The sequence below is a fragment of the Streptomyces sp. NPDC048424 genome, assembly GCF_040651555.1.
GTDB lineage: Bacteria > Actinomycetota > Actinomycetes > Streptomycetales > Streptomycetaceae > Streptomyces.
This window is the reverse complement of the sequence record NZ_JBEZKE010000023.1, coordinates 1-111,784: the sequence shown is the minus strand read 5'-3', so window position 1 is coordinate 111,784 and position 111,784 is coordinate 1. Positions and strand designations below refer to the sequence as shown.

105 protein-coding genes and 7 tRNA genes (1 of these 112 cut by a window edge) are annotated in these 111,784 nt (G+C 72.1%); 31 read left to right on the top strand and 81 right to left on the bottom strand.

Annotation, left to right across the window (positions count from 1 at the left end):
• Both AB0D29_RS28120 and aroC read right to left on the bottom strand, forming a co-directional pair.
• On the bottom strand, positions 1-174 hold the beginning of the coding sequence (locus AB0D29_RS28120) for a shikimate kinase (protein ID WP_362858039.1). It extends 345 nt beyond the left edge of the window; the window shows 174 of its 519 coding nt (coding positions 1-174); its start codon is at positions 172-174; its stop codon lies off the left edge, out of view.
• Complete coding sequence (gene aroC, locus AB0D29_RS28115; RefSeq protein ID WP_362858038.1) at positions 171-1,355, bottom strand: chorismate synthase; 1,185 nt, start codon at positions 1,353-1,355, stop codon at positions 171-173. The genes AB0D29_RS28120 and aroC overlap by 4 nt, the downstream gene beginning before the upstream one ends.
• Positions 1,356-1,591: 236 nt before the next feature.
• Here aroC and AB0D29_RS28110 point away from each other — a divergent pair, with 236 nt between their 5' ends.
• A complete protein-coding gene (locus AB0D29_RS28110; protein ID WP_362858037.1) occupies positions 1,592-2,035 on the top strand; it encodes a spore-associated protein A in 444 nt (147 codons plus the stop codon).
• Here AB0D29_RS28110 and AB0D29_RS28105 read toward each other — a convergent pair.
• The 7 genes from AB0D29_RS28105 to AB0D29_RS28075 all read right to left on the bottom strand — a co-directional run bounded on the left by AB0D29_RS28105 (position 2,010) and on the right by AB0D29_RS28075 (position 8,927).
• On the bottom strand, positions 2,010-2,246 hold the full coding sequence (locus tag AB0D29_RS28105; protein ID WP_362858035.1) for a hypothetical protein: 237 nt from the start codon (positions 2,244-2,246) through the stop codon (positions 2,010-2,012). The two genes, AB0D29_RS28110 and AB0D29_RS28105, sit on opposite strands and share 26 nt — an antisense overlap.
• A gap of 13 nt (positions 2,247-2,259) precedes the next feature.
• Complete coding sequence (locus AB0D29_RS28100) at positions 2,260-3,084, bottom strand: shikimate dehydrogenase (RefSeq protein ID WP_362858034.1); 825 nt, start codon at positions 3,082-3,084, stop codon at positions 2,260-2,262.
• 6 nt (positions 3,085-3,090) lie between these two features.
• Positions 3,091-4,860, bottom strand: a complete 1,770-nt coding sequence (gene mltG / locus AB0D29_RS28095; protein WP_362858032.1) for an endolytic transglycosylase MltG — start codon at positions 4,858-4,860, stop codon at positions 3,091-3,093.
• Positions 4,861-4,988: 128 nt separating this feature from the next.
• Complete coding sequence (gene ruvX / locus AB0D29_RS28090) at positions 4,989-5,459, bottom strand: Holliday junction resolvase RuvX (RefSeq protein WP_030387206.1); 471 nt, start codon at positions 5,457-5,459, stop codon at positions 4,989-4,991.
• Between the two features lie 2 nt (positions 5,460-5,461).
• A complete protein-coding gene (gene alaS / locus AB0D29_RS28085; RefSeq protein WP_362858031.1) occupies positions 5,462-8,131 on the bottom strand; it encodes an alanine--tRNA ligase in 2,670 nt (889 codons plus the stop codon).
• Positions 8,131-8,475: a DUF6167 family protein gene (locus tag AB0D29_RS28080; protein WP_362803126.1), complete on the bottom strand. Its 345-nt coding sequence runs from the start codon at positions 8,473-8,475 to the stop codon at positions 8,131-8,133. The genes alaS and AB0D29_RS28080 overlap by 1 nt, the downstream gene beginning before the upstream one ends.
• Positions 8,476-8,483: 8 nt before the next feature.
• Positions 8,484-8,927 carry a DUF948 domain-containing protein gene (locus AB0D29_RS28075; RefSeq protein ID WP_362858029.1) on the bottom strand — a complete coding sequence of 148 codons (444 nt, stop codon included), beginning with the start codon at positions 8,925-8,927 and terminating at the stop codon, positions 8,484-8,486.
• Between the two features lie 159 nt (positions 8,928-9,086).
• Here AB0D29_RS28075 and AB0D29_RS28070 point away from each other — a divergent pair, with 159 nt between their 5' ends.
• Entirely contained in the window at positions 9,087-11,303 is a 2,217-nt protein-coding gene (locus AB0D29_RS28070) for a tetratricopeptide repeat protein (protein WP_362858027.1), read from the top strand.
• Positions 11,304-11,410: 107 nt separating this feature from the next.
• Here the strand turns inward: AB0D29_RS28070 and rpsD are convergent, their stop codons facing one another.
• Positions 11,411-12,022, bottom strand: coding sequence for a 30S ribosomal protein S4 (gene rpsD, locus AB0D29_RS28065; RefSeq protein WP_008740451.1), 612 nt, complete (start codon positions 12,020-12,022; stop codon positions 11,411-11,413).
• A gap of 286 nt (positions 12,023-12,308) precedes the next feature.
• On the opposite strand from rpsD, the gene AB0D29_RS28060 reads away from it, so the two are divergent.
• Positions 12,309-12,986, top strand: coding sequence for a DUF2470 domain-containing protein (locus AB0D29_RS28060; protein ID WP_362858026.1), 678 nt, complete (start codon positions 12,309-12,311; stop codon positions 12,984-12,986).
• On the opposite strand, the gene AB0D29_RS28055 is transcribed toward AB0D29_RS28060, so the two are convergent.
• From AB0D29_RS28055 to AB0D29_RS28035, 5 genes are all read right to left on the bottom strand, one after another.
• On the bottom strand, positions 12,980-13,663 hold the full coding sequence (locus tag AB0D29_RS28055) for an HNH endonuclease family protein (protein ID WP_362858025.1): 684 nt from the start codon (positions 13,661-13,663) through the stop codon (positions 12,980-12,982). The genes AB0D29_RS28060 and AB0D29_RS28055 overlap by 7 nt on opposite strands.
• 70 nt (positions 13,664-13,733) lie before the next feature.
• The gene (locus AB0D29_RS28050; protein ID WP_362858024.1) at positions 13,734-15,086 is read right to left on the bottom strand and encodes a replication-associated recombination protein A; all 1,353 of its coding nucleotides are present in this window, start codon (positions 15,084-15,086) and stop codon (positions 13,734-13,736) included.
• Positions 15,087-15,163: 77 nt separating this feature from the next.
• On the bottom strand, positions 15,164-15,781 hold the full coding sequence (locus AB0D29_RS28045; protein WP_362858022.1) for a vitamin K epoxide reductase family protein: 618 nt from the start codon (positions 15,779-15,781) through the stop codon (positions 15,164-15,166).
• Between the two features lie 146 nt (positions 15,782-15,927).
• Positions 15,928-17,187: a histidine--tRNA ligase gene (gene hisS / locus AB0D29_RS28040; protein WP_362858020.1), complete on the bottom strand. Its 1,260-nt coding sequence runs from the start codon at positions 17,185-17,187 to the stop codon at positions 15,928-15,930.
• A gap of 10 nt (positions 17,188-17,197) precedes the next feature.
• Positions 17,198-17,911, bottom strand: coding sequence for an MBL fold metallo-hydrolase (locus AB0D29_RS28035; RefSeq protein WP_319721132.1), 714 nt, complete (start codon positions 17,909-17,911; stop codon positions 17,198-17,200).
• Between the two features lie 153 nt (positions 17,912-18,064).
• Between AB0D29_RS28035 and AB0D29_RS28030 the strand changes: the two genes are divergently transcribed.
• Positions 18,065-18,856, top strand: coding sequence for a peptidylprolyl isomerase (locus AB0D29_RS28030; RefSeq protein WP_362858019.1), 792 nt, complete (start codon positions 18,065-18,067; stop codon positions 18,854-18,856).
• Between the two features lie 190 nt (positions 18,857-19,046).
• On the top strand, positions 19,047-20,276 hold the full coding sequence (locus AB0D29_RS28025) for a DUF349 domain-containing protein (RefSeq protein WP_362858017.1): 1,230 nt from the start codon (positions 19,047-19,049) through the stop codon (positions 20,274-20,276).
• Between the two features lie 66 nt (positions 20,277-20,342).
• Here AB0D29_RS28025 and AB0D29_RS28020 read toward each other — a convergent pair whose 3' ends face one another.
• From AB0D29_RS28020 to pgsA, 18 genes are all read right to left on the bottom strand, one after another.
• Positions 20,343-21,485, bottom strand: coding sequence for a caspase family protein (locus AB0D29_RS28020; protein WP_362858016.1), 1,143 nt, complete (start codon positions 21,483-21,485; stop codon positions 20,343-20,345).
• Positions 21,469-21,846: a hypothetical protein gene (locus AB0D29_RS28015; RefSeq protein ID WP_362858014.1), complete on the bottom strand. Its 378-nt coding sequence runs from the start codon at positions 21,844-21,846 to the stop codon at positions 21,469-21,471. Before AB0D29_RS28015 ends, AB0D29_RS28020 begins: the two co-directional genes overlap by 17 nt.
• The gene (locus tag AB0D29_RS28010) at positions 21,839-23,161 is read right to left on the bottom strand and encodes a serine/threonine-protein kinase (RefSeq protein ID WP_362858013.1); all 1,323 of its coding nucleotides are present in this window, start codon (positions 23,159-23,161) and stop codon (positions 21,839-21,841) included. The genes AB0D29_RS28015 and AB0D29_RS28010 overlap by 8 nt, the downstream gene beginning before the upstream one ends.
• Positions 23,162-23,186: 25 nt before the next feature.
• On the bottom strand, positions 23,187-25,610 hold the full coding sequence (locus AB0D29_RS28005; protein WP_362858011.1) for a bifunctional (p)ppGpp synthetase/guanosine-3',5'-bis(diphosphate) 3'-pyrophosphohydrolase: 2,424 nt from the start codon (positions 25,608-25,610) through the stop codon (positions 23,187-23,189).
• A 236-nt stretch (positions 25,611-25,846) separates the two neighbouring features.
• The gene (locus AB0D29_RS28000; protein ID WP_362858050.1) at positions 25,847-26,389 is read right to left on the bottom strand and encodes an adenine phosphoribosyltransferase; all 543 of its coding nucleotides are present in this window, start codon (positions 26,387-26,389) and stop codon (positions 25,847-25,849) included.
• A gap of 8 nt (positions 26,390-26,397) precedes the next feature.
• On the bottom strand, positions 26,398-27,453 hold the full coding sequence (gene secF / locus AB0D29_RS27995) for a protein translocase subunit SecF (protein ID WP_362858010.1): 1,056 nt from the start codon (positions 27,451-27,453) through the stop codon (positions 26,398-26,400).
• Positions 27,454-27,456: 3 nt separating this feature from the next.
• Positions 27,457-29,244 (bottom strand): protein translocase subunit SecD, encoded by a 1,788-nt coding sequence (secD, locus tag AB0D29_RS27990; protein ID WP_362858009.1) that lies wholly within the window; start codon positions 29,242-29,244, stop codon positions 27,457-27,459.
• Between the two features lie 153 nt (positions 29,245-29,397).
• Positions 29,398-29,874, bottom strand: a complete 477-nt coding sequence (yajC, locus tag AB0D29_RS27985) for a preprotein translocase subunit YajC (RefSeq protein WP_362858008.1) — start codon at positions 29,872-29,874, stop codon at positions 29,398-29,400.
• Between the two features lie 166 nt (positions 29,875-30,040).
• A complete protein-coding gene (ruvB, locus tag AB0D29_RS27980; protein WP_362858006.1) occupies positions 30,041-31,114 on the bottom strand; it encodes a Holliday junction branch migration DNA helicase RuvB in 1,074 nt (357 codons plus the stop codon).
• Between the two features lie 251 nt (positions 31,115-31,365).
• The gene (gene ruvA / locus AB0D29_RS27975; RefSeq protein WP_362858003.1) at positions 31,366-31,998 is read right to left on the bottom strand and encodes a Holliday junction branch migration protein RuvA; all 633 of its coding nucleotides are present in this window, start codon (positions 31,996-31,998) and stop codon (positions 31,366-31,368) included.
• The gene (ruvC, locus tag AB0D29_RS27970) at positions 31,995-32,531 is read right to left on the bottom strand and encodes a crossover junction endodeoxyribonuclease RuvC (RefSeq protein ID WP_362858001.1); all 537 of its coding nucleotides are present in this window, start codon (positions 32,529-32,531) and stop codon (positions 31,995-31,997) included. The genes ruvA and ruvC overlap by 4 nt, the downstream gene beginning before the upstream one ends.
• A 182-nt stretch (positions 32,532-32,713) precedes the next feature.
• Positions 32,714-33,466, bottom strand: a complete 753-nt coding sequence (locus AB0D29_RS27965; RefSeq protein ID WP_008740481.1) for a YebC/PmpR family DNA-binding transcriptional regulator — start codon at positions 33,464-33,466, stop codon at positions 32,714-32,716.
• A 57-nt stretch (positions 33,467-33,523) separates the two neighbouring features.
• Positions 33,524-34,114, bottom strand: coding sequence for a pyridoxal 5'-phosphate synthase glutaminase subunit PdxT (pdxT, locus tag AB0D29_RS27960; RefSeq protein WP_362803182.1), 591 nt, complete (start codon positions 34,112-34,114; stop codon positions 33,524-33,526).
• A gap of 4 nt (positions 34,115-34,118) precedes the next feature.
• Entirely contained in the window at positions 34,119-35,036 is a 918-nt protein-coding gene (gene pdxS, locus AB0D29_RS27955; RefSeq protein ID WP_362857999.1) for a pyridoxal 5'-phosphate synthase lyase subunit PdxS, read from the bottom strand.
• A gap of 126 nt (positions 35,037-35,162) precedes the next feature.
• Complete coding sequence (locus AB0D29_RS27950) at positions 35,163-35,705, bottom strand: hypothetical protein (RefSeq protein WP_362803185.1); 543 nt, start codon at positions 35,703-35,705, stop codon at positions 35,163-35,165.
• Positions 35,706-35,788: 83 nt separating this feature from the next.
• Positions 35,789-36,964: a glycosyltransferase family 4 protein gene (locus tag AB0D29_RS27945; RefSeq protein WP_362857997.1), complete on the bottom strand. Its 1,176-nt coding sequence runs from the start codon at positions 36,962-36,964 to the stop codon at positions 35,789-35,791.
• Positions 36,964-37,866 (bottom strand): phosphatidylinositol mannoside acyltransferase, encoded by a 903-nt coding sequence (locus AB0D29_RS27940; protein WP_362857996.1) that lies wholly within the window; start codon positions 37,864-37,866, stop codon positions 36,964-36,966. Before AB0D29_RS27940 ends, AB0D29_RS27945 begins: the two co-directional genes overlap by 1 nt.
• On the bottom strand, positions 37,866-38,531 hold the full coding sequence (gene pgsA / locus AB0D29_RS27935; protein ID WP_351591357.1) for a phosphatidylinositol phosphate synthase: 666 nt from the start codon (positions 38,529-38,531) through the stop codon (positions 37,866-37,868). Before pgsA ends, AB0D29_RS27940 begins: the two co-directional genes overlap by 1 nt.
• A 296-nt stretch (positions 38,532-38,827) precedes the next feature.
• Here pgsA and AB0D29_RS27930 point away from each other — a divergent pair, with 296 nt between their 5' ends.
• The 3 genes from AB0D29_RS27930 to AB0D29_RS27920 all read left to right on the top strand — a co-directional run bounded on the left by AB0D29_RS27930 (position 38,828) and on the right by AB0D29_RS27920 (position 43,319).
• Positions 38,828-41,023: an elongation factor G-like protein EF-G2 gene (locus tag AB0D29_RS27930; protein ID WP_362857994.1), complete on the top strand. Its 2,196-nt coding sequence runs from the start codon at positions 38,828-38,830 to the stop codon at positions 41,021-41,023.
• Between the two features lie 141 nt (positions 41,024-41,164).
• Positions 41,165-42,832, top strand: coding sequence for a hypothetical protein (locus tag AB0D29_RS27925; RefSeq protein WP_362857993.1), 1,668 nt, complete (start codon positions 41,165-41,167; stop codon positions 42,830-42,832).
• Between the two features lie 73 nt (positions 42,833-42,905).
• The gene (locus tag AB0D29_RS27920; protein WP_362857991.1) at positions 42,906-43,319 is read left to right on the top strand and encodes a DUF1992 domain-containing protein; all 414 of its coding nucleotides are present in this window, start codon (positions 42,906-42,908) and stop codon (positions 43,317-43,319) included.
• Here the strand turns inward: AB0D29_RS27920 and AB0D29_RS27915 are convergent, their stop codons facing one another.
• A complete protein-coding gene (locus AB0D29_RS27915; RefSeq protein ID WP_362857990.1) occupies positions 43,320-43,880 on the bottom strand; it encodes an HIT domain-containing protein in 561 nt (186 codons plus the stop codon).
• A gap of 83 nt (positions 43,881-43,963) precedes the next feature.
• Positions 43,964-45,940, bottom strand: a complete 1,977-nt coding sequence (gene thrS / locus AB0D29_RS27910) for a threonine--tRNA ligase (RefSeq protein ID WP_362857988.1) — start codon at positions 45,938-45,940, stop codon at positions 43,964-43,966.
• Between the two features lie 200 nt (positions 45,941-46,140).
• Here thrS and AB0D29_RS27905 point away from each other — a divergent pair, with 200 nt between their 5' ends.
• The gene (locus AB0D29_RS27905) at positions 46,141-46,614 is read left to right on the top strand and encodes a GNAT family N-acetyltransferase (protein WP_362857987.1); all 474 of its coding nucleotides are present in this window, start codon (positions 46,141-46,143) and stop codon (positions 46,612-46,614) included.
• A gap of 37 nt (positions 46,615-46,651) precedes the next feature.
• On the opposite strand, the gene AB0D29_RS27900 is transcribed toward AB0D29_RS27905, so the two are convergent.
• On the bottom strand, positions 46,652-47,893 hold the full coding sequence (locus AB0D29_RS27900) for a hypothetical protein (protein WP_362857985.1): 1,242 nt from the start codon (positions 47,891-47,893) through the stop codon (positions 46,652-46,654).
• Complete coding sequence (locus AB0D29_RS27895) at positions 47,893-48,495, bottom strand: DUF4365 domain-containing protein (RefSeq protein WP_362857984.1); 603 nt, start codon at positions 48,493-48,495, stop codon at positions 47,893-47,895. The genes AB0D29_RS27900 and AB0D29_RS27895 overlap by 1 nt, the downstream gene beginning before the upstream one ends.
• Before the next feature lie 209 nt (positions 48,496-48,704).
• Here AB0D29_RS27895 and AB0D29_RS27890 point away from each other — a divergent pair, with 209 nt between their 5' ends.
• On the top strand, positions 48,705-49,430 hold the full coding sequence (locus AB0D29_RS27890) for a 3'-5' exonuclease (RefSeq protein WP_327412935.1): 726 nt from the start codon (positions 48,705-48,707) through the stop codon (positions 49,428-49,430).
• Positions 49,431-49,491: 61 nt separating this feature from the next.
• Here the strand turns inward: AB0D29_RS27890 and AB0D29_RS27885 are convergent.
• A tRNA-Val gene (locus AB0D29_RS27885) sits at positions 49,492-49,563 on the bottom strand.
• Between the two features lie 128 nt (positions 49,564-49,691).
• Between AB0D29_RS27885 and AB0D29_RS27880 the strand changes: the two genes are divergently transcribed.
• Entirely contained in the window at positions 49,692-52,028 is a 2,337-nt protein-coding gene (locus AB0D29_RS27880) for a hypothetical protein (protein ID WP_362857983.1), read from the top strand.
• A 47-nt stretch (positions 52,029-52,075) separates the two neighbouring features.
• On the opposite strand, the gene AB0D29_RS27875 is transcribed toward AB0D29_RS27880, so the two are convergent.
• A tRNA-Val gene (locus AB0D29_RS27875) sits at positions 52,076-52,147 on the bottom strand.
• 46 nt (positions 52,148-52,193) lie between these two features.
• Positions 52,194-52,676: a TIGR02611 family protein gene (locus AB0D29_RS27870; protein ID WP_362857982.1), complete on the bottom strand. Its 483-nt coding sequence runs from the start codon at positions 52,674-52,676 to the stop codon at positions 52,194-52,196.
• Positions 52,677-52,853: 177 nt separating this feature from the next.
• On the opposite strand from AB0D29_RS27870, the gene AB0D29_RS27865 reads away from it, so the two are divergent.
• Complete coding sequence (locus tag AB0D29_RS27865; protein WP_030011909.1) at positions 52,854-53,267, top strand: SsgA family sporulation/cell division regulator; 414 nt, start codon at positions 52,854-52,856, stop codon at positions 53,265-53,267.
• 200 nt (positions 53,268-53,467) lie between these two features.
• Positions 53,468-54,088, top strand: a complete 621-nt coding sequence (locus tag AB0D29_RS27860) for a CGNR zinc finger domain-containing protein (RefSeq protein WP_362857980.1) — start codon at positions 53,468-53,470, stop codon at positions 54,086-54,088.
• Here AB0D29_RS27860 and AB0D29_RS27855 read toward each other — a convergent pair.
• Together AB0D29_RS27855 and AB0D29_RS27850 are read right to left on the bottom strand one after the other, a co-directional pair.
• Positions 54,029-54,202, bottom strand: a complete 174-nt coding sequence (locus AB0D29_RS27855) for a hypothetical protein (protein ID WP_362857979.1) — start codon at positions 54,200-54,202, stop codon at positions 54,029-54,031. The two genes, AB0D29_RS27860 and AB0D29_RS27855, sit on opposite strands and share 60 nt — an antisense overlap.
• Positions 54,203-54,336: 134 nt before the next feature.
• A complete protein-coding gene (locus AB0D29_RS27850) occupies positions 54,337-54,798 on the bottom strand; it encodes a hypothetical protein (RefSeq protein ID WP_362857978.1) in 462 nt (153 codons plus the stop codon).
• A 195-nt stretch (positions 54,799-54,993) separates the two neighbouring features.
• Between AB0D29_RS27850 and AB0D29_RS27845 the strand changes: the two genes are divergently transcribed.
• Positions 54,994-55,488, top strand: a complete 495-nt coding sequence (locus tag AB0D29_RS27845; protein WP_351289624.1) for a DsbA family protein — start codon at positions 54,994-54,996, stop codon at positions 55,486-55,488.
• A 27-nt stretch (positions 55,489-55,515) separates the two neighbouring features.
• Here AB0D29_RS27845 and AB0D29_RS27840 read toward each other — a convergent pair whose 3' ends face one another.
• The 3 genes from AB0D29_RS27840 to AB0D29_RS27830 are packed head-to-tail and all read right to left on the bottom strand — an operon-like array spanning position 55,516 to position 58,302.
• Positions 55,516-56,358 (bottom strand): GNAT family N-acetyltransferase, encoded by an 843-nt coding sequence (locus tag AB0D29_RS27840; protein ID WP_362857976.1) that lies wholly within the window; start codon positions 56,356-56,358, stop codon positions 55,516-55,518.
• Between the two features lie 43 nt (positions 56,359-56,401).
• Complete coding sequence (locus tag AB0D29_RS27835) at positions 56,402-57,223, bottom strand: aminodeoxychorismate lyase (RefSeq protein WP_362857975.1); 822 nt, start codon at positions 57,221-57,223, stop codon at positions 56,402-56,404.
• Positions 57,220-58,302: a chorismate-binding protein gene (locus tag AB0D29_RS27830; RefSeq protein ID WP_362857974.1), complete on the bottom strand. Its 1,083-nt coding sequence runs from the start codon at positions 58,300-58,302 to the stop codon at positions 57,220-57,222. Before AB0D29_RS27830 ends, AB0D29_RS27835 begins: the two co-directional genes overlap by 4 nt.
• Positions 58,303-58,482: 180 nt before the next feature.
• Between AB0D29_RS27830 and AB0D29_RS27825 the strand changes: the two genes are divergently transcribed.
• From AB0D29_RS27825 to AB0D29_RS27805, 5 genes are all read left to right on the top strand, one after another.
• Positions 58,483-58,555, top strand: a tRNA-Gly gene (locus tag AB0D29_RS27825).
• A gap of 39 nt (positions 58,556-58,594) precedes the next feature.
• A tRNA-Cys gene (locus tag AB0D29_RS27820) sits at positions 58,595-58,668 on the top strand.
• 1 nt (position 58,669) lies between these two features.
• A tRNA-Val gene (locus AB0D29_RS27815) sits at positions 58,670-58,741 on the top strand.
• 19 nt (positions 58,742-58,760) lie between these two features.
• Positions 58,761-58,832: transfer RNA gene (locus AB0D29_RS27810), tRNA-Val, on the top strand.
• Between the two features lie 52 nt (positions 58,833-58,884).
• Positions 58,885-58,956, top strand: a tRNA-Val gene (locus AB0D29_RS27805).
• Between the two features lie 254 nt (positions 58,957-59,210).
• Here the strand turns inward: AB0D29_RS27805 and AB0D29_RS27800 are convergent.
• Positions 59,211-59,396: a hypothetical protein gene (locus AB0D29_RS27800; protein WP_030706226.1), complete on the bottom strand. Its 186-nt coding sequence runs from the start codon at positions 59,394-59,396 to the stop codon at positions 59,211-59,213.
• 551 nt (positions 59,397-59,947) lie between these two features.
• Here AB0D29_RS27800 and AB0D29_RS27795 point away from each other — a divergent pair.
• Positions 59,948-61,138, top strand: a complete 1,191-nt coding sequence (locus AB0D29_RS27795) for a serine/threonine-protein kinase (protein ID WP_362857972.1) — start codon at positions 59,948-59,950, stop codon at positions 61,136-61,138.
• A 29-nt stretch (positions 61,139-61,167) separates the two neighbouring features.
• Here AB0D29_RS27795 and AB0D29_RS27790 read toward each other — a convergent pair whose 3' ends face one another.
• From AB0D29_RS27790 to AB0D29_RS27755, 8 genes are all read right to left on the bottom strand, one after another.
• Entirely contained in the window at positions 61,168-61,986 is an 819-nt protein-coding gene (locus tag AB0D29_RS27790; protein WP_362857971.1) for an RNA methyltransferase, read from the bottom strand.
• 42 nt (positions 61,987-62,028) lie between these two features.
• Complete coding sequence (cobA, locus tag AB0D29_RS27785) at positions 62,029-63,261, bottom strand: uroporphyrinogen-III C-methyltransferase (RefSeq protein WP_362857969.1); 1,233 nt, start codon at positions 63,259-63,261, stop codon at positions 62,029-62,031.
• Between the two features lie 1,538 nt (positions 63,262-64,799).
• Positions 64,800-67,988, bottom strand: a complete 3,189-nt coding sequence (gene cobT, locus AB0D29_RS27780) for a nicotinate-nucleotide--dimethylbenzimidazole phosphoribosyltransferase (protein WP_362857967.1) — start codon at positions 67,986-67,988, stop codon at positions 64,800-64,802.
• A 274-nt stretch (positions 67,989-68,262) separates the two neighbouring features.
• Positions 68,263-69,465 carry a precorrin-6y C5,15-methyltransferase (decarboxylating) subunit CbiE gene (gene cbiE / locus AB0D29_RS27775; RefSeq protein WP_362857966.1) on the bottom strand — a complete coding sequence of 401 codons (1,203 nt, stop codon included), beginning with the start codon at positions 69,463-69,465 and terminating at the stop codon, positions 68,263-68,265.
• Positions 69,466-69,541: 76 nt separating this feature from the next.
• Positions 69,542-70,231: a GNAT family N-acetyltransferase gene (locus AB0D29_RS27770; RefSeq protein WP_362857964.1), complete on the bottom strand. Its 690-nt coding sequence runs from the start codon at positions 70,229-70,231 to the stop codon at positions 69,542-69,544.
• Positions 70,232-70,472: 241 nt separating this feature from the next.
• Positions 70,473-71,336 carry a MetQ/NlpA family ABC transporter substrate-binding protein gene (locus tag AB0D29_RS27765; protein ID WP_362857963.1) on the bottom strand — a complete coding sequence of 288 codons (864 nt, stop codon included), beginning with the start codon at positions 71,334-71,336 and terminating at the stop codon, positions 70,473-70,475.
• A 110-nt stretch (positions 71,337-71,446) separates the two neighbouring features.
• Positions 71,447-72,115, bottom strand: a complete 669-nt coding sequence (locus AB0D29_RS27760; protein WP_362857962.1) for a methionine ABC transporter permease — start codon at positions 72,113-72,115, stop codon at positions 71,447-71,449.
• Positions 72,112-73,176, bottom strand: coding sequence for an ATP-binding cassette domain-containing protein (locus AB0D29_RS27755; RefSeq protein WP_362857960.1), 1,065 nt, complete (start codon positions 73,174-73,176; stop codon positions 72,112-72,114). Before AB0D29_RS27755 ends, AB0D29_RS27760 begins: the two co-directional genes overlap by 4 nt.
• A 578-nt stretch (positions 73,177-73,754) precedes the next feature.
• Here AB0D29_RS27755 and AB0D29_RS27750 point away from each other — a divergent pair.
• Together AB0D29_RS27750 and AB0D29_RS27745 are read left to right on the top strand one after the other, a co-directional pair.
• Positions 73,755-74,123: a hypothetical protein gene (locus AB0D29_RS27750; RefSeq protein ID WP_362857958.1), complete on the top strand. Its 369-nt coding sequence runs from the start codon at positions 73,755-73,757 to the stop codon at positions 74,121-74,123.
• Positions 74,116-74,538, top strand: coding sequence for a hypothetical protein (locus AB0D29_RS27745; protein ID WP_362857957.1), 423 nt, complete (start codon positions 74,116-74,118; stop codon positions 74,536-74,538). Before AB0D29_RS27750 ends, AB0D29_RS27745 begins: the two co-directional genes overlap by 8 nt.
• Before the next feature lie 13 nt (positions 74,539-74,551).
• Here AB0D29_RS27745 and AB0D29_RS27740 read toward each other — a convergent pair whose 3' ends face one another.
• From AB0D29_RS27740 to AB0D29_RS27730, 3 genes are all read right to left on the bottom strand, one after another.
• Positions 74,552-75,058, bottom strand: a complete 507-nt coding sequence (locus AB0D29_RS27740; protein ID WP_362857955.1) for a GNAT family N-acetyltransferase — start codon at positions 75,056-75,058, stop codon at positions 74,552-74,554.
• Positions 75,059-75,095: 37 nt separating this feature from the next.
• Positions 75,096-75,668 (bottom strand): sigma-70 family RNA polymerase sigma factor, encoded by a 573-nt coding sequence (locus AB0D29_RS27735; protein ID WP_362857954.1) that lies wholly within the window; start codon positions 75,666-75,668, stop codon positions 75,096-75,098.
• 73 nt (positions 75,669-75,741) lie between these two features.
• Positions 75,742-76,905 carry a glycerophosphodiester phosphodiesterase gene (locus tag AB0D29_RS27730; protein WP_362857952.1) on the bottom strand — a complete coding sequence of 388 codons (1,164 nt, stop codon included), beginning with the start codon at positions 76,903-76,905 and terminating at the stop codon, positions 75,742-75,744.
• 327 nt (positions 76,906-77,232) lie between these two features.
• Here AB0D29_RS27730 and AB0D29_RS27725 point away from each other — a divergent pair, with 327 nt between their 5' ends.
• Positions 77,233-77,862 carry a lysophospholipid acyltransferase family protein gene (locus AB0D29_RS27725; protein WP_362857950.1) on the top strand — a complete coding sequence of 210 codons (630 nt, stop codon included), beginning with the start codon at positions 77,233-77,235 and terminating at the stop codon, positions 77,860-77,862.
• A 3-nt stretch (positions 77,863-77,865) separates the two neighbouring features.
• On the opposite strand, the gene AB0D29_RS27720 is transcribed toward AB0D29_RS27725, so the two are convergent.
• From AB0D29_RS27720 to AB0D29_RS27710, 3 genes are all read right to left on the bottom strand, one after another.
• On the bottom strand, positions 77,866-79,341 hold the full coding sequence (locus AB0D29_RS27720) for a membrane-associated oxidoreductase (protein ID WP_362857949.1): 1,476 nt from the start codon (positions 79,339-79,341) through the stop codon (positions 77,866-77,868).
• Between the two features lie 69 nt (positions 79,342-79,410).
• Positions 79,411-80,955: an MFS transporter gene (locus AB0D29_RS27715; RefSeq protein ID WP_362857947.1), complete on the bottom strand. Its 1,545-nt coding sequence runs from the start codon at positions 80,953-80,955 to the stop codon at positions 79,411-79,413.
• Positions 80,952-81,503 (bottom strand): TetR/AcrR family transcriptional regulator, encoded by a 552-nt coding sequence (locus tag AB0D29_RS27710; RefSeq protein ID WP_030706189.1) that lies wholly within the window; start codon positions 81,501-81,503, stop codon positions 80,952-80,954. The genes AB0D29_RS27715 and AB0D29_RS27710 overlap by 4 nt, the downstream gene beginning before the upstream one ends.
• A gap of 89 nt (positions 81,504-81,592) precedes the next feature.
• Between AB0D29_RS27710 and AB0D29_RS27705 the strand changes: the two genes are divergently transcribed.
• Positions 81,593-82,126: an HAD domain-containing protein gene (locus AB0D29_RS27705; RefSeq protein WP_362857945.1), complete on the top strand. Its 534-nt coding sequence runs from the start codon at positions 81,593-81,595 to the stop codon at positions 82,124-82,126.
• Positions 82,127-82,299: 173 nt separating this feature from the next.
• Positions 82,300-82,725: a hypothetical protein gene (locus AB0D29_RS27700; protein WP_362857943.1), complete on the top strand. Its 426-nt coding sequence runs from the start codon at positions 82,300-82,302 to the stop codon at positions 82,723-82,725.
• A 54-nt stretch (positions 82,726-82,779) separates the two neighbouring features.
• Here AB0D29_RS27700 and argH read toward each other — a convergent pair whose 3' ends face one another.
• Positions 82,780-84,207: an argininosuccinate lyase gene (gene argH / locus AB0D29_RS27695; protein WP_362857941.1), complete on the bottom strand. Its 1,428-nt coding sequence runs from the start codon at positions 84,205-84,207 to the stop codon at positions 82,780-82,782.
• Between the two features lie 106 nt (positions 84,208-84,313).
• On the bottom strand, positions 84,314-85,507 hold the full coding sequence (locus AB0D29_RS27690) for an argininosuccinate synthase (protein WP_030765556.1): 1,194 nt from the start codon (positions 85,505-85,507) through the stop codon (positions 84,314-84,316).
• A gap of 165 nt (positions 85,508-85,672) precedes the next feature.
• On the opposite strand from AB0D29_RS27690, the gene AB0D29_RS27685 reads away from it, so the two are divergent.
• Together AB0D29_RS27685 and AB0D29_RS27680 are read left to right on the top strand one after the other, a co-directional pair.
• The gene (locus AB0D29_RS27685; RefSeq protein WP_362857939.1) at positions 85,673-87,238 is read left to right on the top strand and encodes a hypothetical protein; all 1,566 of its coding nucleotides are present in this window, start codon (positions 85,673-85,675) and stop codon (positions 87,236-87,238) included.
• Between the two features lie 158 nt (positions 87,239-87,396).
• Positions 87,397-88,083: a L,D-transpeptidase family protein gene (locus tag AB0D29_RS27680; protein WP_362858048.1), complete on the top strand. Its 687-nt coding sequence runs from the start codon at positions 87,397-87,399 to the stop codon at positions 88,081-88,083.
• Here AB0D29_RS27680 and AB0D29_RS27675 read toward each other — a convergent pair.
• The 8 genes from AB0D29_RS27675 to AB0D29_RS27640 form a co-directional block, all read right to left on the bottom strand.
• On the bottom strand, positions 88,070-88,978 hold the full coding sequence (locus AB0D29_RS27675) for a hypothetical protein (RefSeq protein WP_362857937.1): 909 nt from the start codon (positions 88,976-88,978) through the stop codon (positions 88,070-88,072). The two genes, AB0D29_RS27680 and AB0D29_RS27675, sit on opposite strands and share 14 nt — an antisense overlap.
• A gap of 65 nt (positions 88,979-89,043) precedes the next feature.
• Positions 89,044-89,580, bottom strand: coding sequence for an arginine repressor (locus tag AB0D29_RS27670; protein WP_030706175.1), 537 nt, complete (start codon positions 89,578-89,580; stop codon positions 89,044-89,046).
• A 7-nt stretch (positions 89,581-89,587) separates the two neighbouring features.
• Entirely contained in the window at positions 89,588-90,793 is a 1,206-nt protein-coding gene (locus tag AB0D29_RS27665; RefSeq protein ID WP_362857936.1) for an acetylornithine transaminase, read from the bottom strand.
• Positions 90,790-91,734 (bottom strand): acetylglutamate kinase, encoded by a 945-nt coding sequence (gene argB, locus AB0D29_RS27660; RefSeq protein ID WP_362857934.1) that lies wholly within the window; start codon positions 91,732-91,734, stop codon positions 90,790-90,792. The genes AB0D29_RS27665 and argB overlap by 4 nt, the downstream gene beginning before the upstream one ends.
• Positions 91,731-92,888 (bottom strand): bifunctional glutamate N-acetyltransferase/amino-acid acetyltransferase ArgJ, encoded by a 1,158-nt coding sequence (gene argJ, locus AB0D29_RS27655; RefSeq protein WP_362857932.1) that lies wholly within the window; start codon positions 92,886-92,888, stop codon positions 91,731-91,733. Before argJ ends, argB begins: the two co-directional genes overlap by 4 nt.
• Positions 92,885-93,913, bottom strand: coding sequence for an N-acetyl-gamma-glutamyl-phosphate reductase (gene argC, locus AB0D29_RS27650; protein ID WP_362857930.1), 1,029 nt, complete (start codon positions 93,911-93,913; stop codon positions 92,885-92,887). Before argC ends, argJ begins: the two co-directional genes overlap by 4 nt.
• Before the next feature lie 219 nt (positions 93,914-94,132).
• On the bottom strand, positions 94,133-94,708 hold the full coding sequence (locus AB0D29_RS27645; protein ID WP_362857929.1) for a histidine phosphatase family protein: 576 nt from the start codon (positions 94,706-94,708) through the stop codon (positions 94,133-94,135).
• Positions 94,709-94,779: 71 nt separating this feature from the next.
• A complete protein-coding gene (locus tag AB0D29_RS27640; protein WP_362857928.1) occupies positions 94,780-96,207 on the bottom strand; it encodes a PLP-dependent aminotransferase family protein in 1,428 nt (475 codons plus the stop codon).
• Between AB0D29_RS27640 and AB0D29_RS27635 the strand changes: the two genes are divergently transcribed.
• Together AB0D29_RS27635 and AB0D29_RS27630 are read left to right on the top strand one after the other, a co-directional pair.
• The gene (locus AB0D29_RS27635; protein WP_362857926.1) at positions 96,206-97,111 is read left to right on the top strand and encodes a DMT family transporter; all 906 of its coding nucleotides are present in this window, start codon (positions 96,206-96,208) and stop codon (positions 97,109-97,111) included. The two genes, AB0D29_RS27640 and AB0D29_RS27635, sit on opposite strands and share 2 nt — an antisense overlap.
• A 57-nt stretch (positions 97,112-97,168) precedes the next feature.
• A complete protein-coding gene (locus AB0D29_RS27630) occupies positions 97,169-97,366 on the top strand; it encodes a DUF1918 domain-containing protein (RefSeq protein ID WP_362857925.1) in 198 nt (65 codons plus the stop codon).
• A 1-nt stretch (position 97,367) separates the two neighbouring features.
• Here AB0D29_RS27630 and AB0D29_RS27625 read toward each other — a convergent pair whose 3' ends face one another.
• Positions 97,368-98,615, bottom strand: a complete 1,248-nt coding sequence (locus tag AB0D29_RS27625; RefSeq protein ID WP_362857923.1) for a family 10 glycosylhydrolase — start codon at positions 98,613-98,615, stop codon at positions 97,368-97,370.
• 159 nt (positions 98,616-98,774) lie between these two features.
• On the opposite strand from AB0D29_RS27625, the gene AB0D29_RS27620 reads away from it, so the two are divergent.
• On the top strand, positions 98,775-99,647 hold the full coding sequence (locus tag AB0D29_RS27620) for a 3-hydroxybutyryl-CoA dehydrogenase (RefSeq protein ID WP_030706157.1): 873 nt from the start codon (positions 98,775-98,777) through the stop codon (positions 99,645-99,647).
• A 16-nt stretch (positions 99,648-99,663) separates the two neighbouring features.
• Here the strand turns inward: AB0D29_RS27620 and AB0D29_RS27615 are convergent, their stop codons facing one another.
• The 10 genes from AB0D29_RS27615 to infC form a co-directional block, all read right to left on the bottom strand.
• The gene (locus tag AB0D29_RS27615) at positions 99,664-100,200 is read right to left on the bottom strand and encodes an NUDIX hydrolase (RefSeq protein ID WP_030706155.1); all 537 of its coding nucleotides are present in this window, start codon (positions 100,198-100,200) and stop codon (positions 99,664-99,666) included.
• Between the two features lie 53 nt (positions 100,201-100,253).
• Complete coding sequence (locus AB0D29_RS27610) at positions 100,254-101,594, bottom strand: transcriptional regulator (protein ID WP_362857922.1); 1,341 nt, start codon at positions 101,592-101,594, stop codon at positions 100,254-100,256.
• 309 nt (positions 101,595-101,903) lie between these two features.
• Complete coding sequence (locus AB0D29_RS27605; RefSeq protein ID WP_362857921.1) at positions 101,904-103,031, bottom strand: PP2C family protein-serine/threonine phosphatase; 1,128 nt, start codon at positions 103,029-103,031, stop codon at positions 101,904-101,906.
• A gap of 139 nt (positions 103,032-103,170) precedes the next feature.
• The gene (gene pheT, locus AB0D29_RS27600; RefSeq protein ID WP_362857919.1) at positions 103,171-105,699 is read right to left on the bottom strand and encodes a phenylalanine--tRNA ligase subunit beta; all 2,529 of its coding nucleotides are present in this window, start codon (positions 105,697-105,699) and stop codon (positions 103,171-103,173) included.
• Entirely contained in the window at positions 105,699-106,826 is a 1,128-nt protein-coding gene (gene pheS / locus AB0D29_RS27595) for a phenylalanine--tRNA ligase subunit alpha (protein ID WP_362803345.1), read from the bottom strand. Before pheS ends, pheT begins: the two co-directional genes overlap by 1 nt.
• Positions 106,827-106,977: 151 nt before the next feature.
• Positions 106,978-108,336, bottom strand: coding sequence for an ATP-binding protein (locus AB0D29_RS27590; RefSeq protein WP_362857917.1), 1,359 nt, complete (start codon positions 108,334-108,336; stop codon positions 106,978-106,980).
• Positions 108,337-108,391: 55 nt separating this feature from the next.
• Positions 108,392-109,252, bottom strand: coding sequence for an RNA methyltransferase (locus AB0D29_RS27585; protein WP_362858047.1), 861 nt, complete (start codon positions 109,250-109,252; stop codon positions 108,392-108,394).
• Positions 109,253-109,478: 226 nt separating this feature from the next.
• Positions 109,479-109,865 carry a 50S ribosomal protein L20 gene (gene rplT, locus AB0D29_RS27580; protein ID WP_007263143.1) on the bottom strand — a complete coding sequence of 129 codons (387 nt, stop codon included), beginning with the start codon at positions 109,863-109,865 and terminating at the stop codon, positions 109,479-109,481.
• Between the two features lie 101 nt (positions 109,866-109,966).
• A complete protein-coding gene (gene rpmI, locus AB0D29_RS27575) occupies positions 109,967-110,161 on the bottom strand; it encodes a 50S ribosomal protein L35 (RefSeq protein ID WP_030012385.1) in 195 nt (64 codons plus the stop codon).
• A 104-nt stretch (positions 110,162-110,265) separates the two neighbouring features.
• Positions 110,266-110,985 carry a translation initiation factor IF-3 gene (gene infC, locus AB0D29_RS27570; protein WP_037805393.1) on the bottom strand — a complete coding sequence of 240 codons (720 nt, stop codon included), beginning with the start codon at positions 110,983-110,985 and terminating at the stop codon, positions 110,266-110,268.
• A 325-nt stretch (positions 110,986-111,310) separates the two neighbouring features.
• Here infC and AB0D29_RS27565 point away from each other — a divergent pair, with 325 nt between their 5' ends.
• Entirely contained in the window at positions 111,311-111,688 is a 378-nt protein-coding gene (locus AB0D29_RS27565) for a DUF1844 domain-containing protein (protein ID WP_362857916.1), read from the top strand.
• Positions 111,689-111,784 lie beyond the last annotated feature (96 nt).

Below are 111,784 nucleotides of genomic sequence, written 5' to 3'. Positions count from 1 at the left end.
GTACGGCTCGCCCTCGTCGACGAAGAGGTCGGAGATCTCCCGGCCCTCGGCCGCGACGATGTCGGCGTCGGTGTCCCGGTAGGGGACGCCGAGCCGCTCGGCGAGCAGCGCCCCCACCGTGGACTTGCCGGACCCCATGGGGCCGACGAGGACGACCAGTGGTCCGCCCGTCACCGGATCTGCAGGTGGTCGAGGTAGGACCGGACGTTGCGGCGGGTCTCCGGGACGGAGTCGCCGCCGAACTTCTCGACGACGGCGTCGGCCAGGACGAGGGCGACCATGGCCTCGGCGACGATGCCGGCGGCCGGCACGGCGCACACGTCGGAGCGCTGGTGGTGGGCCACCGTCGCCTCTCCGGTGGCCACGTCCACGGTCGCCAGCGCGCGCGGCACGGTCGCGATGGGCTTCATCGCTGCGCGTACGCGCAGCAGCTCGCCGGTGGTCAGACCGCCCTCGGTGCCGCCGGAGCGGCCGGAGGTGCGCTTGAGGCCCTCGGGGGTGGAGACGATCTCGTCGTGGGCCTGGGAGCCGGGCACGCGGGCGAGCTCGAAGCCGTCGCCGACCTCGACGCCCTTGATGGCCTGGATGCCCATGAGGGCGGCGGCGAGGCGGGCGTCGAGCCGGCGGTCCCAGTGGACGTGCGAGCCGAGGCCGACGGGGACGCCGTAGGCGAGCACCTCGACGACGCCGCCGAGGGTGTCGCCGTCCTTGTGGGCCTGGTCGATCTCCGCGACCATCGCCTTGCTCGCGTCGGCGTCGAGGCAGCGCACCGGGTCGGCGTCGAGCTTGTCGACGTCGGCCGGGGTCGGGTAGACGCCGTACGGGGCCTTGGCCGCGGCCAGTTCCACCACGTGCGAGACGATCTCGATGCCGGCGACCTCCTTGAGGAAGGAGCGGGCGATCGCGCCGAGGGCGACGCGGGCGGCGGTCTCACGGGCGCTGGCGCGCTCCAGGATCGGCCGGGCCTCGTCGAAGCCGTACTTCTGCATGCCGGCGAGGTCGGCGTGGCCGGGCCGCGGGCGGGTGAGCGGCGCGTTGCGGCCGGTGTCCTTGAGCAGCGAGGGGTCCACCGGGTCGGCCGACATGACCGTCTCCCACTTGGGCCACTCGCTGTTGCCGACCATGACGGCCACGGGGGAACCCAGCGACAGACCGTGCCGGACACCGCCCAGGAAGGTGATCTCGTCCTGCTCGAACTTCATCCGGGCACCGCGGCCATAGCCGAGCCGGCGCCGGGCCAGGTGGTCGGCCACCAGCTCGGTGGTGACCGGGACGCCGGCGGGAAGGCCCTCCAGCGTCGCTACCAGCGCCGGTCCGTGCGACTCCCCGGCGGTCAGCCAACGCAACCTGCTCAACGATGCTCCTCATGCTCGCGCCTGGTACAGCGACGGCGCGATCGGGGTGCGCGGCCCGGACCCGCCTCACCCGATCCTCCCATGTCCGGACGGGTTTGCCGGGCCCCGGTCCAGCTATCGGACGCCTGATCCCCCCGGTTTCCGGCCCGACGTCCGAAATTGACGGTGTTCCGACACGCTGCGAGTATCATCCGCGGTTCGCGAAAGATCATTTTCTTTTGCTCACAGGGGGAATCTTGCGCAACATCACCAGGGCTCTGATCACGGCCGGTGCCGCCGTTTTCGTCATGAGCGGCACGGCCACGACCGCGTCGGCGGCCGCGAGCCCGACCGACGCCTGCGGCCCGGGCTTCTTCGTCCAGGAGTCCCAGGAACTGGGCTGGTACCAGGGCACCGGCGGACCGCAGGCCACGGTCCACCTGCTCTACAACGCCTCGACCGGCGAGAACTGCGCGGTCACGGTGGTCACCGGCGGCAGGAACCAGGGCACCGTGGGCGCCGGCCTGCGGATCGAGGGCGACGAGGACTTCACCCGCGACGAGGGCGACTACAACGCGTACGCGGGCCCCGTGAAGCTGCGGGCCAACGGCAAGTGCGTCCAGTACTACGGCTCGACGCAGTACTGGAGCCGCACGGTGATGTACGACGAGTACATCAGCCCGTTCGGTCACTGCGGCTGACGCGGCCGGCCCGGCGCCGCTCGCGGAGCCAGGTGATGCCCGTCCACACGGCGAGGGACCCGACCAGCCCGAAGACGATCACCTTCGCCCAGACGGGCAGGTTGGCGAACGCCAGCCGGACCATCCCGAACACCACGAAGGGGATGTCCCACTTCGACGCCAGTATCTGTTCCGTGCCCGGCTCGCCCATGCCGCCCCCCTGTGAATACACGCAGGTGGAAAGCCTAACGGGCGGCGAGCGCCCGTTCTCCGGCGGCCCTCATGGCGGCGAGCGGGCCCGGGGTGCGCCCCGTCATCTGCTCGACCTGGAGGACCGCCTGGTGCACCAGGAGGTCCAGGCCGCCGAGGAGCTTGCCCCCGCGCTGCGACCAGGCGGCCGCGAGGGGCGTGGGCCAGGGGTCGTAGAGGACGTCGAAGAGGGTGCCCGGGGCATCGGGCACCGCGGCGGCCAGTTCGTCGGTGGCCCCCGCCGGGGTGGTGGCGATGACCAGCGGCGCGGACAGCGCCGCGGCCGCCTCGGACCAGTCGGCCGTGCGGACGGGAACGCCGAGCCGCTCGCCCCACTGCCGCATCTCGTCGGCGCGCGCCCGCGAGCGGACGTACGCCGTGACCTCGCCGGAGCAGATCCGCGAGAGCGCGGCGAGCGCCGAGGAGGCGGTGGCTCCGGCGCCCAGGACGGCGGCCGAGGACACCTTCTCGACGCCGCGCTCGTGGAGCGCGGCGACGATGCCGGGGATGTCGGTGTTGTCGCCGAGGCGCCGGCCGTCCTCCGTGAGGACGACCGTGTTGACCGCCTCGACGGACGCGGCGGTGTCGCTGATGCCGTCCAGCAGCGGGATGATCGCCCGCTTGAGCGGCATCGTCAGCGACAGCCCGGCCCACTCGGGGCCGAGTCCGGCGACGAACTCCGGGAGCGCGGCCTCGTCGATCTCGAAACGGTCGTACGACCAGTCGTCGAGGCCGAGCTCCTGGTAGGCGGCGCGGTGCAGCACCGGTGAGAGGGAGTGCTCGATGGGCGAACCCAGCACCGCGGCCCGTATCCGTGACATGTCCTGCTACCCGCCGTTCTTCTGCTTCTGCCGTTCCTGGAACTCGGCGACGAGCTTGAGGTGCTCGTCGTAGGTCTTGGTGAAGGTCGTCGTGTTGCCGTCGACCGACACGAAGAACATCCAGCCGCCGTGGTCCGGGTTGAGCGTAGCGGTCAGAGCGTCCAGGCCCGGGTTCCCGATCGGGCCGACGGGCAGTCCCTTGATGAAGTGCGTGTTGTACGGGTTGTTGAACGCCTGGGCTTCCTTGAGGTTGAAGTTGATCTCGCTCTGGCCCTTGGCGTAGTTGTACGTCGAGTCGAACTCGATCTTCTGGTTCGTGACGTCGTTGGTCTTCTTCAGGCGGTTGTAGACCACCTCGGACATCTTCCGGAAGTCGTCGTGGTTCTTGCCCTCGGCGTTGACGAGGCTGGCGACCGTGATCACCTGGAGCGGGTTGTCCAGGCCGAGCTCCTTGGCCTTGCCCTCGACGCCCGCTTCCGCGTACTTGTCGCTCGCGTTCTTGACCATCAGCTTGAGCAGCGACTCGGGGGTGCTGTCCTTGCTGAGGTCGTAGCGCATCGGGTACAGGAAGCCCTCGAGCGGGTCCATGAGCTTCGGGTTGTTGCCGGCCCAGGCCGGCAGGCCGAGGTTCTTGGCATCGCGCAGGGCGATCTCCCGGGTGGTGCCCTCCGGCTTGCCCAGCTTCTTGTCGATCGCCTCGTACACCTTGGCGTTGCGCATGCCCTCGGTGACGGTGATGACGTTCAGCTTGCTGGGGTCGATCATCAGCGCGACGGCGGCGGCACCCGACATCTTCTTCTTCATCGGGTAGATGCCGGGCTGGATCGACTTGCCCTTGGGGTTGGTGTTCGCGGCGTCGACGAAGGCCTGGGCGCTGGCGACCACGCCGGCGTCCTTGAGGATCCTGCCCATCTGCCCCAGGAGCGCGCCCTTGGGGATCTCCACGTCGACCAGCTCGTCCGTGCCCTCGCCCGCGAAGTCCTCGGCGGCGCCGAACCTCGCCTTGATGTACGAGTAGCCGTAGTAGCCGCCACCGCCGACCACGCCGAGGATGACCACGGCCGCGATCAGGCACGCCATGCCACTGCGCTTCTTCGGCTTGCCGCCCTTCGAACGGCCGCCCCGGCGGCCGGGCTCGTCCCCGTCGTCGTCGGCGTCGCCGCCGCCCGCGAGGAAGCCGGTCTCGGGCTCCTCGGCCTCCTCCTCGACCGGTTCCGGCTCCAGGTGGCGCCGGCCCGGAGGCTGCGGCGGCGGGTAGGCCTCGGGCGTGGTGTAGAGGTCGGGGGCCTCGCCGGGGTAGCCGGCGACGGTCTGCTGCGCGTACGGGTCCGCGCCCACGTAGGGGTCGGCCTGCACCGCGGCCACGTACTGGCCCTGGCCGGTGTCCCAGCCCTGGTTGTCGTACACCGGCTGCTGGGGCTGGGCCTGGGGGTGCGGCTGCTGCGGCTGCTGCGGGGCGTAGGCCTGCTGCTGGGGGGCGTACGCCTGCTGCTGCGGGGCATAGGCCTCCTGCTGCGCGGCGTACTGCTGGTCGGGGTACTGCTGCGGCTGGTACTGCTGCTGCTCGTACTCCGGGTACTGCTGCTGCTGGTACTGCTGGTACTGCTCGGGGTACTGCTGCTGGTACTGGGGCTCCTGCGGGAACTCCTGCTGCGGGGCACCACCGTAGGGCGCCTGGCCCTGCTGGGTCTGGTGCCCGGTCCACCCCTGGTCCCCGTAAAGGGGATCCTCGGGGTGCCAGGGTTCGGGGCCACGGCCCCGGCCATACTCAGTCATCGGTCCCCTAGAGCCGCGAGACGGAGGCCGCGGACTCCGTCGTCCGTGGCACCCGGTTCCGCCTCTTTGACGGTGGGCGACGGCTGTTCGAATGCCGTCTCATCGCGCGGAACGTTACCGTATCGCGATCAGACAACCACTTCGACGCACTCACCGGGCGGATTACCTGATACCCGTTCGGTCTCAAGAGCGTTCTGAAGGATCACCACAGCGGCCGCCTGGTCGATGACCGACCGGCCCTTCTTCGCGTTCTTCCCGGAGGCCCGCAGCCCCTGGGCGGCGGTGACCGTGGTCATCCGCTCGTCCACCAGACGGACCGTCACCGGCTTGATGCCCTTGGCGAGTTCGTTCGCGAAGACGCGCACCTTGGCCGCGGCCGGCCCCTCCCGCCCGCTGAGCGAGCGGGGGAGGCCGACCACGACTTCGAGGGGTTCGTACTCCTCGACGAGCTGCCGCAGCCGCCGGTGGGCGAAGGGGATGTCCCGGCCCGGGACCGTTTCCACCGGCGTGGCGAGCACCCCGTCGGGGTCGCACGAGGCGACCCCGATCCGGGCGTCCCCGACATCGATGGCGAGCCGGCGGCCGCGGCGCAGCGTCATCGTCAGGCCGTCTCGACGACGAGGCGCTCGACGGCGCTGATGGCCTCCGGGACGGCGCCCGGGTTCTGGCCGCCGCCCTGGGCGACGTCCGGCTTGCCGCCGCCGCCGCCACCGAGGGTCTTGGCGGCCGTACGGACCAGGTCGCCGGCCTTGAGGCCGCGCTCGCGGGCGGCCTCGTTGGTGGCGATGACGGTCAGCGGGCGGTCGTTCGCCACGGTGAACAGGGCCACGACGGCCGGGCGGTCGCCCGGGATGCGGCCGCGGACGTCGAGGACCAGCTTGCGCAGGTCGTCGGCGCCGATGCCGTCCGCCACCTGGCCGACGACGAGGGCGACGCCCTTGATGTCCTGGGCGTTCTGGGCGAGCCCGGCGGCGGCCTGGAGGACCTTCTCCGCGCGGAACTTCTCGATCTCCTTCTCGGCGTCCTTCAGCTTGCCGAGCATGGAGGCGATCTTCTCCGGCAGCTCCTCCGGGCGGCCCTTGACCAGCTCCTGGAGCTGGGCGACGACCGTGTGCTCCTTGGCGAGGAAGTTGTACGCGTCCACGCCGACGAGGGCCTCGACGCGGCGCACGCCGGAGCCGATGGAGGACTCGCCGAGCAGCTTCACCAGACCCAGCTGGGAGGTGTTGCCGACGTGCGTGCCGCCGCACAGCTCCTTGGAGAAGTCGCCGATGGTCACGACGCGCACGCGCTCGCCGTACTTCTCGCCGAACTCTGCGATGGCGCCCTGCTTCTTCGCCTCGTCGATGCTCATGATCTCGGCGGTGACGTCGAGCTCACGCGACAGCACGTCGTTGATCTTCTGCTCGACGTCGGTCAGGACCGAGCCGGGGACGGCGTTCGGGGAACCGAAGTCGAAGCGGAAGCGGCCGGGGCTGTTCTCGGAACCGGCCTGGGCGGCCGTCGGGCCGAGGGCGTCGCGCAGCGCCTGGTGGGTCAGGTGCGTGGCCGAGTGGGCGCGGGCGATGGCCCGGCGGCGGTTGATGTCGATGGCGGCGTACGCGGAGGCGCCCACCGTCACCTCGCCGACCTGGACGGAGCCCTTGTGCACGGAGACGCCCGGGACCGGCTGCTGCACGTCGCGGACGACGATGACGGCGCCCGAGTCGAGCTTGATGCGGCCCTGGTCGGCGAGCTGGCCGCCGCCCTCGGCGTAGAAGGGGGTGCGGTCGAGGACGACCTCGACGTCGTCGCCCTCGGAGGCGGCGGGCGCGGAGACGCCGTTGACCAGCAGGCCGACGATGGTGGACTCGCCCTGAGTGGTGGCGTAGCCGGTGAACTCGGTGGCGCCGGAGCCGTCGGCGATCTCCCGGTAGGCGGACATGTCCGCGTGGCCGGTCTTCTTGGCCTTGGCGTCGGCCTTGGCTCGGTCGCGCTGCTCCTGCATCAGGCGGCGGAAGCCCGGCTCGTCCACGGAGAGGCCCTGCTCGGCGGCCATCTCCAGGGTGAGGTCGATCGGGAAGCCCCAGGTGTCGTGGAGCAGGAACGCCTTGTCGCCGGAGAGGACCGTGCCGCCGGCGGCCTTGGTCTCGGTCACGGCGGTGTCGAGGATGTTCGTGCCGCCCTTGACGGCCTTGAGGAAGGCGGCCTCTTCGGCGAGCGCGACGGTCTCGATGCGCTTGCGGTCGGTGACCAGCTCCGGGTACTGCTGCCCCATCGTGTTGATCACGACGTCGACGAGGTCCTGGACGACCGGGCCGGTGGCGCCCATGAGGCGCATGTTGCGGATGGCGCGGCGCATGATGCGGCGCAGCACGTAGCCGCGGCCCTCGTTGCCGGGGGTGACGCCGTCGCCGATGAGCATGGTCGAGGTGCGGATGTGGTCGGCGACCACGCGCAGCGATACGTCCGTGCCCTGGTCGGCGCCGTACTGCACGCCGGTCAGCTCGGTGGCCTTGTCCATGACCACGCGCAGGGTGTCGGTCTCGTACATGTTCTGCACGCCCTGCAGGATCATCGCGAGGCGTTCGAGGCCGAGACCGGTGTCGATGTTCTTCGACGGCAGGTCGCCGAGGATCGGGAAGTCTTCCTTCCCGTCGCCGGCGCCGCGCTCGTACTGCATGAAGACCAGGTTCCAGATCTCCACGTAGCGCTCGTCGTTGACGGCGGGGCCGCCCTCGACGCCGAACTCCGGGCCGCGGTCGTAGTTGATCTCCGAGCACGGGCCGCAGGGGCCGGGGACGCCCATGGACCAGAAGTTGTCCTTCTTGCCCAGGCGCTGGATGCGCTCGGCGGGGACGCCGATCTTCTCGCGCCAGATCTGCTCGGCCTCGTCGTCGTCGAGGTAGACCGTGATCCAGAGCTTCTCGGGCTCAAGGCCGTAGCCGCCGTCCGCCACGGAGCTGGTGAGCAGCTCCCAGGCGTACTTGATGGCGCCTTCCTTGAAGTAGTCCCCGAAGGAGAAGTTGCCGCACATCTGGAAGAACGTGCCGTGGCGGGTGGTCTTGCCGACCTCTTCGATGTCCGGCGTACGGACGCACTTCTGCACGCTCGTGAGCGTCGGCGCCGGCGGCTTGACCTCGCCCAGGAAGTAGGGCTTGAACGGCACCATGCCCGCGGGCACCAGCAGCAGAGTCGGGTCGTCCGCGATGAGCGACGCCGAAGGGACAACGGCGTGACCGCGCTCCTCGAAGAAGCTCAGCCAGCGGCGGCGAATTTCAGCCGACTCCATCAGTGGTCCTCATTCCGGTCGTACGAAAACGTTGGTCGGTGGGTGGTGTGGTCGTTCTCGATGGCCCGCAGCCGCCGCGGCCCGGGAAGGGCGGTGACGTTGTCGGGCCGGTCGGGGTCCTGGTGGAGCCCCAGTGCGTCGTTCAGCTCGTCCTCGCGCTGCGTCATTCCCGCTTTGACGTCGAGGGCGAAGTCCTTGAGGCGGTGGCCCGCCTCCACGGCCTTGTCGGCCGCCTGGGCTGCGAGGCTCTCCGGCGTCAGCTTCTTGAGCTGACGGTTGACCTTGGTGGTGGCCCACACGCCGGCGGCTGCGCCTGCGGTGAACCAGAAGGCTCGGCGGAACATCGGCGGTCTCAGCCCTTCTGCTTCCGGCGCCGGGCGGGCGGCACCGTACGGCCAACGATCACGTTACGTCGGGATGCCTTCGGCGGCATGCCGCCCGACGCCGCGGCATCCCCCTTGCCCAGCGCCTTGCGGACCCCGTAGCCGAAGGCCGCGACCTTCACCAGCGGCCCGCCGAAGGCGGTGGCCACCGTGGAGGACAGGGCGGAGGCGTTGGAGGTGACCTCCTGGACGTCGCTCGCGATGGCGTCGACCCGGTCCAGCTGGGTGCGCGCGGAGCGGACGGTGGTGGAGGCGTCGGCCAGCAGCGGGACGGCCTGGTCGGTCACGTCGGCCACCAGCTTGGTGGTTGCCTTGAGCACCTGGGCCAGCCTCGCCAGCGCGACGGCGAGGAACGAGATCAGGATGGCCCAGAAGACGGCCACGATGATCCCGGCCACCTCTACACCGGACACGTCACACCGCTCTCTGTCTGCGCCTGAACTGCCGGCTGCACCGATTCCCCAATGGTCCTCCGACCCTATCGCGCCGAGGATCCCCGGCCGTACCCGAATTGGGGGGCGGGAGGCACCGCCTTGAACGCAGCGCATCCGGACCAGTACCCTCCGTGTCCCATGCGACACAGACCCCTGCGAGACAGGCCCTGGGGCAATCTTCCCTCGGAGCCGGGCCGGTTCATCGGGCGGGGTGGCGAACTCGCCGGGCTGGGACGGCTCCTGGAGTCCTCCCGGCTGGTCACGGTGACCGGCGTGGGCGGGGTGGGCAAGTCCCGGCTGGTCCTCGCGGCGGCCTGGTCGGCCGCCGAGGCGGCGCAGGGGTCGGAGGGGACGCTCGCGGCGCGGGCGGCGCAGGAACGGCACGGCGACGGGGTGTGGCTGGCCGAGCTGGCCTCCGTACGGGATCCCGCGCTGCTGGAGCTGACCGTCGCCGAGGCGCTCGGGCTGACCGACCACACCACCCGTCCGCCCCGGACCGTCCTGGCCGAGCACCTGGCCGGGCGGCGGCTGCTGCTGGTGCTGGACGGGTTCGAGCACCTGGTGGACGAGACCGCCGAGCTGGTACGGGAGCTGCTGCGGCGCTCCCCCGGCCTGCGGGTGCTCGCGGCGGGCCGGCGCCCGCTCGCCCTGGACGGGGAGCTGGTCTGCCCGCTGGCCCCGCCGGGCCCGGAGGAGGCGCTGGCCCTGCTGGCGGCGCGGGCCGGGGCGGCCGACCCGGGCTTCGCCGTCACCGCGGCGAACCGGGAGGCGCTGGTCGAGCTGTGCGAGCGCCTCGACGGGATCCCGCTCGCCCTGGAGCTGGCGGCGGCCCGGCTGCGGACCCTCTCCCCCGCGCAGCTGCTGGCCCGGCTGGAGGACCGCTTCGCGCTGCTGACGGGCGGTGCGCGCGGCGGGCTGCCCCGGCACCGGGCGCTGCGCACGGCCATCGGCTGGAGCCACGAGCTGTGCACGCCCGCGCAGCGGCTGCTGTGGGCGCGGCTGTCGGTGTTCGCCGGGCAGTTCGACCTCGACGCCGCCGAATACGTGTGCGCGGGTCCGGACCTGCCGGTGGAGGACGTGCTGGACCTGGTCGGCGAGCTCCAGGAGCAGTCCCTGCTGGTCCGCGAGGAGACGGCCGCCGGGGTGCGCTTGCGGATGCTGGAGACCGTACGGGCGTACGGGGCGGGCTGGCTGGAGTCGCTGGGCGACGCCCGGCGGCTGCGGCGGCGGCACCGGGACTGGTACATGGGGCTGGCCACCTGGTGCGAGCTGGACTGGTTCAGCCCGCGCCAGCAGGAGGTGGCCGCGCTGGTGGAGGCGGAGCTGGCGAACCTGCGGCTCGCCCTGGAGTGCTGCCTGGACGAGCCGGACGAGGTGCACCTGGGCCAGTACCTGGCGGGCACCCTGTGGTTCTACTGGGCGGGGTGCGGGCGGCTGACCGAGGGGCGGCACTGGCTGGACCGGGCCCTGGAGCCCACCGGCCGGGCGGTGACGGAGTACGAGAACTCCCGGTTGAAGGCCCTGTGGGTCCTCGGCTATGTCGCGGCCCTACAGGGGGACGCGGCGGCCTCGATGGGCGCCCTGTACGAGTGCCGGGACGCGGCGGAGCAGAGCGGGAACCCCCTCGCCTCGGCCTACGCGGTGCACCGGCTGGGCTGCCTGGCGCTCGTCTCGGACGACATGGCCCGCGCCCGGGAGCTGCTGGGATCGGCCCTGGAGCAGTACCGGGCGGTCGGGGAGCTGAACAGCAACGTGCTGATGTGCCAGGTGGAACTGGGGATGGCGCTGGCCTTCCAGGGGGAGCTGCCCGGCGCGCTCACCCTGTGCCGGGAGGTCCGGGAGATCTGCGAGGAGCGCGGGGAGCGCTGGACGAAGGCCTACGCCCTGTACGTGCTCGCGTACGCGGCCCTGGACGCGGGGGACGCACCGCAGGCCCGGCGGCTGCTCAACGAGTGCGTGGCGATCAACCACGCCTTCCACGACCTGGTCGGACTGGTGCTGGCCCTGGAACTGCTGGCCCTGGTCACGGTCGCGGAGGGCGATCCGGCCGAGGCGGCCCTGCTGCAGGGCGCGGCGGAGCCGATGTGGGGCGGGGTGGGGCTGCAGCTGTTCGGCTCGGGGTATTTCAACGCTCCGCGGCTGATGTGCCGGGAGCGTGCCGGCGAGCTGCTGGGGGCCGAGCGGTACGAGGCGTACGCGGCCGAGGGACGGGAGCTGAGCCGCGAGGCCCTGGTCGGGCGGGCCCAGCGCAGCCCTGGTGAGCACGGGCGCGCGGCCCGGGTGTCCCGGCAGGCAGGACGGGGCGGGACGGGCGGCCCCCGGGTGTCGCGCCGCGCGGCGGCGGACCAGCCGTAGTCCGCGGGCCGGGCGTGGTCCGCGGGCCGGGCGGGCCCGGGAACGGGAAAACCCGCCGCCCCCCGGAGGGGACGGCGGGCTGACCAGCCAGTGAGACTAGGCCTGCATCAGCGGGCGTAGTACTCGACGACGAGCTGCTCGTCGCAGATGACCGGGATTTCCTTGCGGTTCGGGTCGCGGTCCAGGCGGAAGGCCAGGGCCTTCAGGTTGACCTGCAGGTAACGGGGGGTCTCGCCCTCGCCTGCGTAGCCACCCTCACGGGCAACCTGGAACGGAACCTTCTCGCGGCTGCGCTCGCGCACGGTGATGACGTCGTCCGGGCGGACACGGAACGACGGCTTGTCGACCTTGTCACCGTTGACCTCGATGTGGCCGTGAACGACCATCTGGCGGGCCTGGTAGATGGTGCGGGCGATGCCCGAACGCAGAACCAGGGCGTCGAGACGACGCTCGAGCTCGACGACAAGCGCCTCGCCCGTCTTGCCTTCGGCCTTCTTGGCGCGGTCGTACGCGCGGGCCATCTGACGCTCAGAGATGTCGTACTGAGCGCGCAGACGCTGCTTCTCCAGCAGACGAACCTTGTAGTCCGAGTTCTGCTTGCGGCCACGGCCGTGCTCGCCCGGCGGGTAGGGGCGGGCCTCGAAGTACTTGACGGCCTTCGGGGTCAGCGCAATGCCGAGGGCACGCGACTTCTTGACCTTGGGTCGCTTCTGGTTCACGTGGAACCTACCTCCATGTAAGTTAGGTGAGGCTTACCTTAGCGAGGAGGACGTAATGTCTCGACCACATGGGATCCCCCTGCCCAGTGCGCATCGAAGTTCAGATTCCAACGAAACGGAATCTGCTTTCGACGACGATAAGCAAGGTCAGCCGCGTCCCAGGGAAGGCGTTCGGCAGCTCACCGGAGCCGAACGCGTACGAACCCTCGTAGAGTCCAACGCCTCAGTATCCCTCACGCTCATCGGTGCTCGTGACAGTCACGAGCACGAGGAGTTCGGGACGGGGATGCCGGCCGCACGGACCGTCACCCCGGACGGGGACGTGATTCTCCTTGTTTCCGGGGAATCCACGGCTGCCAGAGCAGCCGCTCACGCCCAGGACGACGACCTCACCGCCGTGATCGAGATCACGGATGTGGCGCCGGTGTCCGTCCCACATCGTATCCGAGGTCGCGCCTGGCTGGCCGGGTGGCTGACGCCGGTGCGCGGTGACGACCGCGCGGCCTGCGCGGCGCTGCTCGCGGAGCGCCACCCGGTGGGCGAGCTGCTGGGTCTGTCGGAGGCCTCGGAGCTGCCGTACTCGGCCCGCCCGGCGTGGATGATGCTGCGGCTGGAGGTCGGCGAGATCTCGGTGGACGACCTGTGGGGCGCCGAGCACGTGGACCCGGAGGACCTGGCCGCGGCGGAGCCGGACCCGATGGTCGCCCACGAGTCGGAGCTGCTGCAGCACCTGCACGCGGCGCACGGGGACCGGATCGGCGAACTGTGCGGCCTGCTCGGCGCCCGCGAGGCCGACGGCATGACCGCCGTCCCGCTCTCCCTGGACCGCCTGGGCCTGCGCGTCCGCTTCACCGGCGGCGCCGCCGGCTCCTTCGACGCCCGATTCGACTTCCCGGAGCCGGTCGCGGACATCTGCGGCCTGCGGCGGGCGATGCGCACCCTCTTCTCGGCGGCCTCTCACTGAGGGCAGGCGGCCAGCATCCGCTGGAGCGCGAGCTTCTCGGGCGGCGTGACGGAGAGGCCGTACTTGGCCTTGATGCCGGTGTACCGGCGCGCGTACTCGCACCGGTACTCCTGCCGCGGCGGCTGCCACTTGTCGGCCGTCTTGCTGCCCTTGTCGTAGTTGGTCTGCTTGTCCACGGCGAGCAGCACGTCGAGGTCGTTGGCGTACTCCAGCCTGCGCTGCGCGGTCCAGGCGTACGCGCCCGCCCGCCAGGCCGCGCCGAGCGCGACGACGTGGTCCGTCTGGATCTGCGAGGCGCGGCGGTAGGAGTAGGGGAGCCGCTTGCCGGTGTACGGGTCGTGCAGTACCCCGGACACCACGACGCAGGGGTTGCGGTCCCCCTCGCGGAGCTCGTCGAGGTCCCGGCGCAGTACGTCGTCACGGGTGTCGCAGCCGTTGCGCCCGCCGACGGCATCGGTCTCGTCGGACCAGTACCGGCCGAAGTTCTCCCGCTCGTACGTCTCCCAGTTCCGGCCCCACCCGACCGCCAGCCCCCCCAGCTGCGCCTTGGCCGTCGCGGCGTCGGGCGGGAACCCGGCCCCGACGAGCGGCACCACCGCGCGCGGGGCGGTGTCGTGGTGACACCCGCCGAGCAGGAGCACGGCCGCCACGGCGAGGATCGGAGCACGGCGTCCCATGGGCGGAGCCTAGCCATTGCGGACCCGCCGGCGATTGAGGCGCGGGGGCCGGGGCGGAGCCCGTGCCGGGTCAGGACCCGCCGCGGAGCCGCTTCCGGACCATTTCCACCACGTCCGCGTACCGCGCCTCCGCTCCGTACCGCGTCGGCTCGTAGTACCGCTTCCCGTGCAGCTCGTCCGGCGCGTACTGCTGCGCCGCGATCGCGCCCGGGACGTCGTGCGGGTACACGTACCCCTGCGCGTGCCCCAGCTTCGCCGCGCCCTTGTAGTGCCCGTCCCGCAGGTGCGCCGGGACCGTCCCCGCCAGCCCGGCCCGTACGTCGGCCAGCGCCGCGCCGATCGCGGTCGTGGCGGTGTTCGACTTCGGGGCCAGCGCCAGCGCGATCGTCGCGTGCGAGAGGGTCAGCGCGGCCTCCGGGAAGCCGATCATCGCCACCGCCTGGGCCGCGGCCACCGCGATCGGCAGGGCCGTCGGATCCGCGAGGCCGATGTCCTCGCTCGCCGAGATCATCAGGCGGCGCGCGATGAACCGCGGGTCCTCCCCCGCGTCGATCATGCGGGCGAGGTAGTGCAGCGCCGCGTCCACGTCCGAGCCCCGGATCGACTTGATCAGCGCGCTCGCCACGTCGTAGTGCTGGTCGCCGTCGCGGTCGTAGCGGACGGCGGCGCGGTCGACCGCCTCCTCGACCGTCTCCAGGGAGATCTCCGCCTCGCCCTTGGCGATGGCCGATCCGGCCCCCGCCTCCAGCGCCGTCAGGGCCCGGCGGGCGTCGCCTCCGGCGATCCGCAGCAGGTGCGCCTCGGCGTCCTCGGTCAGGGTGACCGCCCCGCCCAGGCCCCGCTCCTCGGCGAGTGCGCGCCGCATCAGCGCGCTCAGGTCCTCGTCCGTCAGCGGTTCCAGCGTCAGCAGCAGCGACCGCGACAGCAGCGGGGAGATGATCGAGAAGTACGGGTTCTCGGTGGTGGCCGCGATCAGCGTCACCCAGCGGTTCTCGACGGCCGGGAGCAGCGAGTCCTGCTGGGCCTTGCTGAAGCGGTGGATCTCGTCGAGGAAGAGGACGGTCTCCTTGCCGTACCCGCCGGCCGCGCGCCGGGCGCCCTCGATGACCGCCCGTACTTCCTTGACGCCCGCGGTGATGGCGGAGAGCTCCACGAAACGCTTCTGCGTGGCCTGGCTGACCACGTACGCGAGGGTGGTCTTGCCGATGCCGGGCGGGCCCCAGAGGATCACCGAGGAGGCACCTGCCGGGCCGCCGGCCCCTTCCCCGACCAGCCGCCGCAGCGGCGACCCGGGCTTCAGCAGGTGCTGCTGGCCGACGACCTCGTCCAGGGTGCGCGGGCGCATCCGGACGGCGAGCGGGGAACTCGCGGGGTCCTTCTCCTGGCGGTCTTCGGCAGCGGCGGTGAACAGGTCTGGTTCCACACAGGAAGCCTAAGCGAGCCCACCGACAGGGCCTGCCGGCCGTCAGGACGAGGTCACGAGGTCACGAGGTCACGAGGTCACGAGGTCCAGAAGTCCCACCAGCGGGTCAGGATCAGCATGCCGATGATCCCGACGTGCAGCACGGGCAGCACCCAGGTGAACTCGTCGAGGAAGCCCTTGAGCCAGCCCGGAGCCGGCAGCAGGCCCTCGCGGACGTTGTGCGAGGTGACGTACCAGAACATGAAGATCGTGGCGACCCAGGCCAGGCAGCACCACAGGCAGAGCGAGTTGATGTTGTAGAGCGACTGGTAGGTGAGCCAGGCGCAGAAGACCACGCCGAAGAGGGTGCCCGCGTTCAGCGTCAGCCAGTACCAGGGGCGGAACCGGGCCCCGGCCAGCAGGCTCATGCCGACGCAGATGACGATGCCGTAGGCGACCAGTCCGAGCATGGGGTTCGGGAAGCCGAAGACGGCCGCCTGGTCGCTCTTCATGATGTTGCCGCAGGAGACGACCGGGTTCAGGCTGCAGCCCGGGGTGAAGTTCGGGTCCTCCAGCAGCTTGAACTTGTCGATCGTGATCACCCAGGCGGCCAGCAGGCCCGCCGCTCCGGTGATCACCAGGAGCAGGGCCAGCGCCCTGCTTCCCCCGACGGTCCTGCCCCGGGCGGTGTCCGCGTCCGCGCTTCGTGTCGTCATACCGCCCGCTCCACATCTGCCAGGTGATCAAGCACGGGCCATTGTGCCGTACCGCGCCGCTGGTCCACCGTTCGATTCGGATAAGGCCGTGGGGCCCGGCGGCAGCGCCGCCGGGCCCCACGGGCCGGAAGGATGTGGCAGCCGGCTCAGGCGAGCTTCGCCCGCAGCACCTCGACCACCTCGGCCAGCGCCACCGGACCCTGCTCGCCGGACTCCATGTCCTTGACCTGGACCACGCCCTCCGCGAGGTCGCGGTCGCCGGCGACGATCGCGAAGCGCGCGCCGCTGCGGTTCGCGTCCTTCATGGCGCCCTTGAGACCCTTGCCGCCGTAGGACATGTCCGCCGCGACGCCCGCCTTGCGCAGCTCCGTCACCAGCCCGAACACCCTCGGCTTGGACGCGCCCAGGGCCACCGCGAAGACCGCCGTGGGCGCCGGGATGTCCAGTTCGATGCCCTCGGCCTCCAGGGCGAGCACCGTGCGGTCCACTCCGAGCGCCCAGCCCACCGAAGGCAGCGCCGGTCCGCCGATCATCTCGGACAGGCCGTCGTAGCGGCCGCCGCCGCCGACCGCGGACTGCGCGCCCAGACCGTCGTGGACGAACTCGAAGGTGGTCCGCGTGTAGTAGTCCAGCCCGCGCACCAGCTTCTCGTCGTCCTCGAAGGCCACCCCGGCGGCCGTGATCAGCTCGCGGACCTCCTCGTGGTACGCCTTGCACGCGTCGCACAGGTAGTCGCGCAGCAGCGGCGCGCCGACGAGCTGCTTCTGCACGTCGGTCCGCTTGTCGTCGAGGACGCGCAGCGGGTTGATCTCGGCCCGGCGGACGGTCTCCTCGTCGAGGTCCAGCCCGCGCAGGAAGGACTGCAGTGCCTCCCGGTACACCGGGCGGCACTCCTTGTCGCCCAGCGAGTTCAGCAGGATCCGGAAGTTCGACAGGCCGAGCGTGCGGTACGCCTGGTCGGCCAGGATGATCAGCTCGGCGTCCAGCGCCGGGTCCTCGGCTCCGATGGCCTCGGCACCGACCTGCGAGAAGTGGCGGTAGCGGCCCTTCTGCGGGCGCTCGTAGCGGTAGTACGAGCCCGAGTACCACAGCTTGGCCGGCAGGTTGCCCTGCTTGTGCAGGCTGGCCTCCAGCGCCGCGCGCAGCACGGAAGCCGTGCCCTCGGGGCGCAGGGCGAGGTTGGTGCCGCCCTTCGTGGTGAGGGTGAACATCTCCTTGGTCACGATGTCGGTGGACTCGCCGACACCGCGCGCGAAGAGGTTCACGTCCTCGAACCCGGGCGTCTCGATGTAGCCGTACCCGGCCTTGCGCAGCGGTGCGGAGATCGCGTCGCGCACCGCGAGGTACTTCGCCGAGAACGGCGGGATCAGGTCGTACGTGCCCTTGGGGGCCTGAAAAGTAGCCACGAAACTCTCGTCACATTCCTCGTCGTGGAGCGGCCGTCGGGTCCGCTGCCAGGCCGGCGGCGACCTCCCGCAGGTACGGGTTGGTCGCGCGCTCGCGGCCGATGGTGGTCTGGGGACCGTGGCCGGACAGCACCACGGTCGAGTCGTCGAGCGGCAGGCACACGCGGCCCAGCGATTCGAGCATCTCGGCGTGGGAGCCGCCGGGCAGGTCGGTGCGTCCGATGGAGCCGGCGAAGAGCAGGTCGCCCGAGAAGAAGACCGGCGGGATGTCGGCCAGCTCGGGCATCCGGAAGGTCACCGACCCCTTGGTATGCCCCGGCGCGTGCGCCACGGAGAAGTCCATTCCGGCCAATTTCAGCGCGGCGCCGTCGGCCAGTTCGCGGACGTCGTCCGGCTCCCCCACGGTCAGTTCGCCCATGAGCGGCATCCCGATGGAGCGGCCGAGGGCCTTCTCCGGGTCGCTCATCATGTAGCGGTCCTCGGGGTGGATCCAGGCCGGTACGTCGTGTGCTCCGCACACCGGGACCACCGAGGCCACATGATCGATGTGGCCATGGGTCAGCACGACCGCGACGGGCTTGAGCCGATGCTTCTTCAGCGTCTCCTCGACACCCTGGGCGGCCTGGTGGCCCGGGTCGATGATGACGCACTCCTCACCGGCGGCGGGGGCGACCACGTAACAGTTGGTCCCCCAGGCCCCGGCAGGGAACCCGGCAATCAGCACGTTCGTCCTCAATCGTCGTCCGGCGGGAGGCTGCAGGTCGGAATCCTGCTGCTCAGAGCCTACCGGCGCCGCTCATTACACAGCGAACCCATATACGGTACGGCCTATCCCAGCCCGGACAGCAGTACCAGACACGTACAAGGAGACGACCCCGTGGTCACGAGCGATCAGCGGCGGCGACAGCTCGCCAGGGAGAAGTTCGAGCGCCAGCAGAAGCGCCGCGCCGAGGCCCGCAAGAAGACACGTCAGCGGACGGCGGTGATCGGCGCGGCGGTGGCCGTCGTGGTCGCGACCCTGGTCGGCCTGATCGTCGGCGGTGTCTTCGACAAGGACAAGAAGGACCAGGCGGCGGACCCGGCCGCGAACCCGTCGGCCTCGCCGTCGGCGCCCGAGCCCAAGCAGTCCCCCTCGCCGGAGATGGCGGTCGACCAGAAGGCGAAGTACACCTTCGCCCTGAAGACGAGCGCGGGCGACATCAACTTCACGATGGACGCGGCGAAGACCCCGCAGACCGTGAACTCCTTCAAGTCGCTCGCCGACAAGAAGTACTTCGACAACACGAAGTGCCACCGGCTGACGGCCGGCGGGATCTTCGTGCTGCAGTGCGGCGACCCCGAGGGCACCGGCCGGGGCGGCCCGGGCTACAACATCCCGGACGAGAACCTGGACTCGCTCGGCAAGGCCAACGAGCAGGGTCAGGTGATCTACCCGGCGGGGACGGTGGCGATGGCCAACACGGGTCAGCCCGGCTCGGGCGGCAGCCAGTTCTTCCTGGTCTACAAGGACAGCCCGCTGACGCCGACGTACACCCCGTTCGGCAAGATCGACGCGGCCGGCCTGAAGGTCCTGGAGGACATCGCCAAGGCCGGTACGGTCGACGGCGGCCAGGACGGCGCGCCGAAGACCGAGGTCAAGATCGAGAAGGGCACGGTCACCCAGAACTGACCGGACGCGGCAGCCCCGGGCCTCGCCGGCCCACCCCCCGTACGTCGATATTCCGTCGTGCGGGATGCGGACAGCCGGCCCGGCGGTCGCCTATGTTGGCGTTGTGCAGGGCGGGCGCGGCCCGCCCCAGGAAACTGTGGACGATGCCCAGGGGGTGAACCCCTCGCAGGCATCAGGTGGAGGAGGCGCTGTGAGCAGCGACCCGTGGGGCCGAGTCGACGAGACGGGCACCGTGTACGTGCGTACTTCCGAGGGCGAGCAGGTCGTCGGTTCGTGGCAGGCGGGCACCCCTGAGGAGGCCCTGGCCTATTTCGAGCGCAAGTACGAGGGCCTGGTGGTGGAGATCGGCCTCCTCGAAAAGCGGGTGCGGACCACTGATCTGTCCGCCAAGGACGCGCAGACGGCGATCGACCACCTGCGCACTCAGGTCGACGAGCACCACGCCGTGGGCGACCTCGGCGCCCTGCGCGTGCGGCTGGACAAGCTGGTCGAGACCGTGGAGTCGCGGCGCGAGGAGCGCAAGGCCCAGAAGGCGAAGCAGACGGACGAGGCCCGTGCGGCCAAGGACGCGCTGGTCGTCGAGGCCGAGCAGCTGGCGCAGAGCGACCAGTGGCGCAGCGCCGGCGAGCGGCTGCGCGCCCTGGTCGACATCTGGAAGGGGCTGCCGCGCCTGGACCGCAAGTCGGACGACGAGCTGTGGCACCGGTTCTCGCACGCCCGTTCCGCCTTCTCCAAGCGCCGCAAGGCGCACTTCGCCTCGCTGGACGCGCAGCGCGAGGATGCCCGCAAGGTCAAGGAGAAGCTGGTCGCGGAGGCCGAGTCGCTGTCGAAGTCGACCGACTGGGGTCCGACGGCCGCCCGCTACCGCGAGCTGATGGCGGACTGGAAGGCGGCGGGCCGGGCGCAGCGCGAGTCCGAGGACGACCTGTGGAACCGTTTCCGCGGTGCGCAGGACGTGTTCTTCGCGGCCCGCAGCGAGGTGTTCGCGGAGCGCGACGCCGAGCAGGTGGAGAACCTGAAGCTGAAGGAGGAGCTGGCCGAGGAGGCCGAGAAGCTCGTCCCGATCACGGACCTGAAGTCGGCCCGTGCCACGTTCCGCTCCCTCAACGAGCGCTGGGAGGCCATCGGCCACGTGCCGCGGGACGCCCGGCCGAAGGTCGAGGGCCGGATGCACGCGGTGGAGCGGGCGATCCAGGAGGCCGAGGAGGGCGAGTGGCGTCGTACGAACCCGGAGGCGCGGGCGCGTGCGGCCGGTCTGACGGGTCAGCTCCAGGCGGCGGTCGACAAGCTGCGTGAGCAGATCGACGCGGCGCGCGCCGCCGGCAACAACGCGAAGGCCGACAAGCTGGCCCGCGAGCTGGAGGGCCGCCAGGCCCTGCTGGACCAGGCGCTGAAGGGCCTGGAGGAGTTCGGCGGCTGAGCCGACGCCGCACCGATGTGCCGGGGCCCGGTGGTGATCCTTCACCGCCGGGCCCCGCCGCGTGCGTCACCGGCTGCGGGTTTCGCCCTCGCTGATGTCGAGGGCCCGTCCCAGTACCTCGCAGGCCTGGATGTGGTTCCCGGACTCCTGGAGCAGGCCGGCGAGGCGCCGGCAGACGAGGACGGCCTCCGGGCCGTACGCCTTGCGCAGCTGCTGGAACGCGGACTCGAGGACCGCGGTGGCCTCGGAGAGCTGACCGGTCTCGGTGAGCATCTCCGACAGTTCCAGCTGGACGGCGAAGAGGGCGGCGCCCTGCCCGTCGGGCGGCTGTTCCTGGAGGGCGAAGCGGAGCACGGGCAGTGCGTCCCTGGTGTTGCCCTCGCGGCGCAGCATCCGGGCGACGTTGAGCCCGGTCGCCACGGCGGCCGTCCGGACGTCGGCGTCGAGCACCGGACCGGCCGGGGCGTGGGCGCCGGCCCGGGCCTTGTTGCGGGCCAGCTGGAGCGCGCCGACGCCGTTCTCCTGGGACCTCTGGGGCAGGGGCCGGTTCTTGGCGCGCAGGCGTGACGTCAGCTCGCGGTAGAGCGTGTCGAGGTCCAGGAGCTCGGGTGCGCCCGGGACGCCCTGTCTCAGGATGTGCAGGAGTTCGGCGGTGAAGGCGGTGTGCGGCTCGCCGTCCGGGGCCAGGGCCACCCGGTCGCGGGGGGCGGCGGTCAGGACGTACGCGCCGTCGACCGCGGCCTGGTGGGCGATGGTGTCCGTGCCGCCCGACAGGGTGAGGGCGGCCCGGCCGCTGAAGCAGCAGTCGAGGACGATGACCTTGCGGCGGGCCCAGGCGGAGCGCAGGGCGGCGCGAAGGTGCCGGTAGGCGACGGCGGAGTAGCCGACGCCGTCGCGGGATCCGCCGAGGCCCAGGTAGAGGTCGTCGGAGTCGGGGTCCCGCATGCCGTGGCCGGAGTAGTAGACCAGCAGGGTGTCGGTGGCCTCGTCGGCGGCCTGGTGCACGGGGTCCAGCATCTCGGCGGGGCTCTGCGGGTCGGCGACGACGGTGCAGTGCTGGACGGGCAGCCCCCACACGGTGGCGTCGCACAGCTCGGTGGCCAGGTCGACGAGGTTGGTCTCCACGGCCGGCAGCTGTTCCAGGTGCAGGTAGGAGGCGGTACCGATGAGTACGGCGCGCGAGCGGCTCGGGTCAGCGAGCGCCGTCATCGACCCGGGCCTCCAGGATCTCGACGATCTTCCTGACGGCCTCGGGGTCGGCGGCGGTCCGGTCGTCGAGCAGGACCTCGACGCCGCCCCGGCGGAGGGTGACGGCCGCGGGGCGGCGCAGGGCGGCCCGCCACTGGAGGACGGATACGACGAGTGCGCTGACGGACAGGCCGCTGGAGACGGCGAACTGCACGAGGTCGAAGCCGCCGCCCATGCCGCCGGGAGCGGTCGGCCCTTCGGCCGCCCCCCTGCCCCGCACCGATCCGGCCAGTGTCTCGTCCGCGTGCACCCAGCCCAGCAGGGAGCGCAGGGCCGCTTCGTCGTCCCCGGTCTCCGCTACGCGTACGGCGATCTCAAGCACCGTTCGATTCCTTTCGTTGGTCCACCGCTTGGTTGACGCGTGCGAACACCTCGACGGCCGGGTGGCGGGCGCCGACCCGAGCGAGGCAGACTCCCTGCCAGTACTCGACGGTGAGCGTGGTCGAGTGGGTGGGTCCCAGCGAGGCGGTGCAGGCGGACGCGAGGACCGACAGCATCTGCGAGGCCTCTTCGATCCGGCCGCGCAGGACGAGGTTGACGGCCTCGCGCAGCCGTGACGCGGCCTTCTGCTCGTCCACTTCGCTCAGGACGGTGAGCCGGAATCCCCTGCTGAGCGTGACGGGGTTCGGGTGGCCGGGTACGAGCTGCGGGGCCGGGGCGTCTTCCTTCCACAGGTACTCGGGCACGTCCTGCGCGGCCTGCAGCACCCCGGGCGGGGCCGGGGCGGCGGCCGGGGGCTCCTCGAAGACGGCCCGGACCGCCTCGTCCCGGACCCGGGCCGCGACGTGGTCCGCCACCTTCTGCCGTCCGCCGTCGGCCAGGGCGCCGAGCCGGGCCACGACCTCGGCTGCCGAGGCCGGCCGGTCGGCGGGGTCGCGGGCGCAGAGGGAGTCGATGAGCTCGGTGAGCGCCGTGGGGTAGGACGGGTTGCGCCCGCGCAGGCGCGGGATGCCGGCGTCCACCGCCTGGTGGACGACCGCGCCGAGGTCCTCCCGGTCCCCCAGCGGCAGTTGGGCCGTGGCCAGGAAGTAGAGGCAGGCGCCCAGCGCGTACAGGTCCCCCGCCCGGGACGGCCTGCCGCCCTGCATGATCTCGGGTGCCATGTACTGCGGGGTCCCCACCCGGACCCCGGCGGCGGTGACCACCGCCTCGCCGACCAGCCGGGCGAGTCCGAAGTCGAGGATCACGGCGTCACCGGCCCGGGTGACCCCGACGTTGGAGGGCTTCAGATCGCGGTGCAGCACGCCCGCCGCGTGCACCGCTTCGAGGGCCTCGGCCATGCCGAGTCCGATCCAGGACGTCTCGGCCGCCGTCAGCGGGCCGGTGAGCTCCACCAGTTGGGCCAGGTTCATCCCGTCGAGGAGCTGCATGACGAGGTACGGGGTCCCCTTGTGCTCACCCGATTCGTGCAGGGTGATCACGCCCGGGTGGTGGAGCCGGGTCAGCGCCTCCGCCTCGCGGTGGAAGCGGACCCGCTCGTCGCTGTCGGCGTCGAAGGCGGCCGCCTCCGTGAGGAGCTTCAGCGCGACGCGCCGCCGCAGCTTGGTGTCCTCCGCCTCGTGCACCACGCCCACGCTGCCGCGGCCCAGTGGCCGCAGCAGCCGGTGGCGCTTCTCGACTAACTCGCCTTCACCCATGTCGCCGCCCCCTCGGCGGATCATCCTACGGCCTGCGTGCGGAGGTCACCCGGTAGACGTCGTAGACGCCCTCGACGCCCCGTACGGCCTTCAGGACGTGGCCCAGGTGCTTGGGGTCGCCCATCTCGAAGGTGAACCGGGAGGTGGCCACCCGGTCGCGGGAGGTCTGGACGGCCGCCGAGAGGATGTTGACGTGCTGGTCCGAGAGGACCCGGGTGACGTCCGACAGCAGCCGGGACCGGTCCAGCGCCTCGACCTGGATGGCGACGAGGAAGACCGAGGACTGGGTGGGCGCCCACTCGACCTCCAGCATCCGTTCGGGCTGCTGGGAGAGCGAGTCGACGTTGACGCAGTCCGCGCGGTGAACCGATACGCCACTGCCACGGGTGACGAAGCCGATGATCGGGTCGCCCGGCACCGGGGTGCAGCAGCGGGCCAGCTTGACCCACACGTCGTCGACGCCCTTGACGACGACGCCCGGGTCGGCGTTGCTGCGCCGCTTGCTGCGGGCGCGCGCCGGCGGGATCGACTCCTCGATGTCCTCGTTGGCCGCCTCCTCGCCGCCGAGGGCCGCCACCAGCTTCTGTACGACGCCCTGCGCGGCCACGTGGCCCTCGCCGATCGCCGCGTACAGGGAGGAGATGTCGGGGTAGCGCATCTCGTGCGCGAGGGTGACGAGCGAGTCACCGGTGAGGATGCGCTGGATGGGCAGGTTCTGCTTGCGCATGGCCCGCGCGAGGGCGTCCTTGCCGTGCTCGATGGCCTCGTCGCGGCGCTCCTTGGAGAACCAGCCGCGGATCTTGTTGCGGGCCCGCGGGGACTTGACGAAGCCCAGCCAGTCGCGGGACGGGCCCGCGCCCTCGGCCTTCGAGGTGAAGACCTCGACCAGGTCGCCGTTGTCGAGCGTGGACTCCAGCGGCACGAGCCTGCCGTTGACCCTGGCGCCTATGGTCCGGTGGCCGACCTCGGTGTGGACGGCGTACGCGAAGTCCACGGGGGTGGCACCGGCGGGCAGCGCGATGACGTCGCCCTTGGGGGTGAAGACGAAGACCTCGTTGCGGGAGAGGTCGAAGCGCAGCGAGTCGAGGAACTCGCCCGGGTCCTCGGTCTCCTTCTGCCAGTCCAGCAGCTGACGCAGCCAGGCCATGTCGTTGACCGTGTCCTGGCCGGCGCTGCCCTTGGCGGCCTGCGGGACGTCGGTACGGACCTTGGAGGTGCCGGCGACGGTCTGCTGCTTGTACTTCCAGTGCGCGGCGATGCCGTACTCGGCGCGGCGGTGCATGTCGAAGGTGCGGATCTGCAGTTCCACGGGCTTGCCGCTGGGCCCGATGACCGTCGTGTGCAACGACTGGTACATGTTGAACTTGGGCATCGCGATGTAGTCCTTGAACCGGCCGGGGACCGGGTTCCAGCGCGCGTGCACGGTGCCGAGGGCCGCGTAGCAGTCCCGGACGGTGTCGACGAGGACGCGGATGCCCACCAGGTCGTAGATCTCCGCGAAGTCGCGGCCGCGGACGATCATCTTCTGGTAGACGCTGTAGTAGTGCTTCGGCCGGCCCGTGACGGTGGCCTTGATCCGGGCGGCCCTGAGGTCGACCATCACCTCGTCGGTGACGACGGCGAGGTACTCGTCGCGCTTGGGCGCCCGCTCGGCGACCAGGCGGACGATCTCGTCGTACATCTTCGGGTAGAGGATCGCGAAGGAGAGGTCCTCCAGCTCCCACTTGATCGTGTTCATGCCCAGCCGGTGCGCCAGCGGGGCGTAGATCTCGATCGTCTCGCGGGCCTTCTTCTCCTGCTTCTCCCGCTTGAGGTAGCGCATGGTGCGCATGTTGTGCAGCCGGTCGGCGAGCTTGATGACGAGGACGCGCGGGTCCTTGGCCATCGCCACGACCATCTTGCGGACCGTCTCGGCCTGGGCGGCCTCGCCGAACTTCACCCGGTCCAGCTTGGTGACGCCGTCGACGAGGAGGGCCACGGCGTCGCCGAAGTCGCGGCGCAGGTCCTCCAGGCCGTACTCGGTGTCCTCGACGGTGTCGTGCAGCAGTCCGGCCATCAAGGTGGCCGGGTCCATGCCGAGCTCGGCGAGGATGGTCGTCACCGCGAGCGGGTGGGTGATGTACGGGTCGCCGCTCTTGCGCTTCTGGCCGCGGTGCCAGCGCTCGGCGACCTGGTAGGCCTGTTCGAGCTGGCGCAGCGTCGACGTCTCGATCTTCGGGTCGTTGCTGCGGACTATGCGGAGCAGGGGCTCCAGCACCGGGTTGTACGGGTTCGAGCGCTGCACGCCGAGCCGGGCGAGACGGGCGCGCACCCGGTTCGAGGAGCCGGCCGACTTCGCGGACGCGGGCTTGACCGGCGGGGCCGGCGGGGGCGTAGCGGGAACCGCCGTGGCCGGCTCGGCCTTCGGGTCGGGCTGCGCGGCGGAGATTGGCTGGACCTCGTCTGGCAAGAGCGCTCCTCTGGGGGTCCCCCCGGACTAAGTGTGGGGGAGGATCCGGTGCCCGTGTCCGGTCCGGACAACCCATGGTAGCGAGCGTTGCGCCACCCCGTTCCCCGAGCCCGCGCCTCGAACGCTCGGGCGGCCGCGCTTCCGGGGCACGGGGGGCCGGCCCCGGCAGCGGGGCCGCACACGGAAGCGGCGGGCACCCGGAGTAACCGGATGCCCGCCGCTTCGGCACAGCAGGGTCAGACCACGATCAGCGCGTCCAACGGAGCCCCGTCCAGCGCCGGGGCCAGCTTGGCCCGGCCCGGGAGGAACGACAGTTCCATCAGGACCGCCACGCCAGCGACCTCGGCCCCGGCCCGCCGGATCAGCGAGAGCGAGGCCTCGGCGGTACCACCGGTGGCCAGCACGTCGTCGATGACCATGACCCGGTCACCCGCCGCCAGGTCCTCCGCGTGGACCTCGATCTCCGCGGTGCCGTACTCCAGCGAGTACGACTGCGCGAGCGTCGCACCCGGCAGCTTTCCGGCCTTGCGCACCGGCACGAAGCCGATACCGGCCTGCACGGCCACCGGGGCCGCCAGGATGAACCCCCGCGCCTCCAGTCCGACGATCTTCGTCGCCCCGTACCGTCCGGCCAGCTCCACCAGCGCGTCCGTCAGGGCCGCGAAGGCCTTCGGGTCGGCCAGCAGCGGGGTGATGTCCTTGAACATCACGCCCGGCTCGGGGTAGTCCGGGACGTCCTTGATCCGTGCGAGCAGCAGGGCCCGTACGTCCTCGGACAGCGGCGCGCTCAACGCCGCCGCCCCGGCCGGCCCTGCGCCACGATCTGCGGCTCGTCCTCGGACGCGTAGTCGTCGTCCGGGGACTCGCCCTTGGCCGCCGCGGCCGCCCGCTTCGCGAGCACCCGCTTCTTCAGGGCCTTCATCGCCGGCTCGCGCTCCTTGAGGTCCACGACCAGCGGGGTCGCGATGAAGATCGAGGAGTACGCACCGGCCGCGAGGCCGACGAACAGCGACAGCGAGATGTCGTTCAGCATGCCGGCGCCCAGGAAGCCGCCGCCGATGAACAGCAGCGCGGCGACCGGGAGGAGCGCGACGACCGTGGTGTTGATCGAGCGGACCAGGGTGCCGTTGATGCTGCGGTTGGCGACCTCGCTGTACGTCCAGCGGGTCTGCTTGGTGATGTCCTTCGAACCCTCCTTGAGACCGTCGAAGACGACGACGGTGTCGTAGAGGGAGTAACCGAGGATCGTCAGCAGACCGATGACCGTGCCCGGCGTGACCTCGAAGCCGACGAGCGCGTACACGCCGACGGTGATGGTGAGGTCGTGGATCAGGGCGATCAGCGCGGCGACCGCCATCCGCCACTCGAAGGCGATGGCCAGGTAGATCACCACGAGGACCATGAAGACGCCCAGGCCGGTCCAGGCCTTGTTCGCGATCTGCTCGCCCCAGCTGGGACCGACCAGGTCGGCGTTGATGTCGGCCTCGGTGACCTTGAGGTCGGTGGCGAGGACCTTCTTGACGTCCGTCGCGGCGTCGGTGTCCAGACCGGAGATCTGGATCCGCAGGCCGCCGGTGCCGAGCTCCTGGACGATCGCGTCGTGGCCCGAGGCCTTCTCCGCGGCTTCCGTCGCCTTGGCCACGGAGACGGTCGTCTTCGGGGTGGTGAAGACGGCACCGCCCTTGAACTCGATGCCCATGTTGAGACCCTGAACCGCCAGGGCCACGATCGCCGTGATGGTGATCAGGATGGAAACGCCGTACCAGAGAAAACGCTTGCCGACGAAGTCGTAGCCGACCTCACCGCGGTACAGCTTGGCGCCGAGATCTCCCAGCTTCGACATCTCTCACGCCTCCTTTGCTTCGACGGGGGCGGGGGCGGAACCGGTACGGCGGGACCGGCGCAGCGGGGGCTTGGCACCCAGCCGCTTCGGGTCCAGCCCGGACCACGGGTGACCGCTGGCGAAGAACTTCGTGCGCGCCAGCAGCGTCATGACGGGCTTGGTGAAGAGGAACACCACGACCACGTCGAGCAGGGTCGTCAGACCCAGGGTGAAGGCGAAGCCCTGCACCTTGCCGACGGTCACGATGAACAGCACCGCGGCGGCGAGGAACGACACGAAGTCGGAGACCAGGATCGTGCGCCGGGCGCGCGGCCAGGCCCGCTCGACGGCCGGACGCAGGGTGCGGCCCTCGCGGATCTCGTCGCGGATGCGCTCGAAGTACACGATGAACGAGTCCGCCGTGATGCCGATCGCCACGATCGCACCACAGACGGCGGGCAGGTTCAGCGCGAAGCCGATGCCCTTTCCGAGCAGCGCCATGATCGTGTAGGTCAGGATCGCGGAGACCAGGAGGCTCAGGATGGCGACGAACGCCAGGCCCCGGTAGTACACCAGCAGGTAGATCACCACGAGCAGCAGACCGATGGCACCGGCGATCAGGCCGGCCCGCAGCTGCTCGCCGCCGAGCGCGGCGGTGACGGTGGTGACGCTGTCCTCGCTGAAGGAGAGCGGCAGGGCGCCGTACGAGAGCATGTTGCCCAGGTCCTGCGCGGACTGCTGGGTGAAGCCACCCGAGATCTGGGCGTTGCCGCCCATGATCGCCTGGCTGACGGAGGGGTCGGAGACCACGTCGCCGTCGAGCACGATGGCGAACTGGTTCTGCGGCATCTGCTTGGCCGCCAGCTCGCCGGTGACCTTCGCGAAGGCGTCGGAACCGCGGTCGTTGAAGTCCATCGTGACGATCCACTGACCCGACTGCGGGTCGATGACGCCCTTGGCGCTCTTCACGTCCTTGCCCTCGACGGCGGCCGGGCCCAGGACCCACTTGCCCCAGGCCCCGCCGCGCTGACCGCAGGCGAGCGTCGGGTCCGTGGGCTTGGCGCCCTTGATGGCGGCGCGCTGCTTCTCGTCCGTGCAGTCGAGCGCGGCGAACTTGGCCTGCAGGTCGGCGGCGGCCGCGTCGTCACCCGTCGCGGGAGCGGACGCGGACGGCGACGGAGCCTTGGTGTCGTCTGCCTTCTTCGACTCGCTCGCCGAGGGCGAGGGAGTGGCGGTGGCTGCCGGGGCCTTGAGGGCCTCGCTGAGCGCACGGCCCTGGGAAGTGGCGCTGGACGACGGGGTGGCGGAGGGGCTGGCCTTCTTGCCGTCCTCGGCCTTGGGGGCACCGGAGCCGCTCGCGGAGGGGCTCGGGCTCTGGGTGCCCTCGGGCGCGGCGGGGGTGCCGTCCGCGAACGCGATGACCGGGCGGAAGTAGAGCTGGGCGGTCGTGCCGACCTGCTCGCGCGCCTGCTGCTCGTTCGTCCCCTTGGGGATGTTCACGATGATGTGGTCGCGGCCCTGGGTCTGGACCTCCGCCTCGGACACGCCGAGACCGTTGACGCGGCGGTCGATGATGCCGACCGCCGTGTTCATGTTGGTCTCGTTGATGGCGTTCTCTTTGCCGGGCTCGCTCTTGGCCTTGAGCGTGATGCTCGTGCCGCCGGCGAGGTCGATGCCCAGCCGGGGAGTCGTCTGCTTGGAGATGAACATCCCCGCGGTGAGCGCCACCATCGCGATCAGGATGATCGCCAGGGCACGCCCCGGCCTCCCCTGAGCCCCCGTGGGCCGCCGGCCCTTCTTCGGTGCTGCCACCTTGTCGTTTCTCCCTGTCCAACCGCCCCGCGCCGGGTCAGCGCGCGGACGGCCACGAAATGTGTGGTGGGGACCCCTGCCCCCCGCAGAAGTGTCACTGACGGGGACCGCGACGGCCGCCGGTCCGGCGCCTCCACGGTCCCCGGCCGCGCGCTACTTCGCGCCGGCCTCGCCGTCGGTCTTGCCGTCCTTGGGCTCTTCGTCGCCCTCGGGCCCGTCCTTCTTGCCCAGGTCGAGCTTGGGAGCCTCGTCCTCGCCCTTGTCCTTGGTGAGGTCCGTCTTCGGCTCCTCGGTGAGGGAGGAGGCGTCGTCCGGGACGGCCGGCGTGTCGGTCGTCACGTCATCGCTGATGCCGTGGACGATGCGGTTGTACTCCGCGTCCTCGAGAACGGCGCCGATGGCGTTCTTCGCGAAGATCGCGTGGACGCCGGGGGCCACCTCGAGGGTGACCGTGTCGTCACCGATCTCCTTCACCGTGGCGTACATGCCGCCGATGGTGCGGACCCCGGTGCCGGGCGTCATGTGGTCGCGCATCTGCGCGGCTGCCTGCTGCTTCTTCTTCGCGGAGCGGGTCATCAGGAACATCGCCCCGATGAGCACGATGAACGGGAGGAGTGTCACGAGATTCACGGGACGGAGATCCTTCGCACGACCGCACGCGGACGGCGGCCTTTTCTACGGGGGGTGGGCACACCGACCCGAAGGGTCGGCATCGGCGGAGTCTAGGCGAGTCCGCACCGATGGAACAACGCCCAGCATGGCACCGCAGTTCCTGAGGGGGCGAACCTCCGCGCCGTCAGGCCCCGAACAAGCCCTGTTGTCCGCTTGATCCACTCCCACCGTGCTGCGGCGGGACGAGCCCCAGGTGAGCCCATGCGGCGGGCGTCGCGACCCGCCCCCGGGGGGTGCGCGCGAGCAGGCCCTCACGGACCAGGAAGGGCTCCGCGACCTCTTCCACGGTCTCCCGCTCCTCGCCCACGGCCACGGCGAGGGTGGACAGCCCGACGGGGCCACCGCCGAACAGTTTCAGCAGCGCCTCCAGGACGGCCCGGTCCAGCCGGTCGAGGCCGCGCGCGTCCACCTCGTACACCTGGAGGGCGGTACCGGCCACCTCGCGGTTGATCACACCGTCCGCCCGGACCTGGGCGTAGTCGCGGACGCGGCGCAGCAGGCGGTTCGCGATGCGCGGGGTGCCGCGGGAGCGCCCGGCGATCTCGGCGGCGCCGTCGGTGTCGATCTCCACGTCGAGGAGGCGGGCGGAGCGGTGGATGACGCGCTCCAGCTCCTCGGGGGCGTAGAACTCCATGTGCCCGGTGAACCCGAAGCGGTCCCGCAGCGGCGGCGGCAGCAGTCCGGCCCGGGTGGTGGCCCCGACCAGGGTGAAGGGCGGCAGCTCCAGCGGGATCGCGGTGGCCCCGGGACCCTTGCCGACGATCACGTCGACGCGGAAGTCCTCCATGGCCATGTAGAGCATCTCCTCGGCGGGCCGGGACATGCGGTGGATCTCGTCGAGGAAGAGGACCTCGCCCTCCTGGAGGGAGGACAGGATGGCGGCGAGGTCGCCGGCGTGCTGGATGGCGGGGCCGGAGGTGATGCGGATGGGTGCGCCCATCTCGGCCGCGATGATCATCGACAGCGTGGTCTTGCCGAGGCCGGGCGCGCCGGAGAGCAGGACGTGATCGGCGGTGGCCCCGCGCTGCCTGGCCGCCTTCAGGACGAGGTCCAGCTGCTGGCGGACCTTCTCCTGGCCGACGAACTCCCCGAGGTCCTTGGGCCGCAGCGCCGCCTCCACGGCGGTGTCCTCCCCGTCGGCCGAGGCCGCGACGATTCGCTCGCTCTCGTCTGCGTTGGTCTCGTCGTCCCAGTTCACGGTGTCAGTCTGCCTTCTCGGTTCGTACGGGTGGTCGAGCCCTGCGGGTGCGTTTCCCGGGCGCTGCCCGGCCCCGCGCCTCAAACGCCGGCGGGGCTGAATTGCCGTGCGGGCAATCCGCCCCCCTGGCCCAAATCCAGTCGCCTGGCCAAACCCAGCCCCTCCGGCGTTTGAGGAGGGGGGTCCCCCGGACGGAGTCTGGGGGAGGGTCCGGGGCGGAGCCCCGGTCTTTGGGCCCCGGCGGCGCGCGGCTAGCGGGCTCGGTTCAGGGACTGCAGGGCGGCTCGCAGGAGCTGCGGGACCGGGGCCGAACCGCCGGCGGCAATGGCGGCCTCGGCCTGCGGCGTCACCGCCGATACGGCCTCCTCCGCTTCGCGCGACGCGTAGCCCAGCCCGATCAGCGCGGCGGACAGCTGTTCCGTCCACGGGGCGGGCCCCGTGGCCACGGCCCGCTGCGCCCCCACCAGCCCGCTCGCGCCCAGCGGAGCGCCCAGCTTGCCCTTCAGCTCCAGCAGCAGCTTCTGCGCACCCTTCTTGCCGATGCCGGGCACCGCCACCAGCGCCTTCTCGTCCCCCGTGGAGACGGCCAGCCGCAGCGCGTCCGGACTGTGCACCCCGAGCATCGCCTGCGCCAGCCTCGGCCCGACCCCGCTCGCGCCCTGCAGGAGCTCGAAGACCTGCCGCTCGTCGTCGTCGGCGAATCCGTACAGGGTGAGCGAGTCCTCCCGTACGACCAGGGAGGTGGCCAGCCGGGCCTGCTCCCCGATCCGCAGGCCGGCGATGGTGTTCGGCGTGCACTGCACGGCCATGCCCACTCCCCCGACCTCGATCACGGCAAGGGTGGGGGCGAGCGCGGCGACCGCGCCGCTGACGAAGGCGATCATCGGGTACGGCCTTTCGAGCCAGAGGCGTGCAGGGCGACCGCCTGCTGGAGGCGGTTCTGGGCGGGGGCCCGCCAGATGTGGCAGATGGCGAGGGCGAGGGCGTCGGCGGCGTCCGCCGGTTTGGGTGGTTCGGCCAGCCGCAGCAGCCGGGTGACCATCGCGCCGACCTGGGCCTTGTCGGCCCGGCCGCTGCCGGTGACGGCGGCCTTGACCTCGCTCGGCGTGTGCAGGGCGACCGGTATCCCGCGGCGCGCGGCGCACAGCATCGCGACGGCGCTCGCCTGGGCGGTCCCCATCACGGTGCTGACGTTGTGCTGGCTGAACACCCGCTCCACGGCGACGACTTCGGGCCGGTGGGTGTCGAGCCATTCCTCGATGCCCTGCTCGATGGCGACGAGCCGGTTGCCCAACTCCGCGTCCGCGGGGGTGCGTACGACCCCCACCCCGAGCATGGTCAGGGGGCGGCCGGCGACACCTTCGACGACGCCGACACCACATCGCGTCAGCCCCGGGTCCACGCCCAGTACGCGCACCCCGCACCCCCTCTTTCGATCACCCGTCCGTGTCGGTGCAGGCTATCGGGTGCCACTGACAAAGCGGCGGGCCGACAGGTGTGTCCTGTCGGCCCGCCGAAAACAGCAACCATCGATTGAGCAACCCCGACGGCGAGCAACCACCTCCGCGAGAGCGGCGGCGGTTCAGCCGCAAAGAGGGGTCAGGCGTCGACCTTCTCCATGACCTCGTCCGAGACGTCGAAGTTGGCGAAGACGTTCTGCACGTCGTCGCTGTCCTCCAGCGCGTCGATCAGCTTGAAGATCTTGCGCGCGCCCTCTTCGTCCAGCTCGACCTGCATGGTCGGCAGGAAATTGGAGTCGGCCGAGTCGTAGTCGATGCCCGCCTCCTGGAGCGCGGTGCGGACCGCGACCATGTCGGTGGCCTCGCTGATGATCTCGAAGCTCTCGCCGAGGTCGTTGACCTCTTCGGCACCGGCCTCGAGCACCGTCTCCAGGACGTCGTCCTCGGAGAGCTCGCCCTTGGGCAGGAGGACGACACCCTTGCGGTTGAACAGGTACGAGACCGAGCCCGGGTCGGCCATCGAGCCGCCGTTGCGGGTCATGGCGACGCGGACGTCGGAGGCGGCGCGGTTGCGGTTGTCAGTGAGGCACTCGATGAGCACCGCGACGCCGTTCGGGCCGTAGCCCTCGTACATGATCGTCTCGTAGTCGGCGCCGCCGGCCTCGAGGCCGCCGCCGCGCTTGACCGCGGAGTCGATGTTCTTGTTCGGTACCGAGCTCTTCTTGGCCTTCTGGATGGCGTCGAAGAGGGTCGGGTTGCCGTCGATGTCGGCACCGCCCATACGGGCCGCGACCTCGATGTTCTTGATCAGCTTCGCGAAGAGCTTGCCGCGCTTGGCGTCAACCACGGCCTTCTTGTGCTTCGTCGTAGCCCATTTAGAGTGGCCGGACATCTGCCTGTCTCCTTCGCGTCACCAACAATGTTCGCCTCAGATCCTACCGGGACGCCGTTACAGCCCCGCGCGCACCATGTCGACGAAGTACGCGTGAACTCGGTCGTCTCCGGTCAGCTCGGGGTGGAACGAGGTCGCGAGGACGTTGCCCTGGCGGACGGCGACCGTGTGGCCGTCGTACGTGGCGAGCACCTCGGCGGCGCCGCCGACGGACTCGACCCAGGGGGCGCGGATGAAGACGCCCTCCACCGGGCCGCCCTCGATGCCAGCGAAGTCGATCTTCGCCTCGAAGGACTCGTTCTGGCGGCCGAAGGCGTTGCGGCGGACGATCATGTCGATGCCGCCCAGGGTCTCCTGGTCCTCACGGCCGTCCAGGAGCTTGTCGGCCAGCATGATCATGCCGGCGCAGGTGCCGTACACGGGCATGCCGGCGGCCACGCGCTCGCGCAGCGGCTCCAGCATGCCGAACAGCACGGCCAGCTTAGACATGGTCGTGGACTCGCCGCCGGGGATCACCAGGGCGTCGATCTCGGCGAGCTCCTCGGGACGCCGGACCGGCCTGGCCACGGCGTCCGCCGCGGCCAGGGCGATCAGGTGCTCCCGTACGTCGCCCTGGAGAGCCAGGACACCGATCACGGGGGTGCTCATATGACTACCAGCCGCGGTTGGCGTAGCGCTCGGACTCGGGGAGGGTGTCGCAGTTGATGCCGACCATGGCCTCGCCCAGGTTGCGGGAGGCGTCCGCGATGATCTTCGGGTCGTCGTAGAAGGTGGTGGCCTTCACGATGGCGGCGGCACGCTTGGCCGGGTCGCCCGACTTGAAGATGCCGGAGCCGACGAAGACGCCCTCGGCACCGAGCTGGCGCATCAGCGCGGCGTCGGCGGGGGTGGCGACGCCACCGGCGGAGAACAGCACGACGGGGAGCTTGCCGAGCTCGGCGACCTCCTTGACCAGCTCGTACGGGGCGCGCAGGTCCTTGGCGGCGGCGAACAGCTCGTTGTTGTCGTAGCCGCGCAGGCGGGCGATCTCGTTCTTGATCTGGCGCAGGTGACGGACGGCCTCGACGACGTTGCCGGTGCCGGCCTCGCCCTTCGAGCGGATCATGGCCGCGCCCTCGGCGATGCGGCGCAGGGCCTCGCCCAGGTTGGTGGCACCGCAGACGAAGGGGGTGGTGAACGCCCACTTGTCGGAGTGGTTGACCTCGTCGGCCGGGGTCAGGACCTCGGACTCGTCGATGTAGTCGACGCCGAGGGACTGCAGGACCTGGGCCTCGACGAAGTGGCCGATGCGGGACTTGGCCATGACCGGGATGGAGACGGCCTCGATGATCTCTTCGATCATGTTGGGGTCGGACATGCGGGCGACCCCGCCGTCCTTGCGGATGTCGGCCGGGACCCGCTCGAGGGCCATGACGGCGACGGCGCCCGCGTCCTCGGCGATCTTCGCCTGCTCGGCGTTGACCACGTCCATGATCACGCCGCCCTTCAGCTGCTCGGCCATGCCGCGCTTGACGCGCGAGGTGCCGATCGCCGACTCGGCGGACTGGGGGGAGGTGGGAAGCGTGCTCACGGATTGACCTCACTCGAAGGGAACTCGAAAGGAAGACGGGACTACCTGGCCGAGGAAACCCCACGGGCCAGTCCACTACAAGGGCCAATGTGGAGCCTGTGGCTCCTTCATTTGTCCCTCACGGCCCTAGGTGGGCCGATCGGCAAGATCCACTGGCGGCTCGTCGTCCATTTCGAAGGCCAGCGGGAACGGGGCGTGCCCGGCCAGTCTGAACCAGCGGACCTTGCGATGGCGGCGCAGCGCGCGGGCGGCCCGAACGGCGTCGTTGTGGAAGCGGCGGGCCATGGGCACCCGGCGGACGGCCGCCGCCAGCTCCTCGGTGGCCTGCGCCCCGCCGGGCGCCGCCTTGAGCACCTCGACCTGGTCGGCGTCGGCGAAGACCGCCCGCAGCGCCTGGCTGAGCTCGCTCTCGGCGACCTCCCGGTGCTCCTCCTCGGCCTGCCGGGCGGCGTGCGCGGCCTCGTACAGCACCAGCGAGGAGGCGGGGTCCAGCACCCCGGAGGTGGCCACCTCCAGCACCACGGAGGCCCGCCGGACGAGCTGCGCGTCGAGCGCGGCCCGCGCGGCGTCCATCCGCGAGTGCAGCCGGTCCAGCCGGCCGGCGGTCCAGCTGAGATAGACCCCGATGACTCCGAGAGCCAGGGCGATCCAGACAAGGGTTTCGATCACGCTGCGCGACCTTACCGCTCCCCGGGGCCCCGGCCCCCATCGCCCCTGGCGGGCGGCGGGACCTCAGCGCCGGGGGTGAGCCCTCAGGAGGAGGAGGGGTCCTTCGAGAAGCCCAGGCGGGTGCGGAGGCTGGTGCTGCGGTCGTCCTCGGCCACCGCGGCCGCGCCGTCCGTGACCGTTTCGTAGACCGCCAGGATGTCCGCGCCGACCGTGGACCAGTCGAAGCGGCGGACGTGCGCCGAGCCGCTGGCGCTGAGCTTCGCGCGGCGGGCCGGGTCGCGCAGGAGGGCGATCGCCGCCGTCGCCAGGGCGTCGGCGTTCTCGTTGGCGAAGAGGTCACCGGCCCCGCCCTGGTCCAGGACCTGTGCGAAGGCGTCCAGGTCCGAGGCGAGGACCGCGGCGCCCGCCGACAGGGCCTCGACCAGGATGATGCCGAAGCTCTCGCCGCCCGTGTTCGGGGCGACGTACACGTCGACGCTGCGCAGCAGCCGTGCCTTGTCCTCGTCCGAGACCATGCCGAGGAATTCGACCCGCGGGCGGAGCTCCGCGGGCAGGGAGGCCACCGCCTCCTCCTCGTCGCCGCGGCCCGCGACCAGCAGCCGTACGTCCGGACACGCTTCCACGATCTTCGGGAAGGCGGCCATCAGCACCGGCAGGCCCTTGCGCGGCTCGTCGATCCGGCCGATGAAGCCGAGGGTCTGCCCGGACCAGTCGGGGTTCGGGTCGGCCTTGGCGAAGAAGTCCACGTCGACGCCGTTGGGGATGACGACCGCGTCGCCGCCGAGGTGCTCGACCAGCGTGCGCCGCGCGTACTCGCTCACCGCGATCCGCGCGCTGATCTTCTCCAGGGCCGGCTGGAGGATCGGGTACGCCGCGATCATGGCGCGCGAGCGCGGGTTCGAGGTGTGGAAGGTGGCCACGATCGGGCCCTGCGCCGCCCAGCAGGACAGCAGCCCCAGCGAGGGCGAGGCCGGCTCGTGGATGTGGATCACGTCGAAGGTGCCGTCGTGCAGCCAGCGCCGGACCCGCGCGGCGGAGAGGAACCCGAAGTTCAGGCGGGCCACCGAGCCGTTGTACGGCACCGGCACCGCCCGCCCGGCCGAGACCACGTAGGGCGGCAGCGGGGTCTCGTCGTCCGCCGGGGCCAGGACCGACACCTCGTGGCCGAGACGGATCAGGTGCTCGGCCAGATCCCGGATGTGGAACTGGACGCCACCCGGCACGTCCCACGAGTACGGGCACACGATGCCGATCTTCACTACGCGCGCTCCTCCAGGTCGTCCAGCCACAGTCGCTGCAGCATGTGCCAGTCCTCCGGGTGCTCGGCGATCCCCCAGGCGAAGGCGTCCGCCACCGCCTGCGTCATGACGGCGGTCTTCTCGATCCGCGTGCCGCTCTTCGGCACCTCCACCTCGGGGTGGATCCGGCCGTACATCTTCGGCGTGTCGCCGTAGTGCAGGGTGGCCGGGAGCAGGACCGCACCGGTCTGCTGGGCCAGCAGCGCCGGCCCGGCCGGCATCCGGGCCGTGGAGCCGAAGAAGTCGACCTCGACCCCGGAGGCCGACAGGTCCCGGTCCGCGACCAGGCAGACCAGGCCGCCGGAGCGCAGCCGGCGGGCGAGCGTGCCGAAGGCGGCGCCGCCGCTGTGCGGCAGGACCTCCATGCCCAGGCTCTCCCGGTAGGCCACGAAGCGGTCGTAGAGGCTCTCGGGCTTGAGCCGCTCGGCGACCGTGGTGAACGGCACCCCGATGTGGCCGATGGCCCAGGCCCCGGCGAGGTCCCAGTTCGCGAGGTGCGGCAGCGCGACGACGACGCCGCGCCCGGAGGCGAGGGCGTCGCGCAGGAGGTGCTCGTCCTTGAACTCGACGTCCGTGCTGAAACGCTCCGGGTTCATGGTCGGCAGCCGGAAGGACTCCATCCAGTACCGCATGTACGAGCGCATGCCCGCCTGGGACAGCTCGCGCAGCCGCTCCGGACCGGCATCGGGCACCACCCGGGCCAGGTTCGACTCCAGCCGGAGCACGCTCTTGCCGCGCCGCTTCCACGCGAAGTCCGCGATCCGCCGCCCCAGGGCCACCGCGGCCGGTTCGGGCAGCTTCTTGACCCCGGCCCAGCCGAGCCCGTACAGCCCGCTGACCAGCTTGTCCTGTGCGCTGCCCATCAGGCCGCGCCGCCGTCGGCAGCGGCGGCCTCGGCGTCGGCCTCGGCCGATTCGCGGCGTACGGTGACCACCCGCTGGATCAGCGTGACGAGCGAGCCCACGGCCACGATCCACAGCGCGATCGGCAGCAGCACCCCGATCCAGGACGGCACCCCGAAGATCTGCAGCCCCGACAGACCGGCCGCGACCAGCGAGATCACCAGGCGCTCGGCCCGTTCGATGAGCCCGTTGACGGCCACCGGCAGCCCGATCGACTCGCCGCGCGCCTTGGTGTAGGACACCACCTGGCCGCTGGCCAGGCAGAAGATCGCCACCGCGCAGAGCACGTTGTCGTTCCCGGATCCCGCGTACCAGAGCGCGAGACCGCCGAAGATCGCCGCGTCCGCCACCCGGTCGAGGGTGGAGTCGAGGAAGGCTCCCCAGCGGCTGGAGATCCCGGCCTGGCGGGCCATGTTCCCGTCCACCAGGTCGGAGAAGACGAAGAGGGTGATGGTGATCGTGCCCCAGAAGAACTCGCCCCGGGGGAAGAAGAACAGCGCTCCCGCCACCACTCCGGCCGTGCCGATCAGGGTGACCGCGTCCGGGCTCACCCCCCGCCGGAGCAGAAAAGCGGCGAATGGCGTGAGAACACGCGTGAAGAATGCACGCGCGTACTTGTTCAGCATGGCCTTCCCGGAGGGTCGCTGGGCCGCACGGCCACCACGGCCACCGGCTGGCCCATCGTAGCCAGCGCGCCGCCGCCCGGACGCCGCGCACCCACCGGTTCGTGCCGCGTAAGACGTACTTCACGTCACGGACGGCCTCCGGTGCGCCCCGGGTACGTGCCCGGTACGACGTATGGACGCGGTGTGACACCAGTGCAAAGCTCGAAGAACCCCGTGTTCCTCATCCGAGGAGCCGCGCAAGGAATCGATCAAGGAACCCACCCTCCTCACCGTCACCACCGGGAGGTACGAGCACCATGGGAGCCACATCACACCAAGCCGGAGCCGCCGGCAGGGCACTGACGGCCGACCGCCCCTCCTCCATCCGGAACGTCGTGCTGGTCGGCCACAGCGGATCGGGCAAGACCACGCTGGTCGAAGCCCTCGCCCTGACCGCCGGAGCGGTCAACCGGGCGGGCCGCGTCGAGGACGGCGCCACCGTCTCCGACTACGACGAGATCGAGCACCGCCGACAACGCTCCGTCCAGCTCTCCCTCGTCCCCGTCGAATGGGGCGGGATCAAGATCAACATTTTGGACACCCCCGGATACGCCGACTTCGTCGGGGAACTCAGGGCCGGTCTGCGCGCCGCGGACGCGGCCCTTTTCGTCGTCTCGGCCTCGGACGGCATCGACGGGGCCACCCGCATGGTCTGGGACGAGTGCGAGGCCGTCGGCATGCCCCGCGCCATCGTCGTGACCCACCTGGAGGCCGCCCGCTCCGACTACGCGCAGATGACCACCGTCTGCGGCGAGATCTTCGGCGCCGAGGACCCCGACGCGGTCATCCCCCTTTACCTCCCCCTGCACGGCCCCGCCGGACCCGACGGCCACTCCCCCGTGACCGGCCTCCTCGGCCTGCTCTCCCAGCGCGTCTACGAGTACTCCTCCGGCGAGCGCGTGGAGCGCGACCCGGACCCCACGGAGCTCGCGCTCATCGCCGACGCCCGCTCCCGCCTCATCGAGGGGATCATCGCGGAGAGCGAGGACGAGAGCCTCATGGACCGCTACCTCGGCGGCGAGGACATCGACGTCAAGACCCTCGTGGACGACCTGGAGCGGGCCGTCGCCCGCGGCACCTTCCACCCCGTCCTGATGGCCGCGCCCGCCGCCGACGGCGCCCGCCAGGGGCTCGGCACGGTGGAACTCCTCGAACTGGTCACCGGCGGCTTCCCCACCCCGCTGGAACGCGCCGCCGTCACCGTCACCCGGCCCGACGGCTCCGCCCGTCCCGAGGTCACCTGCGATCCCGCCGGCCCCCTCGTCGCCGAGGTCGTCAAGACCTCCTCCGACCCCTACGTCGGCCGCGTCTCCCTCGTCCGCGTCTTCTCCGGCACCCTGAACCCCGAGGAGACCGTCCACGTCAGCGGGCACGGGCTCGCCGACCGCGGCCACGAAGACCATGACGTCGACGAGCGGATCGGCACCCTCACCGCCCCCTTCGGCAAACAGCAGCGCGCCCTCACCCGGTGCATCGCAGGCGACCTGGCCTGCGTGGCCAAACTCACCCGCGCGGAGACCGGCGACACCCTCTCCGCCAAGGAGGACCCGCTCCTCATGGAGCCCTGGAGCATGCCCGACCCGCTGCTCCCCCTCGCCATCGAGGCCCACAGCAAGGCCGACGAGGACAAGCTCTCCCAGGGCCTGGCCCGGCTCGTCGCCGAGGACCCCACCATGCGCCTGGAGCAGAACCCGCACACCCACCAGGTCGTCCTGTGGTGCCTCGGCGAGGCGCACCAGGACGTGGCCCTGGAGCGGCTGCGCACCCGCTACGGCGTCCAGGTCGACGCCGTCCCGCACAAGGTGAGCCTGCGCGAGACCTTCGGCGTCAAGGCCGCCGGCCGCGGCCGGCACGTCAAACAGTCCGGCGGTCACGGCCAGTTCGCCATCTGCGAGATCGAGGTGGAGCCGCTCCCCGCGGGCAGCGGCATCGAGTTCGTCGACAAGGTGGTCGGCGGCTCCGTGCCCCGCCAGTTCATCCCGTCCGTGGAGAAGGGAGTGCGCGGCCAGGCCGCCCGCGGGGTCGCGGCCGGCTATCCGCTGGTCGACGTCCGCATCACGCTCCTCGACGGCAAGGCCCACTCGGTGGACTCCTCCGACGCCGCCTTCCAGACGGCCGGCGCCCTCGCACTGCGCGAGGCCGCCGCCGAGGCCCGCATCGACCTGCTCGAACCGGTCGCCGAGCTCGCCGTCCTCATCCCCGACGAGTACGTCGGCCCGGTCATGAGCGACCTCGCGGGCCGCCGCGGCCGCGTCGTCGGCACCGACCAGGCCGGCCCGGGGCGCACCCGGGTCCGCGCCGAGATCCCCGAGATCGAGATCGGTCGCTACGCCGTGGAGCTGCGCTCGGTCTCGCACGGCACGGGCCGCTTCGCCCGGGCCTACGCCCGCCATGAGCCCATGCCACCCCAGATCGCGGAAAAGGTGCGCGAACAGGCTGAGAAGGGAAGCTAGTTGACATAGCGTCGGGAAGGCCGCCCACCCAACCAGCTTGCGGTGGGCGGCATTTCCCTGTCCCATGACCATGGGGCGAGATCCGCCGATAGGCTCGTCGGCGCGCCAAAAGAGCACGAACGCACAGCGATGGGGGCAGCGGTGGCGGACGACGGATTCGACTTCAGGCCCGGAGCGCAGATTCCTCTCCAGGGTGGCGGTGGGCAGACGGCTGCGACCAACGCCCTCGCCTCGGCCGCGTACCGCGACGGCGGCAAGGACACCAAGCTGGACGCCATACTCGGGGCCAACAGCGAGCTCCACCCGGCCACGGTCAAGCCCCCGAAGATCTCCCTCTTCGAGCCCAGCCTCGGCGAGGCCTTCTGCCGGGCCGTCGAGGCCCGCACCCTCGGCTCGGGCCGCAAGCCGCTGATCCAGTCCTTCGGCGCCGATCCGCAGACGGTGGTGGAGCACTGCCTGGCCGCCTCCCGCATCCGCAAGGAGCGCGACCGCAGGCTCCGGCTGATCACGCTGGTGTGCGGTGTGCTGTTCCTGCCCGGCCTGCTGCTCTGGCTGGGCATGTTCCAGCTGCGCAAGAGCCTGTCCGGCAAGGAGGGCAAGCGCGCCTCCTGGATCGCCACGGCGGTCATGGTCGGCATCGGCATCGTGGCCGCCGTCCTGATGTTCCGGCTGCCGCTCACCGGCTTCCTCGGACTCTACGCACGCGCCATGATCATCGCCCCGGCCCTGGGCTGGCTGCTGGCCCGCCGGACCTGCGAGGCCACCGCCAGGGACCTGCGGGCCCGCTGGGACGGACTGCTCTCCGGCGACGGGATCGGCGCCAAGATCCCCGAGGCCGTGCCGGGCAACCCCGACGAGAAGGCGCGCGAGGACCTGCGCCACCAGCTCGCCAAGCTCACCGCCGAGGACCGCAGCAACCAGGTCTTCTACGCGGGCCCCAAGGGCATCCTCGGCATGGGCACCCGGTGGGGCAGCTGGCAGATGGCCGAGGAGCTCGCCCCCAAGAGCGAGGGGATGGAGATCCACCCCTTCCGCAGCTGGGACGTCATACGCGGGATCGACGCCCAGCTCCGCAAGCTGGAGCGGGGCCCCCTGCACACCGGCGGCTTCCCGCCCGCCGCGATCCAGCACTGGATCGTCACCCCGGTCGGCGAGGGCGCGGGCGAGGTCGCCCGCCCCACCGGCGAGAACGTCGACGCCTTCCTCATCAAGCCGCACGAGATCACCCGGATCTGCAACGAGCAGCAGTTCAACGCCGGGAACCGGCACTACCTGGGCATCCAGTACCCGCTCTGGGACGGCCAGCTGGTCATCAACATGCTGGTCACGGTCACCGTGCTCTACAAGACCCTGCGCGTGGACGTCACCGCGCACGCCCTGGGCCCCGTACACGGCCTGTTCACCACGAAGTCCAAGGCCCCGGTGGTGGAGGTGCCCAAGAGCATCCGCTTCTGGGAGACCGTGGAGCGCCCGCTGCCGCTGGTGGACGTCCAGGAAGTGGTACGGCTGGCCGTGCGGGCCCCGCTGACCTGGTACCCGCCGATCCTGGACTTCTTCGGCGGCAAGCTGGTCCTGCCGGAGCCCTTCGGCCTGCGGCACGTCTGGGCGAGCTCGATGTGGCGCCACCGCTTCATGGCCGACGACGCCCTGCGCACGGTGGCTCCGGTCCTGCGGTCGATCCACGCCGCGACCTTCAAGGTGCTGGAGGAGAACGGCGTCGACACCGACCGCTTCACCAACCGCTCCTCGATCATGAGCGGCCTCATCCAGGAGCCGGCGCCGCGCAAGGCCGACGTCTACGACGCGTGAACCGGCGCGTGGGTAGGCTGGAGGCGCGGACAGGGGCAGGGGGCGGGGCGCCCCACGATCCGGAGGAGCGGCCGTGACCGAGCGCAAACCGCCTGGCGTCAGCTTCGAGTCCTTCGTGGACCGGCAGATCCGGCAGGCCGCCGAGCGGGGCGAATTCGAGAACCTGCCCGGCTACGGCAAGCCGCTGGCCTCCCTCGACGCGCCGTACGACGAGCTGTGGTGGATCAAGGGCAAGCTGCACCGCGAGGGGTTCGCCGTCCTGCCTCCGGCGCTCGCGCTGCGCAAGGAGGCGGAGGACGCCCGGGAGGCCGCCCTCGCGGCCCGCACCGAGCGCCAGGTGCGGGACGTCCTCACCGCGGTCAACGAGAAGATCCGCGCCGCCCTGCTCAGGCCCCCGTCGGGACCGCCCCTGGGCCTGACCGAATTCGACGTCGAGGCCGTACTGGAGACGTGGCGCGAGAGCCGCGGGAACCGACCGGCCGGCTGATCAGTCGACGGGCCAGGCGTCGGCGAGCATCTGGCGGGTGTCCGCGAGCAGTTGCGGCAGCACCTTGGTGTGGCCGACGACCGGCATGAAGTTCGTGTCCCCGCCCCAGCGGGGCACGATGTGCTGGTGCAGGTGCGCGGCGATGCCGGCCCCGGCGGCGGCGCCCTGGTTCATGCCGATGTTGAACCCGTGCGCACCCGAGGCCTTGCGCAGCGCGATCATCGCCCGCTTGGTGAGGTCCGCGAGTTCGGCCGTCTCCAGGGCGTCGAGCTCGGTGTAGTCGGCGACGTGCCGGTACGGGACGACCATCAGGTGGCCGCCGTTGTACGGGTAGAGGTTCAGCACGGCGTAGACGTGCCTGCCGCGGGCCACGACCAGGCCGTCCTGGTCGGACATCTCCGGAATTCCGCAGAAGGGACAGCCGTCCCCGGCCTCCGGGCCGGTCGGCTTGTTCTCCCCCTGGATGTAGGCCATCCGGTGGGGCGTCCACAGACGCTGGAACGCGTCCTGCGTGCCCACACCGATCTGCTGCTCCGGCTCAATCGTCATGGCGGCAAGCATATGACCTTGCCTTCGGGTACGAGGAAGGCCCCCGGGAAGTGATCACTTCCCGGGGGCCTTCCTCGTACGGATCGGTATGCGGATCAGACCTGGACGCGGTCCGCGACGACCTTGGCCAGCTTGGCCAGGGCCTCGTCCTTGGCGATGCCGTTCTCCTGCGAACCGTCGCGGTAGCGGAAGGAGACGGTGCCCGCGGCCATGTCCTCGTCACCGACGATGATCATGAAGGGGACCTTGAGCTTCTGGTGGTTGCGGATCTTCTTCTGCATGCGGTCGGAGGAGGCGTCCACCTCGACCCGCAGACCCTGCTTCTTCGCCGCCGCGGCGAACTCCTGCAGGTACTCGACGTGCCCGTCGCCGATCGGGATGCCGACCGCCTGGACCGGGGCCAGCCACGGCGGCATGGCGCCCGCGTAGTGCTCCAGCAGCACGGCGAAGAACCGCTCGATCGAACCGAACAGCGCGCGGTGGATCATGACCGGGCGCTGGCGGGAGCCGTCCGGCGCGGTGTACTCCAGGTTGAAGCGCTCCGGCAGGTTGAAGTCCAGCTGCACGGTCGACATCTGCCAGGTGCGGCCGATGGCGTCGCGCGCCTGCACGGAGATCTTCGGCCCGTAGAAGGCCGCGCCGCCCGGGTCGGGGGTCAGCGGGAGGCCCTGCTTCTCGGCGACCTGCTGGAGGACCGCGGTGGCCTCCTCCCAGACCTCGTCCGAGCCGACGAACTTCTCCGGGTCCTTGGTCGACAGCTCCAGGTAGAAGTCGGTCAGACCGTAGTCGCGGAGCAGGTTCAGCACGAAGGTGAGCGTGCGGTCGAGCTCCTCCGCCATCTGCTCGCGGGTGCAGTAGATGTGCGCGTCGTCCTGGGTGAAGCCGCGGGCCCGGGTCAGGCCGTGGACCACGCCGGACTTCTCGTACCGGTACACGGTGCCGAACTCGAACAGGCGCAGCGGGAGCTCACGGTACGAGCGGCCGCGCGCGTCGAAGATCAGGTTGTGCATCGGGCAGTTCATGGGCTTGAGGTAGTAGTCGGTACCACCGTCGAGCTGCATGGGGGGGTACATGCCCTCCGCGTACCAGTCCAGGTGCCCGCTCTTCTCGAAGAGGGCGCCCTTGGTGGCGTGCGGGGAGTAGACGAACTCGTAGCCCTCCTCCTCGTGCCGGCGGCGCGAGTAGTCCTCCATGGTCCGGCGGATGATGCCGCCGCGGGGGTGGAAGACGGCGAGGCCGGAGCCGATCTCGTCCGGGATGGAGAAGAGGTCCAGCTCGTTGCCGAGCTTGCGGTGGTCGCGCTTCTCGGCCTCGGCGAGGAAGTCGAGGTGGGCCTTCAGCTCCTCCTTCGACGGCCACGCGGTGCCGTAGATGCGCTGGAGCATCGGGTTCTTCTCGCTGCCGCGCCAGTAGGCGGCGGCGTTGCGCATGAGCTTGAAGGCCGGGATGTTGCGGGTGGTGGGCAGGTGGGGACCGCGGCAGAGGTCCTTCCAGCACAGCTCGCCGGTCTTCGCGTCGAGGTTGTCGTAGATGGTCAGCTCGCCGCCGCCCACCTCGACGTTCGCGCCGTCGTCGGTCGACGCGGAGCCCTTGATGCCGATGAGCTCCAGCTTGTACGGCTCGTCGGCGAGCTCCTCGCGGGCCGCCTCGTCGGTGACCACGCGGCGGGAGAATCGCTGGCCGCGCTTCTGGATCTCCTGCATCTTCTTCTCGACGGCCTTCAGGTCCTCCGGGGTGAAGGGCCGGGCCACGTCGAAGTCGTAGTAGAAACCGTCCCGGACCGGCGGGCCGATGCCCAGCTTGGCCTCGGGGAAGAGCTCCTGCACGGCCTGCGCCATGACGTGCGCGGTCGAGTGGCGCAGGATGTTCAGGCCGTCCTCGGAGGAGATCTCCACCGGCTCGACGGTCTCGCCGTCCTGCACCTCGTACGCGAGGTCCTTCAGCTCACCCGCGATGCGCGCGGCGACGATGGTGCGCTCGCCGGCGAAGAGCTCGGCCGCCGTAGTGCCCGTGGCCACCACGCGCTCGTCCCGCTCGGAATCGCGTTGGATGATCACACGGACGTCTGACACCGGTCTCTCCTGAACTCTGGGGGTGCGCGAGCGAACACTGCGCGCGTGAATCGTACCGAGCGGAGTGGCTGCGCCGCTAAACGGTTACCGCGCGGGCCCGCCCGCACCCGTCCCGGGCTCCGCCCCGAACCCTCGCCCGGACTCCGTCCGGGGGCCCGCCTCAAACGCCGGCGGGGCCGGATTGTGCGAGCCTGGTCGGCATGCCTAGCCCACGCATACGCCGACTGGACCTGACCGACGACGCCGTCGCGACGGCCGTGCACCGGATCGGGCGGGCTGCGTACGCGATCGAGGCGGAGCTGATCGGCTTCGACGGCATCCCGGCGCTGGGCGAGAGCCTCGCGGAGATGCGCGCGCAGGAGCTGAACTGGATCGGCGCCGTCCCGGACGGGGGCGGGGAGCTCGCCGGATTCCTGGCCTGGGAGGAAGAGCCGGGTGGGGAGGTCTCCCTCGACCGCGTCTGCGTGTCCCCGGCCTGGTTCCGCCGGGGCATCGCGTCCCTCCTGCTCCGCCACGCCCTGACCGACCTCTTCCCGGGCCGCCCCGTCAAGGTCACCACGGGCGCGGCCAACACCCCCGCGGTCTCCCTCTACGAACACCTGGGCTTCACCCGAGGGCCCGACTTCTCCCCCGCCCCGAACCTGACCATGGCGTCGTTCCGACTCTTCCCCTGAAGGGTCTGGGGCGGAGCCCCGGCAGCGGCGCCGCACCCTACTCGTCGGCGGCGAGCACATCCGCAGGATCGAACGGCTCGTCCAGCGCCTTCATCAGCCGGTCCCGCTCGACCTCGTCCAGCGGCACCGGCGCCACCCCCGTCGCGTCCGTCAGCCGACGGAAGCCACCCCGCCGCTGCAGCCGCCCGCCCACGCGGATCGGCAGGCCCACCAGGTGCGCGTGCCCCGCCACCCGGTACGCCTCCTCGTCCAGCGCGGCGCGCACGTACGGGACCTCCGCCCCCGCGAGGACCCGCAGCCTGACCGTGCCCCCGCCCCCCGGCGCCGAGCGCCGCATCCGGACCACCGCCCCCGCGATGCGGACCTGGACGGCCGGCTCGTCCCGGGTGTACCGGGCCGCCGCGTCCCGCAGCACCGGCAGGTCGCCCGGTGAGAACTCCACCGGCTCCGGCCGGGCCGCGCAGCCCGCCGGTACCCCCGCCGCCGGCGCCCAGGCCAGGGCGATCCGGGCTCCCTCCGTGCCCCGGACCAGCGCGATCAGCGCCTCGGCGAGCTCCCGGCTGACCCCGGCCCGCACCGCGGCGTCGAAGGCTTCCATGCCGCCGGTGGCCCGCTGGTAGTCCACGGCCTCGCGGGCCGCGTGCAGGGCGTGGTGCAGCCGGGTCACCGTGCCCCGGCCACCGTCGACCGGGACGTACGCGGTCAGCCGCCGGCCGCCCGGGTGCGGGCCCACCAGGACCCCGTCCAGGGCCCGTTCGGCCTGGGCCCGGTGCCGGGCCCCGTAGTACCCGGCGCGGGCCCGTTCGGCCAGCGCTCCGGCGAGCAGCAGCTGCCGGGCGGCCGAGCGCAGCTGTTCCTGCACCGTCCACGCGGCCTCGCCCTGGAGCCCGTACGCCCCCTGCGGTATCTCCCGGTCCCAGCGGATCTCGTCGCTGGGCACGCTCAGCCCGTAGAGCACCTCCCGCGCGGAGGGCAGGCCGCTGCGGGTGAGCGCGGTGATCGCCTCTTCGAGCAGGTCGGCGCAGTCGGGGAAGGTGCGGCTCTCGGGCACGAGCAGGCTGGTGGCGGAGCGGGCCGTCGGGTGCGTGGCGGGCGGGGTCCAGCGGCCGTAGCGGCCGGCGGCCCCGCCCCGGCGCAGCCACCCGTGGCGGTGCAGCAGCGCGCCGAGCACGGCCGGATCGACCTGCGCGGGATCGGGGGCGGAGGGGTGCGCGGAGTCCGCGAACCCGCCGTAGTCCGGGGACGGCAGCGGTTCCAGGTTCGGTGAGTGCCAGTGCATCAAGGTGTCCCTCCCGACCCGACCCGGGTCATGATCTCGCAGAGCGCCCGGTCGTCGAAGATCCGCGTGGTCGGGATCCGTACGGTGGTCCGGCGCCGGCCGGTCACCGGGTGTCCGGCGAGATTGGTCCAGTAGCAGCAGTGCCGCAGGTCGAGCCGGTCGTGCCCGGCGGCGAGCCACTGGTCGCGCTCCCGCGGGACGAGCATCACGACGAGGATCTTGTGGACGGCGACCGGCGTGCGGGCCAGTTTCACCAGGTGCTCGTTGTCGAGGGTGAAGGCGAAGGTGGGCCCGGCCGGCCGGGGCGGTATCTGGTAGGTCGCCTTCAACTGCACCTTGATGGTGACCTCGTCGTCGACGACGTGCTCGGGGGCGCCGTGGCTGACGTGCCAGTCGATGCCGTTGTCCGGAAAGGGCTGGGAGAGCGAGCAGCCGGCCGCTGCGGCGACGGCGTGCAGGTATCCCACCTGAAGGGTTTCCATACAGGCGGTGGTGGCGAGTGTGCCGCGCAGCGGTCCGCTCCGCGCGTCGTCCGGTGTTCCGGTGCGCGGATCGATCTGCCCCGCCAGCACCCCGCCCGGTTCGGGCTGCGCGAGCGCCATGGCCGGCTCCCCATGCCTTCCGGGCTCTGCCGTCGGTGGTGGGTGGGGTGATGACCGGTCATGTGTGCGGCCCCCCATGGGTGTTGTTGCCGCACCCGGGTCCCCGCAAACGGCGTACGGGGCAAACAGCCCGGGTATCACCGATGCGGGCGAAGGTGTGGCGTGATCCGAGTGCGCCCCATCTGCCGACCGGGGACGAGGAGTTCGCCATGACACGCTGGTACGAGGGCCCGCTGGCCGCATTCGACACGGAGACCACCGGGGTGGACGTCGAGCAGGACCGGATCGTGTCCGCCGCGCTCATCGTGCAGGAGTGTGCGGGGGGCCGGGTCCGCACCACTCGCTGGCTGGTCAATCCCGGCGTTCCGGTGCCCCCGGGGGCGACGGAAGTGCACGGGCTCACCGACGAGCACCTGCAGCGTCACGGACGCTGGCCGGCGCCGGTGGTGGAGGAGATAGCGCGTGCGCTCGGGGAGCAGCAGGTGGCCGGCCGGCCGGTGGTGGTGATGAACGCGCCGTTCGATCTGACGCTGCTGGACCGGGAGTTGCGCCGGCACCGGGCCTCCTCGCTGGCCCGCTACCTGGACAACCGGCCGCTGACGGTGCTGGATCCGCGGGTGCTGGACAAGCACCTGGACCGGTACCGCAAGGGCCGGCGGACGCTGACGGACCTGTGCGCGCACTACGGGATCGAGCTGGAGGGCGCGCACGACGCGGCGGCGGACGCGATGGCCTCGCTGGAGCTCGTACGGGCGGTGGGGCGCCGGTTCGCGGCCCGGCTGGAGCGGCTGTCGCCGGCGGAGCTGCACACGTTGCAGGCGGTCTGGCACGCGGCGCAGGCGCGGGGCCTGCAGGCCTGGTTCGCGCGGCAGGGGACGCCGGAGCCGGTCGATCCGCACTGGCCGCTGCGGCCGGACCTGTCGACGGCGGCGTAGGCCGCACGGCCCCGTACATGCGGAAGGCCGGTCCGTCTTGCGACGGACCGGCCTGTCCCGGTGGGCGATACTGGGATCGAACCAGTGACCCCTTCGGTGTGAACGAAGTGCTCTCCCGCTGAGCTAATCGCCCGGGAACGCACTGAACAATACAGAAGGCTCGCGGCTGGTTCAAACCGCTTCCCTCCCTGTGCGTACTCAGTGCGGATCTGAGTACGCACGCCCATGTCCTGACGGCGTGACCGGCGCCACACTCCCGGTATGAACACCCCTCTGCCGCCGGCCGAAGAGCTGGCGCTCATCGACCGTGAGCTGGCACAACTCGATGCCCGGCGGCACCATTTGCTGGCCCGCCGGGACTGGCTGCTGCGCATCCTCCAGCAGCCCGGACCCGCTCCCGCCGGCTGGGGGCCGGTGCCCGCCGGACCGCCGAAGGAGACGTCGGCCCCGAGCGCGCAGAACGTGCTGCTCACCCTGGGCGCCGTACTGCTGGCCGTGGCCGCGCTGGCCTTCACGCTGGTCAGCTGGGGGTCGATGGGGATCGCCGGGCGCTCGGCGGTGCTGGCCGCGGTGACGGCGGCGGCGCTGTTCGCGCCCGCGGCGCTGCTGCGCCGGGGGCTGGGGTCGACGGCGGAGTCGGTCGCCGCGGTGGGGCTGCTGCTGACGGTGCTGGACGCGTACGCGCTGTACGCGGTCGGCATGCCGGACGCCGACGGCTTCGGGTACGCGGCGGGGGCGGCCGCGGTGCTGGCGGGGGTGTGGGCCGGTTACGGCGCGGCCCTGCGCAAGCTGCGGCTCCCGCTGCCGGCCGCGGTACTGGCGGCGCAGTTCCCGCTGCCGCTGGCGGCGCTGGCCGCGCAGGCGGGCCCGCTGGAGCTCGGCTGGGCGCTGCTGGCGACGGCGGCGCTGGACGGGGCGCTCGCCCTGCGGGTCCGTGCGGCGGCGGTCCCGGCGGCCGTGCTGACCGCGGTGGCGCTGCTGATCGGGGTGGCCGAGTCGTGGTCGGCGGAGTCGGCGGTGCAGGCCCTGGCTCCGGCGGCGCTGCTGCTGGCGGGCGCGGCCCTGTGCGTCGCGGCGGCCTGGCGGGAGCCGCGCGCCTGGGTCTGCGCGCTGGTGGGCGGTCTGGCGGCGGTGGTGGCGCTGGGCGGTCCGGCCCGGCCGGGTCTGACGGACTCGGTGGGCGACGGCGCGTGGGTGGTGTTGGTGCACCTGCTGGTGGCGCTGCCGCTGCTGGCGGCGGTACGCGTCTCCGCGCTCCCGGCGGCGGTGCGGCGCGGCCTGGCACGGGCCGGGGTGGCGGTGACGGCCCTGGCGGCGCTGTCGGCCGGCGCCGCGGTGGTTCCGGCGCTGCTGGCCCGGCTCCGGGTGCTGGAGGAGGTCTGGGCGGTGACCACTCCGGCCGCCACGGCGTACGCGCCGGGCGCCGCGGGTGTGCTGGTCCTGCTGACGGCGGCGGGCGCGGCCTGGTGGCTGTCCCGGGTGCTGGCGCGGCCGGAGCCCGGGGTGGTGGCGGTGGTGCTGGCCTGGGCGGGGCTGTTCACGGCCCCGGTGCTGCTCGGCTTCCCGGCGGCGGCGGTGTTCGCCGCCCAGCTGGCGGTCACGGGCGCGGCCGGGGTGCTCGCCCTGCGCTCCCCCGCGCGCGGCGCCGGGATCGCGGCGGCGGTGTGCGCGCTGGTCGGCGCCGCGAACGTGTCCGTGGGCGCGCTGGACGGCCGGGTGGCGACCTTCGCGGTGTGGGGGCTGCTGGGCGCGGCCTGCGCCGTGGGGGCGGCGTACGGGCCCGCTCCGCGCCGGGTCCGTGCCGGGGCCGCGGTGTGCGCCGTCGGGTACGCCACCGGGCTGCTCGTGGCGGCGGCCGCGGTGAGCGACCTGGCGGTGGTCTGGTGGGCGCTGCCGGTGCTCGCGGTCCCGGCGCTGGCGGCGGCGCTCGGGCCGCGGCTGGGCGGCGTACGGGTGCCCGTGGAGATCGCGGCGGCCGTCGCGGGCGCCCTGGCGGTGGCCCTGTCGGCCGGGCGGACGGGGACGCTGGCGCTGGTCCTGGCCCTGGCCGGGGTGGTCTGCGCGGGGGCCGCGGTGCGCCCGGAGCGGCGCGCGGTGGGCTGGGCGGCGGGGGCTCTGTTCGTGGCGGCCACCTGGGTCCGGCTGGCCGACGCCGGGGTCACGACGCCGGAGGCCTACACGCTGCCGGTGACGGTGCCGGCCCTCGTGGTGGGCTTCCTGCGGCGCCGCAGGGACCCTCAGGCCTCGTCCTGGACGGCGTACGGCCCGGGGCTGGCGGCGACCCTGCTGCCGAGCCTGCTGGCGGCCCTGCAGGACGGGGACTGGGTGCGTCCGCTGCTGCTGGGGCTGGCCGCGCTGGCGCTGACCCTGATCGGCGCCCGGCGACGGCTGCAGGCCCCGCTGCTGCTGGGCGGTGCGGTGCTGGCGGTGGTCGCGGTGCACGAGCTGGCCCCGTACGTGGTGCAGGTCGCGGGGGCGCTGCCGCGCTGGGTGCCGCCGGCCCTGGCGGGCCTGCTGCTGCTGGCGGTGGGAGCGACGTACGAGAAGCGGCTGCGCGATGCCCGGCGGCTGCGGGACGCGATCGGACGGCTGCGGTAACGCCAGAGGCCCGGAGACTGTGAAAGTCTCCGGGCCTCTGGTCCGGGTGGGCGATACTGGGTTCGAACCAGTGACCCCTTCGGTGTGAACGAAGTGCTCTCCCACTGAGCTAATCGCCCGGACGCACCGCAAACATTACCGCATGTCAGCGGTGCTCTTTGACCATCACTGGTCCTTGAGGTTCCAGGGCAGGACGAGCCCGTACTTCCACAGGTAGAAGCCGATCAGCGCGCCCGCGATGACGAGGCCCACGCTGGTCAGGATGATGTTGCGGCGGCGGACCTTCGGGTCGAGCGCCTTCTGCGCCGCCTCGGTGACCTTGCGCTTGGTCCAGCGCAGCACGAGGTGGGCCCAGGCGAACTCGGTGGCCCAGATCGCCAGGCCCGCGAAGATCGCGACCCAGCCGGGGCCGGGCAGGACGAGCATGGCCACACCGGCGGCGATCACGGCGAGGCCGACGACGAAGACGCCGACCTGCCAGCTCAGGTGCAGGCTCCTGCGGGCCTTGATGAAGGCGGGCGCCTTCGATACGTGCGGCGTCTGCTCCGCGCCTTCCGCGGCTTCCGCGCCCTCGGTGGCTCCCGTGGCACCCACGGCGGATTCGTCGGCGGCGGACTCGTTGGTTCCGCGGTCACTCCCCGTATTCATGGGGTCGAATCTACCGGAGCCGGAAGCACACGTGAATGGTCGTTTGGATCCGCCGTCCGAGGGACCCAGAGGTCCGCAAAACGGTCAGAGGGGTTTACAACGGCACCGTAGGTGGCATGTCGATTTCGCCGACGTGCGAATCCCCGAGCGCACACTGAGCGAAAGGCCCTGGCGCTTATGAACACCACGGTCAGCTGCGAGCTGCACCTGCGCCTCGTTGTGTCGAGCGAGTCCTCACTGCCTGTTCCCGCGGGCCTGCGGTATGACACGGCCGACCCCTACGCCGTGCACGCCACCTTCCACACCGGCGCCGAGGAGACGGTCGAATGGGTATTCGCCCGCGACCTCCTCGCTGAGGGCCTCCACCGGCCCACCGGTACCGGCGACGTCCGCGTCTGGCCGTCCCGCAGCCACGGTCAGGGCGTCGTCTGCATCGCCCTGAGCTCACCGGAGGGAGAAGCACTGCTCGAAGCACCCGCCCGAGCACTCGAGTCGTTCCTCAAGCGGACGGACGCCGCGGTTCCACCCGGGACCGAGCACCGGCACTTCGACCTCGACAAGGAGCTCTCCCACATCCTGGCCGAAAGCTGAGCCAGGCCTACAGCCGCTCGACACCGTCCGACTCGGGGCGACGGTGCGGGTCGGACAACCACATACGGCAGTGCCGGCGCTGTTCCCGCGGGATCCACCCGCGAGGACGGCGCCGGTGTGCTGTCGGGGGACCCGCTATTGTCGGGCGGCAGCGGCGGGCCTCCCGTCGCCGCAGGCCCGGCCCCCGAGGGAGACCCCCCGTGCAGATCCCCCACGACACCCGTCGCGCGCTCGACGTCGTCGTCGCGCTGGTGAACACCGCGGCCGAGACGGACCAGCCCGACGGACTCTCGAACCTCGGCGCGCTGCGCGCCTTCGTCCAGGAGTACGCGATCAGTGACGTCGGCGAGCTCGGCGCCCGCGACCTGGCCGGCGTACGGACGGTGCGCGCCAAGTTCGCCCAGGTCTTCGCCGCACCGAACCCGCGTGCGGCGGCCGCACTCGTCAACGAGCTCGTGGCCACCGCGGGCACCACCCCGCAGCTGACCGACCACGACGGCTACGACTGGCACGTCCACTACTTCGCGCCGGGCGCGTCGGTGGACGACCACCTGGCGGCCGACGGCGGCATGGCCCTGGCCTTCATCGTGGTCTCCGGCGAACAGGAACGGCTGCGCCGCTGCGAGGCCCCGGACTGCCGGCGCGCCTTCGTGGACCTGTCGCGCAACCGCTCCCGGCGCTACTGCGACAGCCGGACCTGCGGGAACCGGCTGCACGTCGCGGCGTACCGGGCCCGGCGCAAGGAGGCCGACGCGGGGCTGTCAGAGCACGAAGAGGTCGTGCACGGCGGCGAGCAGCAGCAGGATGCCGATCACCGCTAGGAAGATCATCAGGGGCGGCTGGGAGAGCGCGAAGAGGCAGCCTCGCGGCTCCTCCGCGACGGGGGCGGGTACCGGCACGGGCACCGAGGGCTCACTCTGCGATGTCTCGAGCATGTCGGGGCGATGATGGCGCAGCGAACGGCCGTCCGCCCCTCAACACGCCAACAACCGTGCGGTAGTTCGCTCGATCTCGTGGACGAGGCGGCCCGGTCCGCTCCGGGGGCGGCCCCCGGCCCCCGGGCCCGGGGTCAGATGCCGTGCTTCTTCAGGATGGCCTCGATGTCGGAGAAGTCGTCCGCGGGAGCGGCGGCGGCCGGCTTGCGGCCCGGCGCGGGCTCGCGCCCGGCACCCGTTCCGGCGGCGCCGAGGGACGGGGCGGAGGCGGCCGGGGCCACGGCCTCCGGGGCCCGGCCCCTCTTGACCTTCTTCTGCGCGGGCTCCCCGGACGCATCGAGGCGGCGCCGCTCGACGGCCCGCGTGGCGGCGAAGAGCACCCAGGACAGCGCCAGCAGCCCGAAGCCGGCCCAGACGGTCGGATTGAAGACCATCCCGGACACCCACTCCACGACGCCGGTCAGGACGAGGCCGATGGGGACGAGCGCGTACGCGGTGATCCGCGCGGCGGCCAGGAAGCGCTTGCGGTAGGCGGTCAGCGCGGCGATGCCCAGGCCCGCCGCGGACACCGCGGAGCAAATGGTCTCGGCAATCATGCGGTCCTCCGGACTGTCGGCGGCAAGGCGATCTGTCCCTGTCCATCCTGCACCGCACGTCGCCGCGGGGGCCAGGTCCACGGCCGCCCCCGGACGGATCTCCGGGACATCTCCGGGTCGCGCCTCCTCCCCAGGGGGTGTCCTGGCGATCAGGTCCCGGTCGGTGGGCCGGGCGGGGGCTGGGAGACTGTGCGTATGACCGATTCCGTGATCCTCGACGTCTGGTGCGAACTGCAGTGCCCGGACTGCCACCGCGCCCTGGACGACGTACGCGCCCTGCGGGCCCGCTACGGCGACCGGCTGGACATCCGGCTGCGCCACTTCCCCCTGGAGAAGCACAAGCACGCCTTCGCCGCGGCGCAGGCCGCCGAGGAGGCCGTCGAGCAGGGGCAGGGCTGGCCCTACGCGGAGGCCGTCCTGGCGCGCACCGCCGAGCTGGCCGAGCGCGGCGAGCCGGTGCTGCTGGACGTGGCGCGCGAACTGGGTCTGGACGTCGAGGAGTTCGACACCGCCCTGATCGACGGGCGGCACATCCTGATCGTCGACGCCGACCAGGCCGAGGGCAAGGCGATCGGCGTGACCGGCACCCCGACGTACGTGATCGACGGCGAGCGCCTCGACGGCGGCAAGAGCCAGGACGGCCTGCGCGCCCGCATCGAGGAGATCGCCGACCGCCTGCTCGGTTCCTGAGCTCCCGGCGCCTCGGCTTCCCGGCTCCTAGATCAGCTCTTTGACGGCGTTCACCGCGGTGTCCCGGTAGCCGAGAGACTCGTAGAGCCGCCGGGCCGGGGTGTTGCCCTCGACCACGTGCAGCCCCAGGTGGCGGGCGCCGGCGGCCAGTGCGCCGTGCTCGGCCAGCAGCATGAGGGTCCGGCCGTGACCCTGGCCGCGGTGTCCGGGCTCGACCCGGACGTCGTACACGTAGCGGACGGTGCCGAGGCCGGGCAGTTCGCGCTCCCCGACCCACACGCTGCCCAGGATCGCGCCCTCCGGGCTCTCCACCACGTGGAAGGCCGTGCCGGGGGTCTCCCGCCCGGCCGGCAGCATCCGGGCGTGTTCGACGCGGGACGCGGCCACGCCCTGCTCCGCGGTCATGCCCGGGGAGACGAGTCGGGGGCCGTACTCCACGATCTCCGCCTCCAGCCAGACGTCGAACTCGGCCTGGGTCATCGGGCGGCCCTTGCTGCCCGCCGGGAGCGCGGGCGGTTCGGCCGGCAGCTCCTTGACCATGACCCGGCCGGTCTCCCGGTAGCCGAGGGCGGTGGCCATCCGCAGCGCCGGCGCGGCGTCGGCGGGCACCGACACGGCGATACAGGTGCAGCGCCAGGAGCGCAGCACCTCCTCGGCGGCGAGCGCGGCGACCGTGCCGCGCCCGCGCCGGCGGTCCGGTTCGTCGATCCACAGGTCCCGGATCACGCCGATCTCGGGCTGGGCCGCCGATCTGGTGGCCAGTTCGAGGGTGCCGACGTGCCGGCTGTTGACCCGCACCTCGTAGGCCCGCGAGCGGGTTCCGTCACTGTTCTGCTGGAGCGGCTGCGCGGGCCGCAGGGTGGTGGTCATCACTTCGAGTTCTACCTGCCCGGCGGCCCCGCGTCACCAGGGTTCACGGATCGATGTCCGATCCGGCCTTCACCTCGAAGATCCGCATCACCTCGGCCGTGACCGGCCCGGGGCCCGTCCCCAGCTCGCGGTCGTCGATCCGGACGACCGCCTGGGCGTCGCGCAGGGAGGAGGTCACGAAGATCTCCTCGGCCTGCTCCAGCGCCTCGAAGGGCAGGTCGGTCTCCTTGGCGCCGGCCCAGTCGACGATGAGGGCCCGGGTGATGCCCGCCAGGCAGCCGGAGCTCAGGGGCGGGGTGTGCAGTTCCCCGCCGATGACGACGAAGACGTTGGAGCCGGTGCCCTCGCAGAGCCGGCCGACGGTGTTGGCGAGCAGCGCCTCGGAGGCCCCGGCCCGGTGCGCGGCGGCGAGCGCGACCACATTCTCGGCGTACGAGGTGGTCTTCAGGCCGGCCACGGCGGAGCGCTCGTTGCGCACCCAGGGGACGGTGACGACGGCGGTGGTGTCCGGGCGGCGGGCGGACGGTGCGACGGCGGCGATCAGGGTGGTGCCGGCGTCGCCGCGGTCGGAGCCGAGCGGGGCGACTCCGCCGGTGTAGGTGAGGCGCAGCCGCCCCTGCTCCACCGGGTTGGCCTCCAGTACGGCGGCGCAGGCCCGGCGCACCTCGTCGAGGTCGGGGTCGGGCAGGCCGAGGCCCCGGGCGGAGCGGGCCAGCCGCTCCAGGTGGCGGGTGAGGGCGAAGGCCCGGCCGCGCTCCGCCTTCAGCGTCTCGAAGACGCCGTCCCCCACGGTCAGCCCGTGGTCGAGGACGGACACGTGCGCGCTGTCGACGTCCTTCAGCGCTCCGTCGAGCCAGATTCTCATGGTGCGGTCCTTCCGATCGTCCCGTTCGCCCCCTGGATGCCGGTGGTCTCGTGGCCCGCCGCGACCCGCAGCAGCCGGGCGGCCTTCAGTTCGGTCTCCGCCCATTCGCGGTCGGGGTCGGAGCCCCAGGTGATGCCGGCGCCGGTGCCGAAGAGCAGGCTGGGGCCGCCGGGGGTCTCGCGGTCGATCCAGAAGGTGCGGATGCCGACGGCGAGCTCGGCGGTGCCCCGGTCGGCGTCGACCCAGCCGATGCCTCCGCAGTAGGGGCCGCGCGGGGCGGTCTCCAGGGCCTCGATGATCCGCAGGGCGGAGGACTTGGGCGCGCCGGTGACGGAGCCGGGCGGGAAGGTGGCGGCGAGCAGCTCGGGCCAGCCGGCGCCGTCGGCGAGCTCGCCGCTCACGGTGGAGACGAGGTGGACCAGGCCCGGGTGCTCCTCGACGGCGCACAGTTCGGGGACGGTGACGGAGCCCGTGGCGCAGACCCGGCCGAGGTCGTTGCGTACGAGGTCCACGATCATCACGTTCTCGGCGTGGTCCTTGGGGAGCAGGTCGGCGGCGGTGCGGCCGGTTCCCTTGATGGGGCCGGACTCGACGCGGCGGCCGGTCCGGCGCAGGAAGAGCTCCGGGGAGGCGGTGGCGATCTCCACGCCGTACGCGGCCAGCCGAATCGTTCCTGCGAAGGGTGCGGGGTTGCCGCGGGCGAGGAGCGCCGTGAGGGCGTCGACGTCGGCGCGGTCCGGGTGGGGCAGCGGCGCGGACATCACGCGGCAGAGATTGGCCTGGTAGACCTCACCTGCGGCGATGTGCTCGCGGATGCGGCGCACGCCGTCGACGTAGGCGGTCCGGTCGAGCGAGGAGGTCCACTGGTCGGCGTCGGGGCCGCGCCAGGCGCCCGGGACCGGCGCGGGGACCGGGTCGGGGCGCACGTCCCCGAAGCGGGCGCAGACCAGCCGCCCTTCGAAGCCGGCGGCCACCGCCCAGAAGCCGGTGGAGTCGAGGGCTGCGGGATCGCTGGTGACGTCCCGGAGGTCGGTCGCGAGGAGGCCGCCGAAGCGGGCCATGGGGGGCAGGTCGTGCACGGCTGCGAGTCTATGACCGGTGACGACGCGGCGCCGGTGGGGTGACGGCGGGGTGACCTGTGGTGATCGAGCGGCAGCACGCTGCGGAAACGCGTTTTTGAGCTGGCCCGGGAATCCGCTAGAGTTCAACTCGTCGCCAGGGAGCGAAGGGGGAACACCCCGGAGTGAACACGGTGACCTGCGGACGTAGCTCAGTTGGTAGAGCACCACCTTGCCAAGGTGGATGTCGCGAGTTCGAGTCTCGTCGTCCGCTCGAAGTGGGGGATCTTCCCGAGAACCCCTGCAGCTCCATGGTGGAGTGGCCGAGAGGCGAGGCAACGGCCTGCAAAGCCGTCTACACGGGTTCAAATCCCGTCTCCACCTCCAAGGACGATTAGCTCAGCGGGAGAGCGCTTCCCTGACACGGAAGAGGTCACTGGTTCAATCCCAGTATCGTCCACTGATCCGCAAGGATCCCCGCGCGATTAGCTCAGCGGGAGAGCGCTTCCCTGACACGGAAGAGGTCACTGGTTCAATCCCAGTATCGCGCACGCAGTACCTGGCATCACATGCCTGACCTGCGGCTTCCGAGCCGTGGTTCCCGCGCGATTAGCTCAGCGGGAGAGCGCTTCCCTGACACGGAAGAGGTCACTGGTTCAATCCCAGTATCGCGCACCGATCGAAAGCCCCGGCCGTCTCTTCGGCCGGGGCTTTCGCGTTCCCGTCTTTCGCGTTCCCGTCTTTCGCGTTCCCGTCTTTCGCGTTCCCGTCTCGTGAAAGCAGGCCATGAAAAAGGGTGCTGCCCGTCCGACTCCCCAGTCGTACGGGCAGCACCCTTCACCTGCCGTCCGTCCGCCGCTCCCCCGTCCCCACGGGGTTCGACGACCGATGTCCCGGCCCGGACCGCTCTCCCGGGCCCGGGGCGCCGCTCAGCGCCCCGGCATCAGACCCACGGACGACGCCTGTGCCGCCAGCTGATCGAAGCCTCCGAAGAGGAAGAGCAGCAGGGCGGCCAGGGGGAGCACCATGGCCGCGGCCACCAGTGGGTGGCGGGTACCGGACTCGTGGCCGTTGAACGCGAATGCCTTGCGTCCCTGCCGTGCGATGTCCGCCATGGCCCTCTCCCTGTCGTTTGGCAGCGGCGGGCTTGTGACCTCGGGGGACGAGTGCGCCACCCGCCGCTTGTCTTCAACACTAGGCGGGCGGACGGCCCCTGGCCTCATGCCTTCGTACCCATTGCCGGGCCTCCAGGAGGATGACGGGGCCTCGTCCGTGTACTCCCCTGGGTGGAGGCCGCTCCCCCGCTGTCGGGGTCTTCCCGGAGGGGATGACCGGAGGGTAGTGACTTCTCTCACTTCCGTCACTCCCTGTTGATGCGTGTCCGTCCACCGGCCCTCGGCAAGATCCACTCGCGCGTGGTCGGCGTACGGGTGCGCCCGGGCGCTCCCGCACCCGCTCCCAGGGCTCAATCCCCTTGATCCGAGGGCCGTTTGGCCGTGCCGAGCACGCGCTCCGCACGGCCGTCCGACGCCCCTGATGCTCCCTCAAGTGTGCTGTGCCGCACTGACAATCGAATCCCACGGCGAGGGCGCGGCCTCTGAGCACGCATGCCGGATGGTCCGTAAGCTGTGCCACGTCAACAGGACGACCGGTCAGCGGGGTGGACATGGCGATGATGCGGCTCCGGCGCGAGGACCCGCGTGTCGTCGGCTCGTTCAGACTGCACCGGCGGCTCGGTGCCGGCGGCATGGGCGTGGTCTACCTGGGATCGGACCGGCGCGGGCAGCGCGTCGCCCTCAAGGTCATCCGGCCGGACCTGGCCGAGGACCAGGAGTTCCGCTCGCGGTTCGCCCGCGAGGTGTCCGCCGCACGTCGCATCCGGGGCGGATGCACCGCGCGGCTGGTGGCCGCGGACCTGGAGGCCGAGCGGCCGTGGTTCGCCACCCAGTACGTACCCGGGCCCTCGCTGCACGACAAGGTGGCCGAGGAGGGCCCCCTGACGGCCGCGCAGATCGCCGCCGTCGGCGCCGCGCTCTCCGAGGGACTGGTCGCCGTGCACGAGGCCGGGGTCGTCCACCGGGACCTCAAGCCCTCGAACATCCTGCTCTCCCCCAAGGGCCCGCGGATCATCGACTTCGGGATCGCCTGGGCCACCGGGGCGAGCACGCTCACCCATGTGGGTACGGCCGTCGGCTCCCCCGGCTTCCTCGCGCCCGAGCAGGTGCGGGGCGCGGCCGTCACCCCCGCCACGGACGTCTTCGCCCTCGGCGCCACCCTCGCCTACGCGGCGACCGCCGACTCGCCCTTCGGGCACGGCAGTTCCGAGGTCATGCTCTACCGCGTGGTGCACGAGGAGCCGCACCTCCAGGGGGTCCCGGACGCGCTGGCGCCCCTCGTACGGGCCTGCCTGGCCAAGGATCCCGAGGAGCGGCCCAGCACGCTCCAGCTGTCGATGCGGCTCAAGGAGATCGCGGCCCGCGAGGCACAGGGGCTGTCGGAGGCCCGCCCGCCGGCGCAGCGGGCCCGGACCGAGCGGCCGACGGGCCGGCTCCCCGAGGACTACGCCGAGCAGCGCACGGAGCGTCGTACGGGCGGCTCCACCACGCCCCGGGCCCCCGGCGGATCCCCGGGCGGGCCGCACTCGCGGCCCTCGTCCTCCCGCAATCCGCGCAATCCCGGCGGCCCGTCCTCCAGGCCGACCTCGGGCCGTACGGGCGGCCGCCCGGCGCCCAGGACGACGGGGACCGGACGGCGGCCGTCGCGGCCCGACCCGCGGCTGATGCGGCAGCGGCTGATCGTGTTCGTCCTGGTGACGCTGATCGTGGCGCTGGGCATCGCCGCGGCCCAGAAGCTCTAGGCCGGCCGCACGCCGGCCGCCGGCCGTCGCTACGCCGTCTCGCGGCCCTGGGCCACGGCGTAGAAGGCGACGGCGGCGGCCGCGCCCACGTTCAGCGAGTCCACGCCGTGCGCCATCGGGATCCGTACCCACTCGTCGGCGGCGACCAGCGCCTGCGTGGACAGACCGTCCCCCTCGGCGCCGAGCATCAGAGCGACCCGGTCCAGGGACTGCGGCGCGGCCACGTCGATCGGCGAGGCCTTCTCGTGCGGGGTCAGGGCGAGCAGCTTGAAGCCCGCCTCCCGCACCGAGTCCAGGCTCTTGGGCCAGGCCTCCAGACGGGCGTACGGGACGGAGAACACGGCGCCCATGGAGACCTTCACCGAGCGGCGGTAGAGCGGGTCCGCGCAGTCCGGGGACAGCAGCACCGCGTCCATCCCGAGGGCGGCGGCGCTGCGGAAGATGGCCCCGATGTTGGTGTGGTCGTTGACCGCTTCCATGACGACCACGCGGCGGGTCGTGGCCAGGAGCTCCTCGGCCGTGGGCAGCGGCTTGCGCTGCATGGAGGCGAGGGCGCCGCGGTGCACGTGGTAGCCGGTGACGCGTTCGGCGAGCTCCGGGCTGACGGCGTAGACCGGAGCCGGGAGTTCGTCGATGACGTCGCGCATGACGTCGACCCACTTGGCCGAGAGCAGCATCGAGCGCATCTCGTAGCCGGCGTCCTTGGCGCGTCTGATGACCTTCTCGCCCTCGGCGATGAAGAGTCCTTCGGCGGGCTCGCGCCTGCGCCGCAGTTCGACGTCGGTCAGGCCCGTGTAGTCGCGCAGGCGCGGGTCGTCGGGGTCCTCGACGGTGATGAGATCAGCCACAGGGTGATACTGCCTTGTCCTGGGTGCGGTGCCAACGGCCTGTCAGGCGCTGGTGCTGGGGGCGCTGGTTCCGGGGGCGTTGACGCGGACGACCTCGCCGATGACGATGACGGCCGGCGGGCGGACCTCCTCGGCGCGGACCCGCTCGCCGACCGTGGCGAGGGTGGCGTCCACCCGGCGCTGGGTGGCGGTGGTGCCCTCCTGGACGACCGCGACGGGGGTGTCGGCCGCGCGGCCGTGCCGTACGAGCGCCTCGGCGATCAGGCCGATCTTGTCGACGCCCATGAGGATCACCAGGGTGCCGGTGAGCTTTGCGAGGGCGGCCCAGTCCACGAGGGAGCGCGCGTCGTCGGGTCCGACGTGCCCGCTGACCACGGTGAACTCGTGGGCGACGCCCCGGTGGGTGACCGGGATGCCGACGGCGCCGGGCACCGAGATGGAGCTGGAGATGCCGGGCACGACGGTGCACGGGATGCCCGCCTCCGCCAGCGCCTGGAGCTCCTCCATGCCGCGGCCGAAGACGTACGGGTCCCCGCCCTTGAGCCGCACCACGGCCTTGCCGGCCTTGGCGTGCTCGATCAGCGCGTTGTTGATGGCTTCCTGGGCCATGAACCGGCCGTACGGGATCTTCGCTGCGTCGATGACCTCGACGTGCGGGGGAAGCTCGTCGAGCAGGTCGCGGGGGCCGAGCCGGTCGGCGATGACCACGTCGGCCTCGGCGAGGAGGCGGCGGCCGCGCACGGTGATGAGGTCGGGGTCGCCGGGCCCGCCGCCGACGAGGGAGACGCCGGGGGTGCGGGGGCGGGCGGCGGTGAGGGTGCCGTCGCGCAGCCCCTCGACGACGGCGTCCCGGACGGCGGCGGAGCGGCGGGGGTCGTTGCCGCTCAGCACGGCGACGGTGACGCCCTCCACGCGGCCGGTGGCCGGGGTCCAGGCGGTGGCGGCCTCGGCGTCGTCGGCGCGCACGCACCAGATCCGCTCGCGCTCGGCTTCGGCGGAGGCGGCGTCGTTCGCGGCCCGGTCCCGGGTGGCGATGAGCGCGTACCAGGCACCGGCCAGGTCACCGTCCTCGTAGCGGCGGCGCTCCCAGCGGATCTCGCCGGTCTCGGCCATGGCGTCCACGGAGGGGGTGGCGGAGGGCGAGACGAGCAGGACGTCGGCGCCGGCCGCGACGAGCGCGGGGAGGCGGCGCTGGGCGACCTGGCCGCCGCCGATGACGACGACGCGGCGGCCGGCGAGTCGGAGTCCTACGGGGTAGGCGGGGGTGTCGGCCATGGCGGTTGCGGCTCCTGGGGGGCGGCGGTGCGGTGCTCTTGAGTGCCGCTGCGGCGCTGGAGCGGCGGGGTACTGACGTGCGGTGATGCGGTGCTGGTCCACCATACGGCGCGGGCCGTCCCGCAGCGCGGACGGGTCCCATGCCCAACCCGCCGGGGCACCGCCCCGCACCCCGCGCCTCAATCGCCGGCGAGGCCGAATTGCGCGGGGCGCGGCCCTGCCCGGCTCGGGTCACCCGAGGTCGCAGCTGTAAGCCCGGTGTCCCGGGGGGGGGTGGCTTCGCGGTGGGCGGTACCGGGCCCGGGGTCTCGGCCGTGGGGCCGGGTTCAGGGGGCGGGCTTCGCGGTGGGGCGGTACCGGGCCCGGGGTCTCGGCCGTGGGGCCGGGTTCAGGGGGGCGGCTTCGCGGTGGGGCGGTGCGGTGCCGAGCCACGCGGGCCGATGCCCTACCCCCCGGCCCGGCACCCTTGTCTGGGTCGGGTCGGGGTTGGCACCTACCCGGGATCTCGGCCCTGAGCCTGGCATCCGGGGGCCCGGCTTCGCGGTGGGGCGGTGCCGGGACCGGGGTCTCGGCCGTGAGGCCGGGTTCAGGGGGGCGGCTTCGCGGTGGGGCGGTGCCCCTCCGGGGCGTCTCCTCGGCTCGCGAACCCTTGGCCTGACCGGCCCGTTGCCCGGCGATGGGTTCGCTCGACCTGCGGGGACGCCCCGGAGTGTCCCCACCCCACGGCACACCCACCAGCCAGCCGATTCCCCTCCGGCCAGTCCGGACTGGCCGGCCGGTCCGGACTGGCCGCGCACAATCCAGCCTCGCCGCCCACCATCCAGGCTCTCGCTGCCAACCACCCTCGCCGAACACCATCCGGGCTCGCCCGCACCACCCGGCCCCGCCGCGCACCATCCAGCCCCGCCGGCGTTTGAGGCGCGGGGACTGGGGCGGAGCTCCGGGCAGTGAGCCGCACCCGGCCACCCAACCGCCGACCTGCCGCCCACCATCTGGGCTCGCCGCGCACAGTTCAGCCCCGCCGCGCACCATCCAGCCTCGCCGGCGTTTGAGGCGCGGGGTCCGGGGCGGAGCCCCGGGCAGTGAGCCGCACCCGCCCACCCAGCAGCCCACCCCGCCGCGCACCATCTGGGCTCGCCCCGGACAATCCGGGCTCGCCGCGCACGGTTCAGCCTCGCCGCGCACACTCCAGCCCCGCCGGCGATTGAGGCGCGGGGTTCGGGGCGGAGCCCCGGGCAGTGAGCCGCACCCAGCCGCCCCGCCGCGCACTATCTGGGCTCGCCCCGGATGATCTGGGCTCGCACAATTCAGCCTCGCCGGCGTTTGAGGCGCGGGGTTCGGGGCGGAGCCCCGGGCGGTGAGGCGCACCCGTTTACCCAGCCGCCGCCCGCCCCGGACAATCCGGGCTCGCACAAATCCAGCCTCGCCGGCGATTGACGCGCGGGGTCTGGGGCGGAGTCCCGGGCAGTCAGGCGCAGCCGGCCAACCAGCAGCCGCGCCGCCGCGCGCAATCCAGGCCCGCCAGGAATGGTGGCGGGTTACTTTTCCGTGACGCCGGCCGAGTCGAAGGTGGCGACCTCGTGCATCGCGCGGGCCGCGCTCTGGACCAGCGGGAGGGCCAGCAGCGCGCCCGTGCCCTCGCCGAGGCGGAGGTCCAGGTCGACCAGGGGGCGCAGGCCGAGCTTGTTCAGGGCCGCCACGTGCCCCGGCTCCGCGCTGCGGTGGCCCGCGATGCACGCCGAGAGGGACTCGGGGGCGATGGCCCGGGCCACCAGGGCGGCCGCGCCCGCGCTGACGCCGTCCAGGATCACGGGAGTGCGGAGGGAGGCTCCGCCCAGGAGCAGGCCGACGATCGCCGCGTGCTCCAGGCCACCGATGGCGGCGAGGACGCCGATCGGGTCCGCCGGGTCCGGCTGGTGGAGGTCAAGGGCGCGGCGTACGACCTCGACCTTGCGGGCGTGCGTCTCGTCGTTGATGCCGGTGCCGCGGCCCGTGACCTCCGCCGGGTCGACGCCCGTGAAGACCGAGATGAGCGCGGCGGAGACCGTGGTGTTCGCGATGCCCATCTCACCGGTGAGGAGGGCCTTGTTGCCCGCCGCCACCAGGTCGCGGGCCGTCTCGATGCCGACCTCGATGGCCGCGATCGCCTCCTCGCGGGTCATCGCCGGGCCGACCGAGAGGTCGGCCGTGCCCGGGCGGACCTTGCGCGGGAGCAGGCCCGGCGTGGCCGGGAGGTCGCCGGCGACGCCGACGTCGATCACGCAGACCTCCGCGCCGACCTGGTTCGCGAACGCGTTGCAGACCGCGCCGCCGCCCAGGAAGTTGGCCACCATCTGCGTGGTGACCTCCTGGGGCCAGGGGGTGACGCCCTGGGCGTGCACCCCGTGGTCACCGGCGAAGATCGCGACCGCGGCCGGCTCCGGGATCGGCGGCGGGCAGACCCGCGAGAGGCCGGACAGCTGCGCGGAGATGATCTCCAGCATGCCCAGGGCCCCGGCGGGCTTGGTCATGCGCTTCTGCCGCTCCCACGCCTCGCCGAGCGCCTTCGCGTCGAGCGGGCGGATGCTGGCGACCGTCTCCGAGAGCAGGTCGTGCGGCTCCTCGCCGGGCAGCGCGCGGCGCCCGTACGTCTCCTCGTGGACGACCCACGAGAGCGGCCGCCGCTGGGACCAGCCGGCCTGGGCCAGCTCGGGCTCCTCCGGGAACTCGTCGACGTAGCCGACGCACAGGTAGGCGACGACCTCCAGGTGCTCCGGCAGGCCGAGCGCGCGGACCATCTCGCGCTCGTCGAAGAAGCTGACCCAGCCGACGCCGAGGCCCTCGGCGCGGGCGGCGAGCCAGAGGTTCTCGACGGCGAGGGCCGAGGAGTACGGGGCCATCTGCGGCTGGGTGTGCCGGCCGAGGGTGTGGCGGCCGCCGCGGGTGGGGTCGGCGGTGACGACGATGTTCACCGGGGTGTCGAGGATGGCCTCGATCTTGAGTTCCTTGAACTGCTTCGCCCGGCCCTTGGGCAGCGACTTCGCGTAGGCCTCGCGCTGGCGCTGGGCGAGCTCGTGCATCGTCCGGCGGGTCTCGGCGGAGCGGATGACGACGAAGTCCCAGGGCTGGGAGTGGCCGACGCTGGGTGCGGTGTGGGCCGCCTCCAGGACGCGGAGCAGCACCTCGTGCGGGATCGGGTCGGTACGGAAGCCCTTGCGGATGTCGCGGCGCTCGCGCATGACGCGCAGGACGGCCTCGCGCTCGGCGTCGTCGTAGGCGGGGGCCGGGTCGCCCGCGTGCTCGGCGGGGGCGAGTGCCTCCTGCTGGGCTTCGGGCTGGGCCTCGGCCGGGGCGATCGGCTCGGGCCGGGCCTCGACGGGCTCCGGCTGTACCGGCTCGGGGGCGACGGCCTCGACCGGCGCGACCTCGATCGGCTCCGGCTCGACGGCCTCGGGCTGCGCTTCGAGCGGCTCGGGCTGGACCGGTTCGGCGGCGACGGCCTCGACGGGGGCGACGGGCTCCGGGGCGACCTCGATCAGCTCCGGCGCGACAGGCTCTACGGGAGCGACGGGCTCGACCGCGACGGGCTCGACCGCCTCGACCGCGGCGACCGGCTCCGGCTGGGCCTCGACGGGCTCGGGCTGGACCGGCTCGGCGGCGACGGCCTCGACGGGGGCGACGGGCTCCGGGGCGACCTCGATCAGCTCCGGCGCAACAGGCTCCACGGAAGCGACGGGCTCGACCGGCTCGGAGGGCTGGACGGGCTCGGCTGCCGCGGGCGCCGCCTCGGCCACGACGACCTCGGGCTGCTCGGCCTGCTCGGGCTGCTCGGGCTGAACCACCGTTTCTGCGGGGACCGCGAGCGGCTCCGGCTCCACGGGCGGCTGCGCGGGCTCGACGGCCTGCACGGGCTCGGCCTCCGCCACCGGCTCGGGCGCGGCCACCGGCTCGGGCGCGGCCACCGGCTCCGCTGCCCAGGGGGCCCCGGCCTGCGGCGGGATCTCGCCCGGCTGCGGGGCGGGGGACGCGACGGCCTCCGCGCGCGGGACGTCCAGGTACTCCGGGCCCGTGGTCGGCGGCCCCGCCTGGCGGAGCGGAACGGGCGCCACCGGGGTGGTCAGCACGGCGGCCATCGGGGCGGCGGGAGCGGGGGCCGCGGCCGGGCCGCGGTCCGCGAGGGAACGTACGACCCCGCCGGTGGCCTCGGGCACGGGCGGACCCATGTGCAGCGGGCGGCGGACGGGGGCCGCGGGGGCCACCGGAGCGGCGGGGGCTGCCGCCGGCGGCGGGACGACGAGCCCGCCGAGGTCGAGCGCGCCGGAGTCACGGCCGCCCGCCTCGTGCGCACCCGCGCTGTACCCGGCGTCGGGGAAGGAGGACTGGGGGAATCCGGGGTACGCGGCGGGCTCGGGGAACCCGGCCGGCTCGGGGTACGCCGGGGCCTCGGGGTACCCGGGCCCGGCGCCGTAGGACGCGTCGGTGTACACCGGCGGCTCGGGGAGCTGGGGGTCCACGGGGAAGACGGGGGCCGGCGGGACGACCTGCGGGTCGCTCCACGCGCCCTGGCCGCTCGGCATCAGCAGCAGTTCCTCATCCTCCGGCTCGGCCGGGTTGTCCATGAGGTCCTGGAAGGCGTAGCCGCCGGGAATCGGTGCCGGGATCTGGACCGGAGCGGGGACGCCCTGCTGATCCACCATGCCCGCGCTGTCCGGGAGACCCTCGCCCGGTACCTGGCCGGTGTCAGTCATGCTTACCCCTCGCCCATCGGTTCTGCCTCGTCGGTCGCCCGGTCGCCCACGAGGCCTCCAAGCGGAGTTGCCGTGCGGGGCCGGCGTGCGACGGGTCCGTCTCACATCCGCCTGCACGACAACCACTAAGCATTGTCGCGCCCGTTAGCCATCGTGGCGGCCATAACCGCCGCGGTCCTCTGTGGACTGCGCCACGTCGCGCGTTCCGGCGGTGTCGCGATGCCCGAAACGTCGAGGCAGTACGACGATCGGCCAGCCTACCCCGGCCCTCGTCTCAGCGGGTCACAGGGCGTTCTGCCGACAGGAGGAACACCACGGAACGGTCCTGTTCGGCCCAGGTGCGGGGGTCCAGGGCGACGGACTGGAGCAGGGCGCACTCGACGGCGTACCCGTGTTCGGTGAGGGCGCGGCCGATGGCCTCCGCCTCGTCGCGGGTGGAGGCGTGGCTGACGATCCGTTCGGGGCGGCGGTCGGCGACGGCCGCGACGACCTCGGCCCCGCCGCCGCCGACGCGGACGACGTCGGGCTCGGGCAGGTTCTCCAGTACGTGCGGTGCGCGCCCGGCGACGACCTGGAGCTGCACTCCGCGCTTGCGGGCGGCGGCAGTTGTGCGTTCACAGGCGCGCGGGTCGGCGTCGACGGCGATGACGGCGGCGCCGAGGGCGGCGGCGTCGACGGCCACGCCGCCGGAGCCGGCGCCGATGTCCCAGACGAGGTCGCCGGGGCGCGGTCCGAGCCGGGCGAGCTGGGCGGCGCGCAGCTGCGCCGACTCCCCTTCACCCGTGTCGGGCTGCGGGCGGGCCCAGCCGCGGTCGGCGGAGAGGGCGGGGCTCTGGCCGAGCAGCCAGCCCGGGTCGGCGGCCGGGGCCTGTCCGCCGCCGCCGATGACGATGACGACGTTGGGGTCGCGCCAGCTGTGGTCGGCGGCCTTGTCGGAGGTGAGGACGCTCACCTGCTCGCGGTCCGTGCCGAGTTCCTCGCAGACGACGAAGGTGCGGTGGACTCCGTCGAGGAGCAGTGCGAGTTCGGCGGGGCCGGCGCCGGGCGAGGTGAGGACGGCGACCTTGGCGTGGGCGCGGCAGACGTTGACGGCGCGGCGCAGGGTGCGGGGGTGGGCGACGACGACCTGGGCGTCGTCCCAGGGCATGCCGGCGCGGGCGAAGGCGGCGGCCACGGAGGAGACGGCCGGGACCACCTCGACCTCCAGGCCGTGCTCCGGGGCGCGCAGGGTGCGTACGACGCCGAAGAAGCCGGGGTCCCCGTCGGCGAAGACGACCGCGGTGCCGCGGTGGCCGGCGATGCGACGGGCGGCGAGGCCGAGGCTGCCGAGGCGGATGCGTTCGGCGGTGGGCGGGACCTCGGGGAGCGCGAGGTGGTGCGCGGCGCCGGCCACGAGGGTGGCGGCGGAGAGCGCGGACCGGGCGGCCGCGGTCAGGGGCGAACCGTCCCAGCCGATCACCGTGACCCGGTCGGCCATCGTCGTCAGTCTCCTGGTGTGGGGGCGGGGCGAAGTGTGGTCGGGGCGGGCACGGTGAGACTACCCGGTCATAGGTTCAGTTCCAGTCGGCGCCGACGGTGCGGCCGTGCGCGTCGGCGCGCTGCCCGAAGGCGGTGCTGCCCGCGTAGCCGTCGTAGGAGTCGTAGCCGTCGTATCCGTCGCCTTCGTCGAGGTCCTCGGGGACGAGGCTCCAGATGATGAGGTCGGTGCGGGTGTCGGTCCAGCCGCCGTCGGGGGTCTGCGTGCGCACTATCCACGCGTTGCGCAGGACGCCTTCGCTGATGCAGCCGATCTTCTGGGCCACCTGCTGGGAGGCGGTGTTGTCGGCGGCGGTGCGCAGTTCGAGGCGCTCGAACCCCTGGTCGCGGAAGAGCCATTGGGCGACGGCCAGTACGGACTCGCTGGCGTAGCCCTCGCCGCGGGCCCAGGGGGCGGTGACGTAGCCGACCTCGGTGGCGCGGGTGTGCCAGTTGGTGTTCTGGAGGTGCACGATGCCGACGAGGCGCTGGGTGAGGAACTCGGTGACGGCGAAGACGATGCCGCGGCCCTCGGTCCGTTCGGCGTGGGAGTCCCGGGTGGCCCAGGCATGGGCGTCGGCGTGGGTGTAGGGGTGCGCCGCGGTGGTCCAGGCGGTGACGTACTCGTCGTTCATCATCTCGGTGAGCGCGGTGACGTCCTCTTCCTCGAAGGGGCGCAGCACCAGCCGGTCCGTGCTGATGGTGACGTCCGGGAAGGTGGTAGTCATGCGCAGCTCCATGCCTGAGAAACGTGGTGCGACCGTGGTGCGATGCGACCGTGGTGAGGGACCGTTCATGCGGGACCACCTCTAACGGGTCGTAGGCCACAGCATGCAGCATCGACCGGGGGATGTGCAGGGCCGGGTTGCCCGGAAGCGGGCAGAGCTCGGCCCCGCGCGCCGTCAGGGGCGTGCGGGGCCGAGATTCCTGACCGCGGGGCCGGGCCCTGGGGGCTGTCGGCCCGCCGGCTCAGGAGGCCGGGGTGCCGAAGGCCGGGATGACCGAGCCCTGGTACTTCTCCTCGATGAACTTCTTGACCTCGTCGGAGTTCAGGAGCTTGGCGAGCTTCTGGATCCGCGGGTCGTTCTGGTTGCCGTCCTTGACCGCGAGGAAGTTGGCGTAGGGGTTGCCCTCGGCCTTCTCCAGGATCAGCGCGTCCTTGGCGGGCGACAGCTTGGCCTCGATGGCGTAGTTGCCGTTGATGACGGCGGCGTCCACGTCGTTCAGGGCGCGCGGGACCGTGGCGGCCTCCAGCTCCTTGAACTCCAGGCCCTTCTTGTCGGTGATGTCGGACAGCTTGGCGCTGGTGCCGACACCCTCCTTGAGGGTGATCAGGTTGTTCGCGGCGAGCAGCTGCAGCGCGCGGCCCTCGTTGGTGGTGTCGTTGGGGACGGCTATGGTCTGGCCGGCCTTGATGTCGGCGATCGCCTTGACCTTCTTGGAGTAGAGGCCGAGGGGCTCCAGGTGCACGTTCACGACGGGCACGATGTGGGTGCCGTTCTTCTTGTTGAAGTCGTCGAGGTACGGCTTGTGCTGGAAGAAGTTGCCGTTGACCTGGCCCTGCTCGGTGGCGGTGTTCGGCAGGACGTAGTCCGTGAACTCCTTGACGTCGAGCTTGAGGCCTTCCTTCGCCGCGAGGTTGTTCTTGACGAAGTTCAGGATGTCGGCGTGCGGGCTCGGGGAGGCCGCGATGACGAGCGGCTTGCTCTCGTCGGCCTTGCCGCCGTCGGCCTTGGTGGAGGACGGGTCCGAGGAGCTGCCGCAGGCGGTGAGGCCGAGGGCGAGCGCGGTGGCCGTGGCGGCGAGGGCGGTGAGCTTGATGTTCTTACGCACGAAGAGTGCCTTTCTTGCTGAACAAGTACCGAGGACTTGCTGGTGGTGGCCCAAGCACGACAAGTGCGGGCTCTGTGGGGTGGGAAAGTCGGGGGTGGCCGGCGGGCCGGTCAGGCGGTGCGGCCGCGGCGGGCCAGGAGGCGGACGACGCCGTCGCCGATCAGCTGGATCGCGGTGACGAGGACGATCAGGACCGCGACGGTGGCGATCATGAAGCCGGTCTCGAAGCGCTGGAAGCCGTACGTGATGGCCTTGGAGCCGAGTCCTTCGCCGCCGACGGCGCCGGCCATGGCGGAGTAGCCGACGAGGGTGATGACGGTGGTGGTGACACCGGCGACCAGCGAGGGCAGGGCCTGCGGCAGGAGCACCTTGCCGACGAGGGTGGGGATGCCGCCGCCCATGGACTCGACGGCTTCGATCAGGCCGTGGTCCACCTCGCGGACGGCCGTCTCGACGAGCCGCGCGAAGAAGGGGACGGCGCCGATGGCCAGCGGGACGATCATGGCGGTGGGGCCGATGAAGGTGCCGACGACCGCGGTGGTGACCGGGATCAGGAAGATCAGCAGGATGATGAACGGCAGCGAGCGGCCCATGTTCACGATCACGCCGAGGACCTTGTTGAGCGGCTGGTTCTGCAGCAGGCCGCCCTTGTCGGTGAGCACGAGCAGGATGCCGAGGGGCAGTCCGCCGAGCACGGTCACCAGGGTGGACCACAGCACCATGTAGAGGGTGTCGTACGTGCCCTGGGTGAGCAGGGGCTGCATCTCGGACCAGGTCACTTCGCACCATCCTTGACCAGTGCGGCCAGTTCGTCGTCGATCTCGTCGATCTGCTCGGCCTCGTCGATCACGTCGACCTGGAGGCCCTGCTCGCGCAGGAAGCCCACCGGGACGACGTTGTCCTCGTAGCGGCCGGGCAGTTCGATGCGCATGCGGCCGATCAGCCGGCCGGCGACGGTGTCCATCGCGGCGCCGAGGATCGAGATGTCGATGTTGTACGTGCGCGAGAGCTGCGAGATGACCGGCTGGGCGGCGGCCTCGCCGTGGAAGGTGACGTCGACGACCGTGCGGTCGGGGCCGGTGGCGGCGCCGGTGACCGGGAAGAGCTCGCCGGCGAGCTCGGAGCCGGGGGTGGCGAGCAGTTCGGCGACCGTGCCGGATTCGACGATGCGGCCGTTCTTCATCAGGGCGGCCGAGTCGCAGACGGTCTTGACGACGTCCATCTCGTGCGTGATGAGCAGCACGGTGAGGCCGAGCTGCTGGTTGAGGTCGCGCAGCAGCCCCAGGATGGAGCGGGTGGTCTCGGGGTCCAGGGCGCTGGTGGCCTCGTCGGAGAGCAGCACCTTGGGGTCGCCGGCCAGGGCGCGGGCGATGCCGACGCGCTGCTTCTGGCCGCCGGAGAGCTGGGTGGGGTAGGCCTTGGCCTTGTCGGCGAGGCCGACCAGGTCGAGGAGTTCGAGGGCCTTGCGGGAGCGCTCGCGGCCGGAGACACCGAGGATCTCCAGGGGCAGTTCGATGTTGCCCTGGACGGTGCGCGAGGACAGCAGGTTGAAGTGCTGGAAGACCATGCCGATGCGGCTGCGGGCCTCGCGGAGCTCCTTGCCGGCTCGCCGGCCGCGGCCGGCGAGCGCGGTGAGGTCGACTCCGTCGACGCTCACGGTGCCGGTGGTGGGGCGCTCCAGCAGGTTCACGCAGCGGATCAGGGAGGACTTGCCGGCGCCGCTCTGGCCGATGACTCCGTAGACCTCGCCCTCGCGGACGTGGAGATCGACGCCGTCCAGGGCGGTGACCTCGCGGCCACGGGACTGGTAGACCTTCGTGAGGCCCGATGTGGTGATCACAGGATTTCCGTCGCTGTCGAGTGCACGGCGCAGCGGGGTGCCGTGCACGGGGCGAACATCTGGGGACGCGATACGGGACGAACCATCAGAAAACGATGACTTGGACGCATGCGCGGGGCAGGAGTGAGCCGTGCTGTTCATCAGCGGGTGACGCTCTGGCGCGGCTGGTCTCGCTTCGGGGCGCGAGGCTCAGGAAGGGGCCCTCAGAAGGCGCACATTCGACACATACAACGAGCACCGGGCGTCATCGTCGCCTCGGTCGCAAGGGTGCGGCTGCTCGTCGTGGTCATGGGCCCAAGTAAAGCAGACGTCTCCCCTGACCGATCAACGCTGTCCGGATAGCGGACGACTTCCGCCCGCATAGCGGACGCCTTCGGTCCGCACCCGGCACCACGCCGGCAAGCCTGACCTGCGTCGACACGGTCTGCTGACCCCACACGGACGCACCGGTCCACCGTCCGGTGGGAGGGGGCGTTGTGGTCAAGACCACGGTCCTCGCACCGCGCGGACGCGGGAGCCCGGGGCCGGCCGGAAGGGGCGCGCGCATCGGGTCTTTCGGCCCGTAATACCCTCGCTGCATGCTCGACGCCCTGACGGTCGCCATCGGCGTGGCCGCACTCGCCCTCGCCGCCTGGTGCGGCCACGCCGCATGGCGGGACCAGCCGACCAAGGACTGGCATTTCATCGGCATGGCCGTCGTGACCGTGCTGGTCCTGGCCCAGCTGGTGATCGGCCTGGTCAAGCTGGCGCAGGGCGAGAAGCCCGACGAGGGCACGGTGATCTTCGTGTCGTACCTGCTGGGCGCCTTCGCGGCGGTGCCGGCGGCCGGCATGCTCTCGCTGACCGAGCGGACCAGGTGGGGATCGGTGACGGTGGCCGCCGGCGCGGTCGTCCTCGCCGTCCTCGAAGTACGGCTCTACGACATCTGGGGAACCACCGGTGCCTGACGCTGAGACGAAGACCGCCACTCCCGCCGGGCGCAAGCGGCTGGTCTCCGGGCCCGGTCTGCTGCTGGTGTGGCTCTACGGGGTGATGGTGGTGGGCGCGGTCTCGCGCTCGGCCTTCCAGATCTCCACCGAGTTCGACAAGGCACCGCTCGCCTACTCGCTGTCGGCGGTGGCGGCGCTGGCCTACGCGTTCATCACGTACTCGTTGGTCCGCGGCGGGGAGACGGCCCGCAAGGCGGCGCTGGTCTGCTGCGCCGCCGAGCTCGCCGGCGTACTGGCCGTGGGCACCTGGACCCTGGTGAACCCCGACGCCTTCCCCGACACGACCGTGTGGTCGGCCTTCGGGATGGGCTACCTGTTCATCCCGGTGATCCTGCCGGTCACCGGGATGCTCTGGCTGCGCACGAAGCGCTGACTGCGCTGAACGGCTACGCGCTGACCGCGAAGTCGGTCGGGTCCTTGGCGTCCTTCTCCAGGATCACCAGCTGGACCCCGTCGGAAGCCGTGCGGCCGCCGACCTTGACGTAGCCGGCCTTGCGGTAGAGGCGCAGGTTGGACTCGCTCTTGTGGCCGGTGTGCAGACGGAAGCGCGTGGTGGTGCCGGGGCTCGCGAGGGCCTCCTCGACCGCGCGCAGCAGGCGCGCGCCGAGTCCGTGGCCCTGCAGGCGCGGGTGGACGCACAGCTTGGCGATCTTGCCGGTGCCGTCCTCGTCCACGTTGCCGCGCACGGTGCCGACGATCTCGTCGCCGAGCCGGGCCACCAGGACGGTGTCCGTGGCGAGCTCCCCCTTGAGGGAGTCCAGGGACTGGGTGAGCGGCTGGATGAGGTAGTTGCCGTACAGCTCGGCCTCGCGCTGGAAGGCCAGGTACTGCAGTTTGAAGATCTGCTCAGCGTCCTCGGCAGCCGCCGCCGAAATGGTCACGCTCATGCCCATGTGCGCATGCCTCCAGCTCACCTGGTAGCCCGTTGGTCTACCGCTCCTTTCCCCGAAGGCCAGGAGCCGCAACCTCTGCAGCCAGCATTCTGCGCAGACATCCCAGGCAACGGGAACGGACGGGCCCCAAACTTCCTTGTGAGATACCCAACTCTCCTGCGATTTCACGGTAAGTGAGGTCTCTGGGCGAAAGAAGTGCCTTCATCAGCTCCGGACAGCGTCCGGGCAACCGGGCGACCGCCGATCGGAGTGCGCGGTTCACCTCCCGGTCCAGAAGGGCGTCTTCCGGTTCGGCCCCCGCGGCCGGTTCGCGCCCGGCGGCCGGTTCGCCGCTCGCGCTGTCGCCGGCCGGCGGGCCGTCGTACGGGATCTCCCGCCTGGCCCGGCGCCGGGCCAGGCGGGCCTCCGCCCGTACCGCCCGGCGCAGCCAGCGCGCCGGCTCCGCCGGCTCGGCCGGATCGGGGGCGCGCCGGCCGCTCTCCAGCAGCCTGACCCAGACGGCTTGTTCCAGGTCGGCCGCGTCCACCCCGGTGCCCGCGGCCTCCGCCGCCGCCTCCGCGGAGAGCAGCGGGCCGAGCTTCTCAAAGAGGTCAGCCTTCAGCAGGTCCATGCCGGGCGGGACGAGTGGGCCGGGCCCGGCGGTTTCCCCGCCGGGCCCGGCCCACTCGTTCGGGAAGCAGCGCTCAGCCGTTGACGGGGCGTCGGCCCGGGCGGAAGGCCTCGGCCGCGAGCAGTCCGGTGTCCGGGTTGTCAGTGAAGATCCCGTCGATGCCCTGTTCGAAGTAGGTCCGGAAGGCGGCGAGGGCATCGCCGTAGGCGGCCGGATCCGTGCCCTTGCGGTACTCCGCCGGCAGGAAGCTGTTCTCGTTGCGCGCGGTGTAGGGGTGCAGCACCAGACCGCGCGCGTGCGCGTCCTTCACCAGGGTGGTCGGGGTCCCGAGCCGGCCGTCCGCCGTGCGCGGGAGGATCAGGTCCATGGTCGGGCCGATGCCCTGGGCGAAGCCGGAGATCCACTTCAGGCCCTCGGGCTTGACCAGGTCCGCGACCGTCCGCGGGTCCTTGGCCTGTTCGAAGTCCCAGGGGCGCGTGTTCGCCGCGGAGAGCAGCACCACGCGGGGCGCCGAGACGAGCCGGGAGAGCCGCTGGATGCTGGAGGGCTCGAAGGACTGGAGGAAGACGGCCGAATCGCGGCGGTCGCGCCCGTAGCGGCGCAGCAGCTTGGCGAGGGGCTCCTCCAGGCCGAGTCCGAGGCCGCGGAAGTAGCTGGGGTGCTTGGTCTCGACGTGCAGCCAGACCCGCTTGCCGCGCCGCTTGCCCTCGCGGTCGGCCCAGCGCAGCACCTCCTCGAAGGTGGGAACGGCCCACTGGCCGTCGTAGAGCGTGTTGCGCTGGCGGACTGCGGGGATACGTTCCTTCGCGCGCAGGGTCTTCAGCTCGGCGAGGGTGAAGTCCTCGGTGAACCAGCCGGTGACGGAGACCCCGTCGACGGACTTGGTGGTGCGCCGGGCGGCGAACCCGGGGTGGTCGGCGACGTCGGTGGTGCCGCCGATCTCGTTCTCGTGCCGGCACACCAGGTGCCCGTCCTTCGTCGGGACCAGGTCCTGCTCCACGACGTCGGCGCCCAGGTCGAGTGCCAGCTGGTAGGAGCCGAGCGTGTGCTCCGGCCGGTAGCCGCTGGCTCCGCGGTGGCCGATGACCGTGGGGTAGGGGAGGTCCCGGTACCCTCCGCCGCCGTGCCCGCCGCTCGTGGCGGACGCGGATCCCGCCGCGAGTCCGGTGATGCCGGCCCCGGCCGCCAGGACGGCCGCCCCCAGGACCGTGCGCCGCGCTGCCCCACCCTGTGTCATGAGTGCCACTCCTCGTCGTCGTGACGGGCGCGCGGTCCCGGGATCTCTGAGGTCTCGGCATCTCGCGGCCCGTGATCGGCGTGCCGATGGTAGGCAAAAGGCGGTGGCCGGAGGGGGTGCGGCGACGGCACATCCGGGGAACTTGGCGGAAACGTATGTCAACACTCCGTATCCGACACGTGAACCCGATGTGCGCTCGGACGTGACCCGCGAGTATCGTCCTCACCTGCACCACCGCCGTGTGGTGGGTGCCAGAACCCGCTTTTCGATGCCGGAGGGCCCACGTTGTTCCGTACGCGCCTCATCAAAGCCACTGTCGGACCGATCATGCGCATGATGTTCCGCACCCGTGTGGAGGGCATCGAGAACATCCCCGGCGAAGGAGCGGTGATCCTGGCGGGCAACCACCTCACCTTCATCGACTCCATGATCCTTCCGCTGCTGTGCGACCGTACGGTCCACTTCATCGGCAAGGACGAGTACGTGACGGGCAAGGGCGTCAAGGGTCGCGTCATGGCCTGGTTCTTCAGCGGCTCCGGCATGATCCCCGTAGACCGTGACGGGGCCAACGGCGGAGTCGCGGCCCTGATGACCGGCCGCCGGATCCTCGAAGAGGGCAAGGTCTTCGGCATCTACCCCGAGGGCACCCGCTCCCCCGACGGCCGGCTCTACCGCGGCCGCACCGGCATCGCCCGCCTGACCCTGATGACCGGGGCCCCCGTGGTGCCGTTCGCGGTGATCGGCACCGACAAGCTCCAGCCCGGCGGCGCCGGCATGCCGCGCCCGGGCCGCGTCACCGTCCGCTTCGGCGAGCCGATGGAGTTCTCCCGCTACGAGGGCATGGACCGCGACCGCTACGTGCTGCGCGCCGTCACCGACTCGGTGATGGCCGAGGTCATGCGGCTCTCGGGCCAGGAGTACGTGGACATGTACGCGACGAAGGCGAAGGCCGCGTAGCGGTCACTGCCTGCGCAGGGACCGGCTGACGCCCGCCGCCGTGGTGGTGGCGAGGATCCAGCCGGTCACGATCAGCAGGTACGACAACCACTGGTACCAGCCGCTCGGCGCGTAGGCGGACTCCTGCCCGAAGCCGATGATGGGCAGCATCAGGTCGATCGTGTAGAAGACCGCGTTGAAGTCCGGCGCCTCGCCCTGTTTGAGCGGGCGGGGCGGGGCGAGCGAGTAGGCGATCGTCCCGGTCAGCAGGAGCGCCAGCAGCCAGCCCGTGGCCCGCAGCGGCCGGAAGCCGTACCCGACGGTGGCGTCCTGGAGGAGCCCCCACAGGCGCGTGTACCGGGGCAGGGTGCGGCGGTGCCGGCGCAGCTTGGCGAGCTGGACGGTCCGGGCGGCCGCCTCGTCGCCCGCCGTACGGTAGGCCCCGGCGAGCTGTTCGTAGGCGTACGAGAGGTAGCCCGACTCCTCGTGCTCCAGAGCGGGCAGCCGCTGCTCCGCGGGCAGGTGGGGGGCGAGCGTGCGGTAGGTGAGCCCGTCGATGCGGATCGTTTCCGGCCAGGTTTCGGGCGGGATGTGCAGCATGTCGACCTGGGAGCGCCGCAGGTTCAACCCGCCCCGGAGGGTCTCGCAGTTCCTCAGCCACACCTCCCCGATGACGCAGCTGGAGGCGCGCAGGGCGACCCCGTCGGGGCTGTCGAAGACGGCGCGGCTCAGGTTGAGCTGGCCCGGTATGCGCGAGCCCGTGAGGTTGACGGTGCCGCGGGCCTCCAGCCGGTGGCCGCGCAGGTCGGTGCCGACGGTGAGGTTCTCGGCGTGCAGGGCGATGCCGCCGGGGGCGAGCAGGCGGGAGTCGTCGAGGTTGACCTGGCCGCCGACGGTCGCGCCGTTCATGCGCGTCCGGCCGTGGACGGTGAGGTCCATGGCGATGATGTCCGTGCCGATGTCGACGTGGTTGAGCTGGAGCGCGGGCTCGTCCGCCTCCTCGCCGGCCGAGGGGCCGATCACCGCCCCCTGGAGGAAGATCCCGCCGGTGATGCGGGCGCCCTGCAGGCGGACCGGGCCCGTGATCCGGCAGCAGGAGAGCCGCAGGACCACGTCGACGCGCAGGGTGGCCGCGGTGAGGCCGGGGAGGGTGGAGTAGCCGAGCACGAGGGCCCGCAACTGGGCCCCGTACAGCAGGGGTTTGCGCTCGAACCAGCAGTCGCGCAGCCGGATGGGGTGGTCGACGACCGCGTACCGGAGGTCGAGCTTGCCGACGATCTTCGCGCCCTTGACCTTCAGTCCGGCGACCCGGCCCGGCTCGGTGCGGCCGGCGCCCAGCAGCAGGGCGCGCAGCACCTCGGCGCGGACGGTCCGGTCCGGCCCCCAGCCGGCTCCGTCCACGGAGCTGTCGTCGGGGTGCTCGCGGAAGTCGACGCCCTCGCCGCGCGGGAAGGCGTCCCAGATGCGGCGCTCGGCCGGGGTCAGGTCGTTGATCTCCATCGCCGGGATGGTGTCCCGCGGTTCAACGGACTGTCAACTCCGTTCGGGACACCACCCGCTGGCGGGACGTCAGTGCTCGATGCCGTCCTGGAGCCGCTGGCCCTTCAGCAGGAACCAGGCGGCCGCGGCGGTGGCCAGCAGCACGGCCGCACCGACGCCGGAAGCGAGGCGCAGGCCGTCCACGAAGGCGTCCTGGGCGGCGCCCACCATCTGCGTGGCGGTGGCCGGGTCCAGTGACTTGGCGGCTTCGACGGCCCCGCCGAGGGATTCGTGCGCGGCGTCGGCCACCGGCCCCGCGGCGCCGGCCGGGGCGGTGAAGCCCTGGTATACGCCGGTGACGATCGAGCCGAGCAGGGCGATGCCGAGGGCGGCGCCGAGTTCGTACGCGGTCTCGGAGACGGCGGAGGCCGAACCGGCCTGCTCCTTGGGCACGCTGGAGAGGATGACGTCGGCGGTGACGGTGAAGGAGAATCCGGCGCCGAGGCCGACGACGAGCAGGGCCGCGCCGAGCACCGGGTAGCCGCTCTCCTTGTGGATCACGGTCAGGACGGCCAGGGCCAGGCCGATGGCGGCGAGGCCGCCGGCCACGATGGACCGTACGGAGTACTTGCGGGCGTACCTGCCCGCGATGAGGCCGGTGACCACCGCGCCGACGGCGGCGGGCAGTTCGGCGAGGCCGGCCTCCAGCGGGCCGCGGCCCTGTACGAGCTGGAGGAACTGCGAGAGGAAGAAGACCAGTCCGGAGAGGCCGAAGACGGTGAGCAGGTCGGCGAGGACCGCGCCGGAGAAGCCGCGGTGCTTGAAGAGCCGCATGTCGAGCAGCGGGGACGGCAGGGTGAACTGGCGGCGGACGAAGGCGTACAGGGCGCCCGCGCCGAGCCCGGCGGTGGCCACGACCTCCCAGGTCAGACCATGGGTGGCGACTTCCTTGACGGCGTAGACCACGCTGATGACGCCGACGAGGGAGAGGCCTACGCTGACCAGGTCCCAGGGCCCGGCGACCGGGTTCTTGGACTCGGGCAGCAGCTTGATGCCGACGAGGACCAGGGCGAGCATCACGGGGAGGTTGATGAGGAAGACCGAGCCCCACCAGAAGTGCTGGAGCAGGGCTCCGCCGACGACGGGGCCGACGGCCGCGCCGGCCGAGGCGGTGGCGCCCCAGATGCCGATGGCGAGGCTGCGCTCCTTGGGGTCGTGGAAGATGTTGCGGATCAGCGCGAGGGTGGACGGCATCAGGGTGGCGCCGGCCACGCCGAGCAGGGCCCGGGCGACGATCATCATCTCGGGGCTGGTGGCGTAGGCGTTGAGGACCGAGACGGCGCCGAAGGCGGTGGCGCCGACGAGGAGCAGTTTCTTCCGGCCGATGCGGTCGCCGAGGCTGCCCATCGACACCAGGAGTCCGGCGATGACGAAGGAGTAGATGTCGCCTATCCACAGCAGCTGGGTGCCGGACGGCTTGAGGTCCTCGCTGAGCGAGGGGGTGGCGAGGCCGAGTACGGTGGCGTCCACCGCGACCAGCAGCACGGCCAGGACGAGCACGGAGAGCGCGAGCCAGCGCCCCTTGCTCTTCCCCTCCGTCCCCGTCTGCCTGCTCAGCTGTTCGGTACGGCTCATTTCTCCACACTCCGTCTGGCGCCACCGAGCAGCAGCTCGATGATCATGTACTGAAAGTCCTTGGCGGCGACCCGGCCGTCCATGACGGCCCAGGCGCAACTGCCGATGAGGCCGTAGAGGGCCTCGGTGAGCCATGCCGGGCTCAGGTCGATCCGGATGTCGCCCTCTTCCTGGCCGCGCCGGAACAGGGCGGTGACGCGGGCGTCGAGCCGGGACCATCCCTCGTTGATCTGGTCACCTTCGAACAGCTGGTTCTCGGTGACGAGGAAGGCCAGCAGTTCGGCGTTGGGCTCGGCCTCGGCGACGAGGCGTCTGAGCGCCTCCACGGCCGTCCCCTCGTCGAGGCGGGCGTTGTCGAAGGCCACCTCGAACTCCCGGATGCCGAGCTCTTCGAGGGCCCGTACGAGGGCGTCGCGCCCGGCGAAGTGCCGGTGGAGGGTCGCGCGCCCGATTCCGGCGGCGCGGGCGACCTCGTCCATCGTGGCGGTCGATTTGCGGGAGAGCAGGGCGGCCGCGTCGCGGAGCACCTGGTCACGATCCATGGCCATGAGACAAGCATACCCCGAATGAGACGTCACTGTCTCATTCGGCTCGAAAATGAGCTGCCTGAGGGCGGCCGGAACGGAATCCTGCCCCGATGAAGCCACTACTGCTGATCGATGTCGACGGACCACTGAACCCCTACGCGGCCAAGGCCCAGCGCCGCCCCGAGGGCTACACCACCCACCGGATGCGGCCGACGGGCTGGCGGGAGGCGGAGAGCGCGAAGCCGTTGCGGGTCTGGCTGAATCCCGCCCACGGGAAGGAGCTGCTCGCACTGGCGGACGCGTACGAACTGGTGTGGGCCACCACCTGGAAGGACGAGGCGAACGACTGGATAGGCCCCCACCTCGGCCTGCCCCGGCTCCCCTTCATCGACTGGCCGTCGATGCACGGCCGGGCGCCGCGCGGCACCTTCTGGAAGACCCAGTACATCCTCGAATACGCGGGCGGGCGCCCCTTCGCGTGGATCGACGACGACATCGGGGCCATGGACCACGAGTACGTCGAGCGGCACCACCTGGCGCACGCCCTGCTGCTGCGGATCGACGAACGGATCGGACTGCTCCGCGAGGACTTCGACGCCCTGGCCGCATGGGCGGCACCACGGCCAGATGGACACAGACAGTGATTCGATCATCACTACCCGTGTTCGCGATGCTGATGCGGACTGTGATCATTTGGAGTGACCGTGCCCCGGGAGCCTTCCCCCACCGGCCCGGGACCCGGGAGGCTGCTCTTCAGTGAGCCCTTACCCGGGGCGGGTTCACCTGCACTGATTCCGTCTTCAGCAGGGAGAGAACCATGAACACATCACGCAAGCTCGCCTTCGGCGTCACCGCGCTGGCCCTGACGGTCGGCGGCGTCGTCGCCGTCTCCTCCGCGTCGGCCGAACCGCAGCAGGCCGCCCGGGCGGCGGCCACCACCACCGCCTGGGCCAAGATCTCCGCGAACGGACAGTTCCTCGGCGCGCAGGGCATCACCGGCACCGTCAACCACTTCGGCAACGGCCGCTACAACATCACCACGACTTCCAACCTCAACAATTGCGCCCTCCTGGGCACCATCAACACCAACGGCGGCGGCGACCCCGGTCCGGGCAGCTCGTCCATCCTGGTCGGCCAGTTGAACACGAACACGCTCTTCGTCCGCACCGCGACGCCGTCCGCGGGCGGCAACCCCGCCGTCGACAGTGACCGGCCGTTCTCGATCAGCGTCGTCTGCCTGTAACGCCGAAGGGGCGGGGGAGCCCATCCGCTCCCCCGCCCCCGGCAATGCCCGGTACTACTGCTTGTGGACCGCCCAGGCGTGCTGGATGACCAGGTCGGCCTTCAGCTCGGTCAGCTGGACCGCGACCGCCGAAGGGGCGGTGCCACCACGGCCGTTGCGGGAGGCGAGGGCGCCCTTGACGTTGAGGACGGTACGGACCTCGGGGGTCAGGTGCTCCGAGATCTTCGCGAACTGCTCGTCCGTCAGCTCGTCCAGCTCGATGTCGAGCGCCTCGCACTCCTTGACGCACTCACCGGCCACCTCGTGCGCCACCCGGAACGGCACGCCCTGCTTGACCAGCCACTCCGCGATGTCGGTGGCGAGCGAGAAGCCCGCCGGGGCCAGCTCCTCCATCCGCTCCCGATTGACCGTGAGGGTGGCCATCATGCCGGTGAAGGCCGGCAGCAGGACCTCGAGGGTGTCGCAGGAGTCGAAGACCGGCTCCTTGTCCTCCTGGAGGTCCCGGTTGTACGCCAGGGGCAGCGCCTTGAGCGTGGCGAGCAGACCGGTCAGGTTGCCGATGAGGCGGCCCGACTTGCCCCGCGCCAGCTCCGCGATGTCCGGGTTCTTCTTCTGCGGCATGATCGACGAGCCGGTGGAGAAGGCGTCGTGCAGGGTCACGAAGGAGAACTCCTTCGTGTTCCAGATGATGATCTCCTCCGCGATCCGGGACAGGTTGATCCCGATCATCGCGGTGACGAAGGCGAACTCGGCGACGAAGTCGCGCGAGGCCGTGCCGTCGATGGAGTTGCCGACCGAGCCCCGCTCGAAGCCCAGGTCGGCGGCGACCGCCTCCGGGTCCAGGCCCAGCGAGGAACCGGCCAGCGCCCCCGATCCGTACGGGGAGACCGCGGTGCGGGTGTCCCACTGCCGCAGCCGCTCCGCGTCCCGGGACAGGGACTGCACGTGGGCCAGTACGTGGTGGGCGAAGAGCACCGGCTGCGCGTGCTGGAGGTGGGTCCGCCCCGGCATCGCCACGTCCGCGTGGCTCTCGGCGAGGCCGACCAGCGCGTCCTGGAGGTCCGCGATCAGGCCGCCGATGATCCGGGCGTGGTCGCGCAGGTACATCCGGAAGAGGGTGGCCACCTGGTCGTTGCGGGAGCGCCCGGCGCGCAGCTTGCCGCCGAGGTCGGCGCCGAGCCGCTCCAGCAGGCCCCGCTCCAGGGCGGTGTGCACGTCCTCGTCGGCGATGGTGCCGGTGAAGGAGCCGTCGGCGACGTCGGCCTCCAGCCGGTCCAGCCCGGCGATCATGCGGTCGAGCTCTTCGGCCGTGAGCAGGCCCGCCTTGTGGAGCACGCGGGCGTGGGCGCGCGAGCCGGCGATGTCGTAGGGCGCGAGGCGCCAGTCGAAGTGGACCGACGCGGACAGCTTCGCGAGGGCCTCGGCGGGACCGTCGGCGAACCGGCCGCCCCAGAGCCGGACGTCACCGTTGTTGCTGCTCACAGCTACTGCTCCTCAAGACTGCATGGCATGTACGGCATGCCTCTGGATGTGAAACCGCCTCCCCGCCGCGGAGGAAACGGGGAGGCGGTCACGTACTGCTGATCGGTCAGGCGAGGTCGCGCCGCGCCGCGATCTTCGAGGAGAGGCCGAAGATCTCGATGAAGCCCTGCGCCTTGGACTGGTCGAAGGTGTCGCCCGAGTCGTAGGTCGCGAGGTTGAAGTCGTAGAGCGACTCGTCCGACTTCCGGCCGGTGACGACGGCGCGGCCGCCGTGCAGCGTCATCCGGATGTCACCGGTGACGTGCTGGTTGGCCTCGTTGATGAAGCCGTCCAGCGCCCGCTTGAGCGGGGAGAACCACAGGCCGTCGTAGACCATCTCGCCCCAGCGCTGCTCGACCTGCCGCTTGTAACGGGCCAGCTCGCGCTCGACGGTGACGTTCTCCAGCTCCTGGTGGGCGGTGATCAGCGCGATCGCACCCGGGGCCTCGTACACCTCGCGGGACTTGATGCCCACGAGACGGTCCTCGACGATGTCGATCCGGCCGATGCCCTGGGCGCCGGCGCGGTCGTTGAGCTGCTGGATCGCCTGGAGCACGGAGACGGGCTTGCCGTCGATGGCGACCGGGACGCCCTCCTTGAAGGAGATGACGACCTCGTCGGGCTCGCGCGGCAGGGCCGGGTTCGAGGTGTACTCGTAGATGTCCTCGATCGGGGCGTTCCAGATGTCCTCCAGGAAGCCCGTCTCGACGGCGCGCCCGAAGACGTTCTGGTCGATGGAGTACGGCGACTTCTTGGTGGTCGCGATCGGGAGCTGCTTCTCCTCGCAGAAGGCGATCGCCTTGTCGCGGGTCATCGCGTAGTCGCGGACCGGGGCGATGCACTTGAGGTCCGGGGCGAGGGCGACGATGCCCGCCTCGAAGCGGACCTGGTCGTTGCCCTTGCCGGTGCAGCCGTGGGCGACGGTCGTGGCGCCGTGCTTCTTGGCGGCGGCGACCAGGTGCTTGACGATGGCCGGCCGGGAGAGCGCCGAGACCAGCGGGTACCGGTCCATGTAGAGGGCGTTCGCCTTGATCGCCGGGAGGCAGTACTCGTTGGCGAACTCGTCGGAGGCGTCGGCGACCTCGGCCTCGACCGCACCGCAGTCGAGCGCGCGCTTGCGGATGACGTCCAGGTCCTCGCCGCCCTGGCCGACGTCCACGGCAACGGCGATGACCTCGGCGCCCGTCTCCTCGGCGATCCAGCCGATGGCGACGGAGGTGTCCAGGCCGCCCGAGTAGGCGAGTACGACGCGCTCGGTCACGGGTTTCTCCTTACGGTGCATTCAACGACAGGCATAACTATGCACTACTCCGTATGTTTCGTCAATCGACCCCGCCGCGAGGCTCCTGACCTGCGCGAATATGGGGCGCGCGACCATCCGCCCACGGCTTAGGCTCGCCGGGTACGCGTGGACAGGGGAGGGCACATGAGCGCCTGGGAACGACAGGACGTGGAGAACGGGCGGGCCGCCGCGGCGGGACTGCTCGCCGGCAGGCGCGTCGGGATCGGCGGAGTCCGCCTCCCCGACCGGCCGGCGGCCTGGACCGCGTTCGACGAAGAGGTCCGCCGGGCCCGCGCCCAGGGCGCCTCGCTGCCGTGCTTCGACCGCCCGGAGACCCGCCTGTGCCACCGGGACGGCCGGATCCGCGAGGCCGCGCTCGACGAGCCGGACCCGGCGCTCCCGCTCGTCGCGATCCGGTGTGCCGACTGGGTCCCGGCGGTGCGCAAACGCGCCCGCCGGCTCCTCGGCCAGGCCCTGGCCGCCGACCCCGCGCGGACGCTGACCGACCTGACCCCGCTGGTCCTGCGGCTGGGACGACGGGGACAGGGCGCCTGGGCGCTGGAGCGGTTCGAGGCCGCCCTGCGCGCCGAGGACCCCGTCCTCGCCCCGTGGTGGCGGCCGGCCCGGCCCGCGACCTGGTGGCGGGCCGAGCGGCCCGCGCACACCCGCACCGGCGAGGAGCCCGACACCGTACTGGCGTGGCTGCGGTGGAACCCGGACCTGGAGACCCGGCGCTTCGCCACCCGGATCACCCTCGACCTCGGGCTCTTCGGCGTACGGGAACTGGCCCGGCGGGCCGCCGTCGAGCAGGACCCGGTGACGAGCACGCTGTGGACCGACGCCGCCCTGACCGCGCTGGCCGCCGGGGCTCCGGGCGACGGTGCTCCGGCCGACGGGCCGGACCGGGCCGACGTCGACGCGGACACCGACGCGGACGCGGCCGTCGACGCCCTGCTGGGCGGGCACCTCCCGATGGTCCGGGCCGCCGGGGTCACCGCGCTGCGCCGGGCCGGGCGGGCCGCCGAGGCCGTGCACCACCTCACCGACCGTTCCGGAACGGTCCGGGCCTGCGCCCGCTGGCTGCTGCGCCAGGGCGGGGGCGATCCGTACGCGCACCTGCGCGAGCTGGTCGAGGACCCGGACCGGATCGACCGGTACGTCGTGACGGGCTTCGCCGAGTGCGCCGGCCGCGCGGACGCCCCGCTGCTGCGCGCCCTGCTGGACCACCCCGCCGGGGCGGTCCGGGCGGCGGCCGTCGCGGGGCTGCGCCACCTGGACGTCACCGACCTCGGGCTGCTGCGGCCGCTGCTGGACGACCCCTCGCCGGGCGTGGCCCGGGAGGCCTCCCTCAGCCTGCGCGCCTCGGCGGGGCAGCTGCCCGCCGACTGGCTGCTGGCCCGCATCGCCCCCGGCCTGCCGCGCCACGGCCGCCTGGCGGCGTACCGCGTCCTGCACGCCCGGGGCGGCGTGGCCGGACTGCGGGCCTCCGTGGAACTGCTGACCGACGAGGACGCGGGGTTGCGCGTGCTCGCCGGGCAACGCCTCGGGAGCCTGTGGTCCCCCTGCCGGCCGCCCGCCCTTCCGATCGGGGACCCGGAGGTCGGCGCCCTTCTGGACCGCTGCACCGGCGTGTTCAGCGACTACGTCCTGTCGCAGATGCGCTCACAGCTCGGACTCCCCCGCACGGGATCCGCGACGGAAGGACACTGATCGGCACGGGAAGTCCCACCCTCCACGCGGAGCACTTCGGCCGCAAGACGGACGAGGAGTTCGCCGCGTACTGCGAGAGGAAGGAGTACATCGAGGCGAGCCTCGACGGCCTGCCTGCACCGCCTCCGCCCCTTTCGCCCCGTACCGTCTGACATGTGCTGCGAACCGCTCTCGTCACCGGCTCACTGATCGTCAGCAGCCTGCTCCCGCAGGCCCCCGCGCCCCTGCCGTCCCGGCTCGCCGACACCGGCGGCGGCAGTCAGCTGATCATCGCCGTCGCGCCCGCTCCCGGATCCACCACCGGCCGGCTGACCTGGTGGGACCGGTGGTCCGGGGGCTGGCACGAGGCCGGCAGCGCACCCGCCCGCTTCGGGTCGAACGGCCTCACCGAGGGCGCGACCCGGACGCAGGGCACCAGCACCACGCCGACGGGGCTGTACGCACTCCCGTACGCCTTCGGGATCCGGCGGGCGCCGGCCGGCACGGAGGTCCGCTACCGGCGGGTGCGGGGCGACTCCTGGTGGTGCCAGGACAACGCGTCCGCCCACTACAACCAGTGGGTGGAGCCGCTGCCCGCGGACTGCGCGCCGGGCGAGGCCGAGCACCTGGTGACGTACGAGAAGCAGTACGCGCACGCGCTGCTCATCGACTTCAACTACGAGCGGCCCGTGCGCGGCCGGGGCGCCGGGATCTTCCTGCACGTCAACGGCAAGGGCGCGACGGCCGGTTGCGTGTCCGTGCCCGAGCGGGCCATGCGGGAGATCCTCCGCTGGGCGAACCCGCGCCGCCACCCGCACATCGCGATCGGCACGCAGGACGGGCCGCTCGCCGTCACCCGCTACTAGATCCCTTGGCTTCGGGCTCGTCCTCGTCGGCGGCCCGGTACTCGTACGCGTCCTCCCACCAGACCTTGTCGTCCAGCCACTCGTCGTCCTCGTCCTCGTCGCCCTCGTCTTCCGCTTCGGCGACCTGGTCGGCGCCGCGCCCCGTGGTGCGGTCACCGATGCTCCGCAGCACGAGGAGCCGCTGCTCTTCGTCCAGCGCCGCGAAGGCCGGGTGCGGCTCGGCGCGGATCAGGTCACCCAGCGGGTCGCCGCACTCCGTCCGGGCCCGGACCTCCCTGTGGGCCTTCTCGGCGAACGCCAGCGCCGCCAGGCCGACGGCGGCCACCGCGGCGCAGGCCCATTCCCGTACGCCGTGCGGGCGCTCGGCCACCAGCAGCACGCTCGCCAGGACCCAGAAGAACATCACCAGGACGATGCCCACGCAGCCGCAGCAGGCCAGCAGCTTGTTCCCCTCGCCGTCCGGCATCCTCGGGAGATCGGGCAGCAGGGCGTCCCGTTCGTTCCGGTACGCGCTGCGCCGCCGCAGGTATTCCTCGTCGCACCAGTCGATCCAGCCGATGGACACGGGCTCGGGATCGTGGCGGCGGACGGCGTCCAACAGGGCGGCGGGCAGCGGGTGGACGGGCGTGCGGGCGGGGTCGCGGCCCTCCTCGGTCAGGAACGCCGCTCCTTCCCCGTCGATCCGGAGGCACCCGTCGAGGAGGAGTTCGGCGGCCGCCGCCTCGGTCGCCTCGTTCCGCAGCAGGGCGGCGTGGTACGGCTCCGGGTCGACGGTGGCGACGAGCCGGAGGATCTCGCGGCGGATCCGGACCCGGCGCCGCCACCGCAGGGCGAGGGGCCCGTACACGGCGGCGGTCACGAGGGACACGGATATGGCGAGGACGAATCGGAGCACGCGCCGAGGCTATGTCGGCCGGCCCCGCCGCGGCACCGGATTTCCGGCGCCCCGGACCTCCCGGCTCAGCCCTCCTTCTGCGCCAGCCTCAGGAGGTGGTCGGCGAGGGCCTGGCCGCCCGCCGGGTCCCGGCTGATCAGCATCAGGGTGTCGTCGCCGGCGATCGTGCCGAGGATCGCGCGGAGTTCGGCCTGGTCGATCGCCGAGGCGAGGAACTGCGCCGCACCCGGCGGGGTGCGCAGGACCACGAGGTTCGCGGAGGCCTCCGCCGAGATCAGCAGCTCCCCGGAGAGGCGCCGCATGCGCTCCTCCTTCGCGGACTCGCCGAGCGGTGCCTGCGGGGTGCGGAAGCCGCCCTCGCTGGGCACCGCGTAGATCAGCTCGCCACCGGTGTTGCGGATCTTCACCGCGCCCAGCTCGTCGAGGTCGCGGGAGAGCGTCGCCTGGGTGACGCTCAGCCCGTCGTCGGCGAGCAGCTTGGCCAGCTGGCTCTGGGAGCGGACCGGCTGCCGGTTGAGGATGTCCACGATCCGGCGGTGTCGCGCGGTGCGGGTCTGCGGGACGGCCTGTCCGACTTGCTCGTTGTCCTGCGCCTGGCTCATCGTCGTCTCATTCTTCGGATCCGTCCCCGTTGGCTGCGTCGAGGATGCCGGGCAGCGCCCGGAGGAACGCGTCGGCCTCGGCCTCGGTGAGTACGTACGGGGGCATGAGCCGTACGACGTCGGGGGCGGGCGCGTTGACCAGGAAGCCGGCATCCTGAGCCGCCTGCTGCACCTGGGCTGCGAGCGGCTCGGTCAGCACGATACCCAGCAGCAGGCCGGCGCCCCTGACGTGGGAGACCAGCGCGTGCCCCGAGGACTCGATCCCGGAGCGCAGCCGCTCGCTCCGGGCCTTGACCTGGTCGAGCAGCCCCTCGGAGGCGATGGTGTCGATCACGGCGAGTCCGGCGGCGCAGGCGACCGGGTTCCCGCCGAAGGTGGTGCCGTGCTGGCCGGGCTGGAACAGGTCGGCCGCGGCCCCGAAGAGGGCCACCGCGCCGATCGGCAGTCCGCCGCCCAGCCCCTTGGCGAGGGTGACGATGTCGGGCTCGACGTCCTCGTGGGCCTGGTGCTCGAACCACTGGCCGCACCGGCCGATGCCGGTCTGGACCTCGTCGAGGACGAGCAGGGTGCCGGCGGCGCGGGTGATCTCGCGGGCGGCCGTCAGGTACCCGGCCGGGGGTACGACCACCCCGTTCTCGCCCTGGATCGGCTCGATGACGACGAACGCGGTCTCCTCGGTGACGGCGGCCCGCAGGGCCTCGACGTCGCCGAAGGGGACGTGCGTGACGTCGCCCGGCAGCGGCAGGAAGGGTTCCTGCTTCTTCGGCTGACCGGTGAGGGCGAGGGCGCCCATGGTCCGGCCGTGGAAGCCGCCGTCGGTGGCGACCATGTGGGTCCGCCCGGTGAGCCGGCCGATCTTGAAGGCGGCTTCGATCGTCTCGGCCCCGGAGTTGCAGAAGAAGACCTTGCCGGGGCGGCCGAAGAGCTGCAGCAGCCGCTCGCCGAGCGCGACGACCGGCTCGGAGATGAAGAGGTTGGAGACGTGGCCGAGGGTGGAGACCTGCTCGGTCACGGCCGCCACGACCGCCGGGTGGGCGTGGCCGAGCGCGTTGACCGCGATCCCGCCGACGAAGTCGGTGTACTGCTTGCCGTCGGCGTCCCAGACCTGGGCGCCCTCGCCGCGCACGAGGGCGAGGGCGGGGGTTCCGTAGTTGTTGGTCAGCGCGCCCTGCCAGCGCGCGCCGTACTCCTGGTTGCCGCTGCCCTTCGTCATTCCGCTCCCCCTGGCTGTTGTCCGGGCTGTGGGTCGGGCACGACCATCGTGCCGATGCCCGAGTCCGTGAAGATCTCCAGCAGGATCGAGTGCTGGACCCGCCCGTCGAGCACGCGGGCGGTGTTCACGCCGTTGCGCACGGCGTGCAGGCACCCCTCCATCTTGGGCACCATGCCGCTGGACAGCTCGGGCAGCAGCTTCTCCAGCTCGCTGACGGTGAGCCGGCTGATGACCTCGTCGCTGTGCGGCCAGTCCGCGTACAGGCCCTCGACGTCGGTGAGGACCATCAGCGTCTCGGCGCCCAGCGAGGCGGCGAGCGCCGCGGCCGCCGTGTCGGCGTTGACGTTGTAGACGTGGTGGTCGTCGGCGCTGCGGGCGATGGAGGAGATGACCGGGATGCGGCCGTCCGAGAGCAGCGCCTCGATCGCGCCGGTGTCGATGGCGGTGATCTCGCCGACCCGCCCGATGTCGATGACCTCGCCGCCGATCTGCGGGCTGTGCTTGGTCGCCGTGATGGTGTGGGCGTCCTCGCCGGTCATGCCGACGGCGAGCGGCCCGTGCTGGTTGAGCAGTCCGACCAGCTCGCGCTGGACCTGGCCCGCCAGGACCATCCGTACGACGTCCATGGCCTCGGGGGTCGTGACGCGCAGGCCGGCCTTGAACTCGCTGACCAGGCCCTGCTTGTCGAGCTGGGCGTTGATCTGGGGGCCGCCGCCGTGCACGACGACCGGCTTGAGGCCGGCCTGGCGCAGGAAGACCACGTCCTGGGCGAAGGCCGCCTTGAGGTCCTCGTCGATCATGGCGTTGCCGCCGAACTTGATGACGACGATCTTGCCGTTGTGGCGGGTGAGCCAGGGCAGGGCCTCGATGAGGATCTGCGCCTTGGGCAGGGCGGTGTGCTTGCGGGCGGTGCCGGGCTGGCCGGCCTTCTCGTCGCTCATGAGGAGTACGCGCTGTTCTCGTGGACGTAGTCGGCGGTCAGGTCGTTGGCCCAGATGACGGCCGACTCGGCGCCGGTGGAGAGGTCGGCGGTGATGCGGACCTCGCGGTCCTTCATCGAGACCAGGTCGCGGTCCTCGCCGACCGAGCCGTTCTTGCAGACCCACACGCCGTTGATGGCGACGTTGAGGCGGTCCGGGTCGAAGGCCGCCTTGGTGGTGCCGATCGCGGAGAGCACCCGGCCCCAGTTCGGGTCCTCGCCGTGGATGGCGCACTTGAGCAGGTTGTTGCGGGCGATGGACCGGCCGACCTCGACCGCGTCGTCCTCGCTGGCCGCGCCGATGACCTCGATGCGGATGTCCTTGCTTGCGCCCTCGGCGTCGCCGATCAGCTGGCGGGCCAGGTCGTCGCAGACGGTGCGCACGGCCTCGGCGAACTCCTCGTACACCGGCACCTGGCCGGAGGCGCCGGAGGCGAGCAGCAGCACCGTGTCGTTGGTGGACATGCAGCCGTCGGAGTCGACCCGGTCGAAGGTGGTGCGGGTGGCGGCGCGCAGCGCCTTGTCGAGGGTGGCGCTGTCCAGGTCGGCGTCGGTGGTGAGGACGACGAGCATGGTGGCGAGGCCGGGGGCGAGCATGCCCGCGCCCTTGGCCATGCCGCCGACGGTCCAGCCTCCTTGGGAGACGGTGGCCGTCTTGTGCACGGTGTCGGTGGTCTTGATGGCGATGGCGGCGGCCTCGCCGCCGTCCTCGGACAGCGCGGCGGCCGCGGTCTCGATGCCGGGGAGCAGCTTGTCCATGGGCAGCAGGACGCCGATCAGGCCGGTGGACGCGACCGCGACCTCCCCGGCGTTGAAGTCCTCGCCGAGGACGGCGGCCACCTTCTCGGCGGTGGCGTGGGTGTCCTGGAAGCCCTTGGGGCCGGTGCAGGCGTTGGCGCCGCCGGAGTTCAGGACGACCGCGCCGACGGTGGCGCCGCGCAGGACCTGCTCGGACCAGTGCACCGGGGCGGCCTTGACGCGGTTGGAGGTGAAGACGCCCGCGGCGGCCAGACGCGGTCCCTTGTTGACCACGAGGGCCAGGTCCGGGTTGCCGTTGGCCTTGATCCCGGCGGCGATGCCCGCTGCCGTGAATCCCTGTGCTGCCGTGACGCTCACGGTGCGACTCCGATCGTCGAAAGGCCCAGGCTCTCGTGAAGCCCCAGGGCGATGTTCATGCTCTGCACCGCGCCGCCGGCGGTGCCCTTGGTGAGGTTGTCGATGGCGCTGACGGCGATGATCCGCTGGGCGGAAGCGTCGTAGGCGACCTGGACGTGGACGGCGTTGGAACCGTGGACGGACTTGGTGGACGGCATCCGGCCCTCGGGAAGCAGGTGGACGAACGGCTCGTCGGCGTACGCCTTCTCGTAGGCGGCGCGCAGCGATTCGGCGGTGGTGCCGGGGAGGGCCTTGGCCGAGCACGTGGCGAGGATGCCGCGCGCCATGGGCACGAGGGTCGGCGTGAAGGAGACGGAGACGCGCTGGCCGGCGATGGGGCTCAGGTTCTGCACCATCTCGGGCGTGTGCCGGTGGCCGCCGCCCACGCCGTACGGGGTGACCGAGCCCATCACCTCGGCGCCGAGCAGGTGCGGCTTGAGGGCCTTGCCCGCGCCGGAGGTTCCGGTGGCGGCGACGATCACGGCTTCCGGCTCGGCGAGCTGGGCCTGGTAGGCGGGGAAGAGCGCGAGGGAGACGGCGGTGGGGAAGCAGCCGGGGACGGCGATGCGCTTGGTCCCCTCCAGCGCGGCGCGGCCGCCGGGCAGCTCGGGGAGGCCGTAGGGCCAGGTCCCGGCGTGCGGGGCGCCGTAGAAGGCGTCCCAGTCGGCGGAGTCCTTGAGCCGGTGGTCGGCGCCCATGTCGACGACGAGGACGTCCTCGCCGAGTTCGGCGGCGACGGCGGCGGACTGGCCGTGCGGGAGTGCGAGGAAGACGACGTCGTGGCCGGCGAGGGCCTGGGCGGTGGTCGCCTCCAGGGTGCGCCCCGCGAGCGGCACGAGGTGTGGCTGCAGGGAGCCGAGGAGCTGTCCGGCGTTGGAGTTGCCGGTGAGCGCGCCGATCTCCACTTCGGGGTGCGAGAGCAGGAGGCGCAGGACTTCCCCGCCCGCGTACCCGCTCGCTCCGGCCACCGCTACACGTACCACCATCGGACCCTCCTCATCGATGGCATGACTATACGTACGTCCGCACGTTTATGCAATGTTTTGGATCTCGGCGGGAGGGACGCGCGGGAGGATCCGGCGCCTGCGGCGCCCTACGGAAGATGTCTAGCAGGAAAGGGCCCGCCCCGGCGGCGATTCCGCCGGTCGCGTCGGCCCGTGGCGGGAGCCGTCCCGTCGACGAGACGGTGTCCGAACCCCCGCGTTTTACGCCGGGGCCTGCAGGGAGAGGTACCAGCGGCGCGCCCAGCCGGTGAGGGTCAAGGTGGACAGTGGCCGGACGTCCACGTTCCAGTAGGTCAGCGGGGGCGCCTGCAGTGCGTAGACGAGGGCCGCCCGGACCACCGAGGGCTCGGCCACCGCCACGATCGCGCCGCCGTCGTCGGCGGGGCGGGTGTCGAGCCAGCCACCGATGCGGGAGATGAAGGCGAGCAGGGACTCGCCTCCGTGCGGGGCGGCGCGCGGATCGCTGAGCCACAGGTCCACCGCGCCGGGTTCGCGGGCGGTCACCTCGGCCAGGGTCAGCCCCCGCCAGCGGCCCATGTCGCACTCGCGCAGCGCGGGCTGCGCGAGGGGCGCGTACCCGAGGGCCTCGGCGGTGGCCCGGCTGCGCGGGGTCGGCGAGCAGTAGCGCAGCTCGGCAGCGCCCAGGGGCACGAGGTCCCGGGCGGCGGACTCCACCGACCGCCAGCCGGCTCCGTCCAGCGGGCGGTCGTCGTCGAAGCGCTCGGCGAGCAGCGAGGAACTACGGGCTGCGGCAACGAGCGAAACCCGAACATGCATGCGGTGATGGTGAGCTGCGAACGGCCGGGGGTCAAGCTTTCCGGAACGAGGCAGTCAGCGGGCCTGGACCGCTAGCCGCCCAGGCTCGCCCGCAGCCGCTGGACGGCCTCCACCAGCTCCCCCGGCCCCGACACCCCGGCGAAGCTCAGCCGGACGTACGGGCCGGGCGGTTCGGCGCAGAAGTACGGGCGGCCGGGGGCCACCGCGACCCCGGCGCGCAGGGCCGCCGCGGCGAAGGCCGCGTCGTCGGCGCCGTCGGCCATCCGCAGCCACAACTGGTATCCGCCCGAGGGAAGGTGGTGCAGCGTCAGCCCGGGCAGCTCCCGCCGCAGGGCCCCCGCGAGCACGTCCCGCCGGTGCCGCAGCTCGGCGGCCACGGTGCGCAGGTGGCGCGGCCAGGCGGGCGCGCCGACCAGTTCGAGGGCGGCCTCCTGCAGCGGCCGGGGAACGAAGAAGCTGTCCACGACCTGGATGGCGCGCAGCCGGTCCACCACCGGGCCCCGGGCGGCCAGCGCGCCCACCCGCAGGCTGGGCGAGGTGGCCTTGGTCAGGGACCGGACGTGCACGACCACCCCGTCGTGGTCCTCGGCGGCCAGTGTCACGGGCAGCGGACCGGCGTCGTCGTGGGCCAGGGCGCGGGCGTAGTCGTCCTCCACCACGAAGGCTCCGGCGGCGCGCGCGATCCGCAGCACCTCGGCCCGCCGCGCGGGAGCCAGTACCGCCCCGGTCGGGTTCTGGAACAGCGGCTGGCATACGAACACCCGCGCACCGGTCGCCTCGAAGGCGGCGGCCAGCAGCTCCGGCCGCACCCCCTCGGCGTCCACCGGGACGGGCACGGGCCGGCATCCGGAGGCGCGGGCGATGGCCAGCAGCCCGGGGTAGGTCGGGGATTCCACCAGGATCGGCGCCCCGGGCGGGGCCAGCGCCCGCAGGGCCGTGGTGAGGGCGCTCTGCCCGCCCGCGGTGACCAGTACGTCGGCGGCCGCGACGGCCCCGCCGATCTCGCGGGCGAACCAGTCGCGGAGCTCGGGCAGCCCCTCCATGGGCGGCCGGTCCCAGGCACCGGGGCGCCGCCCGGCCCGGGCGAGCGCGGCCGCCATGGCCCGCTCGGGCTGGATGGAGGCGTGCAGGTAGCCGCTGTTGAGCCCGATCACCCCGGGCGGCGGTGCGGCCAGACAGGCCAGCACCCCGGAGGCGTCGACGGAGCGCGGCACGATCTCGCCGGGGGCCTCCGCGCTGAGGGCGACCTCCTGCCAGGAGGTGTCCCCGGGCGCGGCGGGCGCCGTGCGCGGGGAAGCGCGGAAGACGCCGGCGCCGGGCCGGGTGACGACGAGGCCCTCGGCGGCGAGCTGCGCCAGGGCCCGGGAGACGGTGACGGGGCTGACCCGATAGCGCTCGACCAGGGCCCGGCTCGACGGGAGCTTTCCACCCACCGAGTAGCGGTTGAGCTCGGACCGCAGAGATTCCGCCAGTTCCGCCACACTGCTACGCTCGTACATGACAGCACAGAATAGCGCTACTCTCCCGAAGTCGATAGCGGTCAAAAGTCCGGTGGGCCGCGGTACCGCCCTCGCCTCACTGGGCGTCCTCGCCTTCTCCCTGACCTTCCCCGCCACCGCGTGGGGCCTGGAGAGCTTCGGGCCGTGGTCCCTCGTCGCCCTGCGCAGCGTCCTCGCCGCCGTCATCGCCGGAGCCTTCCTGCTGGCCCGCCGGGTCCCGCTGCCCGCCCGCGAGCACTGGGCCGGCCTCGCCGTGGTCGCGGGCGGGGTGGTCGTCGGCTTCCCGCTGCTCACCACCCTCGCGCTGACGACCTCCACCACCTCGCACGCCGCCGTCGTGGTCGGCCTGCTGCCGCTCACCACCGCCGCGCTGTCCGCGCTGCGCACCGGCGCCCGGCCCTCGCGCGCCTTCTGGGCGGCGGCCCTCGCCGGGGCCGCGGTCGTCATGGGCTTCACCCTCGCGCAGAGCGGCGGCGCCCTCTCGGCCGGCGACGCCTACCTGTTCGGCGCCCTGCTCGTCTGCGCCGCCGGGTACACCGAGGGCGGGCGCCTCGCCCGGACCCTGCCCGGCTGGCAGGTGATCGGCTGGGCGCTGGTCCTGTGCCTGCCGCTCAGCCTGGCCGGCTCCGCGCTCGGGCTCGCGTACGAGCCGGTGCACCTCGGCGGGCACGGGCTGGCCGGACTGGTCTGGGTGGCGGCCGGCTCCACCTTCCTGGGCCTGTACGTCTGGTACCGGGGCATGGCCGAGATCGGCGCACCGCGCGCGAGCCAGCTCCAGCTCGCCCAGCCGCTGCTGACCCTGGTCTGGGCGGTGGCGGTGCTGGGCGAGCGGCTCACCCCCGCCGCGCCGGTCGCCGCCTGCGCGGTCCTCGTCTGCATCGCGGTCACCCAACGGGTCAAATAGCCCCAGTACGACCTAAACTGCTAGCACCGGATCGGACCGCCACCGAGGAGGTCAGTTATGCGCGCGACCGAGGGCGACCAGCTGGTGCAGCACGGCAGGATCGTCGGACAGCAGGACAAGGTGGGCGAGATCACCCAGGTCCTGGGCGAGAACGGAACCCCCCCGTACCGGGTCCGTTTCCAGGACGGACACGAGGCCCTGATGGCACCCGGACCCGACTGCACGGTCCGCCACCCCGAAGAGCAGGCGCACTGAATCAGCGCGGGGACGCCGCCGACTGGTAGTGGTCGGCGACCACCCGGGCCATCGCTCCGTTGGGGTCCGCGGCCACCTGCTTCGCCGAGAAGTAGACGTGGCCGCGGACCTCCGGGTGTCCGGCGGCGAGGCGCAGGTGCTTCGACAGCTCCCCCGGATCGCGCCAGGCCGCGGTGGTGCTGTCCGCGTCGCAGCGGTACAGCGCCTCCCCCACGTACAGGTCCACGCCCGTGCCCGCCACGGTCCGCGCCCACCAGGGCACGACGTCGGCGTAGTCGGCGGTCGGGTGGCCGATGTGCCAGTACGCCTGCGGCACGATGTAGTCGATCCAGCCCTCCCGGACCCACTTGCGGGTGTCCGCGTACAGGTCGTCGTAGGTCCCCAGGCCGGCCCGCGTCGGCGAGCCGAGCGGGTCGCGGTCGGAGTTGCGCCAGACCGCGAAGGGGCTGATGCCGAACCGGACCGCCGGGCGCAGCGCCCGCAGCCGCGCGGACATCTCCTGGACCAGGGTGTCGGTGTTGTGGCGGCGCCAGTCGGCGCGGGACGCGAAGGAGCCGCCGTGCTCCTCGTACGCCTCGTCGTCGTCGAAGTACTCGCCCTCCGCCGGGTAGGGGTAGAAGTAGTCGTCCCAGTGCACCGCGTCCACCGGGTAGCGGGTGATGGCGTCGAACATGGCGTCCTGCACGAAGCGCCGCACCTCGGGCATGCCGGGGTTGTAGTAGAGCTTGCCGCCGTACTCGACGGTCCAGCCGGGGTTGCGCCGGGCCGGGTGGGCGGCGGCCAGCCGGTCGAGGTCGGTGTGGTTGGCCACGCGGTACGGATTGAACCAGGCGTGCAGCTCCAGCCCGCGGGCGTGCGCCTCGGCGACCGCCGTGCCCAGCGGATCCCAGCCGGGATCGACCCCCTGCTCGCCGGTCAGCCACTGCGACCAGGGCTCCAGCTTCGAGGGCCAGAACGCGTCGGCCGCCGGCCGGACCTGGAGGACCACCACGTTGAGCCGGCGCTTGACCGCGGCGTCGAGGAGCCGCAGCAGTTCCGTGCGCTGCCGCGCCGCGGAGAGCCCGCTCTCGGAGGGCCAGTCCACATTGGACACGGAGGCGATCCACATCCCCCGGAACTCCGCGGTGGCGGCCCGGGCGGAGAGCCCGGCGGACGTCCTGCGCGCCGCCGCGGCGGCAGGTCCCGAGGTGGCGGCCGCGATCACCCCCACGGCTCCGGCCAGCAGTGCCCGTCGGCCGATGTACGTCATGTGACATCTCCGTTTCGCTGAGTGACATTGCATGGTGCCCGCTCAGCATGCCCGCCCCGGCCCGCCGCCCGGCGCAAGGTCGGGAGTAACGTCGGGGGGCGTGGCGGGCGCCGGAATCATACGGGGGACCCGCCGACGGAGAGCTGCGAAAGGCACGAAGTGACTGACCTCCCTTCCGACATCACACGGGTCGGCGTAGTGGGCTGTGGCCAGATGGGCGCGGGTATCGCCGAGGTGTGCGCCCGCAGTGGCCTTGAGGTCAAGGTCGCCGAGACCACCGGCGAAGCCCTGGAGATCGGCCGGACCCGGCTTCACAACTCCCTGACGAAGGCCGCCGAACGCGGCAAGATCACGGAGGAGGAGCGGGACGCCGCCCTCGCCCGCCTCACCTTCACCACCGACCTCGGCGAGTTCGCCGACCGTGACCTCGTCATCGAGGCGGTCGTCGAGAACGAGCAGGTCAAGACGGAGATCTTCCAGGTCCTCGATCAGGTGATCACCCGTCCGGACGCGATCCTGGCCTCCAACACCTCCTCGATCCCGCTGGTCAAGCTGGCCGTCGCGACCTCGCGGCCCGACCAGGTCATCGGCATCCACTTCTTCAACCCGGCCCCGGTGCAGAAGCTCGTCGAGCTGATCCCCGCGCTGACCACGGGCGAGGAGACGGTCAAGCGGGCCGAGGCCCTGGTGCGGAACGTGCTGGGCAAGCACGCGGTCCGCGCCCAGGACCGCTCCGGCTTCGTCGTCAACGCGCTCCTCGTCCCGTACCTGCTGTCCGCGATCCGGATGTTCGAGTCGGGCATCGCGAGCCGCGAGGACATCGACAACGGCATGGAGCTGGGCTGCGCCCACCCGATGGGCCCGCTCAAGCTGTCCGACCTGATCGGCCTGGACACCATCGCCTCGATCGCCGACTCGATGTACGCCGAGTACAAGGAGCCCCTCTACGCCGCTCCCCCGCTGCTCCAGCGGATGGTCGACGCGGGCCGCCTGGGCCGCAAGACGGGCGCGGGCTTCTACCCGTACGCCTGATCCCCTCCGCTGCCCCCTACGGCTGACCGAGCCGCAGGTGGTGCAGCAGGAGCAGCCCGGCCGCCATGTTGGCGGCCGGGATCTCCCCGCGCGCGATCATGTCCGGCACGAGTTTGAGCGGGACCCATTCCCGGCGCGAGGACTCGAACGCGTCCTCGGGATGGCCGATGTAGGTGGCCCCCTCCGCCCAGTAGAGGTGGTGGCGGGCGTCGGTCAGCCCGTTGGACGGCTCGACGGTCATCAGGTGGTGGAGCGGGCCGGGCCGCCAGCCCGACTCCTCCTCCATCTCGCGCGCCGCCGCGACCGCGATGTCCTCGCCGTCCTCGACCACCCCGGCGGGCAGTTCCCAGCCCCAGCTGTCGGTGATGAAGCGGTGCCGCCACAGCAGCAGCACCTCGTTGGCCTCGTTGACGGCCGTGGCCACGGCGACCGGACGCAGCCGGATCACGAAGTGGTCCAGGTGCCGGCCGTCGGGGAGTTCCACATCGGCGAGATTCACGTCGAACCAGCGGTTCTTGTACACAGTCTGCTCACTCAGGTTCATCCACTGCACGGCTGTGCCACCTTCCGTTCGAGTAGGTGGCAAACATGGCAGCAGCTGACCCGTCACAGCGGAACGCGCAGCGCCCCGTCGATGAGCTGTGCGGTCTCCTCCGCGCCCGAACAACCGCTGGTCAGCAGCTGTTCACGGACCGCCCGCAGCCGGTCGCGCAGCCGCAGCGACTCCATCCCCTTGGCCCGCTCGGCCATTTCCGCCGCGGACGCCGCGGCCCGGTCCGCCTCGCCCTGGCGCAGCTGGATCTCGCACAGCATCGCCAGCCGGTGCACCCGCCCGCGGTCGTGGGCCGGGGTGCCGACGGCGGCGGCCGCCTGGACCCGGGCCGCTTCCAGATCCCCCAGACTGAGCAGCGCCTCGGCGACCTGGACGTTGACGAGCCCGGGTTGTACGTAGCCGGTCTCGTCGGGTTCGGTGCCCGGGCGGATCCGCTCGGCGGCCGCCTCGGCGTTGCGGATGCAGGCCAGCGCGGCCCCGGTGTCGCCGAGTTGGGCGTACGCCTTGGCCTGCATGGCGTACAGGTCGGCGGCCAGCGCCGGGGTGGTGTGCGGGCCGGCGGCGCGCAGCGCGGCCTCGGCGAAGGCGACGGCCTGGCGGTACTCGCGCAGGTGCAGGGACTGGTTGACGATCAGCGCGATCACGTACGCCCCGAGCCCGCGGTCCCCGCTCGCCTTGGCCAGGCGCAGCGCCTGGTGGAAGTAGCGCTGGGCGAGCCCGTGGGCGTCCGAGTCGTACGCGCAGATCCCCGCCACCGCCACCAGGGACCCGGTGGCCCGGTGCAGTTGGCGCCCGAGGGCGTCGGGGTAGCTGCCGCGCAGCATGGGCGCCGTCTCACTGCCCAGGAAGCGGACGATCCGGTCCCGTGTGGCCACCCCGCCGGCCCGGCGGTACATCAGCTCGTAGTGCGCGCGGGCGGACTTCAGGATCTCGATGTGCTCGGGACCGATCCGGTTCGGGCCCTCGCGGGAGACGTCCGCGTCCTCGGGCGGGTTCTCCCATTCCCAGACCGGGATCACGGCGGGCGTTCCGGTGACCGCCTCGGCGGTGAGCAGCTGGGGCCGGGCCTGCCCGTCGGACCGCCACAGGGCGGCGGCGCGGTCCACGAACCCGCTGAGCGGGGAGGCGTGCAGGGAGACGGGCCGGTCCGCCGCCCCGAGCCCGATGTCGTCCAGCCCGAGGGGGCGCCGCAGCCGGCCGCCGAGCACCTCGCAGATCAGGTCGGGGACCTGGCCCCGGGGCCGCTGGCCCTTCAGCCACCGGGCCACGGCGGTGTGTTCGTAGCGCAAGGCGAGTCCGCGGGTGCGGCCCGCCTGGTTCACGTAGGCGGCGAGTCCGGCATGGGACATGCCCGCCTCGGCGAGGAGGGCGTCGAGCAGGACATTGGGCTGCATGGGCCGCTCCAAGGGCTCGTCGGACTCAGGCTAGTGGGTGCGCGGTTCACACGGGGTGTGAACCGAGTACGCGCATAAATGCGATGCGCACTCTGCCGCACGGGCCGCCGTGGGCGCTTCACTTAAGGGCCTCGCCAAGAGGCGGCTCGGGTCGTCGGCTCCCCCTCGTACAGTGCGACGACCCGCACCGCGCCGCCCGTCCTGCTGTCTGCCCGACACTCCACGGCAGGCGGGCGGCGCGTTCCGGCTCCGCCGGCGCCCGGTTGGTCGCCGGGCCACGGCGGAGCCGGCCCCCCGGCACCCGGCCGGTCAGGACCGGTCGTTGCGGAGCACCAGCAGGGCGACGTCGTCGGCGAGCCGCCCGCCGGTGTGCCGGAGCAGGGCCGCGTGCACGCCCGCGACCAGCCGCGCGGGCGTCCGCGGGGCCGGGGCCTGCGCGAGGACGCTCCGCAGGGGGAAGAACGCGCCGGCGGCGTTCCGGGCCTCCTCGGCGCCGTCGGTGTGCAGGAACAGGGTCTCCCCGGCCCGCAGTTCCCCCACCGGGTGCGGCCGCGCTTGCGCCGGTACGGGCACCACCCCGAGCGGGGGCAAGGTCTCGCCGTCCAGCGCCTGCACGTGCGCAGCCCGCTGCGCGGAGCCTCCCACGCCCCGCCCCTTCCCGAAACCGGGCTCCGCCCGGACCCGGTCCTCAATCGCCGGACGGGCTGGAAGATCCAGCCCGTCCGGCGATTGAGGCGCGGGGTCCGGGGCAGAGCCCCGGCTGCGCGGAGCGCAGTGTTCTGGGCTCAGCAGGTACGGCCAGGGGTGGCCGCAGTTCAAGGCCAGGAGGGTGCCGTCCGAGCCGATCTGGAGGAGCAGGACGGTCACGAACTCCTCGGCCGAGGGCGACTGCGGCTCGTCGGCACAGACGGCCGGATGCTCCGCGCGCGCCCGGTCCCGCAGGTGCCGGTCCAGCGCCCGCTCCATCCGCCGCAGGACGCCGCCCAGCGTCACCTCGTCGTACGCCGCCTCGCGGAAGGCCCCGAGCACGGCCGCCGCCGCACCCAGCGCCGGCAGCCCGTGCCCCCGTACGTCGCCGATGACCACCCGCACGCCGTGCACCGTCGGCAGCGCCTCGTACAGGTCTCCGCCCACCGCCGCGCCCCGGCTCGCCGAGAGCTGCGCCGCGGCCGACGTCAGGCCGTCGATCCGCCCCGGCAGCGGCCGCAGCAGCGCCCGCTGCGCGGCGCCCGCGATCTCCTGCGAGCGGCGCAGTTCGCCCAGCAGCCCGCGCCGGATGTGCAGGGCCCAGCCGGTGGCCAGCAGCAGGAAGGCCGCGCAGGTGGCCAGGCTCGGCGCCAGCCGCCCCGGGGTGGCCAGCTCCCAGGACACCGCGGCGCCGCCCCAGGCCACGACGCACACCCGGCGCAGCTGGGGCGTCTCCCCGCGCGTGATCATCCGTAGGCTCCCCTCAGGCCGGATCGATTGTGTCGACCGACCGGCGCCCCGGACACGGGCCTCCGCCCTTCTCACCCGAACGAGTGAGGGCGCATCCGGTGGTCCGGATGCGCCCTCAACTGGCCTTACACGGGTGCGACTACGCGCCCCGGAGCACCGCCCCGGTCCGCTCGCCCGCCAGCGCCACCGCCGCGTCACGCGCGGCCGTGGACTCCTCGGCGGTCAGCGTCCGGTCGGTCGCGCGGAAGCGCAGCGCGTACGCCAGGGACTTCTTGCCCTCGCCGACCTGCTCACCGGTGAACACGTCGAACAGCCGCAGCGACTCCAGGAGTTCGCCCGCGCCCTTGCGCAGCGCGGCCTCCACGGAGGACGCCGGAACCGACGCGTCCACGATCAGCGCGACGTCCTGGGTCGCCACCGGGAAGGTGGAGATCCGGGGCGCCTGCAGGGCCTCGCCGCCGGCCGCCGCGAGGCGGTCCAGGTCGAGCTCCATGGCGCTGGTGCGGGCCGGCAGGCCCATCGCCTTGACCACGCGCGGGTGCAGTTCGCCGGCGTGGCCGATGACCTGCTCGACGCCGTCGATGGTGACGACGAGCTCGGCGCAGCGGCCCGGGTGCCAGGGGCCGTACTGGCCCTGGCGGACGACGAGCCGCGCGCCGGCCTCGACGGCCAGCGAGCGGGCGGCCTCGACCGCGTCCGCCCAGTCGGCCGGACGGCCCTTGCCCCACCAGCCGGCCTGCTCGCGCGCACCGGCCAGCACGACCGCGGCGTACCGCGGCTGCGCGGGCAGGGCCGCGTTCAGGGTGGCGATCTCCTCGTCCGTGGGACGCCGGTCGACGGGCAGCCGTACGGCGACGCCCGGCTGCGCGGCGGCCCGGAAGACCGAACCGGTCTCGAAGAGCGCGAGGTCGTGGCTGCCCCGGCTGTCGTTGCGGCGCAGCGCGCCGAGCAGACCCGGCAGCAGCGTGGTGCGCAGCGCCGGCTCCTCGTCGGAGATCGGGTTGACGAGCTTGACCACCTGGCGCGACGCGTCGTGCGCCGGGAGCTGGAGCTGGTCGAAGACGCCCTCGCCGATGAAGGGGTAGCTCAGCGCCTCGACGTAGCCCGCGCCGGCCAGCGCGCGGCCGACCCGTCGGTGCAGCTGCTGCCGGGCGGTCAGACCGCGGCCGGAGGGCACCTGCGGGAGGGTCGACGGGAGGTTCCCGTAGCCCTCCAGCCGGATGACCTCTTCGGCGAGGTCGTTGGGCGCGGCGAGGTCGGGCCGCCACGAGGGGACGGTGACGACGAGCTCGTCCTGGCCGTAGACGTCGCAGCCGATCTCCTGGAGGCGGCGCACGACGGTCTCGCGGCCGTACTCCATGCCGGCGACGCGGTCCGGGTGGTCCGCGGGCATGGCGATGGTGCGCGGCGCGCCCGGGGCGATGACCTCGGTGACGCCCGCCTCGGCGGTGCCGCCCGCGAGGAGCACGAGCAGGTCGACGGTCCGCTGCGCGGCCGCGGCGGCGGCCTGCGGGTCGACGCCCCGCTCGAAGCGCTTGGAGGCCTCGGAGGAGAGCTTCATGCGGCGGGCGGTGCGCGAGATCGACACGGAGTCGAAGTGCGCGGCCTCGATGACCACCTCGGTGGTCCCCGTGACCTGGCCGGTCTCGGGGTCGGTGACGGAGTCGGCGATCTCGGTGTTGGCGCCGCCCATGACACCGGCGAGCCCGATCGGGCCGCTGTTGTCGGTGATCACCAGGTCCTCGGCGTCGAGCGTGCGCTTGACGCCGTCGAGGGTGGTGAACTTCTCGCCCTGCTCGGCACGGCGGACACCGATGGTGCCCTCGATGCTGGAGCGGTCGTAGGCGTGCAGCGGCTGGCCGAGCTCGAGCATCACGTAGTTGGTGATGTCGACGGCGAGCGAGATCGGGCGCATGCCCGCCTTCTGCAGGCGACGGGTCAGCCAGATCGGGGAGCGCGCGTCGGGGTCGAGACCGGTCACCGTGCGGGCCGTGAAGCGGTCGCAGCCGGCCGGGTCGTCGATCTTGACGGGGTAGCCGTACGAGTTCGGCTGGGGCACGTCGAGCAGCGCCGGGTCGCGCAGCGGCAGGCCGTAGGCGGTGGCGGCCTCGCGGGCCACACCGCGCATGGACATGCAGTAGCCGCGGTCCGGGGTGATGTCGATGTCGAGGACCTCGTCGACGAGCTCCAGGAGCTCGATCGCGTCGGTGCCGACCTCGTGCTCGTGCGGCAGCACGATGATGCCGTGCGTGCCGTCGTCGCCCATGCCCAGCTCGTCGCCGGAGCAGATCATGCCGTGCGAGGTGCGGCCGTACGTCTTGCGCGAGGCGATCGCGAAGTCGCCGGGCAGCACGGCGCCGGGCAGGACCACGACGACCTTGTCGCCGACGGAGAAGTTCCGGGCGCCGCAGACGATCTCCTGCGGTTCGCCGGTGCCGTTGGCCTGGCCGACGTCGACCGTGCAGAAACGGATCGGCTTGCGGAAGCCCTCGAGCTCCTCGATGGTCAGCACCTGGCCGACGACGAGCGGGCCCTTGAGACCGCCGCCGAGCTGCTCGACGGTCTCGACCTCGAGGCCGGCGTCGACCAGCTTGGCGGCCACGTCACGGCCGGTCTCGCCCGCGGGCAGGTCGACGTACTCCCGCAACCAGGAAAGCGGGACGCGCATCAGATCTCACTCCCGAACGGCCGGGTGAAGCGAACGTCACCCTCGACCATGTCTCGCATGTCTTCAACGTTGTGACGGAACATCAGCATCCGCTCGATGCCGAACCCGAAGGCGAACCCGCTGTACTTCTCGGGGTCCACACCGCAGGCGACGAGCACCTTGGGGTTGACCATGCCGCAGCCGCCGAGCTCGATCCAGCCCTCGCTGGAGCAGGTACGGCACGGGCGGTCGGGGTTGCCCACCGACTCGCCGCGGCACACGTAGCACTGCATGTCCATCTCTGCGGACGGCTCGGTGAAGGGGAAGAAGTGCGGACGCAGGCGCGTGGTGGTGCCCTCGCCGAACAGCTCCTGGACCATGTGGTCCATGGTGCCCTTGAGGTCCGCCATGGTCAGGCCCTCGTCCACGGCGAGCAGCTCGACCTGGTGGAAGACCGGGGTGTGCGTCGCGTCGAGCTCGTCGGTGCGGTACACCCGGCCCGGGCAGACGATGTAGACGGGGGGCTTGCGCTCCAGCAGCGAGCGGGCCTGCACCGGGGAGGTGTGGGTGCGCAGGACGACACCGGACTCGTCGCCCTCGGTGCCCTCGGGGCCCCGGACGAAGAAGGTGTCCTGCATCTGGCGCGCCGGGTGGTCGGGCGTGAAGTTGAGGGCGTCGAAGTTGAACCACTCCGCCTCGACCTCGGGCCCCTCGGCGACCTCGTACCCCATGGCCACGAAGATGTCCGCGATGCGGTCCATCAGCGTGGTCAGGGGGTGCCGGGCGCCGGCGGGGACGCGGTCGTAGGGCAGCGTGACGTCCACGGCCTCCTCGACCAGCACCCGCTCGTCGCGCTCGGCTTCGAGCTCGACCGTGCGGGCCCCGAAGGCCTTGTTCACGGCGCCGCGGGCCTGGCCCACGAGCTTGCCCGCGGTGGCCTTGGCCTGCGGGGGCAGAGCGCCGATCTCGCGGTTGGCGAGCGCCAGGGGCGAGCGGTCGCCCATGTGCGCGGTCTTCGCCTCACGCAACGCGTCGAGGTCGCCGGCGGACGCGAAGGCGGCGAGCGCCTCGTCCCGCATGCGCTCGATCTCTTCCGGTTTCAGTGCCTCGACCTCGACAGGGTCGTACGACTTGTTCGGTGCCGACATCTCTTCCCGTACTTCCGATGGCTGGCTGGTGGGTCCCCGTACGGCGCGATCAGACCGATCGACACAGAGACACAAAGGTGCCAAAGGACGAGTCTAAAGGTCGCTGGGGGTGAAGGAGCCCGTGGGCCGTCTGGCGAGATGCTCAGCAGGGCTACTGCGTGAGGTACGCCGGGGCGCTCACGGGCAGGATAAATCGGAATTCGGCGCCGCCGCCGGGGCCGCGGCCGACCGTGATGGTGCCGCCGTGGGCCTCCACGATGCCCTTGACGATGTACAGGCCCAGGCCGGTGCCGCCGCGCTTGCTCCCCCGCCAGAAGCGGGTGAAGACGCGGCCCATCGACTCCTCGGGGATCCCGGGGCCTTCGTCGGACACGGTGACGGCGGTTCCCTTCTCATGCGGCGATACCCCGATGGTGACCGTTCCCTCCCCGTGGCGCACCGCATTTTCGAGGAGGTTGCCGAGGATCTGGTCGATCTTGTCCGGATCGGCCCACAGATCGGGGAGCGGACGGCTGACGCTCACGAGGAACCGCTCGGGGGCCTGGCCGTTCGCCGTGAGCGCCTGTACGTGGCGGCCGACGGCGGTGGCGATGTCGACGGGCTGGCGGCGCACCTCCAGGCGGCCGGAGTCGATGCGGGAGATGTCGAGGAGTTCGGCGATGAGGCGGGTGACGCGGTTGGCGTCGGCGTCGACGGTCTCCAGCATCAGCCGCTTCTGGTCGTCGGTGAACCGTTCCCACTTGGCGAGCAGGGTGGCGGTGAAGCCCTTGACGGAGGTCAGCGGGGAGCGCAGCTCGTGGGCGACGGTGGCGATGAGCTCGGCGTGGCTGCGCTCGGTGCGGCGGCGCGCCTCGGTGCCCCGCAGGGTGACCACGAGGCGGCGCAGCGGGCCGGTGGGGTGGGTGCGGACGTAGCTGGCGGAGACCAGCACCTCGCGGCCGCCGGGGAGCAGCAGGTTCCGCTCGGGCTGTCCGCGGCGGGTGGCGAGGCCGCCGTAGGGGTCGGTCAGCGCCCACCAGCGGCGGCCTTCGAGGTCCTCGAGCGGGAGCGCGCGGTCGATGCGGGCGCCGAGGGCCTGGGCGGGGTCGGTGGCGGTCATCCGCGCGGCGGCCCGGTTGAAGCAGATGACGCGTCCGGTGTGGTCGGCGACGACGAGCCCGTCGGGGAGGCAGTCGGGGTCGATCCCGAAGCCGAGCCCCTCACCGGTGTCGTCGCCGCCAGGGAACGTCCCGACCGCCCGGACCGTTCCGCGGACCGCTGCCGCCGGGGAGCCGGCCTGCGACGGTACGGAGCGCCGCGCGCGGGCGGCGCGCCCTGCGGCTTCGGCTTCGGCCCGGGCGCCGGTGACGGCGTCCGCGGGTCCGCCCGGACGGGCGCCGGCCGGGGCCTGCGGCGGGACGCCGGCCAGCGCGTCGGCCCGCGGCGGGACCTGGGCGGCGCCGGGTCCGGCCGGCACCGGTGGTCCGGCTGTCGTGCCGGTCCCCGGTGAGCTGTTCGTACCGACGGTCATGTCCCCGTACCCCACATCTCCGAGTAGCGCAGTGGGCCCCCGGGCCGCCACATTACTAGCTGGGGGTCACGGAGCGGCACCCTCCGGGCGCCCGCTGTGCACGCGCGGACGCGTAGAGACACACGGCGGCGGCCGTCGCGAGGTTCAGGCTCTCCGCCTTCCCGTGGATCGGGACCCGCACCACGGCGTCCGCCAAGGCCCTGGTCTCCTCGGGCAGGCCCCAGGCCTCGTTGCCGAAGACCCAGGCGGAGGGCCCGCCCATGGTGCCCGCGTCGAGCTCGGCGTCGAGGTCGTCCTCGCCCGCGCCGTCGGCCGCGAGGATCCGTACGCCGGCCGCCCGCAGGCCCTCGACGGCCTGCTCCACCGGGACGCCGACGGCGACCGGGAGGTGGAAGAGGGAGCCCACGGAGGCCCGTACGGACTTGGGGTTGTAGAGGTCCACGGAGGCGTCGGTCAGCACCACCGCGTCGGCGCCGGCGGCGTCCGCGCAGCGCAGCACCGTACCGGCGTTGCCGGGGTCACGGACGTGCGCGAGGACGGCGACGAGCTTGGGCCCGGACTTCAGGATCTCCTCGAACGGGGAGTCCAGGAAGTGGCAGACGCCGACGAGGCCCTGCGGGGTGACGGTCTGCGAGACCTCGGCGAGCACCTCGTCGGAGGCGTAGTGCACGCGGGCACCCGCGTCCAGGGCGGCGTCAATGATCTCGGCGTAGCGCTCGGCCGCCTCGACGGTGGCGAACAGCTCGATCAGGGTCGACGCGCCGGTGGGTCCGCGGTGCTCGACGGCCTCGCGGACCGCCTGCGGGCCCTCGGCGATGAACCGGCGCTCCTTGGTGCGGAAGTTGCGCCGCGCCAGTCGCCTGGCGGCGGCCACCCGCGGGGATCGGGGGGAGATCAGCTCGGCGGGGTGACCCAGGTCAGCCATGGTCTCTGCGGTTCTCTCTCGGGGGTGCGGGGCGCACGGGCGCGGGCGGGTACGGAGCACGGGCGGGTACGCGGCGCGCGGAGCGCGGGCGGTACGGAGCCCGCGGGCGCGGGCGGTGCGGGCGGTGCGCCCCTGCGGTGCGGGGAAAGCACTCGGACCCGCAGGCGAATCGCCTGCGGGTCCGAGAGTGCCGACTGCTTACGCGGCCGGCCAAGCCTTACGCGGCGGCCTTGGGGGCGTTGACGTCGGCCGGAAGCGCCTTCTGCGCGACCTCGACCAGCGCGGCGAACGCGTTGGCGTCGTTGACGGCCAGCTCGGCGAGGATCTTGCGGTCCACCTCGATGTTGGCGGCCTTCAGACCCTGGATGAGGCGGTTGTACGTCATGCCGTTCTGGCGGGCAGCGGCGTTGATGCGCTGGATCCACAGCTGACGGAAGTCGCCCTTGCGCTTCTTGCGGTCGTTGAAGTTGTAGACCAGCGAGTGGGTGACCTGCTCCTTGGCCTTGCGGTACAGGCGCGAACGCTGACCGCGGTAGCCGGAGGCCGCCTCGAGGATTGCCCGGCGCTTCTTGTGGGCGTTTACTGCCCGCTTGACGCGTGCCACTTTTTAACTCCTTGTAGCGGGGCCGTGGGTGTCTTCACACGGCCCGAATTCGATGGGGTCCCGGTCTTGACGTCCCGCTCCCCCGAGGGGAGCGGAGGACATCAGATGCCGAGAAGCTTCTTGATCTTCGCGGCGTCGCCGGGGGCCATCTCCGCGTTGCCGGTGAGGCGGCGGGTGACACGGGACGACTTGTGCTCGAGCAGGTGGCGCTTGCCGGCGCGCTCGCGGAGCACCTTGCCGGAGCCGGTGACCTTGAAGCGCTTCTTGGTACCGCTGTGCGTCTTGTTCTTCGGCATGGCGCCGTTATCTCCTCGTCGGTGGCGCTCCCACCGGTCCGTTGCGGGACCGGCTCGCGGGAGCGTCATGTTGTGTCGGTGATCCGAGACGGGCTGCCTCGGGATCAGGCCTCGGCGTTCGTCTCGTCGGCGGGGGCCTCGGTGACGTCGGCGGAGGCGACCTCGGTGGTCTCCTCGACCTCGACGGCGGCGTCCTCGGAAGGAGCCTCGTCGTCGGCGTGGGCGACACCCTGGCGCTCGGCCTTGCGGGCGGCCTGCGCCTCGCGGGCTTCGGCCATCGCCTCGGTCTTCTTCTTGTGCGGACCGAGGACCATGATCATGTTTCGGCCGTCCTGCTTCGGGTTCGACTCGATGAACCCGAGGTCCTCGACGTCCGAAGCGAGACGCTGCAGCAGTCGGTAGCCGAGTTCCGGCCGGGACTGCTCGCGACCACGGAACATGATCGTGATCTTGACCTTGTCGCCCTGCTTGAGGAACCGAACGACGTGACCCTTCTTGGTGTCATAGTCGTGCGGGTCGATCTTCGGCCGGAGCTTCATTTCCTTGATGACCGTGTGCGCCTGGTTCTTGCGCGCCTCACGGGCCTTCATGGCCGACTCGTACTTGAACTTGCCGTAGTCCATGAGCTTGCAGACCGGCGGGCGTGCGGACGCCGCGACCTCGACCAGGTCGAGGTCGTACTCCTGCGCGAGCTCAAGCGCCTTGGCAAGCGGCACGATGCCGACCTGCTCGCCGCTGGGACCGACAAGCCGTACCTCGGGAACGCGAATCCGGTCGTTGATGCGGGGCTCGGTGCTGATGGATCCTCCTCGGTAGCACCACACGACTGCCTGGCAGACAGCCGCTGACGTGTATTTCCGTCAGACCGACCACAGCGGGAAACCAAAAAAGCCCCGCCGGGCACAGGCAGGGGCTCCAATACAACCGGAACACCGTCGCGTGCGAACCGCGGGGCGTAGACTCGGGCAGCTTTCCATCGTCCGTACGGAACGATGGATGCCGCCTGACCGGTGACCCGCCGCCCCGGAGGACGGTCAGGTGGGAGAAACGGAGCCTCCACTTGTGGGCCGGGCACAGAAGTGTCCGGCCGGTCGATGTACATACTAGCACCCGCGTTGCAAGCCCGCCGCACGGCATATCGTGGGGCTCATGACTGACGCGACACCCTCCACCGACCCCGCTGCCGACGGCTCCCCCGACTACGACGCCATGACCCGCGACATCGCGGACGTGCCCGCCGTCGAGGTGATCACCACGGTGGCCGTGCACCTGCTGAGCGCCGCGGCGGTCAACCTGGGCCTGGACAAGCCGGACTCCGAGCACAAGGACCTCGACGAGGCCCGCAAGCTGATCACGGCCCTGGCCGGCCTGGTCACGGCGAGCGCCACCGAGATCAGTTCCTTCCACGCCGCCCCGCTGCGCGACGGCCTGAAGTCGCTCCAGCTGGCCTTCCGCGAGGCCTCGATCGTTCCGGACGAGCCGGGCCAGGGCCCGGGCGAGAAGTTCACGGGTCCCGTCTTCGCCTGATCGAGCGCGTACGACGCGTAAGAACGCGAGAAGAGAAGAGGAGAGGCGGGTCGCACGGGGGCTTCCCGTGTGACCCGCCTATGTGCAGGACGGCGG

Excerpts from the sequence above, each read along its gene's own strand:
- AB0D29_RS28100 (WP_362858034.1), bottom strand. The coding sequence starts at position 3,084 with ATGTCACGGATACGGGCCGCGGTGCTGGGTTCGCCCATCGAGCACTCC.
- mltG (WP_362858032.1), bottom strand. The coding sequence starts at position 4,860 with ATGACTGAGTATGGCCGGGGCCGTGGCCCCGAACCCTGGCACCCCGAG.
- ruvX (WP_030387206.1), bottom strand. The coding sequence starts at position 5,459 with ATGACGCTGCGCCGCGGCCGCCGGCTCGCCATCGATGTCGGGGACGCC.
- alaS (WP_362858031.1), bottom strand. The coding sequence starts at position 8,131 with ATGGAGTCGGCTGAAATTCGCCGCCGCTGGCTGAGCTTCTTCGAGGAG.
- AB0D29_RS28080 (WP_362803126.1), bottom strand. The coding sequence starts at position 8,475 with ATGTTCCGCCGAGCCTTCTGGTTCACCGCAGGCGCAGCCGCCGGCGTG.
- AB0D29_RS28070 (WP_362858027.1), top strand. The coding sequence starts at position 9,087 with ATGCGACACAGACCCCTGCGAGACAGGCCCTGGGGCAATCTTCCCTCG.
- AB0D29_RS28060 (WP_362858026.1), top strand. The coding sequence starts at position 12,309 with ATGCCGGCCGCACGGACCGTCACCCCGGACGGGGACGTGATTCTCCTT.
- AB0D29_RS28055 (WP_362858025.1), bottom strand. The coding sequence starts at position 13,663 with ATGGGACGCCGTGCTCCGATCCTCGCCGTGGCGGCCGTGCTCCTGCTC.
- AB0D29_RS28045 (WP_362858022.1), bottom strand. The coding sequence starts at position 15,781 with ATGACGACACGAAGCGCGGACGCGGACACCGCCCGGGGCAGGACCGTC.
- AB0D29_RS28020 (WP_362858016.1), bottom strand. The coding sequence starts at position 21,485 with ATGACGGCGCTCGCTGACCCGAGCCGCTCGCGCGCCGTACTCATCGGT.
- AB0D29_RS28010 (WP_362858013.1), bottom strand. The coding sequence starts at position 23,161 with ATGGGTGAAGGCGAGTTAGTCGAGAAGCGCCACCGGCTGCTGCGGCCA.
- secF (WP_362858010.1), bottom strand. The coding sequence starts at position 27,453 with ATGTCGAAGCTGGGAGATCTCGGCGCCAAGCTGTACCGCGGTGAGGTC.
- ruvA (WP_362858003.1), bottom strand. The coding sequence starts at position 31,998 with ATGATCGCCTTCGTCAGCGGCGCGGTCGCCGCGCTCGCCCCCACCCTT.
- AB0D29_RS27965 (WP_008740481.1), bottom strand. The coding sequence starts at position 33,466 with ATGTCCGGCCACTCTAAATGGGCTACGACGAAGCACAAGAAGGCCGTG.
- pdxT (WP_362803182.1), bottom strand. The coding sequence starts at position 34,114 with ATGAGCACCCCCGTGATCGGTGTCCTGGCTCTCCAGGGCGACGTACGG.
- AB0D29_RS27940 (WP_362857996.1), bottom strand. The coding sequence starts at position 37,866 with ATGGGCAGCGCACAGGACAAGCTGGTCAGCGGGCTGTACGGGCTCGGC.
- pgsA (WP_351591357.1), bottom strand. The coding sequence starts at position 38,531 with ATGCTGAACAAGTACGCGCGTGCATTCTTCACGCGTGTTCTCACGCCA.
- AB0D29_RS27930 (WP_362857994.1), top strand. The coding sequence starts at position 38,828 with ATGGGAGCCACATCACACCAAGCCGGAGCCGCCGGCAGGGCACTGACG.
- AB0D29_RS27915 (WP_362857990.1), bottom strand. The coding sequence starts at position 43,880 with ATGCTTGCCGCCATGACGATTGAGCCGGAGCAGCAGATCGGTGTGGGC.
- AB0D29_RS27905 (WP_362857987.1), top strand. The coding sequence starts at position 46,141 with ATGCCTAGCCCACGCATACGCCGACTGGACCTGACCGACGACGCCGTC.
- AB0D29_RS27900 (WP_362857985.1), bottom strand. The coding sequence starts at position 47,893 with ATGCACTGGCACTCACCGAACCTGGAACCGCTGCCGTCCCCGGACTAC.
- AB0D29_RS27895 (WP_362857984.1), bottom strand. The coding sequence starts at position 48,495 with ATGGCGCTCGCGCAGCCCGAACCGGGCGGGGTGCTGGCGGGGCAGATC.
- AB0D29_RS27890 (WP_327412935.1), top strand. The coding sequence starts at position 48,705 with ATGACACGCTGGTACGAGGGCCCGCTGGCCGCATTCGACACGGAGACC.
- AB0D29_RS27880 (WP_362857983.1), top strand. The coding sequence starts at position 49,692 with ATGAACACCCCTCTGCCGCCGGCCGAAGAGCTGGCGCTCATCGACCGT.
- AB0D29_RS27870 (WP_362857982.1), bottom strand. The coding sequence starts at position 52,676 with ATGAATACGGGGAGTGACCGCGGAACCAACGAGTCCGCCGCCGACGAA.
- AB0D29_RS27865 (WP_030011909.1), top strand. The coding sequence starts at position 52,854 with ATGAACACCACGGTCAGCTGCGAGCTGCACCTGCGCCTCGTTGTGTCG.
- AB0D29_RS27855 (WP_362857979.1), bottom strand. The coding sequence starts at position 54,202 with ATGCTCGAGACATCGCAGAGTGAGCCCTCGGTGCCCGTGCCGGTACCC.
- AB0D29_RS27850 (WP_362857978.1), bottom strand. The coding sequence starts at position 54,798 with ATGATTGCCGAGACCATTTGCTCCGCGGTGTCCGCGGCGGGCCTGGGC.
- AB0D29_RS27845 (WP_351289624.1), top strand. The coding sequence starts at position 54,994 with ATGACCGATTCCGTGATCCTCGACGTCTGGTGCGAACTGCAGTGCCCG.
- AB0D29_RS27840 (WP_362857976.1), bottom strand. The coding sequence starts at position 56,358 with ATGACCACCACCCTGCGGCCCGCGCAGCCGCTCCAGCAGAACAGTGAC.
- AB0D29_RS27835 (WP_362857975.1), bottom strand. The coding sequence starts at position 57,223 with ATGAGAATCTGGCTCGACGGAGCGCTGAAGGACGTCGACAGCGCGCAC.
- AB0D29_RS27800 (WP_030706226.1), bottom strand. The coding sequence starts at position 59,396 with ATGGCGGACATCGCACGGCAGGGACGCAAGGCATTCGCGTTCAACGGC.
- AB0D29_RS27795 (WP_362857972.1), top strand. The coding sequence starts at position 59,948 with ATGGCGATGATGCGGCTCCGGCGCGAGGACCCGCGTGTCGTCGGCTCG.
- cobA (WP_362857969.1), bottom strand. The coding sequence starts at position 63,261 with ATGGCCGACACCCCCGCCTACCCCGTAGGACTCCGACTCGCCGGCCGC.
- cobT (WP_362857967.1), bottom strand. The coding sequence starts at position 67,988 with ATGACTGACACCGGCCAGGTACCGGGCGAGGGTCTCCCGGACAGCGCG.
- cbiE (WP_362857966.1), bottom strand. The coding sequence starts at position 69,465 with ATGGCCGACCGGGTCACGGTGATCGGCTGGGACGGTTCGCCCCTGACC.
- AB0D29_RS27770 (WP_362857964.1), bottom strand. The coding sequence starts at position 70,231 with ATGACTACCACCTTCCCGGACGTCACCATCAGCACGGACCGGCTGGTG.
- AB0D29_RS27750 (WP_362857958.1), top strand. The coding sequence starts at position 73,755 with ATGCTCGACGCCCTGACGGTCGCCATCGGCGTGGCCGCACTCGCCCTC.
- AB0D29_RS27740 (WP_362857955.1), bottom strand. The coding sequence starts at position 75,058 with ATGGGCATGAGCGTGACCATTTCGGCGGCGGCTGCCGAGGACGCTGAG.
- AB0D29_RS27735 (WP_362857954.1), bottom strand. The coding sequence starts at position 75,668 with ATGGACCTGCTGAAGGCTGACCTCTTTGAGAAGCTCGGCCCGCTGCTC.
- AB0D29_RS27730 (WP_362857952.1), bottom strand. The coding sequence starts at position 76,905 with ATGACACAGGGTGGGGCAGCGCGGCGCACGGTCCTGGGGGCGGCCGTC.
- AB0D29_RS27725 (WP_362857950.1), top strand. The coding sequence starts at position 77,233 with ATGCGCATGATGTTCCGCACCCGTGTGGAGGGCATCGAGAACATCCCC.
- AB0D29_RS27720 (WP_362857949.1), bottom strand. The coding sequence starts at position 79,341 with ATGGAGATCAACGACCTGACCCCGGCCGAGCGCCGCATCTGGGACGCC.
- AB0D29_RS27715 (WP_362857947.1), bottom strand. The coding sequence starts at position 80,955 with ATGAGCCGTACCGAACAGCTGAGCAGGCAGACGGGGACGGAGGGGAAG.
- AB0D29_RS27710 (WP_030706189.1), bottom strand. The coding sequence starts at position 81,503 with ATGGCCATGGATCGTGACCAGGTGCTCCGCGACGCGGCCGCCCTGCTC.
- AB0D29_RS27705 (WP_362857945.1), top strand. The coding sequence starts at position 81,593 with ATGAAGCCACTACTGCTGATCGATGTCGACGGACCACTGAACCCCTAC.
- AB0D29_RS27700 (WP_362857943.1), top strand. The coding sequence starts at position 82,300 with ATGAACACATCACGCAAGCTCGCCTTCGGCGTCACCGCGCTGGCCCTG.
- AB0D29_RS27685 (WP_362857939.1), top strand. The coding sequence starts at position 85,673 with ATGAGCGCCTGGGAACGACAGGACGTGGAGAACGGGCGGGCCGCCGCG.
- AB0D29_RS27670 (WP_030706175.1), bottom strand. The coding sequence starts at position 89,580 with ATGAGCCAGGCGCAGGACAACGAGCAAGTCGGACAGGCCGTCCCGCAG.
- AB0D29_RS27665 (WP_362857936.1), bottom strand. The coding sequence starts at position 90,793 with ATGACGAAGGGCAGCGGCAACCAGGAGTACGGCGCGCGCTGGCAGGGC.
- argB (WP_362857934.1), bottom strand. The coding sequence starts at position 91,734 with ATGAGCGACGAGAAGGCCGGCCAGCCCGGCACCGCCCGCAAGCACACC.
- argC (WP_362857930.1), bottom strand. The coding sequence starts at position 93,913 with ATGGTGGTACGTGTAGCGGTGGCCGGAGCGAGCGGGTACGCGGGCGGG.
- AB0D29_RS27645 (WP_362857929.1), bottom strand. The coding sequence starts at position 94,708 with ATGCATGTTCGGGTTTCGCTCGTTGCCGCAGCCCGTAGTTCCTCGCTG.
- AB0D29_RS27635 (WP_362857926.1), top strand. The coding sequence starts at position 96,206 with ATGACAGCACAGAATAGCGCTACTCTCCCGAAGTCGATAGCGGTCAAA.
- AB0D29_RS27640 (WP_362857928.1), bottom strand. The coding sequence starts at position 96,207 with ATGTACGAGCGTAGCAGTGTGGCGGAACTGGCGGAATCTCTGCGGTCC.
- AB0D29_RS27630 (WP_362857925.1), top strand. The coding sequence starts at position 97,169 with ATGCGCGCGACCGAGGGCGACCAGCTGGTGCAGCACGGCAGGATCGTC.
- AB0D29_RS27625 (WP_362857923.1), bottom strand. The coding sequence starts at position 98,615 with ATGACGTACATCGGCCGACGGGCACTGCTGGCCGGAGCCGTGGGGGTG.
- AB0D29_RS27610 (WP_362857922.1), bottom strand. The coding sequence starts at position 101,594 with ATGCAGCCCAATGTCCTGCTCGACGCCCTCCTCGCCGAGGCGGGCATG.
- AB0D29_RS27605 (WP_362857921.1), bottom strand. The coding sequence starts at position 103,031 with ATGATCACGCGCGGGGAGACGCCCCAGCTGCGCCGGGTGTGCGTCGTG.
- pheT (WP_362857919.1), bottom strand. The coding sequence starts at position 105,699 with ATGCGCGTCCCGCTTTCCTGGTTGCGGGAGTACGTCGACCTGCCCGCG.
- pheS (WP_362803345.1), bottom strand. The coding sequence starts at position 106,826 with ATGTCGGCACCGAACAAGTCGTACGACCCTGTCGAGGTCGAGGCACTG.
- AB0D29_RS27590 (WP_362857917.1), bottom strand. The coding sequence starts at position 108,336 with ATGACCGTCGGTACGAACAGCTCACCGGGGACCGGCACGACAGCCGGA.
- rpmI (WP_030012385.1), bottom strand. The coding sequence starts at position 110,161 with ATGCCGAAGAACAAGACGCACAGCGGTACCAAGAAGCGCTTCAAGGTC.
- AB0D29_RS27565 (WP_362857916.1), top strand. The coding sequence starts at position 111,311 with ATGACTGACGCGACACCCTCCACCGACCCCGCTGCCGACGGCTCCCCC.